At 61.8% G+C, this 115,343-nt stretch carries 93 protein-coding genes, 2 tRNA genes and 2 pseudogenes (1 of these 97 running past the window's edge); 40 read left to right on the forward strand and 57 right to left on the reverse strand.

Annotated features, from left to right (window positions below; all coding sequences use genetic code 11):
* The 3 genes from AB4Y72_RS14750 to AB4Y72_RS14760 all read left to right on the forward strand — a co-directional run.
* Positions 1 to 555: HNH endonuclease signature motif containing protein (locus AB4Y72_RS14750; RefSeq protein WP_441426909.1), on the forward strand; the 555-nt coding region annotated here is incomplete at its 5' end.
* Between the two features lie 212 nt (positions 556 to 767).
* The gene (locus AB4Y72_RS14755) at positions 768 to 1,247 is read left to right on the forward strand and encodes a DUF2087 domain-containing protein (RefSeq protein WP_441426910.1); all 480 of its coding nucleotides are present in this window, start codon (positions 768 to 770) and stop codon (positions 1,245 to 1,247) included.
* Positions 1,248 to 1,437: 190 nt separating this feature from the next.
* A complete protein-coding gene (locus AB4Y72_RS14760) occupies positions 1,438 to 1,614 on the forward strand; it encodes a CsbD family protein (protein WP_441426911.1) in 177 nt (58 codons plus the stop codon).
* A 125-nt stretch (positions 1,615 to 1,739) separates the two neighbouring features.
* Here AB4Y72_RS14760 and AB4Y72_RS14765 read toward each other — a convergent pair whose 3' ends face one another.
* Positions 1,740 to 2,495 carry a DUF1206 domain-containing protein gene (locus AB4Y72_RS14765; protein ID WP_441426912.1) on the reverse strand — a complete coding sequence of 252 codons (756 nt, stop codon included), beginning with the start codon at positions 2,493 to 2,495 and terminating at the stop codon, positions 1,740 to 1,742.
* Positions 2,496 to 2,745: 250 nt separating this feature from the next.
* On the opposite strand from AB4Y72_RS14765, the gene AB4Y72_RS14770 reads away from it, so the two are divergent.
* The 3 genes from AB4Y72_RS14770 (at position 2,746) to AB4Y72_RS14780 (ending at position 4,383) form a co-directional block, all read left to right on the forward strand.
* Entirely contained in the window at positions 2,746 to 3,591 is an 846-nt protein-coding gene (locus AB4Y72_RS14770) for an SDR family NAD(P)-dependent oxidoreductase (protein ID WP_441426913.1), read from the forward strand.
* A gap of 155 nt (positions 3,592 to 3,746) precedes the next feature.
* The gene (locus tag AB4Y72_RS14775) at positions 3,747 to 4,226 is read left to right on the forward strand and encodes a DUF6325 family protein (RefSeq protein ID WP_441426914.1); all 480 of its coding nucleotides are present in this window, start codon (positions 3,747 to 3,749) and stop codon (positions 4,224 to 4,226) included.
* A 1-nt stretch (position 4,227) separates the two neighbouring features.
* The gene (locus AB4Y72_RS14780; RefSeq protein WP_441426915.1) at positions 4,228 to 4,383 is read left to right on the forward strand and encodes a hypothetical protein; all 156 of its coding nucleotides are present in this window, start codon (positions 4,228 to 4,230) and stop codon (positions 4,381 to 4,383) included.
* Between the two features lie 116 nt (positions 4,384 to 4,499).
* Here the strand turns inward: AB4Y72_RS14780 and AB4Y72_RS14785 are convergent, their stop codons facing one another.
* On the reverse strand, positions 4,500 to 4,805 hold the full coding sequence (locus tag AB4Y72_RS14785) for a hypothetical protein (protein WP_441426916.1): 306 nt from the start codon (positions 4,803 to 4,805) through the stop codon (positions 4,500 to 4,502).
* A gap of 295 nt (positions 4,806 to 5,100) precedes the next feature.
* Here AB4Y72_RS14785 and AB4Y72_RS14790 point away from each other — a divergent pair, with 295 nt between their 5' ends.
* Positions 5,101 to 6,603, forward strand: a complete 1,503-nt coding sequence (locus AB4Y72_RS14790; RefSeq protein WP_441426917.1) for a phospholipase D family protein — start codon at positions 5,101 to 5,103, stop codon at positions 6,601 to 6,603.
* A gap of 100 nt (positions 6,604 to 6,703) precedes the next feature.
* On the opposite strand, the gene AB4Y72_RS14795 is transcribed toward AB4Y72_RS14790, so the two are convergent.
* The gene (locus tag AB4Y72_RS14795; RefSeq protein WP_441426918.1) at positions 6,704 to 7,309 is read right to left on the reverse strand and encodes a cysteine hydrolase; all 606 of its coding nucleotides are present in this window, start codon (positions 7,307 to 7,309) and stop codon (positions 6,704 to 6,706) included.
* 191 nt (positions 7,310 to 7,500) lie between these two features.
* Here AB4Y72_RS14795 and AB4Y72_RS14800 point away from each other — a divergent pair, with 191 nt between their 5' ends.
* Together AB4Y72_RS14800 and AB4Y72_RS14805 are read left to right on the forward strand one after the other, a co-directional pair.
* A complete protein-coding gene (locus AB4Y72_RS14800) occupies positions 7,501 to 8,268 on the forward strand; it encodes a hypothetical protein (protein WP_441426919.1) in 768 nt (255 codons plus the stop codon).
* Between the two features lie 324 nt (positions 8,269 to 8,592).
* A pseudogene (locus AB4Y72_RS14805) lies at positions 8,593 to 9,566 on the forward strand (aldo/keto reductase).
* A 203-nt stretch (positions 9,567 to 9,769) separates the two neighbouring features.
* Here AB4Y72_RS14805 and AB4Y72_RS14810 read toward each other — a convergent pair.
* The 4 genes from AB4Y72_RS14810 to AB4Y72_RS14825 all read right to left on the reverse strand — a co-directional run bounded on the left by AB4Y72_RS14810 (position 9,770) and on the right by AB4Y72_RS14825 (position 19,943).
* Entirely contained in the window at positions 9,770 to 11,137 is a 1,368-nt protein-coding gene (locus tag AB4Y72_RS14810; protein ID WP_441426920.1) for a ferredoxin reductase family protein, read from the reverse strand.
* 768 nt (positions 11,138 to 11,905) lie between these two features.
* Positions 11,906 to 12,721 carry a hypothetical protein gene (locus AB4Y72_RS14815; protein ID WP_441426921.1) on the reverse strand — a complete coding sequence of 272 codons (816 nt, stop codon included), beginning with the start codon at positions 12,719 to 12,721 and terminating at the stop codon, positions 11,906 to 11,908.
* A gap of 182 nt (positions 12,722 to 12,903) precedes the next feature.
* The gene (locus AB4Y72_RS14820) at positions 12,904 to 13,428 is read right to left on the reverse strand and encodes a hypothetical protein (protein WP_441426922.1); all 525 of its coding nucleotides are present in this window, start codon (positions 13,426 to 13,428) and stop codon (positions 12,904 to 12,906) included.
* Positions 13,429 to 15,131: 1,703 nt separating this feature from the next.
* Complete coding sequence (locus AB4Y72_RS14825) at positions 15,132 to 19,943, reverse strand: sacsin N-terminal ATP-binding-like domain-containing protein (protein ID WP_441426923.1); 4,812 nt, start codon at positions 19,941 to 19,943, stop codon at positions 15,132 to 15,134.
* Positions 19,944 to 20,636: 693 nt separating this feature from the next.
* Between AB4Y72_RS14825 and AB4Y72_RS14830 the strand changes: the two genes are divergently transcribed.
* From AB4Y72_RS14830 to AB4Y72_RS14845, 4 genes and pseudogenes are all read left to right on the forward strand, one after another.
* Entirely contained in the window at positions 20,637 to 21,626 is a 990-nt protein-coding gene (locus AB4Y72_RS14830; RefSeq protein WP_441426924.1) for a hypothetical protein, read from the forward strand.
* A complete protein-coding gene (locus tag AB4Y72_RS14835; RefSeq protein ID WP_441426925.1) occupies positions 21,619 to 22,047 on the forward strand; it encodes a hypothetical protein in 429 nt (142 codons plus the stop codon). The genes AB4Y72_RS14830 and AB4Y72_RS14835 overlap by 8 nt, the downstream gene beginning before the upstream one ends.
* Positions 22,048 to 22,220: 173 nt before the next feature.
* Positions 22,221 to 22,592, forward strand: a pseudogene (locus tag AB4Y72_RS14840) (type I restriction enzyme endonuclease domain-containing protein); the annotation flags it as partial.
* 160 nt (positions 22,593 to 22,752) lie between these two features.
* Positions 22,753 to 23,403, forward strand: coding sequence for a hypothetical protein (locus tag AB4Y72_RS14845; protein WP_441426926.1), 651 nt, complete (start codon positions 22,753 to 22,755; stop codon positions 23,401 to 23,403).
* A 1,119-nt stretch (positions 23,404 to 24,522) separates the two neighbouring features.
* On the opposite strand, the gene AB4Y72_RS14850 is transcribed toward AB4Y72_RS14845, so the two are convergent.
* From AB4Y72_RS14850 to AB4Y72_RS14910, 13 genes are all read right to left on the reverse strand, one after another.
* Positions 24,523 to 26,229, reverse strand: coding sequence for a hypothetical protein (locus tag AB4Y72_RS14850; protein WP_441426927.1), 1,707 nt, complete (start codon positions 26,227 to 26,229; stop codon positions 24,523 to 24,525).
* A 347-nt stretch (positions 26,230 to 26,576) separates the two neighbouring features.
* Positions 26,577 to 28,595 (reverse strand): zinc-ribbon domain-containing protein, encoded by a 2,019-nt coding sequence (locus AB4Y72_RS14855; RefSeq protein WP_441426928.1) that lies wholly within the window; start codon positions 28,593 to 28,595, stop codon positions 26,577 to 26,579.
* On the reverse strand, positions 28,582 to 29,730 hold the full coding sequence (locus AB4Y72_RS14860; RefSeq protein ID WP_441426929.1) for a TniB family NTP-binding protein: 1,149 nt from the start codon (positions 29,728 to 29,730) through the stop codon (positions 28,582 to 28,584). Before AB4Y72_RS14860 ends, AB4Y72_RS14855 begins: the two co-directional genes overlap by 14 nt.
* Positions 29,731 to 30,504 (reverse strand): Mu transposase C-terminal domain-containing protein, encoded by a 774-nt coding sequence (locus tag AB4Y72_RS14865; protein WP_441426930.1) that lies wholly within the window; start codon positions 30,502 to 30,504, stop codon positions 29,731 to 29,733.
* A 47-nt stretch (positions 30,505 to 30,551) separates the two neighbouring features.
* Positions 30,552 to 31,079 (reverse strand): hypothetical protein, encoded by a 528-nt coding sequence (locus tag AB4Y72_RS14870; protein WP_441426931.1) that lies wholly within the window; start codon positions 31,077 to 31,079, stop codon positions 30,552 to 30,554.
* A 345-nt stretch (positions 31,080 to 31,424) separates the two neighbouring features.
* On the reverse strand, positions 31,425 to 32,285 hold the full coding sequence (locus tag AB4Y72_RS14875) for a hypothetical protein (RefSeq protein WP_441426932.1): 861 nt from the start codon (positions 32,283 to 32,285) through the stop codon (positions 31,425 to 31,427).
* Between the two features lie 599 nt (positions 32,286 to 32,884).
* Positions 32,885 to 33,121, reverse strand: a complete 237-nt coding sequence (locus AB4Y72_RS14880) for a hypothetical protein (protein ID WP_441426933.1) — start codon at positions 33,119 to 33,121, stop codon at positions 32,885 to 32,887.
* A 480-nt stretch (positions 33,122 to 33,601) separates the two neighbouring features.
* Entirely contained in the window at positions 33,602 to 37,027 is a 3,426-nt protein-coding gene (locus tag AB4Y72_RS14885) for a DEAD/DEAH box helicase family protein (RefSeq protein WP_441426934.1), read from the reverse strand.
* A 118-nt stretch (positions 37,028 to 37,145) separates the two neighbouring features.
* Positions 37,146 to 38,081 carry a restriction endonuclease gene (locus AB4Y72_RS14890; RefSeq protein ID WP_441426935.1) on the reverse strand — a complete coding sequence of 312 codons (936 nt, stop codon included), beginning with the start codon at positions 38,079 to 38,081 and terminating at the stop codon, positions 37,146 to 37,148.
* Positions 38,078 to 39,229 carry a restriction endonuclease subunit S gene (locus tag AB4Y72_RS14895; RefSeq protein ID WP_441426936.1) on the reverse strand — a complete coding sequence of 384 codons (1,152 nt, stop codon included), beginning with the start codon at positions 39,227 to 39,229 and terminating at the stop codon, positions 38,078 to 38,080. Before AB4Y72_RS14895 ends, AB4Y72_RS14890 begins: the two co-directional genes overlap by 4 nt.
* Positions 39,222 to 40,721 (reverse strand): type I restriction-modification system subunit M, encoded by a 1,500-nt coding sequence (locus tag AB4Y72_RS14900; protein WP_441426937.1) that lies wholly within the window; start codon positions 40,719 to 40,721, stop codon positions 39,222 to 39,224. Before AB4Y72_RS14900 ends, AB4Y72_RS14895 begins: the two co-directional genes overlap by 8 nt.
* 61 nt (positions 40,722 to 40,782) lie before the next feature.
* The gene (locus AB4Y72_RS14905; protein WP_441426938.1) at positions 40,783 to 41,394 is read right to left on the reverse strand and encodes a DUF3223 domain-containing protein; all 612 of its coding nucleotides are present in this window, start codon (positions 41,392 to 41,394) and stop codon (positions 40,783 to 40,785) included.
* A gap of 1,200 nt (positions 41,395 to 42,594) precedes the next feature.
* On the reverse strand, positions 42,595 to 42,780 hold the full coding sequence (locus AB4Y72_RS14910) for a DUF4236 domain-containing protein (RefSeq protein WP_441426939.1): 186 nt from the start codon (positions 42,778 to 42,780) through the stop codon (positions 42,595 to 42,597).
* 760 nt (positions 42,781 to 43,540) lie between these two features.
* Here AB4Y72_RS14910 and AB4Y72_RS14915 point away from each other — a divergent pair.
* Positions 43,541 to 44,248 (forward strand): PspA/IM30 family protein, encoded by a 708-nt coding sequence (locus AB4Y72_RS14915; protein WP_441427067.1) that lies wholly within the window; start codon positions 43,541 to 43,543, stop codon positions 44,246 to 44,248.
* Between the two features lie 369 nt (positions 44,249 to 44,617).
* On the opposite strand, the gene AB4Y72_RS14920 is transcribed toward AB4Y72_RS14915, so the two are convergent.
* The 5 genes from AB4Y72_RS14920 to AB4Y72_RS14940 all read right to left on the reverse strand — a co-directional run bounded on the left by AB4Y72_RS14920 (position 44,618) and on the right by AB4Y72_RS14940 (position 47,460).
* Positions 44,618 to 45,133 (reverse strand): hypothetical protein, encoded by a 516-nt coding sequence (locus AB4Y72_RS14920; protein ID WP_441426940.1) that lies wholly within the window; start codon positions 45,131 to 45,133, stop codon positions 44,618 to 44,620.
* Between the two features lie 2 nt (positions 45,134 to 45,135).
* Entirely contained in the window at positions 45,136 to 45,666 is a 531-nt protein-coding gene (locus tag AB4Y72_RS14925; protein WP_441426941.1) for a hypothetical protein, read from the reverse strand.
* A gap of 127 nt (positions 45,667 to 45,793) precedes the next feature.
* Positions 45,794 to 46,075 (reverse strand): hypothetical protein, encoded by a 282-nt coding sequence (locus AB4Y72_RS14930; RefSeq protein ID WP_441426942.1) that lies wholly within the window; start codon positions 46,073 to 46,075, stop codon positions 45,794 to 45,796.
* A 90-nt stretch (positions 46,076 to 46,165) separates the two neighbouring features.
* Positions 46,166 to 46,450, reverse strand: coding sequence for a hypothetical protein (locus AB4Y72_RS14935; RefSeq protein ID WP_441426943.1), 285 nt, complete (start codon positions 46,448 to 46,450; stop codon positions 46,166 to 46,168).
* Positions 46,451 to 46,512: 62 nt separating this feature from the next.
* Positions 46,513 to 47,460, reverse strand: coding sequence for an HNH endonuclease (locus AB4Y72_RS14940; RefSeq protein WP_441426944.1), 948 nt, complete (start codon positions 47,458 to 47,460; stop codon positions 46,513 to 46,515).
* 446 nt (positions 47,461 to 47,906) lie between these two features.
* Between AB4Y72_RS14940 and AB4Y72_RS14945 the strand changes: the two genes are divergently transcribed.
* From AB4Y72_RS14945 to AB4Y72_RS14955, 3 genes are all read left to right on the forward strand, one after another.
* Positions 47,907 to 48,113: a hypothetical protein gene (locus AB4Y72_RS14945; protein ID WP_441426945.1), complete on the forward strand. Its 207-nt coding sequence runs from the start codon at positions 47,907 to 47,909 to the stop codon at positions 48,111 to 48,113.
* A 153-nt stretch (positions 48,114 to 48,266) separates the two neighbouring features.
* Positions 48,267 to 48,704 carry a hypothetical protein gene (locus AB4Y72_RS14950; protein ID WP_441426946.1) on the forward strand — a complete coding sequence of 146 codons (438 nt, stop codon included), beginning with the start codon at positions 48,267 to 48,269 and terminating at the stop codon, positions 48,702 to 48,704.
* A gap of 63 nt (positions 48,705 to 48,767) precedes the next feature.
* Positions 48,768 to 49,064 (forward strand): hypothetical protein, encoded by a 297-nt coding sequence (locus AB4Y72_RS14955; RefSeq protein ID WP_441426947.1) that lies wholly within the window; start codon positions 48,768 to 48,770, stop codon positions 49,062 to 49,064.
* A gap of 242 nt (positions 49,065 to 49,306) precedes the next feature.
* On the opposite strand, the gene AB4Y72_RS14960 is transcribed toward AB4Y72_RS14955, so the two are convergent.
* The gene (locus AB4Y72_RS14960; RefSeq protein ID WP_441426948.1) at positions 49,307 to 49,792 is read right to left on the reverse strand and encodes a hypothetical protein; all 486 of its coding nucleotides are present in this window, start codon (positions 49,790 to 49,792) and stop codon (positions 49,307 to 49,309) included.
* Between the two features lie 126 nt (positions 49,793 to 49,918).
* Here AB4Y72_RS14960 and AB4Y72_RS14965 point away from each other — a divergent pair, with 126 nt between their 5' ends.
* Positions 49,919 to 50,236: a hypothetical protein gene (locus AB4Y72_RS14965; protein ID WP_441426949.1), complete on the forward strand. Its 318-nt coding sequence runs from the start codon at positions 49,919 to 49,921 to the stop codon at positions 50,234 to 50,236.
* A 98-nt stretch (positions 50,237 to 50,334) separates the two neighbouring features.
* Here AB4Y72_RS14965 and AB4Y72_RS14970 read toward each other — a convergent pair whose 3' ends face one another.
* Both AB4Y72_RS14970 and AB4Y72_RS14975 read right to left on the reverse strand, forming a co-directional pair.
* Positions 50,335 to 51,027, reverse strand: coding sequence for a hypothetical protein (locus AB4Y72_RS14970; RefSeq protein WP_441426950.1), 693 nt, complete (start codon positions 51,025 to 51,027; stop codon positions 50,335 to 50,337).
* A 576-nt stretch (positions 51,028 to 51,603) separates the two neighbouring features.
* A tRNA-Phe gene (locus AB4Y72_RS14975) sits at positions 51,604 to 51,676 on the reverse strand.
* Between the two features lie 109 nt (positions 51,677 to 51,785).
* On the opposite strand from AB4Y72_RS14975, the gene AB4Y72_RS14980 reads away from it, so the two are divergent.
* On the forward strand, positions 51,786 to 52,019 hold the full coding sequence (locus AB4Y72_RS14980; protein WP_441426951.1) for a hypothetical protein: 234 nt from the start codon (positions 51,786 to 51,788) through the stop codon (positions 52,017 to 52,019).
* On the opposite strand, the gene AB4Y72_RS14985 is transcribed toward AB4Y72_RS14980, so the two are convergent.
* Positions 52,011 to 52,084 (reverse strand) — tRNA-Pro (locus tag AB4Y72_RS14985). The two genes, AB4Y72_RS14980 and AB4Y72_RS14985, sit on opposite strands and share 9 nt — an antisense overlap.
* A 32-nt stretch (positions 52,085 to 52,116) precedes the next feature.
* Entirely contained in the window at positions 52,117 to 52,278 is a 162-nt protein-coding gene (locus tag AB4Y72_RS14990; protein ID WP_441426952.1) for a DUF4236 domain-containing protein, read from the reverse strand.
* 786 nt (positions 52,279 to 53,064) lie between these two features.
* Here AB4Y72_RS14990 and AB4Y72_RS14995 point away from each other — a divergent pair.
* The 4 genes from AB4Y72_RS14995 (at position 53,065) to AB4Y72_RS15010 (ending at position 56,977) form a co-directional block, all read left to right on the forward strand.
* Positions 53,065 to 53,268: a hypothetical protein gene (locus AB4Y72_RS14995; protein ID WP_441426953.1), complete on the forward strand. Its 204-nt coding sequence runs from the start codon at positions 53,065 to 53,067 to the stop codon at positions 53,266 to 53,268.
* Positions 53,265 to 53,426 (forward strand): hypothetical protein, encoded by a 162-nt coding sequence (locus AB4Y72_RS15000; protein WP_441426954.1) that lies wholly within the window; start codon positions 53,265 to 53,267, stop codon positions 53,424 to 53,426. Before AB4Y72_RS14995 ends, AB4Y72_RS15000 begins: the two co-directional genes overlap by 4 nt.
* Entirely contained in the window at positions 53,426 to 53,869 is a 444-nt protein-coding gene (locus AB4Y72_RS15005) for a hypothetical protein (RefSeq protein WP_441426955.1), read from the forward strand. The genes AB4Y72_RS15000 and AB4Y72_RS15005 overlap by 1 nt, the downstream gene beginning before the upstream one ends.
* A gap of 939 nt (positions 53,870 to 54,808) precedes the next feature.
* Complete coding sequence (locus AB4Y72_RS15010) at positions 54,809 to 56,977, forward strand: exonuclease domain-containing protein (RefSeq protein WP_441426956.1); 2,169 nt, start codon at positions 54,809 to 54,811, stop codon at positions 56,975 to 56,977.
* Positions 56,978 to 57,864: 887 nt separating this feature from the next.
* On the opposite strand, the gene AB4Y72_RS15015 is transcribed toward AB4Y72_RS15010, so the two are convergent.
* The 3 genes from AB4Y72_RS15015 to AB4Y72_RS15025 form a co-directional block, all read right to left on the reverse strand.
* On the reverse strand, positions 57,865 to 59,118 hold the full coding sequence (locus AB4Y72_RS15015) for a hypothetical protein (protein ID WP_441426957.1): 1,254 nt from the start codon (positions 59,116 to 59,118) through the stop codon (positions 57,865 to 57,867).
* 555 nt (positions 59,119 to 59,673) lie between these two features.
* Positions 59,674 to 59,865, reverse strand: coding sequence for a hypothetical protein (locus tag AB4Y72_RS15020; RefSeq protein ID WP_441426958.1), 192 nt, complete (start codon positions 59,863 to 59,865; stop codon positions 59,674 to 59,676).
* A gap of 421 nt (positions 59,866 to 60,286) precedes the next feature.
* The gene (locus AB4Y72_RS15025; RefSeq protein WP_441426959.1) at positions 60,287 to 61,060 is read right to left on the reverse strand and encodes a hypothetical protein; all 774 of its coding nucleotides are present in this window, start codon (positions 61,058 to 61,060) and stop codon (positions 60,287 to 60,289) included.
* 202 nt (positions 61,061 to 61,262) lie between these two features.
* Here AB4Y72_RS15025 and AB4Y72_RS15030 point away from each other — a divergent pair, with 202 nt between their 5' ends.
* Positions 61,263 to 61,730 carry a hypothetical protein gene (locus tag AB4Y72_RS15030; protein WP_441426960.1) on the forward strand — a complete coding sequence of 156 codons (468 nt, stop codon included), beginning with the start codon at positions 61,263 to 61,265 and terminating at the stop codon, positions 61,728 to 61,730.
* Between the two features lie 310 nt (positions 61,731 to 62,040).
* Here the strand turns inward: AB4Y72_RS15030 and AB4Y72_RS15035 are convergent, their stop codons facing one another.
* The 6 genes from AB4Y72_RS15035 to AB4Y72_RS15060 form a co-directional block, all read right to left on the reverse strand.
* Positions 62,041 to 64,041: a zinc-ribbon domain-containing protein gene (locus AB4Y72_RS15035; RefSeq protein ID WP_441426961.1), complete on the reverse strand. Its 2,001-nt coding sequence runs from the start codon at positions 64,039 to 64,041 to the stop codon at positions 62,041 to 62,043.
* Positions 63,995 to 65,068 (reverse strand): TniB family NTP-binding protein, encoded by a 1,074-nt coding sequence (locus AB4Y72_RS15040; RefSeq protein WP_441426962.1) that lies wholly within the window; start codon positions 65,066 to 65,068, stop codon positions 63,995 to 63,997. Before AB4Y72_RS15040 ends, AB4Y72_RS15035 begins: the two co-directional genes overlap by 47 nt.
* Positions 65,065 to 67,185 (reverse strand): Mu transposase C-terminal domain-containing protein, encoded by a 2,121-nt coding sequence (locus AB4Y72_RS15045; RefSeq protein ID WP_441426963.1) that lies wholly within the window; start codon positions 67,183 to 67,185, stop codon positions 65,065 to 65,067. Before AB4Y72_RS15045 ends, AB4Y72_RS15040 begins: the two co-directional genes overlap by 4 nt.
* A gap of 336 nt (positions 67,186 to 67,521) precedes the next feature.
* Positions 67,522 to 68,286 (reverse strand): hypothetical protein, encoded by a 765-nt coding sequence (locus AB4Y72_RS15050; protein WP_441426964.1) that lies wholly within the window; start codon positions 68,284 to 68,286, stop codon positions 67,522 to 67,524.
* Between the two features lie 2,425 nt (positions 68,287 to 70,711).
* A complete protein-coding gene (locus tag AB4Y72_RS15055; RefSeq protein ID WP_441426965.1) occupies positions 70,712 to 70,942 on the reverse strand; it encodes a hypothetical protein in 231 nt (76 codons plus the stop codon).
* A 51-nt stretch (positions 70,943 to 70,993) separates the two neighbouring features.
* On the reverse strand, positions 70,994 to 71,401 hold the full coding sequence (locus AB4Y72_RS15060) for a hypothetical protein (protein ID WP_441426966.1): 408 nt from the start codon (positions 71,399 to 71,401) through the stop codon (positions 70,994 to 70,996).
* A gap of 489 nt (positions 71,402 to 71,890) precedes the next feature.
* On the opposite strand from AB4Y72_RS15060, the gene AB4Y72_RS15065 reads away from it, so the two are divergent.
* Positions 71,891 to 72,322, forward strand: a complete 432-nt coding sequence (locus AB4Y72_RS15065) for an excisionase family DNA-binding protein (RefSeq protein ID WP_441426967.1) — start codon at positions 71,891 to 71,893, stop codon at positions 72,320 to 72,322.
* Between the two features lie 218 nt (positions 72,323 to 72,540).
* On the forward strand, positions 72,541 to 73,470 hold the full coding sequence (locus AB4Y72_RS15070) for a DUF3039 domain-containing protein (RefSeq protein ID WP_441426968.1): 930 nt from the start codon (positions 72,541 to 72,543) through the stop codon (positions 73,468 to 73,470).
* Between the two features lie 88 nt (positions 73,471 to 73,558).
* On the opposite strand, the gene AB4Y72_RS15075 is transcribed toward AB4Y72_RS15070, so the two are convergent.
* Positions 73,559 to 74,821: a CHAT domain-containing protein gene (locus AB4Y72_RS15075; RefSeq protein WP_441426969.1), complete on the reverse strand. Its 1,263-nt coding sequence runs from the start codon at positions 74,819 to 74,821 to the stop codon at positions 73,559 to 73,561.
* A gap of 294 nt (positions 74,822 to 75,115) precedes the next feature.
* On the opposite strand from AB4Y72_RS15075, the gene AB4Y72_RS15080 reads away from it, so the two are divergent.
* From AB4Y72_RS15080 to AB4Y72_RS15100, 5 genes are all read left to right on the forward strand, one after another.
* A complete protein-coding gene (locus AB4Y72_RS15080; RefSeq protein ID WP_441426970.1) occupies positions 75,116 to 75,634 on the forward strand; it encodes a hypothetical protein in 519 nt (172 codons plus the stop codon).
* Positions 75,635 to 76,830: 1,196 nt separating this feature from the next.
* Positions 76,831 to 77,922 carry an OmpA family protein gene (locus AB4Y72_RS15085; protein ID WP_441426971.1) on the forward strand — a complete coding sequence of 364 codons (1,092 nt, stop codon included), beginning with the start codon at positions 76,831 to 76,833 and terminating at the stop codon, positions 77,920 to 77,922.
* A 119-nt stretch (positions 77,923 to 78,041) separates the two neighbouring features.
* Positions 78,042 to 79,535, forward strand: a complete 1,494-nt coding sequence (locus AB4Y72_RS15090) for a hypothetical protein (RefSeq protein ID WP_441426972.1) — start codon at positions 78,042 to 78,044, stop codon at positions 79,533 to 79,535.
* Between the two features lie 379 nt (positions 79,536 to 79,914).
* Entirely contained in the window at positions 79,915 to 80,487 is a 573-nt protein-coding gene (locus tag AB4Y72_RS15095) for a hypothetical protein (RefSeq protein WP_441426973.1), read from the forward strand.
* Between the two features lie 472 nt (positions 80,488 to 80,959).
* Entirely contained in the window at positions 80,960 to 81,376 is a 417-nt protein-coding gene (locus AB4Y72_RS15100; protein ID WP_441426974.1) for a hypothetical protein, read from the forward strand.
* Positions 81,377 to 82,335: 959 nt separating this feature from the next.
* Here AB4Y72_RS15100 and AB4Y72_RS15105 read toward each other — a convergent pair.
* The 4 genes from AB4Y72_RS15105 to AB4Y72_RS15120 all read right to left on the reverse strand — a co-directional run bounded on the left by AB4Y72_RS15105 (position 82,336) and on the right by AB4Y72_RS15120 (position 85,691).
* Entirely contained in the window at positions 82,336 to 82,473 is a 138-nt protein-coding gene (locus tag AB4Y72_RS15105; protein ID WP_441426975.1) for a hypothetical protein, read from the reverse strand.
* Positions 82,473 to 83,888, reverse strand: a complete 1,416-nt coding sequence (locus AB4Y72_RS15110; RefSeq protein ID WP_441426976.1) for a DUF2130 domain-containing protein — start codon at positions 83,886 to 83,888, stop codon at positions 82,473 to 82,475. Before AB4Y72_RS15110 ends, AB4Y72_RS15105 begins: the two co-directional genes overlap by 1 nt.
* A 443-nt stretch (positions 83,889 to 84,331) precedes the next feature.
* Entirely contained in the window at positions 84,332 to 84,982 is a 651-nt protein-coding gene (locus AB4Y72_RS15115) for a DUF4352 domain-containing protein (RefSeq protein ID WP_441426977.1), read from the reverse strand.
* 46 nt (positions 84,983 to 85,028) lie between these two features.
* The gene (locus AB4Y72_RS15120; RefSeq protein WP_441426978.1) at positions 85,029 to 85,691 is read right to left on the reverse strand and encodes a hypothetical protein; all 663 of its coding nucleotides are present in this window, start codon (positions 85,689 to 85,691) and stop codon (positions 85,029 to 85,031) included.
* 237 nt (positions 85,692 to 85,928) lie between these two features.
* Between AB4Y72_RS15120 and AB4Y72_RS15125 the strand changes: the two genes are divergently transcribed.
* The 5 genes from AB4Y72_RS15125 (at position 85,929) to AB4Y72_RS15145 (ending at position 95,308) form a co-directional block, all read left to right on the forward strand.
* Positions 85,929 to 87,989 carry a hypothetical protein gene (locus tag AB4Y72_RS15125; RefSeq protein ID WP_441426979.1) on the forward strand — a complete coding sequence of 687 codons (2,061 nt, stop codon included), beginning with the start codon at positions 85,929 to 85,931 and terminating at the stop codon, positions 87,987 to 87,989.
* On the forward strand, positions 87,989 to 89,617 hold the full coding sequence (locus AB4Y72_RS15130) for a type I restriction-modification system subunit M (protein ID WP_441426980.1): 1,629 nt from the start codon (positions 87,989 to 87,991) through the stop codon (positions 89,615 to 89,617). The genes AB4Y72_RS15125 and AB4Y72_RS15130 overlap by 1 nt, the downstream gene beginning before the upstream one ends.
* On the forward strand, positions 89,614 to 90,816 hold the full coding sequence (locus AB4Y72_RS15135; RefSeq protein ID WP_441426981.1) for a restriction endonuclease subunit S: 1,203 nt from the start codon (positions 89,614 to 89,616) through the stop codon (positions 90,814 to 90,816). The genes AB4Y72_RS15130 and AB4Y72_RS15135 overlap by 4 nt, the downstream gene beginning before the upstream one ends.
* Positions 90,817 to 90,882: 66 nt before the next feature.
* Entirely contained in the window at positions 90,883 to 94,107 is a 3,225-nt protein-coding gene (locus tag AB4Y72_RS15140; protein ID WP_441426982.1) for a type I restriction endonuclease subunit R, read from the forward strand.
* Between the two features lie 598 nt (positions 94,108 to 94,705).
* Positions 94,706 to 95,308: a hypothetical protein gene (locus AB4Y72_RS15145; protein WP_441426983.1), complete on the forward strand. Its 603-nt coding sequence runs from the start codon at positions 94,706 to 94,708 to the stop codon at positions 95,306 to 95,308.
* Positions 95,309 to 95,581: 273 nt separating this feature from the next.
* On the opposite strand, the gene AB4Y72_RS15150 is transcribed toward AB4Y72_RS15145, so the two are convergent.
* The 3 genes from AB4Y72_RS15150 to AB4Y72_RS15160 all read right to left on the reverse strand — a co-directional run bounded on the left by AB4Y72_RS15150 (position 95,582) and on the right by AB4Y72_RS15160 (position 100,370).
* Complete coding sequence (locus AB4Y72_RS15150; protein WP_441426984.1) at positions 95,582 to 96,238, reverse strand: hypothetical protein; 657 nt, start codon at positions 96,236 to 96,238, stop codon at positions 95,582 to 95,584.
* Between the two features lie 620 nt (positions 96,239 to 96,858).
* Entirely contained in the window at positions 96,859 to 97,356 is a 498-nt protein-coding gene (locus AB4Y72_RS15155) for a hypothetical protein (protein WP_441426985.1), read from the reverse strand.
* A gap of 101 nt (positions 97,357 to 97,457) precedes the next feature.
* Positions 97,458 to 100,370: a hypothetical protein gene (locus tag AB4Y72_RS15160; protein WP_441426986.1), complete on the reverse strand. Its 2,913-nt coding sequence runs from the start codon at positions 100,368 to 100,370 to the stop codon at positions 97,458 to 97,460.
* Between the two features lie 331 nt (positions 100,371 to 100,701).
* Here AB4Y72_RS15160 and AB4Y72_RS15165 point away from each other — a divergent pair, with 331 nt between their 5' ends.
* Positions 100,702 to 100,944, forward strand: a complete 243-nt coding sequence (locus AB4Y72_RS15165) for a hypothetical protein (RefSeq protein ID WP_441426987.1) — start codon at positions 100,702 to 100,704, stop codon at positions 100,942 to 100,944.
* Positions 100,945 to 101,573: 629 nt separating this feature from the next.
* On the opposite strand, the gene nrdF is transcribed toward AB4Y72_RS15165, so the two are convergent.
* The 9 genes from nrdF to AB4Y72_RS15210 form a co-directional block, all read right to left on the reverse strand.
* On the reverse strand, positions 101,574 to 102,548 hold the full coding sequence (gene nrdF, locus AB4Y72_RS15170; RefSeq protein WP_441426988.1) for a class 1b ribonucleoside-diphosphate reductase subunit beta: 975 nt from the start codon (positions 102,546 to 102,548) through the stop codon (positions 101,574 to 101,576).
* Positions 102,545 to 103,339, reverse strand: coding sequence for an NUMOD3 domain-containing DNA-binding protein (locus tag AB4Y72_RS15175; protein ID WP_441426989.1), 795 nt, complete (start codon positions 103,337 to 103,339; stop codon positions 102,545 to 102,547). Before AB4Y72_RS15175 ends, nrdF begins: the two co-directional genes overlap by 4 nt.
* Before the next feature lie 36 nt (positions 103,340 to 103,375).
* The gene (gene nrdE, locus AB4Y72_RS15180; protein WP_441427068.1) at positions 103,376 to 105,496 is read right to left on the reverse strand and encodes a class 1b ribonucleoside-diphosphate reductase subunit alpha; all 2,121 of its coding nucleotides are present in this window, start codon (positions 105,494 to 105,496) and stop codon (positions 103,376 to 103,378) included.
* A gap of 62 nt (positions 105,497 to 105,558) precedes the next feature.
* Positions 105,559 to 106,053, reverse strand: a complete 495-nt coding sequence (gene nrdI, locus AB4Y72_RS15185) for a class Ib ribonucleoside-diphosphate reductase assembly flavoprotein NrdI (RefSeq protein ID WP_441426990.1) — start codon at positions 106,051 to 106,053, stop codon at positions 105,559 to 105,561.
* Positions 106,054 to 106,124: 71 nt separating this feature from the next.
* Positions 106,125 to 106,370 (reverse strand): glutaredoxin-like protein NrdH, encoded by a 246-nt coding sequence (gene nrdH / locus AB4Y72_RS15190; RefSeq protein WP_018773329.1) that lies wholly within the window; start codon positions 106,368 to 106,370, stop codon positions 106,125 to 106,127.
* A gap of 431 nt (positions 106,371 to 106,801) precedes the next feature.
* Positions 106,802 to 108,040, reverse strand: coding sequence for a class I SAM-dependent methyltransferase (locus AB4Y72_RS15195; RefSeq protein ID WP_441426991.1), 1,239 nt, complete (start codon positions 108,038 to 108,040; stop codon positions 106,802 to 106,804).
* The gene (locus AB4Y72_RS15200; RefSeq protein ID WP_441427069.1) at positions 108,037 to 109,527 is read right to left on the reverse strand and encodes a class I SAM-dependent methyltransferase; all 1,491 of its coding nucleotides are present in this window, start codon (positions 109,525 to 109,527) and stop codon (positions 108,037 to 108,039) included. Before AB4Y72_RS15200 ends, AB4Y72_RS15195 begins: the two co-directional genes overlap by 4 nt.
* A gap of 2 nt (positions 109,528 to 109,529) precedes the next feature.
* Positions 109,530 to 110,303, reverse strand: a complete 774-nt coding sequence (locus tag AB4Y72_RS15205) for a DUF1365 domain-containing protein (RefSeq protein ID WP_441426992.1) — start codon at positions 110,301 to 110,303, stop codon at positions 109,530 to 109,532.
* Positions 110,300 to 111,718, reverse strand: a complete 1,419-nt coding sequence (locus AB4Y72_RS15210; protein ID WP_441426993.1) for an NAD(P)/FAD-dependent oxidoreductase — start codon at positions 111,716 to 111,718, stop codon at positions 110,300 to 110,302. Before AB4Y72_RS15210 ends, AB4Y72_RS15205 begins: the two co-directional genes overlap by 4 nt.
* Before the next feature lie 376 nt (positions 111,719 to 112,094).
* On the opposite strand from AB4Y72_RS15210, the gene AB4Y72_RS15215 reads away from it, so the two are divergent.
* Together AB4Y72_RS15215 and AB4Y72_RS15220 are read left to right on the forward strand one after the other, a co-directional pair.
* On the forward strand, positions 112,095 to 113,015 hold the full coding sequence (locus AB4Y72_RS15215) for a LysR family transcriptional regulator (RefSeq protein WP_441426994.1): 921 nt from the start codon (positions 112,095 to 112,097) through the stop codon (positions 113,013 to 113,015).
* Positions 113,016 to 113,110: 95 nt separating this feature from the next.
* Positions 113,111 to 113,332 carry a hypothetical protein gene (locus AB4Y72_RS15220; RefSeq protein WP_441426995.1) on the forward strand — a complete coding sequence of 74 codons (222 nt, stop codon included), beginning with the start codon at positions 113,111 to 113,113 and terminating at the stop codon, positions 113,330 to 113,332.
* Positions 113,333 to 113,347: 15 nt separating this feature from the next.
* On the opposite strand, the gene AB4Y72_RS15225 is transcribed toward AB4Y72_RS15220, so the two are convergent.
* The gene (locus AB4Y72_RS15225; protein ID WP_441426996.1) at positions 113,348 to 114,745 is read right to left on the reverse strand and encodes an aldehyde dehydrogenase family protein; all 1,398 of its coding nucleotides are present in this window, start codon (positions 114,743 to 114,745) and stop codon (positions 113,348 to 113,350) included.
* A gap of 117 nt (positions 114,746 to 114,862) precedes the next feature.
* On the opposite strand from AB4Y72_RS15225, the gene AB4Y72_RS15230 reads away from it, so the two are divergent.
* Positions 114,863 to 115,343, forward strand: the 5' portion of a protein-coding gene (locus AB4Y72_RS15230; RefSeq protein WP_441426997.1) for a DUF2004 domain-containing protein. It continues 26 nt past the right edge of the window; 481 of the gene's 507 nt are visible here — the first part of the coding sequence; it begins with the start codon at positions 114,863 to 114,865; its stop codon lies beyond the right edge, outside the window.

Below are 115,343 nucleotides of genomic sequence, written 5' to 3' on the forward strand. Positions count from 1 at the left end.
ATCGGCCGGACCCGCTACCGCCTCACCACAGCCCTGCGGCAGTGGCTCCGGCTCCGCGACGGCCGATGCCCGTTCCCCGGCTGCAACAACCCCTCCCTGGACAACGACGCGGACCACCTCCTGGCCTGGGCCGACGGCGGCACCACCGGGATCACCAACCTCGCCCAGCCCTGCCGCAAACACCACCGGCTCAAACACTCCTCCGCCTGGACACCCACCGAAGCCAGCAAGAACCACCCGCCCGGCTGGATTTCACCGACCGGGCGGCACTACCGCAGCGAACACCAGGACTGGGGACCACCCCACTGGCCGGACCACCTCCTGATCACAGGCGCAGATCCGGACCTGGACGCGCCTCCGGATCCTGGACCTCATCCCGACCTGCCGCCGCCCCAGGACCCCTTCCCGGACTGGTACGAATTCACGGCCGCGCATCCAATGCCCGCAGAAGACTGGGACTATCCGGGCTGGCCGGCGACCTTGACCGACCCCATCCCGGAACTGCATCCTGATCCAATGTGCCAGCACGAACACGCTCCTGCCGGCGCTCTTTGACCGTGGTTCCGGGCCGCGTCGGGCCCGTTGCCCGCCGAACCCGGCAGAGTGCAGGACACCGGCCGGCTACCGGCGGGTCCTGTCCGCCACACGCAATCAGGACTACGATTTTTCAAGCACGCGGTGACAAGCACAAGTGAGGGCGGAGGCAGAGTGAGGAAAACGCTGTGACGGGAGAGCCGAGGTTGAGCGGACCACACTGGCGGCGAGTCGTGGCAGCTCTCGCCAACAACGACGCTCGAACCATGTACGCCCAAATAGTGCTCGGCGCCCACCTCCCCGATGTGGCCGCTGATCTCAATGATCAACGGCGAAACCGGGCCATCGCCGCCCTGCTTGAGTCGGGGCTCGTGGATCGGAATGCTGCAAACGAACTGGAGGCACCTGAGGCGATCTTCCGCGACCTTCTCACGCAGCAACCTCGGCGACAGGCGCAGACCGGACTGGACCGCTTCATGCGCCTGGGGAAGATCGAGAGGTATCCGGCAAACATGACGGAACGCCGAAACCTCTTGGCCTGGATTGTCAGCGAAGCCATCGAGCCGGGCGAACACCTAACGGAGAAGCAGGTTAATGAGCGGCTCCTCAGCTATTCCGATGATGTCGTGATGTTGCGCCGCTACATGATCGATTTCGGACTATTGGAACGGACACCGTCCGGCTCCTCCTACTCGCGGCACGACGATGCATAGGCTTGGAACTTGACGTGCTCGTGGGGTCAATGCCCGCCTGAGCGCCAGCTCGGTGCAGACGAGACGGAGTCGTTTCAGGTGCCAGGGGGCAGGATGAAAGCAGGCACCGGACTTGAAATCCTGATCATAAGCATGCTTAGGATGGAGTCATGGCCGTAGCGAACGGCTGCCAACCAGAGGAGGAAACACCATGGGACTAGGCGACAAGATCGATAACGCTGCCGAGAAAGCTGGCGGTAAGGGTAAGGAAGCTGCCGGGAAGGCCACGGGCGACAAGAGCCTGCAGGCTGAAGGCCAGGCTGACCAGACCAAGGGCGATTTGAAGCAGGCCGGCGAGAAGGTCAAGGACGCCTTCAAAAAGGACTGATCCGAATGCAGGCGACGGGCGCACCTCTGACACAGGGGTGCGCCCGTCGCTGTGTCCGGACGATCACGCCCCCGCAAACGGTGGCACATTTCCCCGGTAATCCACGTCGCAGATTAGTGCGGTAGTTAGAACCGTCCGTAGCGGGCGCGGGCCATCGAGTAGATGCCGTAGCAGATCAGCCCTGCCGCAGTTGCGGCGAGCAGGAACACACCATACGGCTGGGAGCCGAGGGTCTTCAGGCCGCCGTCGAGGCCGGACGATTTCGAGGGATCCGCGGTGGCCGCGGCGACGATGATCAGGATGCCGACGACGGCGAGGACCACGCCTTTGGCGGCATAGCCAATGATTCCGATCCACTTGACCGCCGTGCGGGCGTTGCCCGGGACCTGCAGATCGTCCATGAACTTCCGGGTGACGCCCCGGTAGACGTAGAAGGCACCGGAGACGATGATCGCGAGACCGACGGCGATCAGTAGCACCCCGCCGGCCGGTGCCGCCATGAGCTTCGCGGTGAAGTCACTGGCCGACTGGCTGGAATTCTTGCTCCCGCCCGAGGCGAACACCGCGAAGGTAAAAGCCAAAAAGCCGTACACCACGGCTTTGCCCACGGCCGCCCCCGCCTCTTGCAGCTTCTTCTTCGAGTCGGCCTCGGAGCGGGCCTCGAAGACGGCCTCGCTGAGCATCCAGAGGGCCAGTGCGGCGCAACCTGCAAACCCGGCCCAGAGCAGGAACGGACCGCCCGGCTTCGAGGCGAGCGATCCGATCGCTCCGGACTGGTCGGCCTCACCGCCCTGCCCCCTGTTGATCTGCAGGGCAATAACTCCGATCAGGATGTGGACCAGGCCGATGAAAACGAACCCGGCGCGCGCCAAGGTTCGCAAGGCGGGGCTCCGGCTCGCCGACGCCGCTTCGGATACCGCCCGATTAGCTTTCTGCGAGGCATTGCCCATGGCCAGACCTTCCCAATATGAACTTGATCGTCGGTTGCCCACTCAGCATCGCCAGCCCGCCAGCGTCGCGGAATGATTCAGTCTAAGTCCGTCCGCGGAGTCCCGACAGACCCGGCTAACGGATGATGGTCTCCACGCCGGCGCTCTTGCTCTCCACGGCCGCTGAGCGTATGAGAGAAGCATGGGTTCGCAACGAGACGTCCTCCGCGGACGCGTAGCGGTGGTGACTGGCTCGACACGCGGGCTGGGGTTTGCCATGGCCCGGCTGCTGGGGCATCAGGGCGCGACGGTGGTGCTGGCGTCCAGGTCGGACGGCGATGTTGCGGCCGCCGTCGAGCGGCTGCATTCGGAAGGGATCGAGGCGGCCGGACGTCGCTGCGACACCGGTGAGCTGGCCGACGTCGAGGCCCTGCGCGACGAGGCCGTAAGCCGCGGGACGCTCGACATCTGGGTTAACAACGCCGGAGCCTCCGGTGTCTTCGGGCCGACGGCGTCAACCCCGGTGGATGACTTCACGCGAGTGGTGCGCACGAACATCCTCGGCACTTTCCACGGGTCGAGGACTGCGTTGCCGGTGTTCCTCGGCCAAGGCCACGGCGACCTCGTCAACGTTTACGGCCGCGGCGATCAGGGGCCGGTGGCGCTGCAGAACGCGTATGCGTCGAGCAAGCGCTGGGTCCGCCAGTTCACCGAGACGTTGCGACTGGAGACCAAGGGCACCGGCGTCCGGGTGCACGGCATGAATCCGGGCCTGGTGATCACCGACATGCTGGGGCACGTCAGCTCTCAGCCCGGGTACGAGCATCGACTGGGCGGCCTGCAGATCGTCGTCGGGCTGTGGGGTCAGTCCCCTGACGACGCCGCGAACCCGCTTCTGGGCCTCGTAACGTCGGACGCTGCCGAGTTCCGGTTGACCAAGACGACCATGCTGACCCGCGGGGTGCGCAACGCCCTGGCCGGCCGCCTCCGTCGCGCCAACCGCATGCCCTTGGACGTCACCGTGCTGGGCCAACACCGCAAGGGGTGACGGGGCGGTTGCCCCGCACGTCGTCGTCGACGGATACGAGGTTGGGGCGAGGTCACCCGGTGCGGGTGAGGCGCCGCACGTGACCGGGGCACAGGATGGAACTGTGGCGCTCCGTCGGACCGCCTTGTACCCAATCAGAAACGGAGGTCATCAGCATGGCTGAGTCACTGGATGAACTAGGGCCTGTGGACTGGCTCGTTGTGGAGTTCCCCGGGCCCGACTTCGGCAAGGGCCAGATCGCCCCATTCCTGGAGGACCTGGTCAATCGTGACCTCATCCGGGTGCTCGACATGGTGTTCCTCAGGAAGGACGGGGACGGCACGCTCGAGATGGCGGAGATCTCGGACCTCGACCCGAGCGAGCTCGGCGAGGTGCGCGTGGCCGAGGCCGAACTGGCCATGGTGCTCTCCGAGCAGGACCTCATGGACCTGGCCGAGACGATCGAGCCCGGCCACTCCGCCGCGGTGCTTGTCTGGGAGAACCAGTGGGCGGCCCCGTTCGGCACGGCAGTGCGCAAGGCCGGCGGCCAGCTGGTGGCCAGCGGCCGGATCCCGAGCCAGGCTGTCATCGCCGCCTTCGAGGCCGACGCTGAAGCCGAAGCCCAGTCACCCGCAGGAATGAAGGAAGGAGCCTGACATGCCGCTAGCAGCACGACGCAGGCGCAGGACCGCCGCCGCCGTCGGCGGGGCCGTTGTTGTCGCCCACGGGATTAACCGTCGCGGTGACCGACGTGAAGACCGGCGGGACGACCGCGGCGACCGCCGCGACGACCGTCGCGACCGCCGCGACTGACACCAGTTCCGGTACACTCAAGTGCGCATGACCCTCCTGGGGTCATGCGCACTTGTGTGACGGCCTCCTGAAGTTGACGCACACACATCCGGCAAGGCTCACCGGATTCTCAGCGGTCAGCCCGCGCCCTGGCCCTCGCGGGCCACCTCCTCCAGGATCCTGGCCGACGGCGGTGCCGTCATCAGCTGCCCTATCACTTCGGGTTTGTCCCACACCTGGCTGCGCAGCCGTTCCAGAAAGACGGTCGCAGCGTCCTGGGTGTCGAAGTCGAGGAGCACGGCCACGCTGTTCTGGTCCTCGGTATCCCGGAACACCCGGACAGACCGGGCGCCCGCGGCGGCACGGCCTGCCGGATCGGTGTCGAAGACTTTCTTCCATGCCTCGTAGTCCCGGACCGGATAGCTAATCTGCAGGGTGAACATCGTCGTTCCTTTCCCTTGGGTTTTGTCAGGACCACGATAGGCCGCCCAGCGTCGTCCCGGTAGGGCCGCAGGGCGGCCTTGATCCGGTGTCTATGACCCGGTCGCTGCCATGAGTCGGCACAGTCGTAGGCTACTTTGGAGACCGGACACGAGTGGCCTGGCGTCGGCCTGAAAGAAGGACTGAGTGGACAGTAATGCTGGTACGTGGTTTCTGAGTCGTGCTGAGCGGGGGAATCTGGCCACAGACGTACACGCGGGCGGCGCCGGGTCGCCGTCGTGGTCGGAGGGCAATCTGGTGCGGCCCCTGATTCATGGAGCGACCTACTTCGCCCGGCTGCATGAGGAGTTGACGGCTCTGAAGGCCGGAGACCGCGTGTGGTTCACTGACTGGCGTGGAGACGCCGACGAGCGGCTGCTGCCGGACGGGCCGTCGATCGGCGACGTGCTCTCGGGCTTGGCCCGTGCGGGCGTGGAGGTGCGGGGCCTCGTTTGGAGATCCCACGGGGAGCGCGTAGCGTCCCCAATCAGCGGCCGATCCAATGAACTCCTAAGTCGTCGGGTCAACGACGCCGGCGGCGAGGTGCTGCTGGATCAGCGTGTACGTATGTTCGGCTCCCATCACCAGAAACTCTTCGTCATCCGCCATCGCGACGACCCGTCGCGGGACGTCGCGTTCGTTGGCGGGATCGACCTTTCCCACAGCCGGCGAGACGATGCCGACCATGCGGGAGACCCGCAAGCGGTGGACATGGATTCCCGGTACGGGAAACGGCCCCCGTGGCACGATGCGACCCTCGAACTGCGTGGGCCCGTGGTGGCAGATGTTCTGGCGGTGTTTGCCGAACGGTGGAACGACCCCCATCCCCTGGATCGGCGTACCCCGTACCGGATGCTGCTGCAGCGTCTGGCCCGAATGCCCCGGCACCCCGAACCGCTCCCGGAAACTGCACCACCACCGCCACCGGCGGGTCCTCACTCCGTGCAGCTGCTGCGCACCTACGGGGTGAAACGTCCTCCGTTCCCGTTCGCGCCCGAGGGGGAACGCAGCGTCGCCCGCGCCTATGCGAAGGCTTTCTCCCGGGCCCGCTCGCTGATCTACATCGAGGACCAGTACCTGTGGTCGACAGAGGTGGCGGCCGGAATCGCGGAGGCCCTCGAGCGGAACCCCGAATTGAACGTGATCGCCGTCGTGCCCCGCTACCCCGACTCCGACGGCGCCATCGCCGGGCCGGCCATCCGGATCGGGCAGCTGCGTGCCATCAGGATGCTGCGCCGGGTCGCGCCGGACAGGGTCGGCGTGTTCGACCTGGAGAACAGCACCGGAACCCCGATCTACGTCCACGCCAAGGTCTGCATCATCGATGACACCTGGATGACCTGCGGCTCAGACAACTTCAACCGCCGATCCTGGACCACCGACAGCGAGCTCACCTGCGCTGTACTCAACGCCACCGCTGACAACGGGGAAAATCCCGGCGCCGACACCGGCCACGACGTTTCCCGGCCGCTGGCCCACGGTCTCCGGCTCCAACTCTGGGCCGAACACCTTGGCCTGGACCAGGACGATCCCCGGCTCCTCGACCCGGCGGCCGGGCTCAAGCTTTGGAACAGCGCCGCAGACGCTCTAGACCAGTGGCACGAAACCGGGCACCGCTCGCCCCGCCCCATCGGCCACGTGCGCCACCACACCCCAGAGCCCGTGTCGTCCCTCCAACGTCTCTGGGCGGTTCCGATGAGCCGCTTCGTCGTGGACCCGGACGGGCGGCCCCGCCGGCTGCGGGGCACCACAGAGTTCTAAGCAGGACGGTGTGGGCGCGGCCACCAACGAGGGCGGAGGCAGAACCAAGGCCGCACCCTGGCCTCGCGCCGGAGGGTGCGGCCTTCGTTCCTCTGCAAAGTTAGGACAGTCGGCTGGAGAATTCCTCGGCAGTCATCGGGGTGGAGAACATCGGGTAGTCGTACGCGATCGCGTTGTCGTGTTCCTCAACCGATGTTGCAGCGACACAGTCGCTCAGCGTCACCACCTGGTACCCGTTCTCGTAGCCACTGCGCATGGTTGATTCGACGCAACAGTTGGTGAGGAATCCACCCAGGACGATGGTGGTGATGCCTTTGCTGCGCAGGATGAAATCCAGGTTTGTGCTGGCGAAGGTGTCGAGACCCCTCTTGCCTTCAATGACGATGTCCCCCTCGGCCGGCGCCAGCTCGTCAATGATGGCCGCACCCCAGGTTCCCTTGACGAATACGCCACCGTCCACGACCCCCTTGAGGATCCCGTACGGATGCTTGCCGAGTTCGTTGTAGCCCTCGGCAAACGTGATGGGCGCGTGCATTATCGTGACCCCGGCCGCGCGGGCTGCTTCTACAACGCGAGCGGTGTTGGCGAGCATGTCGGTTTTTTCCATGACCGGTCGGACAGCGTCATGCAGGCCGCCGCCCTCGGACGTGAAGTCGTTCTGGTATTCGATAAGTACGACGGCGGTGGTTTTCGGATCAAACTTCAAGGCATCCTCCTGGTCGGCGGTGGAGCGCCCGCGGCGATGCCGACGGTCGAGGTCAGACTAGCCGCGGCCCCCGCACAGGACAAGGGCTCGCGTCTCCCACGGGCGCGGAATCGCATCCCACTGCGCCGCGCTCGTTCATGCTGGTCGTCCCTGTCCCTGGCATATCTGATGGCCGCTGTATCCTCGTGCTCATGACTGAAAGCCCCCAACTGGTGAACAGAGCACGCGATTGGATCGCAAAGGGCCGTTCATTTCACTACCAGCAACTCGCCACGCACCGCAGGGTGAGGCGCCTCGGAAACACCCGGCTGACATTCACCACAGGCCAGGCCATAACCAACGTGAGCGCCTTTTTTGTTGCCGGGTCGACGGGCTCAGCAGGCTTACCGGATTGGGCCGTCGTGGGTGTTTTGCTCGCCGGCTTCCTGGGGGGCAAGTTTCTGTTCCCAGTCCCGGTCAGCAGTATCGCCAGTCGGCGAGGCCCAGGCGATGTGGTCAGTAGAAGCGCAATCGAGCTGGACAGCATGAACCCGGAGGAAATCCGGGTGTACGAGAACAACATGGTGTTAAAGCACCGGCTCAAGGACGCCGGAGAACTGGGGGCCGCACAGGCGCTGCAGCGCCAGCGAGAGGCGGCCCGGACAGCGGAGGAGTCCGCTGGGCTACCCACGGGAAGCCTCAACGGGCTGTCATTGGTTGACGCTCGGGCCTATAGCGCCGTGGCCGCACAGCATGACCGCCTCAAGAGACGGTGGCTGGCCTATGAGGTTGACCCGCAACTGCAGTTCGACTTTCCGGCGATGTCCGATACTGCTTTCCCTGCTACCGCCGCCATGATCAGGGCGATGCGGAAGGCGGAGCAGGCAAGGTTGGAAGTCAGCACGGCGAACTACCAGTCCGCCGTCGCGGGGTTCGGCGACGCGCTGACGGTAGCCGAAGCCTCCGCCGGAGTGCCTTAGGTGTAGGCCACCGGCCGACGCACTTGAGCCGCGTAAATGGGGATAGCTCCGAATGGGGCACGGGCCAGCGGACCGAATCAAGCTGCCGTCACGGGTCGTCCAAGTCCCTCGCGACGACACTGCCGGCCGGCTCGGCATTGTGCCGGGGGCCTTTGATCTCCGCTCCAACCGGGCTGGTTCTCCAAACCCGGCGGCATCTGCCTGCGACGCTGGGACGGTGGGATCGGCCGGGACCCCTTGCGTGCGCCCCTTGGGGGCCGTTCTTAACATAGCGTGGGGGCAAGGGCCGCAGCCGGGCCCGGGACTGTTTGACGGAGGACGAACATGGAATACATCAAACTCGGCAACACCGGCATGGACATCTCGCCGCTGGCACTGGGATGCATGACTACGGGGACCCGGGCCGGGGCCCGCATTCCTGGACGCTGCCGGAGGACCAGAGCCGGCCGCTGATCCGCCAGGCCGTGGAGGCGGGCATCAATTTCTTTGACACTGCCAACGTGTACTCCAATGGTTCCAGCGAGGAAATCATAGGCCGGGCCCTGGCCGATTTCACCCGCCGGGATGAAACCGTCATCGCCACGAAGGTGCACGGCGCGATGCGGCAGGGCCCCAATGGGCGGGGCCTGTCCCGCAAGGCCATCTTCGCCGAACTCGATGCCAGCCTGACCCGGCTGGCAACGGACTACGTGGACCTGTATCAGATTCACCGGTGGGACCCCTCCACGCCGATCGAGGAGACTTTGGAAGCCCTTCACGACGTCGTCAAAGCCGGCAAAGTCCGCTATATAGGCGCATCCTCGATGGCCGCCTGGCAGTTCAGTAAAGCGCTCTACCTTCAGCAATTAAACGGATGGACCCGTTTCGTCACCATGCAGGACCACTACAACCTGGTCTACCGGGAGGAGGAACGCGAAATGTTCCCCCTCTGCGCGGACCAGAAGATCGGGGTGCTGCCGTGGAGTCCGCTAGCGCGGGGGAAGCTCACCCGGGACTGGGACGAGAAAACCAACCGCTCGGAGAAGGACGAGTTCGGCAAGACGCTCTACACCACGGAGGAAAGCGACAGGGCAGTGGCCGAAGCCGTGCGCGTCATTGCCGAACGCCGCGGCCTGCCCCGCGCCCAGGTCGCCCTGGCATGGGTCCGCTCCAACAGCGTGGTCAGCGCGCCGATTGTCGGGGCGAGCAAGCCGGCACATCTTACCGACGCCGTCGCTTCCCTGGAACTGACGCTCACCACCGAGGAAAAGGCGGAACTGGAGAGCCCCTACGTCCCGCACGCGGTCGCCGGATACTGAGCAGCGACGGCGTGAGGTGACCCGTCGGCAGCACCAACCGCGCGATTGACGGACGCTGAAGCGCGGCCTGGCTCGGATCTGACAAAGTCAGCACACGGGGCGTCGCGGCATTCAGGCCGTAGGCCTTTCGCCCCCCCATCATCAGGTGAGTATCCTGCCGGCGGCTGAATCGGCAGAGAACCCCATTCGTCCGGGCGGACAACTCAGCGCCACTGGAAGTACTCGCGGTGGATGTTGGCTGTGCGGACTCCTGCAGAACGGAAGGTCCTCCGGAACTGCCTGAGCATGGGATCCGGCCCACCCATGAAGACCGAGAGCTTCCGGGGCGAGGTGTCCACGGCGGCAAGCACCTGCTCGGGCGTCAACCGGCCGTCGACGGCGGTGTCCACCAAGTGCACGGTCAGGCTCGGGTAGTCTTTCGCGATGGATGTGATTTCCGCGGCGAACGGGGACGGTCCTGCCGACGTGACAAAAAAGTGGACTGACTCCCGCAGGTCCCCCTCCAGGGACCGCAGCCAGCTCAGGAACGGTGTGCTTCCCACACCGGCGGCAATCCAGACCTGGTGTTCCGTTCCCTTATGCCTGTCGAACCGGCCATAGGGCCCGCCCACCACCGCCGGCATTCCGGGCTGCACCACGTCAGGAAGCCTTGTTGTGTGGTCCCCGAGCGCCTTGACGGTGATACGCAGGTGCGGGTCCCGGGCCGAACCGGACATGGAAAAGGGATGGCGTTGCCAGCCCTGCTTGGTTTCCAGGTAGATTATGGCGAACTGGCCAGGCCGGAAGTCCAGCGGTTTGCCGAGCGGTGCAAGGCTCAGCTCCACCAGATCAGGGGCCACCGCTTTGACCTGGTCCACCTGGTAGTCGTGGTGCGGCAGGAAGCGGCGCGCCAGGAGCTCCCGGTAGGCGTAGAACGCCAGCCCGACGCCGCCGATGGCCACGAAACTCCACCGTAGCCCGGGGGCGGCGTCGAACGCGCTGGCGTCCAGCAGTCCGTGGAAGAACCCGGCCGCAACGAATATTCCCGTCAACCGGTGGAAGCCACGCCAGCGCTCGTAACCACCCAGCAGGCGGGCCAGTAGGCGGACCGGCCGGGCGCGTCCGAGGCCAAGGACCAGGTCGCGCACCCGCGCGGGGACCATGGTCCGCCAGCGCGGCAGGATGGCCCAGGCCACCAGGGCCGCGAGCCCGGAGATCCCGATGACGGCAAGGGTTTTCCCCACGCTGGTCGCCTCGGGGTTGGCTGCCAGCTCGATGTGCGGAAGCAGGAGGACGGTCCCGGTGATGGCGGCACGCCGGTGCCAGATGGCTGCGTGGTCAATCCCGCCGAACACGTGCTCCACCTGCGGAAGGGTGCTGATCAGGACCAGAGCGATCGAGAGCAGCAGGATCGACTCCCCGCCGAAGAGCTGGCCGACGTATCCGGCGGCAGGTTCCCCCGCGGGACGGACCAGGAGCCAATACAGGGCGTAGGCTGCCGCGAGGATGATGATCACCGTGGGGCCCACGCGCCTCAGGGGCACGCCCGGGAGCGACGTCAACGGTTTGGCTCCGGGCTGCGGAACTACCAAGAATCTCGACTCCTTTATCACGGCTTGCTCGTGCAGCACCGCCTAGCCGTCATCCTAGGCCAGCCACGGGCGGCCCGGAGAACCAGACACCAGCATGGGCGGTGGCTGTGCCGGGGTCCCCTTGTTGGATGCCGTCCGCATGGCATCGCCCGTTGTCGGCATAGAACCGCGCGACCGGCGTGCCCGATGTCCGCACTCCTAAAGCTCCGCTCAACCCAACTCCCTGCGCGGTCTCATCAAGCCATGGGCTGCTGAGTGCTCACAAATCGGGCCCTGCACGATTTACCGTGCAGGGCCCGATTTAGTTGCAGCTACTTGGAATACTTCCAACTAGACAGACGATGCGTTTCTTCCAAATAGGAAGCTATTCTTCCAATTAAGTCGACATCTCACACGAGTGTAGATGGACAGGCTACTTGGTCCGAAGGACCATCGTTTCGACCTTGTAACTACGCGATAGCTGGCGCCCAGGCGTTACTGGCCCCGGACAGGCCAGATGGTCCTTTATGCGCTCGGCCCGGTTCCCAATAACGGTTAGGGGTTTGAGAGTTCCACGTCGCGCCCCGGGTCTTCGGGTTTTCCCTGACCGCCCGGTCAGCCTCGATCCGTTTTGCCGCTCAAGGTAGGCACGCTCGGCTGCATTTTTGATACCGCCAAAAAGTCCGGCTATGGCGTCGCCAACCGCAGTTCCACCATGCTGGGCAGCAGCACCACCCAGACATTAGCTCGCTGTCGGAAGCAGCCGTTGACCCGCCGGCAGGCCCCCGATCATGAGCGCGCATTCCTCCAGTAATCCCCCTGGTTACCGAAGAACACAGATTCATCCATGCTTAGCTCCAACTTGTTCTCGCATGATGCAGCAACCTGCTTCTTGACGGCCCGGACTGGAACCGGGCTCGTACGTGTCGACGAACCGGCGTCGGGAAGCACTGGCCGCCTGCCCTGCTGCGGAATCTCGGCCCGACACACTTGTTGGCTGACTTTCGACGCCACGGGAGCTGCTTTCCGAGGACTTCGTGCCGTCAGCGGGCGGCACATGACCGGGATTTCCCGCTCGTAGTCCTTCAGCAGGTCCACTAGGAGGCCCACATATCGCATGTAGTGCTCGCCCCCGCGCAGTTGTGTGAGATCCAGGCGCTGGCGTTCATGTCGGTATCGAATCACCATCAGCTTTTCGCCAGGGAAGCCGGTACCGGGCAGGGACACGATGGCTTTCGTCCAATGTGTGAGCATTTCAAGCCGGTTCAGCTCCCGCTCTCGCGGTGAAGCGTTCGTGCCGTAGACACGAGCAAGCCCGCGCCAGGTACCGAGAAGTTCACGTCGGGGGTCCACCAAGGACAGCCCTTGTGCGTAGGGCGACTGCACAAGCTCGATGATGTCGAGAACCAGGGAACTTGGCAGCGTCTGTCCTCCCCCATGCCCCAGTTCCAGATACCGGTCGACGCGACCTGCCACAATGCCGAAGGCACGCATCCATGTCCGTGCCGATCCGGAAACCCTGCCGTTGACGGCAGCACTGTTAGCGAGGTACTGGGCCACCCACCGGGTGAAGGGCTCGTATGGCTGCAGTTCATTATTTGGCATGGCCGGGTTCCTTACTCTTGTTTGTTTTTGAGCACAAAAAAGGGCCCGCATGGGGCCCGTGGTAACTGCTGTCGCGCTATTCAGAAAGGCACGATCTGTGGAGATCGTGATTTTTTGGCTGAAAACTAATAAGGGGTGATGTCCCTAAGAAGGAACGGCACGTTCGACGACATCAGGGATGGTCAGCTCCCGAACGAACGCGAAATGATTTCGTCAAAGGCGTTTCGCGTCTGCTGACGCTCGGCTTTTTGGCTGATCCTCTCGGCAAGGTCGGCATGCAGTGCTTGTACCGCCAAATGGAGCTCATCGCTCTCAACCTCGGTGCTTCGGTACGGAGCGGCCCGGAGGTCCATGTTGATGTATTCGGACAGAAGTGCCTCGGTCAAAACCTGGAGTGCAAGTACCGCCACGTGGGGACCGAAGAGTTCTTCGAGCTCCTCCGCTGCAATACCAAGGCCTTCCGACGCCGTCACAGTGACCCATCCATCGCGGAGGGGCAGGACCTCGACGTCCTGGACGCTAAGCCCCGTGTCCTCGAGCGGTATACACAGTGAGCCCACAAGGTGCCGCGTGTCCATTCCCGTAACCCTGACCGGGTACATATTCACCTCGAGCACCGGGAGTCCATGCTCGTCCTCGCCGGCGATGACGAGCTCCATCGCGAACGTGGAGTCCAGGTGATTTTGGTTGTAGTCAAAGTTGCTCATTGGTCTTTCCTTCCAGTTTCCGTGTTTGCCCGAGCCAGGAGTGGGCCGAGGCTTGAACTTATGACTTCATGTCGGCCCAACTGTGGGCACAAAAAAAGACCGCGGCATGCGCGATCTCATCTATTGTCTTGCCAGTACTGTCCGAAGTTTCTTCGAAGCCTTCGGGCTTATCCGTGCGTTGGGACCGGTCCCAGAGACAACTCCGGGTTCAAACTACCGCGCGTCACTTATTGCTAATTATCGATAGTGGCGTCAAGGGCAGAATGGTTACGTCCGCGTTCATGGCCGTCTCTGCGCACTCACCACCAACGTCGCCCGTTCAGTACAGTATGAGTTGTCCTGGGGTTGTCACTGCCTATGTTTAAACCTTACAAACCGCCGCCAAGGATTCTGCGTACGCACTGCAAGTCGGGCTCACAATTGTGGGCCTTCTTCTGCAATCGGCTGTGCGGACGACCCACCGCCGGTAATCTGGCAGGCGACTCCCACGAGTTCACCTGATTCCGCGCCACCGCGGCAATTGCGCCGGCGAACTTCTGCAGGTGGGCGATGGCCAGCTCAACAGCTTCATCACTTCTACTGTATAGGCAGCACCAAATTCTGGTGCCGACCCACTGCTGCCACGGCCTTCAATCTCTGACATGTGGAAGACGCCTCCGGGCAGGACGCCTGGATGCCTATTCCTAAGCTAACCGGTACTGTCAAATCTTCTGGTTACGCTGATTCGACCGCTAGCTGCACCTACGAAAATCCTCAGGCTGAAATGAGGCTCGCCCATCCCGGCTCCATACCTCTATGCCCACCAAACATGCAGCTGCCAATCTCGTAGGCCGGTCACTGAGGACGCGGCGTACGTGCACCGAGCGCGCCCCCGGTAAGTGGAAACCGTTGGTGTTTCTTGAAGGATCACGTGGTTGGATACCATCAACTTCGGAATGGCGACCTCCGCTTCAACTTCAAGTCGTCCCATAAGACGGCGGAAGAAGCCTGCGCAGGGCAAGCGCCTCGTACATCGCTTCAAGACTTGACTCTCTTCCAACCTCCGTGGCGGATCCAAGCTCGAGTGGAGTGCTCATTCCCAGTCGCCGCATGAGGGTCTCTCGTTACAGTAACTTATCCAACAATTTGCGTTAAACGTTCCTTGGATACTGTTCTCGATTGTGCACCTTGGAGCGTAACCAAATCCAATGTGGTGTCACCGCGCGTATTTAAGGATAAGTAGACTTCCGTTTCACCTCCAACGCGTGTTTCTGGGCACCCATGCAGGAGGTCCGCGACCGACAGAACCTAGGGACGTATGTGCCCCGTTGATTCGCGAGCATTTTCATGCCCGCGAGGCCAGCAGTTGTGTAACCGTTCGGCATTTCGCAAATGTCTCTTAGCGCAAAATGGACTCATCACTTCTTCGGCTCGATTAGCAACCCCGCTGCGTGCACCCCGGCAATGGCGCTGGACCCATCTCCTTGCGCGATCGTCAGACCAAGAGCAACTCAGAGCTCACAAAGCGGGGCCTGCACGATACCGTGCTCGTCCGGACAGCAAAGGTCAGAGAATCGGAGCGATGCTGATGAACTTCGGCGCGTTCCGGGCACACACCAATACAGCGGATGACACCACCCCGGTGCCCCCTCGGTAAATGAGATTCTTTGAAGGGGCCAGGGGTGAGGCAACGCTGGACTTGATCATCCTGCTCAGGTGTCTTTCTAGGCGGGCGGGTCTTCCTCGTGTCGCAGCTCCAGGGTGAGCTGATCTGCAGCGGCGAACTCGCGTACTCGGAGTTGAACGGTCCGCTTGCGTATGACGTCTTCCGACTTTGATGAGGCAAGTGTCCCGAATGGGTCTTGAACGGCTCTCACGAAGGGTGGGGCATTTTCGAGATCGGCGCGAAGATTGCCGACGAGGTAAAGCCAGAAGTGACTTCTGAGTTCGCCCCCGGCTGTCTTCCATTCGTTCCAACTCATGGCTTGTACTTGTGCGTCGACACCGGACGACTTCAGTTCAATCATTCGATCAATCGAACCACCCTTGATGGTCAGGACGTCGAAGCCGGGGTAGAGCTCGCTGATGCCCTGCTCAGCGAGCTGGTCAAACACTTGCTCGATCACGGTGGACTGTTCGATAGCGGCTACGATCTTCTCCGGTGAGCTGACGTCGACGATGAGCACGTCCGCATTCTCAGAGGGCGTCTCTCCTGGGAGTACGACCGTCTTCTGCCCGACGAATCGTCGCTCCTCAAATGCGAAGCTTATACGCATGCCAAGTCCGTCAAGTTCGTTCAGGTCGGTGCCGGCGGCTGCCCTAGGCGCGCCTGGAGATCCACCCGCTTGGTCGCCATGTCCGTCACCTGCGGCTCCGGGTTGGCCGTTGCTTCCTGTGGTCTCTTGCCTGGGACCTGCTCCCTCGATGCGGATGACTTCTCCGTCTATCAGGAGGTCCTCATAGCGGTGCAGCGGGATACGCGGAGCGGCACGGGTCGCAGCGGGAGGGGTTCTGTCTGCGTGCCCGGTGGCCGCTTCTGTTGACTCGCCATCTGTCGTGTCGAGCTCGCTGCCGTCTGTGCGGTCTGCCAGCTGATCGACCTGATTGGCGTCACCTCCGACATCGGCAAGGTCTTGCTGAACCTCCTCCAGCTTCTCCGCGGCGCCGGCCAGATCGAGTAGTTGCTGTCGCTGCGCGGGGTTCGCGTTGATGAACGATAAGAAGGTCTCGACAGTGTTGACCTCCAAGGTCTCTGCTAGCGCCATAGCCAGGGTATGAGCGTCCTCCGCTATCGGCGGCCATGCAGGGCCGGCCCACATGGCGAAACCTTGAAATCCCGAGCCCTCCGAGCGCCGCACGTAATACGTCCGCTGCGGAATCTGACCAAGGTTCTGCCCTCGGAATGAACAGCTCAGACTGAGCGACTCCACGGGTTCCAACCTCTCAGCGAATTCAGTCAAGGCCCGTCGGTCGGCCCCACTCCGGTCAGCTCGATCGGCACTAAGGCGAGCGAGTAGCGGTGGGATCAGGTCTCGGAGTCCCTGGCGGAAAGTGCCGAGGCCGGGTGCGTCAAGAGCAGTTTCGCCCGGCATCACCGACCACTCCAACGCGCTCTCAAGGAGTGGGGTTCCGAAGAGCTCGCGGAGCGGACGAAGCGCTCCCGGCTCGGCCTCAAGAACGAACAACGGCACCTTGTCCTGCACGCCGCTCCGTTCTCGACTGCCAGACACCGACGCGTACACGACGTCTCGGGCGGCGAGGAACTCGTACCCGGCCGCCGTGCGCGCGGCAAGCGGGGTGCCACTGAGTGGCACCCCGCTGTTCACCGTGCAGCCGACCAGGAGTTCGAACATCTGGCGGTAGATCGGCCGCAGTTCCGAGCGCAGTGCTTGGTCGGTGATGCCCGACGGGTAGATGTGCGAAATGCGTACGCAGAGATCGTGTGCATCCTCGACAGTGAACGCGGCCGGAGTCAGCTCGCCGCGGACTTGTAGTTCGTCGAGGCAAGCGCGGAGTGTCGAGGTCGGCACCCCAATCGGTTGTTTGAGAACAGGAAGGTAGTCCTCGGCGTCCCGCCCACTGCGGCCCAGGCGACGAATGAGCTCCTCGGATCGTCGCCACGTTTGGTTTGGACGACGGGGACCATGGCTTGTGGGGCAAATCGCGTGGTGACGGAGTCGGTAGAGCCATAGGTCCGGGCCAGCAGTGACGAGTTCTTCAGACGCTGCTCGCGGAGGAGTCGTCCTTGCCGACGGCTGTTTGCCGGCTCGGACGAATGCCAACTCGGCCTGGGTGTGGCGAGCGTAGGTGTTCCAATTGCGAACGAGGTGGTCGAGCAGCTTCTCGGCCACCTCGGTGTCCCTGCGGAGGGCGACTTCGGCGATCTCGTCGAGCCGATCAAGGTTGTGAACCTGGTAGAGATAGTGGTCCGTCGGCTCCCACCGTGGATCAGACGAGAGTTCGCCGATGAGATCCGCTTTGTATCCGGACCATACGTTGTCCAGACCTGAAAATGCCCAGCCACCGGGGAGGCCGAGACCCTTCGTGTTCGTCCACCCGGTCCCGCTGTCATCGACGTCGTGAAAGTGGATCAGTCTCAAACCTCGGCTGACGCCGAGCCAGGCGAAAAAGTTGCGCCACCGATCGTCGACGGTTGTCTCAAGGGCTTCGTCGGTGTCGTCATCGAGGTCGACTTCTCCCTCGTCGGGATCGACTGTCGCATCGCTCGCGTCGTCTTCCACGTTGACGCCGATGGTGGACGAGAACTCGGCGAACACGTCGGGCGACGCAAGGAATCGGATTTGCATGACCTCGCCCGCAGCGGCCATCGCTTCAACGATGGTCTCGACCGAATCATCGCCAACCCAGTCGCTTCCGAAGTAAACCTGATGGGCCGGAGCCCACGTCAACTCCCCGCTAGCATCGGCTCGACACGGAACATCAAGGCGGCTGAGATTGAAGAACGCTCGGTCCGAGCCAAGCCGGCCCATGGGGAGAGGCTGATCGGGTTTGGTGGTTTTTCCGGCCAACCGACAGATCGTGGCGAGTGCTTCGATGGTGCGGTTTGACTCCCGCAACTCGGCGTCGGCCGCGGCCGTGCGCGTCAGTCCTGGAAGGACTGCGGCGCGCATGACTTCCTCGAAGCGGAACTCCTTGATGTCGAAGAGCGCATCCCACGCCTTCATCTGGCGCTCCAGGACCGACCTCTGTTCGGTCCTGCCGAGAATGCCCCAACACACCGCATGTGCGAGGAACCGCAACTTACGAAGGGGAAGTTCCTCCGCGGAAGAGCGCGGCGGGTAGAACGCACTTTCGTCTCCCAGGGCTATCCGCCTTACGGTGCCATCGTCGTTCTCACCCACCGGAAAGACCGGTTCCAGCCGGGCGCTCTCCTCCAAGGCCTGGCGATCCGCCGCATCAGATCGTTCCCAGAGGAGCGCGCAGAGATCAAGCACGGGGTCAACCCGATAACGAGAGTCGGGGCCTGGTCGTAAGGCCGCCTTCCTCGTATCGAGGTTGTGCGCAAGGGCACGTAGTGAGTCAATTGGGCTGAGGGCCACTGCCCCATAGGCCGCACATACCCTGGCAAGCGAACCTTCACAGAACTCGGGATCAGGAAATTGTCTGCCGCTCAGAACGCAGTCCGCCTTGAACAGGTCAGCGAAGGCGGACCCCTCCGCGTCGAGAACGCTCGATGGAAAAACCGCCTCATTGAGGGCGAGTTGATTCGGTCCTGATGGCAGGAAGCGGGCACCCGTCATTGCCCTAGCAATGGCGTCGGCGAGGAGTCCGCCGGCCGACCCGGCGTCGCTTTCGTCTCGATCCAGAACTCGCAGGACGTAACGTGGGCCACCCTCGGCAAGGAGGTGAGGCATAAGCGTCTGCACGAATGTCTCGGCTGCGCGGCGTACGAGATACCCGTTGTAGTTCGACGCGGTGTGCGCAACTTGAACGTGCTGGCGTGAAAGGTCGGTCGTGAAGGCCCCGTTGACCAGTAGCGAGCAGGATGAAGGCTCCTGTGTAGGCAGGAAGACGTGAAACCGGCGGTCTTCCGTCTTGATATGGGGGTCCTCGGCATCCCGGACTGCGACTGACACTTCAGAGACGTCCACGCCCTCCCATGCGGGCCCGCTCAAGCCATCACGGTGGTCGCCGATTCGCACGTTGCCGTCGTGAGCAACCCAGTAGCGGTCACCCTCACCTTCACGGTTGACCAAGTCGACCCTGAAGAGGCCCGACTCGGTCAGGCCGGCACACCGCTCTACGCCAGCGGAGGTCACTCGGTGCCTCTCCAAGAGCCACTGACGGTCTGACTTCTCGCTGGAGGTCGCAACCTCAATGACCACTTCTTCAAGGTGCTTGAGGAAGAGCACGCTGGTCATCGGAAGGTTCAATAATTGATGCGCGAGTGCGGCCTTCTGTTCGGAGCTGACGCGTTCGTGGAACGGGAATCGAAACGCGCTGTGATAGCCGGCTGCACGGAGTTCGTCCCAAGTCTCGTGCACCTCGGCGATCGTCCGCGGGAACCGCATCGCCGGCACCCCGCGGACCTTGCCGCGGTCAAACTCCTTCCAGAGCAGAGACACCTGCGCTTCCGCTTGCTCCCGTCCCAGTCGGAAACTCACCGTCTCGGAGTAGGCCTCGGGGCTGTCGGTGATTTCGAGGACCGACTTGAAGCCCAACCCCTTGTGACCGATGCTGGCACGCTTTGGGCCGTCCGACTGGGCCTTGGAACTGGCTCCCAAGCCGCACAGTCCCCGAATATCGGCCTCGGTGAAGGGGCGCCCCGTGTTGGCAACCCACAGCTCCGTGTCGGTCAGTCGAAACAAGGCCCTGTCCTCGGTCCTCGTAACGCCAACCAGTGCGTCATCCGCATTCTGAAGGAGCTCATACACGAGACGACCGCGATAGTCATGGGCGACTTGTGCCTCTTGGCTGACGTCCTCCTGGAGCCGGCCCTGTGACTCTCGGTACACAGCGAGGTTCTCACGGCAAATGCGCTCCAGGATGTCATCGGGCGGGGTCGTCTCAGTCATGTACGCTATTCCACCACATGGTTCCGACGAAGGGTGGGTGGACCGTGCTGGCGATCTGCGAACCGGCACCTGTGTCGAATACCCCAACTACGGTTGACCGTGGATTGGAGCAGCCGCCAGGCACCGCGCCAACTCACCAGCGTTTCATCGATCGCACACGTATCACTGCCGCCCTCTCAGATGCGAGTGGGCGTGGCACTCGCTGCCGCCTGCGGACTGATGTCCTCAGTCGTGTCCTACCTGGCCAACCTTCGCCCTGCGCCGGGTACCGGCCCGGATCTTGGGGCACCTTCACCAGCACCACCCCATCTCGGCGGCCCGGGCCGGCTGGGTTATCCTCCATCAGGCCCTTAACCCAAACGACTGGTAAGGCATCGGGCTGATCGTCATCAGCTCCGTCGTGGTGTCGGTACGGGGATTTGCCTCGTCCCAGGAACGGGCGGCGCTGCGGGCATCACGGACGGGCTAAGGCCGCTGCTGTCTCGGCAAATCCTTCCCGCCCGACCGCATCGAGACTGAGACCTTCCGGATGGCGAGCGTAGGACCTTCCCTCGTCGAGGGACTTCGCCCAACACCGCCGCCGCACCGACTACGACGACACACAACCTTGATGAGCCGTTTCCCCCGCTGACCCTGCCAAATGGCACTACGATTCGAAGTTGTGAACACTTTCACCCGACTCGGAGAAGTTCGATGGTCCTGCCTCTAGTACCCCTTGCCCTAATCGGCATCGGGGTCATCAGCGGCGCGAGCGGCGCGGCCTTTGGACTCAAAGGCGGCTATGACATCAAGAGCGCCAACGACCGCATCCGAAAGTCTGGAGCGCATTACGACCAGGAACGTCGCAAGCTTGAGGCTCACGAGCTGGTCACGAACGATTCCCTCAAGGCCCTTGGCACCCGCCAGGAGCAAGCCATACAAATGGTTGTTGAGCGAATGGCTGACTTCCTGCGGCGGCACGAAAAGCGGGTGACCGAGAGCGAGAAGCTCTTGGTAGACGGACTCGAGTCGACCCCGGGGCAGGTCACGCTCGAAGGAAGTCTGGGGCAGGAAGCGATCTCCTGGATGCGCGGGATCGGGGGGTCGGCAGCCACGGGGATCGGCATCAACGCCGGGATCACCACCGCAGTCACAACGTTCGCCGCTGCGAGCACAGGCACCTCCATCTCGGCTTTGTCCGGTGTGGCCGCGACAAACGCGACTCTTGCCTTTCTCGGTGGTGGCAGCATCGCCTCGGGCGGCGCCGGGATGGCAGCCGGAGCAGCCGCCCTCAACTTCGCTACGATCGGGCCCGCGATCCTCGTAAGCGGCCTTGTAGTCGCTGGGCAAGGTGAGAAGGCGAAGACGAAAGCCCGCGAGAATGAGGCCAAGATAAGCGAGGCAATCGCTGAGATGCAGGTGACGAAAGCCAAGTTCGACGCGATCGGCGAACGATCCGCGGAACTTGAGGAGTTGCTTTGCCGACTTGTCGTGCGAGCCACGTCGGCACTCGATCTGCTCGAGTCCGAACTGTTCGACCCGGCACGCCATGCTGTTCGGTTCCAGCAGGCAGTGACGCTGACGATTGCTGTTCGCAACGTCGCAGCAGCCAAGGTTGTTGACGAAACCGGAGACCTGAACGAGGAAACCGCCACGTTCACTGTCAAGTACCGAACTCTGGTCAAGGAGGCTGAGGATGTCTGACGCGAAGGTGCACGTCGGCAAGGTGATTGGATCAAAGCACTCAGCGATTCTCAACGCTGATGCGTTCGTCGCTCTCAGCGAGATCGTAGGGGCCGCACGCGAGTACGGCCGGATCCGCCAAGAAGAACAAACAAAGCGCGCGGCTATTGCAGCGGCCGAGCATGTCCAAGTCGACCGAATCCACGCGGCCGAGAAGATTCTGAGGCTCTACTTCGAGCGAGTCTTCGCTGAGCGCGCGCAGACCAGCGAGGACATGTTCGTCCGCCTAGACCAGGCCATGGACTCAGGGGACCCCCAAATGGTTCACGCCGTCGTCCGGGGCATTGTCGATCTCGCCCAGTCTTCGCCGCTCGCTGGCCTGGACGACTTTGGCAAGTTCTGGGCAGAACTCGGCACCGACGCCAACCCCGTTGAGCTTTAAGACTGTTGGTGTAGGTCTCCCTCATCTGAGCACCTCGACCTCTACCCGGCCACTCTCGCGACCGCGCCGCTGCATCCTCAACCGCGAAAGCCCAATAGGTGACTCTTCGCGGTGAATTCCCTGCCACAATGCATGTTAAGCAGACCGTGGTCAGGCTGCGTTCCTGAGCACCAAATCGCGGATCACACTTCTCTCCACCACTGAACACCGACGAGCTGGCATTTTTCGACGCGGTGGACCAAAACGAGTCCGCTTTCCAGGTTCCAAGAGATGGGGTACTGGCCGATATTGCCCGAGCTGGTCTTGGCCAGGCGCCGTGACATCCGTACAGACTGGACGGTCTTGGATGGTGTGCAGGCGAAATTGCACTCTTCTATAAAGCGGTTGCCGGTCAAGTTCGACTATCCATCGACCAGCAGCCGGAGGCGATCAAGCAGGTCATGGAGCAGATGGTTTCCTTGGCCCCCGGTTCGCGGAGGCATGGGCGTAGGCTAGAGATTTCCGTCATCCGGCCGTTGCAAACGCGCAATTCTCAGTGTCGGTGACGGCCGAAAACTGAGCCATTGTTGCGGCTTGCCCACGACGCCCCAAAACTTCCCCGAGTTGTCATGAAGTCACGTGATCGGAGAGGCTGCCATGCGATCTTGACGCTGCGTCGTAAGCTGTCCTCTACATCACCCGGTCGCCTATCAGGGAGTACGCCGAATGTCGCCGAGCAAGATCAACATCGTTGACGCCTACGAGAAGGGCTGGAACTCGACGGCCAAGAACTTCATGCTGGGAAACCAGCTATTTGCAGTCAAATATGGTGACAAATTCAGCTACGCCTGGATGTGCGGGGCAAGCGACAAGCGCAAGAACAAGAACAAGTGGTCGAGCTTCGATGAAGCCGTCGATTACATCAAAAAGGAAGCCGAGGAGAAAGCTGCTCGAGCGGCCCGTCGCCCCGAGGATCCCCCCGCGATTCCCGGGCTACTTGATAAGACCGCGCGCCCCCTTGAGTTCTCGGCGTCCCCCAGCGGTCCTGATGCGATAAGTGGGGCGACGAAACTCCTCCCCGTCAGAACAACCGTAAAGGCTGAAGAACAGGCGTGGAACGTGTGGATCTTGACCGCAAACGTCAAGAACGAAGGCGAATTTCAGTGCGTGGTCAAATCTGAGGATTTTTGGATGTCACAAATAACAATCCGAAATAGGTTGCGCAGGTTGGAAACCAGCATTGAAAACCTTGCACTGGAGGCCAGTTTGACTGAAGATGAAGGTCTCGCGCGAGAACTTCGCAGAGCTGCATCGCGCGCAACCCGGCTCCACGAAGAAACCTCCGCGAAGTGGCCCCGGAAGTCTGCAGAGACCTAAAAGGAGGCGCTGCAAGAATATCTCTCTGGAACAAGAGGGCCTCCCAAAATGGAACGCTCCTGAGTCGTGAGTATTTGCCCCACGTACTCGCTGCACGGAAGGCACTCCCTTAGGGCGGCCATGTCGGCGAACGCAACGGCCGGGTCGAACAGACCCGTATTGATCCCCGGGCCGCGTCTTGCGGCGTCGATGTCCTGGTGCTTCTCCAACGCCCATCCGGTGAGGCGTCTGATGGCTCCGGTTTCATTAGGCGGGACAACTATGACCCGACGGCCAGCAACTCAACAATCGTTGCCGAGGACACCGGGCTTCTTTCCTCCCGTTCTTGATTGGAATGTTGTTCCTTGGCGAGTCGAGAACCCTGCCTTCCCAGGGACGACGTTGCCGAGAGAGGCACTCAAGGCCGCCCCGTATCGGATCCTCCAGACCATACCGGGTCTGCAATTGGGAAGCAGGATCCAACTCCGTAGCATAAAGTTCGCCGGCGTGACCATGCTGCCCACCGGCGCGCCTTCAACCGGCTGAACTCCCACTACCATAACGCCGTCGAACTCGTCGCACGGATACTCCGCTACTCCTCAGTCGAACACCGTATCGGCGAAGTACGGCAACTGTGTGCACTCTCGTGCGTCCTGCCCCTGGCCGCTTGTTCCCCTCAGCGCCCGTCATTGATCCCTCGTCTTCGATGTCCTCGCCACGAAAATTGGCCTCGATTATCGGACGTGAACTGGCGATGCAGAGCTCGGAGACGTGATGAGAGCGTTTGGCTGCACCACGAGTTCGTCATTTCCTGGCCGGCTCGGGCGGAGCGTCATATCCCCGGGCAGGAATCGAAGTTCGGCCTCTTTGATCTCATTGATCAGGACATTCCTAGCGTGGTCTGCACCCTCGGCGCCAGGAATTGCGGCACCGAGAAAGCGGTCGCGGGGAGGGAAGTCCAGTGCCACCATAACTTCTGCGCTCAATAGGGTCTCCCGTCCTCGCCCGCCTTGTAGGTAGCTGGTGTCGTGTTCCCACGAGACTTCCTCAAGCAGCTTTCCGACCATGACACGGCAAGACCGGGCATGTCTTACACGGCCACTTCCTCCCTGCCTCAGACCTGACCACGGTGGCATCACTTCAACTGGAACGGCACTGCTTCTTCAATGTTTCAACCCAAGCTTCAGGCGAAACCGGTCTGTCGCTGTTGTAGATTGCCTCCACTTCCATCGAGTACTGAGCGAGGAAGGGGGGAGAATCCATAGGCACTTGGGACACAATGTAGTTCGTATTCGGGCCAGCATAGATGTAGGAAATAAAAGTATCCATCTCATCAATGATTTGCACTCCCCGCTCTAGCAACCCGGCCCTAAAGGTAAAATACTCGTTAAGATCGCGCCCCGTTACGATTCCAGCCATCAAGAGCGTCAACTGGTGCAACGGAATGACCGACACTCTGCTCAAGTCGGCTTCTTTCGGGAAGATTTCAGCCAGACAAGTTCGATCCAGAATCGCAGCAGCGTAGGAGTGAAGTGGAGTTACGATTCCACGAACCGATGAAGACGCAAGGCCGCTAATGGCAACCCCAGAAACAGTGACATCATGTCCAGACTGGACGCGCGACTGTCTCATAGACACTTGATCTACAGCAATCGCCAGCTGATCCTTAAATGCATTGAGGACCGTTTTTGCTTTGGTCGGCGCAACCATAGCCTTACACTCGCCGATGTAGGCAAACCCTTGGCTATCGTAAAAGAAAAAGTCCGTTTCACCCTCATTCCCTGGCGAGCCCGGATCAGTACACAGAACCTCACCCGATGGAACAGTGAATCGGTCACCCGCAACCTGCCTGACGGTTTCACGGACTGTGAGCTCAAAGAGATCCGACCGCAACTTGGTGGCTTCGCGTCCCATAAATGTCTTACGTGCCATACCAAAAAAAGCAAGATCCAGGGACGTGAACGCGTCGCGAAGCGCTATAGGTAAGTATTCATCACCAAACTCGATAATAGGTCCGCTCTCAATTGCAGGGTTGAAAACTAGTGCAGCAAATGGCTCACCAGAAAGACTCCCGCTCTTGGTAGACACTCCAGATAGAATTGAGGGCGTCGATTCCGGCGTGACAATCCGGCCAGATAATGCGTTGTATGACCCTTGGTAGTCCATGGCAAGTTTCGCCATCCGCAACCACTCAAATAGGCTTCGGACGCTGTCGGTAGTGACATGCCTCAGGGCTGCGAACCGATCTGATGACGCAACCGCAGTAGCAAATGATTTGCAAATCAGCTCACAAGCCCAGGCCGTCCGAATTTCTGTTGGCATGATACGCTTCACCTGCTCACGCCATTCATTCGACCTGAAACCCGTAGGCAAGTCGTGGTCCTTAGTACTGGCTGCGGCCAGTACGGAAGATACGGCCATCCATTGCCCGCAGAGTGCAAAATATCTGGACAGCGCCTCCACATCTTGCCTTGTGCCTTTTGCGCCGACACCTAGAATCCAAGCGAACCGATTGATGCCGGCAGCGCCGATGAGATAGTTTCCTTCAACGGTTGCTTCGGCACCCTCTCGCAACCGGTTGGAGTAGAAAAGGACCCTGGGGTCCAGTTCATTCAGCCAGTGATCCGCGTTCTTTTCCAAGCGCGCAAGCAAAGGTTCAAGATCGGCTATGAGTCGAATGCGTTCCTCGCTGGAAAGATGTCCTTCCAGAGCCCGTCGCGCGTCCTGAACAGCTCGGGAAGGCAAAGCACTGAGCAGCTGACGGTGGTCGGCCGAAAAGGGGCGAAAGAGTTGGCCTCTAAGTGCAGTTTGATCGATGGTCATTATTCTCTCTATCATTTGGGCCATGCTCTTGCTAATTGTTTTCCCGATTCTGGGCTAAGGACCGCTTCCGGAATTTTACCGCGGCGACCGCGGGCGCTACTGAGGCACACCGATCTGAGTCGGGAACACAAGTGCCGGGACCACCACAGATACTCATCCCGCCACGATTAGCTGCCAAAATATGTCACTTGGGCATAGCATCCCGGGAACAGGACAATTGGATCACACAAGAATCCAGTGCTATGCGATGGGGACCATGTCCGTGGAGTATTTTCTAAGTTCGATTCCTCACTTGGCTGACGGTGCTAGGAACTGCGGACCGGCGTCACCCCGGGCAGTTCATGAACTGAGCAAGAGATCTCGTTGTAGCTTCAGCACAACGTCTCTTCCTTGCGCGTATCCCAGCCCTGTCTGCCCCGTGCGAACGTTCGCTCCGGTTGTGCCACCCTTTCCTCCGGTGCACAGTCAGTGCAGCCTCCGGCACGACGGCGGCTGGCGACGGTTGCGCGCTGGTCGTGCCCATACGCGCACGTCCACCACCAGGGGTGGTTGGTGGCGACCGTCTGAGAAGGCTGAATCCCGTTCTTGGCACTGTTCCAGTCAGTTGCCAAGTCCGGTTCCTTGGTCGCGATGTCGTTCACTCCGCCGAGCAACCACCAACCTGTATCCACAGAGCACGTGCGGTTCTTCTGTCGGCATCGATAGTCGATGTCGGCCGGGAATTCATGTCCGTCATCGCACAGCCACCACACCCTTCGCCCGTTGCCCGGCGTGACCATTTCCGGGGTGAGGTCACCGTTCATGTGTGGGTGCCACCAAGCTGCGACATCTGGCCGAAGCGTAGCTAGGTCGTTGACCCCGGGGATTACTGTGCGGCCGTGGCAGGTTGGGCAGCGCCCCTTGGTACTGACAAGGTTCGCAGGGGTGCGGATGAAGGGATGCCCTTTGTCGCAACGCAGGTGGATGTTGTCTTTCGAGTTTCCTGCTGAGACCTGCGTGACTTTCAGTTCGCCGTTTGCCTCGTCGTCCCAGAGGGCGGTCAACTGCGGGTGCGTAGTGGTCAAATCGTTAAGGCCAGCCAAGACCGCTTTCGCTGCACAGAAGGGGCATCCGGTGCCCTGCAAAGTCCGGTTCGTGATCCAGGCGTCGTAGTGGTGACCGTTGTCGTCGATCCAACCGACTTTCAAGTTGGATCCCGGAGTAACCATGGATGGAGTTAAGTCGCCGTTGGCGGCTTGATCCCACTCAGCGGCGATTTTGGGCATGACGTCGGCCAGGGAATTCAGTCCTGATACGACTCGTTGGCCGGTGCATATGGAGCAGCGGAAGTCTTCGCCCTCGATCCTGCGTGCGTGGTGCTTTAGTGTCCGTTGAACATGGCCGTTGTCGCACATAAGCAGTGGGGCCACGAGGGGTGATGACTGAACGACGATGTATCGGTCCCGCCACCACTCGTCTGCGTTCGTTCCGGCCGTCCGAAGGCAGGCCATGGATCGTCGGAATGGCTCCAGGGGATAACGGGCTGAAGGTAGTTTGAAAGTAGGATCCGGCACGATGATGGGCTCAAACTCCTCCACCGGGACCTCATTCAAGAAGGTTGTACGGGTCCATGCGATGGTCTGTCTCAGGAGGAGCCACAGCCGATCGCACAGCTCCGGGCTGACGGCCGCTGAAAAGTCCACCAGGACGGCCCAAAGTGCTGCGTATCGTTCCGCGAACGAAACCGTCTCGTCGAGTACGATCGCGTGCGTATCCGGATCGGTGACCGCAGCCAAGGCGGCGGCGGCTACGGGAAGATCGCAAGGTCGGGGGATTCCCCCGTGTTCTTGGCCGCAGGCCGAGTTGATCCGTCGCACAACCTCGTCGATCAGTGCAACTGAAATTCGGCCTCCGGCGAGTAGTGCCACAATGCGGAGGTCAGCGTCGACCACGGGTTGGCTGAGTTGCATCAAAGCGTATTCCCCGGGGGGATGGGGTTCAAATGCCGAAGGTTTTTTCGGTGAAGGGCCGGGAGCGATCCATCTGCGGTGTCGTTCGCAGGTGTGTCTTCCGCCGTTCCACGCGTACTCGACCGCCATTCCATCGACACACTCGCGGCACAGATGCGAGGAAAAGGGGCGGTTGTTTATTGGAGCTATGGGAGCCAAGGTTCCGGGCGGCAGGACACACATGGCCTCACAGAGGCTGATCATTCGTTCGGTGGTCTGACGCGGCGTTGCTTTCTTGCCGATGACCCGGGTGGCGTCGCAGTAGGCGAGGTGGTTGATGACGCGTTTGGTGGCCTTTAGATTGCGCTCGAGGCGACTGGCGAAGCTGTATACGGTTTCTCCCGGCCACGCCTTGATCCGCAGCGGCGCCGGCAGTGCGTGGATCGGTTCAATTTCCGGCATGGCCTAGTCGTCTCCGGCTGCCCGCTCCCTGCAGAGGGGCCGCCGGCACTGCGTTCGTCTTCCCGGTTTCTGCCGCGTAATCCCTTACGGACAGTTCCAGGAGTCCCCGTGTGATCGTCTCCTGTCCTGGTTTGTCCTCCAGGATGAGACTGGCGGCGGCGTCGAGCAGGACGGCCTTCAGCGTTCCGATGTTGCCCCCCGTAAACCAATGGAGCCATTCCGCCTCTGCCCCGAGTAGTTCTCCACTTGTTGCGTATAGGGGCAGCTCGGCGGCGAATCCAGCGACTATTTTGGCCCATTCGTCCGCCTTCTTGTCAGTCATATCTCCGGTGAAATCGATGACGTCGACGTTGAAGACACGGCGCTTGAGCTGCAGACCCTCGTCGTTCTGTAGAAGCTCCGAGTCCTTCAGGTCCAGACCTGAGTACACGATGGTGCCTTCAAAGTAATTTGTCAGGTCTTTCAGATTGTTCACCGCGGGGCGGGAGATTGATGCAGCATTGCCAAGCATTTGAATCTCGTCGAGGACGATCAGTTTTGTGGATACGACGGGCAGCGTGGCCTGGAGCATGGCTGCCAGGTCTGTTTCGGTGTCCGAATTCTTGAACGGCAGTGCGAGGAATCGTGCGATCCGCTGGAGGACGCCCTTGACGGTGCGGGTGGCGGGTATGGAGACGTAGATGGCCGGAACGGCCCCCTCTGCAGTGGCCCCGGGATAGTCGGTCTCATATCGAGCCAGGTAGTACTCGATCAGTGCGAGGCAAGCCGTGGACTTGCCGGTGGAAGCCGGTGAGGAGAGAAGCACCCCGCGTCTGCCGATTAGCGATCCGTCGTTCATCATGTGGGCCTTCCTGAACTGCTCGATGAGGTCAAGGACTGTACAGGTTGTGATGATCATCCCTCCGGCCATATATCGGATGCGGGCCTGGTTGAATGCCATCCTGTCTTCACGCTTCAGGGCGTCATAGGAGGGCCGGTCGATCATACGGAAGCGTTTCCGGCTTGGGCCCAGCAGATTGTTCAGAGACTCCCACCTCATGAGGGACTTGTCGTCTTCGATGGGCCCGCTGAGCCGGTGGAGAATGTCCGATGTGGCGGCATCCGCTCCGGATGGGGCGGCAGGATCGTCGGGCATCTAGAGTCCCTTCTCGTCGCGCTTCAGGTTTTCCGGCGCGTCCGCGGTGGCGTCCTCGGACAGGTAGTGTTTCGTGTCCATGGCGTTCACGATGTCGTCGGGGTCGAACAGTTTGTAGGCATCGGTGCCGGTGGCCCCAGCCCACATTTTGGAGGAGTCTTCGGGTTCCACGATTGTCGTGGGTTTAGGACGTCCGATGCCTTGTTCGTCGGCCAGTTTCTCTCTTTGCTCCCGGTCCGCCGCCGCGCGGAATTCCTTCTCGGCTGCTGCGGCGGCGCCCCTGACCAGCTGCCGGGACAGGTCGCTGCGTTCCTTTGCTGTAATTTGTTGCCCCAGAGCAGCGATGTTCTCTTCATTCTCACGGGTCGCACGCGAGAATGGCGAGTCGAACGCGTCGGCGTTTACCCAGTGGCATTCGATGTATTTGCCTGCGTCGGGGAAGCAGTCCAGCTCGGTGATGTAGACCCAGACCGCGGCGGGGTTGTCCGGTTTGTAATGGACTCGCCAGAGGTCCTTGGCGAGCTGATTTCCCGACGGCTTGCCGCGGTAAGGATCCAGTTCGGCTGTGTCGTACCGCCTCTTGCGCAATTGAATTCCGACGCGGCCGATCGTTCTCTCCTCGACTGGCAGCATGGTGATGAAGGTGTTCCGGGTGATGGGGGTGAATAGGCATCCGGTGCGGTATGTGAGGGCCTCGTACATGGTGTTGGGGCTGTACCGGCGGCCGGGGTACTCGGGGTTTCGCAGCGCATCGGTCTCCAGGTTCTGCCACACCTGGCGGATCCACAGATCCAGAACGTAGGCGAGCGTGTGGATGCTGATCAGGTCTTTGCGCTTTTCAATGTTCTTGCCAGGTCATCCGGATTCCCTCCCGTGAAGCCGGGCAGGTGCCTGACGAACATGTCTTTGATGGTGCGGTGGGACCGCTCGACGATGGCCTTGTCGGTCCCGGTCCCGGGTGCCGCGTTGGTTATGTCGACGCAGAGCATATGGCAGGCAGCCAGGACGACGTTGGACTGAAAGTCGCGGCCGAGGTCGATGAGGATGCGTTGGATTCTTATGATCGGCCGGGAGAGGTCTTTGCCTTCCAGTTCCGCTTCGATAAGTGCTGCCGCCCACGGCATGGCCCGGATCTCGTTCAGGTTAAACGGCAAGGCGGGACCGGGCCGCAGGTCCGGGATCGACAGCGCCTTGGCCAGCAGGTAGACCAGGTCGACGCCTTTCACGCCGAACGTAACTATCGCCGCAAGGATGCTGTGGGTCGCGACGCAGATCAACGTGGTCAGGGTGGGCCGGACGGGCTTGCCGTTGTCGTCAAGCACCATGATGTCCATCGGTGTGGAGTCCATCTGGCATTGCTCCCCCGGGGCGTACGCGGGCGGTGCGAACGGTAACAGCTCGTGTGACGTCACCTTTGAACGGGGTTCCGTCCACGACGTGTACTTCGCCGCCGCCCTTTGATTCCGGGTAATACCAGCGGACTTCTTCAAGCCCGTCCTTGATACTAAGACCCTGGTAGGGGTGCGACGACTTCGCCCGGTTTTTTCCAATCCGAGGGACTCCGAGCCGGAATCCAGGCGCCTTTTCGGCGCTGAAAGCACACATTTAGTTCCTGCGTCCTCTCGAGTTGTTTTACTATGAATCGCACCGCAGACGAAAGACCAACAATTGCGCAGGTGACCTACCAGCAACTCCTAGTAGTCTCCCCGCACATGCGGCCATATCTGGACAACCCAGCGGTCGAACAGAATGGCCAAATCCTCAAGTAGGATGAGGTCCTTCTCATCGCCGCCGCGGCCACCGCGGCCACCGCGGCGGGACTGCCCAGGCAACTTATCGACGAATTCCTTCCTGATAGTCAACAAGGCACGCTCAACAATCGCATTGGCGAGCAGCGTCCTTGGGGTCGTGGCGAGGGTGATACCGAGTTCCCGGCAGACCACTTCGACACCACGAGAGCGCTCATCCTCGCCGAACTCGGTCAGGATCCTAGACGGCCGAGCGCGCGGACGTCGGGCAGCCGTCGCCGCGTGCGCCTCATCATTGAGGAGGGCCGGCCAAGGAAAGTTCATCTGCTGCAATTCCCCGCGACACAACAGCGTCCCCACGGGTCTAGCCGCAGGTGCCGCCACAGCCTGGGCGATGAGGTTTGCGATGTCCGGGTAGGTTTCCCGCGCTTGGACACTCGTTGCCGGAATCGACCGGTTTGATTTATCTATCATGATGGTCAGGCTCGCCAGCCCAGGTTCTCCGCCTGATGTTCTGACACGCACATCAGAAATCAGCGAGCTGATTTGCGCTTCGCTGCCGGGCAGGAAGGCACGTAAATTGACGATCTTTTTAGGCAAGGCAGGCACCATCCAAAGCGGCATCCGGGCGGGGGAAACAAACTTTGCCACCACGATCATTGGAACTGGCGACAGCCCGGACGAAGACATATCGTTCCGGTACGAGTAGTCCTCCCGGCCCCGCTTCCAGAGACGCTCCGCCGAGCGGCGGTAGTGATAATCGTGTAGGCGGCACAAAGGCAAAGTGGATGTGTCGAGGGCGCTCATCCGCCTGTGCCGGATGACGCCGCGCCCTTTCATTTGGCTGTCCCGCCACCACAGGACCGCATGCCCGTATCCTTGAGGTTCCAGTACAGCTCGCGCTGGTTCCCGCTCAGAATTACGTTCAGATCCCCGTCGGCCACTTCTGCCTCCTGCTGCTCGCTACTGTCAGCCGGTACAGGTCACGCTGGGCTGCGAGCTAACAATGGATGCTCGCCTCCCGTGTTTCCAGAAATGGGTCTTCGGCCCGATCAATAGAACGAGTCCGCCGCAACCGACCCATCGGCCAATCCTGTCAAACGTCACAGTGGGCTCCCCTACGGCGATCCGCTCTTGGACGAGCCTGTCTTCCATTATCCGCTTCGCTGTACGATCTGTACACCCCTGTCGAAGTCTGGTGGACGTTTGGTGATTTAGAAGCCACATGGCATAGCAGCTTGCAAAATTAGCAGCAAGTGAACCCGACCAGAGGCGCAGACGGGAGAACTCCGCCGGGGTCCCTGCCCTGATTCTGGCCAGCCACTGCTCGGATGGTGCCGGGAGGGTCGTGACGACCCATTCCTCAGCCAGAGGTTCCGGCGACGTCCAGGGAGGCCGCGGAACTCCTAGGCGGCCGCATTCACGCCCAACGACAGCTGCAAGTAGGGTGACCGCTGGATCGATCCGGTGGACTCCGGCGGCATCAGGAAATCCTCACGGTTCTCCGGCGCAGTGTCGCGGAAGTCCGCAATAGCCGAGGTCATGATTCTGAAGACGAAATCCAGGTCACCGCAGGCCAGTTCGCGCCGGATTAACGCAGCCATCTTCCGTGCACTGAGACGGTGTTCATCCTCCATGGACATGCCACCACGACAGCCGGGACCGGCCGCAGCCTCGCACGACGTCGATTACGACACCTTGGCTCGTTCAGGCGGCAATCCCAACGGCTTTTATCCTTTTATATCTTTTATATCTTTTATAGATTCGGGGCTTCCCGTACGGTTGGGCGGCCGCCACCGCGGACCACGCCGGTCGCACGACCAGCGACAAGTTTTGCCACCGGATCGCCATTCCACCGCTTACCCCCGGCAATGTGACTATCCGGCCAGCGGGCATCGAGACGGTCAACCGATGGGTCTCCTACTGAGCAGATGTCCGTTGGCTCTCGTCGTGTGGTTGGCGGGCACAATGGCTCGACCAAGCCGAACTACCACTGTTCCCAGTCCTGTATGACCCGAATCCCGGTGAGGTCTTTGATTAGGGCCGTAGCTAAAGATCCCCGAGCCGGCGCGGGGGATTGTCGCGTGTCAACGTGCTCCACTAAGGTGAACCACCGGCGTCACTTACCCCACCATCGCGGAGAAACGCACCCGATTCAATGCGTCGGCGAGCAGATCCACATCCGCCTCCGGGAACAAGCTCTCCGGCCCCGCAGGCGCAGCGTCGCTGTAGGGAGACTCGTATAGAGCGCCGACGTCCACGACGCCGTTCTCGGTGAGTTGCTGGACGATCATGTCGACGAAGTGCAACTGGTTGGCGTTGAGGGTCTTATCCCCCACGAACTCGGACAAGGAATCCAACGCCGCCTGCCGGTCCATTCCCACAAGAGACCTGACAAACAACCCCAAGCCCTCTGCCTGCTCAGTGGCAGCTTCAAGTTCCTCGGGTGAACCCGCGCCACTCTCACTCAACATGCGCTGAAGTTCAGCAAGATCCGTCTCGGTCAGGGGCAGCCCGCGGCGTAGGCGATGGATGGCCATGTGGTCCAGGAATCCCTGCAGATACATCCGGGCCTTCTCACGGTACCGGGCCAGATCTACCGATCCGGTCACGGTCCCCTTCAGCTCACCTTCCACGATCTCGCCGAGAGTGTCTTCGAAGTTCGTGTAGACCACCTTGCGGCGCTTCTTCTCGATCAGGTGCACTAGCCCGCGAAGCCGCACACGGATCAGCCCAAGCCACTGCGGCGAGACCTGGCCCCACTCTTCACCCTCGAGAATCGACTGGATCAGGACCATCTGGGCGGCGATGGCGGGGATGTTCGGCTGGTCCTGCAGGGCGGACGCAATCTCGACAATTTTCCTGCGGTACGGCTCGACGGCAGCCGCAGAGGTCAATGATGCCAGCTGCGCCTGGTACATCAGCAGGTCGAAGCGTTTGGCTTCTTCGGTATCGGCGGCGGAAGCCAGCGTCGCCAAGGGGGCCAGTTTGGTCTGCAGGTCCGTCAGATCCTGCGTGGCAAGGGCGGCCCACGAGTCCGCCTTGGCGAACTTCTCCACCCACTGCAGTTGCGGGCGGACAAGGAAGTTCTCCCGGGGCAGCCCTGCTACCTGGCCCACAAGGCCGGACTGGAGCGCCGGCACGAAGTCGCCGTCGAGGCCGGCGGTGCGTGCTTCGGCCAGCAACTGTGTCCGGACGGCGAAGCTGCGGTGCGCCAGGGACTGTCCCAGGGAGCCTTCGGAACCGGGGAGCTCGGCGTTGAAGTATTCAATGTTCTGGCAGACGTCGAAGATGAAGAAGTCCTGCTTGTCCTCGCCAGGTCCGTACAGTTCCGGCCTGAGCCGGGTGCCGCGGCCCACCATCTGCCAGAACTTAGTCTTGGACCGCACCACCTTGAAGAAGAGCAGGTTGACTACTTCGGGCACGTCGATGCCGGTGTCCAGCATGTCCACGGACACGGCAATGTGCGGACTGTCCTCGGTGCGGGCGAAGGCGTCGATCAGGGTGGAGACGTAGTTGACGTTGTGGGTGATGATCTTCGCGAATGTGCCCCCGTACTGGGGGTAGTTGATGTTGAACCGCTCTGCGATGAACTCTGCATGCTTCTGGTTCTTGGCGAACACGATCGTCTTCCCGAGCCGATCTCCCCCGGCGACCTTGTGGCCGCGAGTCATCAGCACCTCGAGTGCCTTGTCCACCGTGTTGGCGTTGAACAGCCAGGTGTTCAGGATGGCCGGATCCACTGCGTCCGGAATCTCCCCGTCCTCATCCCACTCGGCGGAGTCCCAGGCTTCCCTGTCCTCCTCCGATAGCTCGTCGTAGCGGATTCCTTCGACCGGGAACTTCAGTGGAATGGACACGGCCCGGGGCGGTACGAGGTAGCCGTCGGAGATGGCCTGCGTCAGCTCGTAGGCAAAGGTGGGGACGTGGTCCTCGATGTCGAACAGCGAGTAGGTGTTGCGGTCCACCTCGGACTGCGGCGTGGCGGTCAAGCCCACCAGATACGCATCAAAGTAGTCAAAAATGGCCCGGTACTTCTGGTACACGGAGCGGTGGGCCTCATCGATGATGATCAGGTCGTAGTGGCCGATCCCGAACCGTTGCTTCAGGACCGTGCCGTCGTCCGTCCGTTCGTTGATCAGGTTCATCATCGTCGGGTACGTGGCGATATGGATGCGGCTATCAGCTTCCACGTCCCGACCCAGAATTATGGGTGAGGATCCAGGGAGATTGGTCTTGAAGGCCCGGGCGGCCTGGTCCACCAGGGCGACCCGGTCGGCCAGGAAGAGTACGCGTTTGGCCCAGTTCGCCTGCATCAGCAGGCTGGAGAGCGCGACGACGGTGCGCGTCTTGCCGGAGCCGGTCGCCATAACGAGCAGCGCCTTGCGTTCCTTGTCCGTTTCCAGGGCGTCGGTGACGGCCCGGATGGCGGCCTGCTGGTAGCTGCGGCCTGCGATCTCGGTGTTGATGGGCGCCGTGGCGAGGGGTTTCCGGGTGGTGCGGCGGTCGACCATGAGCTGGATCTGGTCCCGGGTGTGGAATCCCTGGACCGGCCGGGGCGGATAGCCGGCGGCGTCGTCCCAGATCCAGTGCTCGTAGCCGTTGCTGTAGTAAATGACCGGGCGCTGGCCCTTCTCCGTCTCTAGCGCGTCGGCGTAGAGCTTGGCCTGCTGCTGTCCCTCGTAGGGTGACTTGGATGACCGTTTGGCTTCGACGACGGCAAGTGGCTTGCCGTCGGATCCCCAAAGGACGTAGTCCACGAACCCGGTTCCGGTTGTGGGTCCGGCGTGGGTGGGCATGTGGTGGACTTCGAATTCGCGGTCCTCGGCTTGGTCCAGTGCCCACCCAGCTTCGCCCAGGTACAGATCGATGTAGACCCTGATTTCGGCTTCGGAATAGTCGTGGCTGTCCGGGAGCTTCTTGTTTTCTTCCTTCGCCCGGGCGATCTGTGCGCGCAGGGCCTCAAGCTGGGCGTGCAGCTGCTCGTTGTCCTGCTTCTGGGCGGCCAGCGCCGCGTCTTTGGCCGCCAGTTCTTCGGCGAGTTTGGCCGTCTGGTCCGCAGTGCGGGGCTTCTCGGCGGGCACCGGAACGCCCGGCTTCGGGGTCGGGCTGAGGAACTTTCCGTTGAAGGCAACAGTCGAGGCCGGGCGGTTGGCAGGATCCCGGGTGTAGCGAAGCGCCAGCCAGATGCAGACGTGGAAGAGTTCCCGAATGGTCTGCTCAGAATGCTGGACGGTGATGGCGGCGTTGGTGTGGATGGCGCTGTTCGCGACCTTGCGGATGAGGTGGAACTTGCTGACGATCGTCTCGCCCGCGAGCCGCTTAAATGTTGGCTCCGACATCAGGCCGTTGAGATCGCTCTTGTAAGGCAACGTCAGCGCGTCGTCGGCGTCGTACAGCCAGGCCAGCAGCGCTTCGACCGACCGCCGCGCGTAGAGCAGGGAAGACCGAGGGTCCTTCCGCGCATACAGCTCGGCCAGCCGCGCTTCCTTAGCAATACCCGGCCACTCCGCCTGCAGCACAGCGAAGTTGCTGCTCAGATCCCCCAATGCCACTCCTTTGTTGTTCTTCTCTCTGGAGCCTAGACGGTGATGCCCGGCATACGGCCGGACCACACGGCTTCAGCGCAAACCCGCGGCAATGCGACGCTAATTCCGTAGGGTGCGGCTATTCAAAGAAGTCCTCGTCGAGTTCGACAATGTCGTAGCTTTGCTTCACTTGGACTCCCACCCGGTACTTGATCATCAGCCCAACAAGCCGAGCACCGTCAATCAGAATGACCCGAGACGGAACGGCCTTCACGTAATCCCGTGCGCCGGAGGTGAAGGCGCTCGTGGTGATGAAGACGCCGCGCGAGGCGCCTACACCGTGCAGCGCACCGACGAAGGCCTGAATAGCCTCACGTCCCACAGTATTGCCATCGGCGTACCGTTTGGCCTGCACATAGATACGGTCCAAGCCCAGCGCGTCCTGGTCGATGACCCCGTCAACGCCGCCGTCATTGCTGCCACCGATACGCTTCCCACGCTGCTCGGCACCACCGTAGCCCATCTTGAGGAGCAAATCGACAACCGCTTGCTCAAAGAAATCAGGGTGGCTCTCCCTGAGACGCGTCAAGAGGGCATCGCCGACGTCGGAGTGAATGCGGTTGATCCCGGATTCAATCTGTTCGATCGGGTCAATGTCCTCCACGAGTGTTTCTTCGGCTGCGGGGTGCACGGGTTTCCGGCCATCCGACTGCGGCCAAAATGGTGCGAAGAGCGTCCGTGCCGTGGAAAAGTCGCTAATCCCCTCCGGGTGCTTGGAGAACCATTCCCGCCCTGCTTCGGTGATGCGGTAATTGGCCCGGACCGGCCGCTCGATCCAGCCTGCTTTCAGCAGATTGCTAATGGCCCAACCGAGGCGTTGCTCGGAGCGGAGTCCGCCTGTGTTCAGGGTCTCCGCCCGCGCGGCGTCGGACAGCCGAGCAGAGTCAATGGCGCGGCTGACGATGTCCCGGCGATGCAACGTTTCGCCTGTGGACAGGACCCGGAGCACATGGGCCACAAAGAGGGGCCAAATCGGCACTTCCGAGTCGACCGTGGAGGAAGCCATCTCGCTCATGAGAGCTCTCCGCGGAATGCCCGGTGTTGGAGGGAAGCGAACAGTGCCTCGAGTTCGGCAAGCTGCATGCGATGCCGATCCTTCAACTGGCTGATGGCTACTAGACGGGCCTCGAAGTCCTTCTGCCTTTCTACGGGCGGCAAAGGCATTTTGATTTCTTGAACCTCTTGCGCGTTGATATTTGCCATGCCGACAATGCTCTTACACATATTTCGCAGAGTTTTCTTTGTTGAAGGCAGGTTCATAAACGTCCCAAGGAAATTGGGGCGGCACGACGCGTTGGTCCTCAAACGAACGAGATAACCGGCATAGGCCATCGGTTCGGGACCCGTATAGACAGCAGTCTTGCCAACGAGCTCTGCGCTGTTCGTCCGGTTGAACAGGACATCGCCTGATCTGACCAGGTATTTCTCGTCGACGTCGCCGGGCAGGTACTTCATCTGGCTCAGGTCGAGCTGGCCACCATACGTGAGATTGTTCATCCGCAATACAGGTGTGTCCCCTGCGAGGGCCGCTTTTTCGCTCGATCCATACTTTGCTGATTCCAAAGCTTCGCCCACCCTAACCATCGGCCACCCCATCGGATTGATGATGGGGTCACCGAACATGCTGTGGAAGATGGACTTCGTAAGGGCGTCCAGACCGGCGAGGGCCTGACGGCGTTTGGTGCGAAGCTCGTCGACCCTGTCGAGGATGGCAGCAATCCGCCGCTGCTCTTTCAGGGGCGGGAGGGGAACAACCATTTCCCCCAAAGCAGCTGGACTGAGCCGCGGCAGATTTGCACCTGTGGCCATCGAGTTGGCCAGCTGCACCGTGTCCGGTTGGCGAAGGAAATGAACAAGGAATCGGCGGTCCAACTTGGAACCGGGCAGTACCGGCACTATGTCCGTACTGCAGATCCCGTCGAACTCAGGAAGCGCGATCTTCGCCAAGTAGGGCCGCAGCTTCCCATATAGAACGTGCTCCCTCGTGAACACGAACTTGGAGCTGGCTAGTTCACCGTTGGCCACGGTGCCCACGTTTATGAGCCGACCGCCAGATTCAATGTTTTCGAGGCCCACGTAGTTCGAACCCGTCGCAATTTTTTCCGGTGCGATTGATTTTCGATCGATTCTCGCGACTTCACGCAGAGACACGGTCTCAACCACGGATTAGCGCTTTCAGCTCTGTTAGGCCTTGAGTGATCTCTGACTCAAGAGTCTCCAGCTCGGCAATGATTTCGGTCGGTTCCTTGTGCTCGATCGCCTCATGTTCAACTTCTCTATATCTGTTTAGGGAGAGGTCGTAGCTGTTTGCGGCTATTTCAGATTTGGGGACGAGGAAGGACTGTTCGGTGCGCGCCCGGTCGGTCTCCGTCGCCGTCCGCTGCTGCCAGCGGGTCACAACGTCCTCAAGGTCAGATGTTTCCAGCGGGGTTCGCTTGTCGTCGAGGCTGAAGCCGTCCGCGGTCACGTCGTAGAACCAGACGTTGTCGGTGCCTCCGGAGTTTGTTTTCGTGAAGAACAAGATAGCGGTGGAAACGCCGGCGTAGGGCTTGAAGACACCGGAGGGGAGTTTGACCACGCCGTCGAGCTTGTGGTCTTCGACGAGCATCTTCCGCAGCGCCTTGTGCGCCGCGGATGATCCGAACATCACGCCGTCGGGCACGATCACCGCGGCGCGGCCGCCTGGCTTGAGGAGCCTGAGGAACAGGGCAAGGAAGAGCAGCTCGGTCTTTTTAGTCTTGACTAGGGAGAGCAGGTCCTTGGCGACGTTTTCGTAGTCCAGGCTGCCTGCGAAGGGCGGGTTGGCGAGGATGACGTCGTATTTTTCCTCCTCGGTCCCATGCAGGTCGGCCAGGGAGTCCCGGTATGTGATGTCCGGGTTTTCGACCCCGTGCAGGATCATGTTCATAGACCCGATCCGCAGCATGGTGCTGTCGAAGTCGTAGCCGTGGAACTGGCTGTGGTGGAAGAACCGGCTCAGCTCCGGTGTGGTGAGCAGGTTCGGGTTCTGCTGCCGAAGGTATTCGCCGGCCTGGACGAGGAACCCGGCCGTGCCGGCCGCCGGGTCACAGATGGCCTCCAGCGGCTGGGGTGCCGTCATCTTCACCATCAGGTCAATGATGTGGCGGGGGGTGCGGAACTGGCCATTGGTGCCGGCCGAGGCGATCTTGCCGAGCATGTATTCGTAGAGGTCGCCCTTGGTGTCGCGCTCGTCCATGGGGATCTCATCGATGATGTCGACGACTTTTTCCAGCAACCCGGCATTGGGGATGGTGAAGCGGGCGTCCCTCATGTGCTGGGCGTAGGAGGATTCCTCGCCATTGGCCAGCTGGACCAGCCCGGTGCGCAGGAAGGGAAAGATGTGCTCGGCGAAGACCGTGAACATCTCGTCGCGGGAGAAGTTCTTGAACTTGCTCCAGCGGAAGTCCTGGTACGAGCGGCCCTTCTCATCCAGACCCCCGGGGAAGACCGGGTTTTCGACCGGCTTGCCGGTGCGGTTGGCCTTGTTCTCCGCGCGCGTCTGGTTCTCGTCGAGGCGCTTCAGGAAGAGCAGATACGTGATCTGTTCGATCACCTCCAAAGGATTGGAAATGCCGCCGGTCCAGAACGCGTTCCAGACCTTGTCTACCTGAGATTTGATTTCGCCTGTTATCACCGTTCGAGTTTAGACGGTATTCGACGGGCGATTCGGCAGCCCTCGCGGCATGCATCGGACGTCAGGCGATCGAGTCAGCCCGCTTCCACAGCACGATGTCCATTCCATCCATCCGTGCCTGCTGGAACGCAACCCATCGTTCAGCTAGTTCCCGATCCTCCAGCCGATAGCCTGATCCAGGATTGGCCTTAACAAGGCCAATCTCCTCGACGGTCAAGCCCTCCGCGGTCATGAACAATTGGTGCAACTCACGGCGCGCCGGCCGTCGATGCACCGCATTCGCAAGTCTGACGTCGGAGATGATTGCCCCCGTATCCGCGCACCTAACCACGTCCGCAGCGAAGGCACGCTCGCGGAACTCTCTCGTGACATGAATAGCTTCTTGGGTAAGCGTCTCGGCCAACTTTGCCCGACGGCCCGGCTGCCGGATGACCTTCGAGTACCCAAAAGGGATATTCTCGATTCCGCCCTCTTGTGCGATCGAGAAGCCGCGTGTCCGGTATCCGGACTCGTTGTTGTTTCGCGTGACGACCCAATGGCTGATTCCGGGGCCAATCTTTTCCTCAGCCTCATCATGGAGGCTGACCAACTCCGTCAGGAACCGGGCGAGGGTTTGATCCTCCACGATCTGACCGTCGTGGTGCTTCTCAAGTTGATCGCTCAGGTAGTCCAAGGCTTTCTGCTTAGACGGAAATGTGAAGGGTCCTACGCTGTACTCTGCCATTTCTTCCCTATCAGATAGTTTTGCTCTGAAGCTTCCCAAGCTGATCCTTGAGGTCGATGGCAGCCAGCGAGCCTGAATTCGTCGAAGAACGGCCCCGCATGCTCTTGCATGCGGGGCCGTCCGTGTCAGGTTAGGGACTCGACAAGCTCACGTCCACCAATAGTCGGTGTCTCCACAGCTGCCAACCAACTTGTCACGGATGCCATGTTATTTGTGACTCGCCAACTAACTTGTCACTTGTGCCAACTATCTTGGCAACTCACAACCAACTAGGTTGTCCAAAGGACCAAATAGATTGTCCATCTACAACGACGAGATGTGAGATGTAGATCAATTTGGAAGAACTTCCAACAAGGAATCGCCGGGACCGCGCGGAGGCACGTACCTGCGAACCGGGTCATCGCGGCCAGTCTAATTGGAAGTTTGTGGCGCCCGTTCCGTATTTTTGCCGAATCTCCGACGCTAGAGACACGTTGCGCATGGTGTACAGATCTTCGTAACCACTTCATGGGCCGAGTTCGCGACTCTAAGTGGGGCAGCCCAGCTTTGGTGGGCTGCAAGGAGGCTCTGTTCCCCATCCATGTGGGCCCGTTGCTCCTCGGCCGGGAGTGTGACATTGATGAAAAGACCGAGGCCGGACAAATGGTGGTGATCGGAATGCCTCGCGGTCCTGACGATCGTGCTTACACTGATCTCTTGCCCATTTTCAGGCGAGGAACGGATACCCGTGGCAGCCAAGAACTTTGTCGTACACACCCACTCCAGCATCGACATCCCGGAGGACACGCTGAAAGTGTGGCGCCCCGTTCTCAAAAAGGATCTGCCGTCCATCCAGATTGACCAGTCCGACGGCGTCTCTGCCGGCGTCAACTACCGCACCGAGGATGCCGTCGGGTTGGCTGGCGCCGTTCTTGAAGCAGCCGGGATGGACCCGGCACGGCGTTCACGTCTACGACGTCGGGATGACAGGATTGAACACAGACAGTCCGGCTTCGCGGATGACTGTTCGGACACTCGGATGCCGTCTCGAATCGAAGATTCGAGCGCCAGCCCGAGGCGTCCGACTACGACCTCCTGGCCCCAGTCAGGTGCGCTACCGAGCTGCGCTGCAGCCTGTTACCGGAACGGATCAATCCGTGCAGGGTCCTGCTACAGGCGCCAGGTGAGACCCTTGCCCAGGCGGACGGTGAGCCTGCCGCGGCTGTTGATGGTGACGGGTCCTGCCTTGCGTGATACTGAGATCCCCGACTTGGAAACGTTCAGGCGGGTCTTCTTGCCGAGCTTGACAGTCTTGCGGAAACCGAGGCCCACGGGCTCCCCCTCGATAGTTGGCAATGCCTAGTGAACCTCATGTGTGCGGCGAGGGCACGCGACGGCCCCGACAATTGTGGGGCCGCCCCTGCTCCGCCTAGTACGTTCCGCCGAACTCCTCGAACACGGCGGCGATGTCTTCCCCGCCGTAGGAGGACGCGATCCGGTTCTCCACGACCATCGACACACGGCCCGCACAGTCTCATTCAATCGTGCCCTCCACCGCCAAGTCTTTCAGAGGATCCAGTCGGTTTCGGCGAGGGCGCTGGACCCGTCGGCCATGCCACAGAGCAAGTGCTGCTAGTAGCGTGGTCAGTTGCACGCATGTACCGCACTGCCAGCAGCTCATTGACCTGGTGCCATACGATGAAGGGAGCCAGTGACTCAAAAAACGGCTTTGAGCCTCGCCTCCAAGACCAGTGCGGCCGCCCGGCAGTCCACGTACTGCTTATCGAGAGCTCCAGGCGCCTCCTGCTTCGCTGCAGGCTCGACCGACGCGTCACTTTTCAACCGTCTAAACCTGATGAGCGCCAGGGACCACCTGCCGGCCGCAGTGAACGCGGCAGTCAGCACATCCATCCTCAGCTGAGTTTCCAGCGCACGGTCTGCCCTCATTCGTTCCGATTCAAGATTTGCGGCCGCACGCCGACTTTGAACACGACCAGCATGTTCCGGTCCGCCGCTGGGCCAGCGGGGCGTGGTGTCTGGCGCGCCGCTGTACACATAGGATTTGAACACGCCGTCTATTGAAAGAAACCCCGTGAAGCAGACCCTTTTCGGCCGCATGGCCCAGCTCGCCAAGGCCAACATCAACGCCCTCCTGGACTCCGCTGAGGACCCGCAGAAAATGCTGGACCAGATGATCCGCGACTACTCGGCCAACATCAACGAAGCCGAAGCCGCGATCGCCCAGACCATCGGCAACCTGCGCATGGTCGAGGACGACTACCGCCGCTCCGCCAATGAGGCCGCCGACTGGGGCCACAAGGCCCTCGCCGCCTCCCGGAAAGCCGACGAGTACCGCTCGGCCGGGAACCCAGTGGAAGCGGACAAGTTCGACAACCTCGCCAAGCTCGCCATCGGCCGACAGATGACCGCAGAGTCCTCCGCCAGGGCGCAGGAACCGGCGCTGAGCTCCCAGAACCAGGTCGTCGACCAGCTCAAGCACGGCCTGGACCAGATGAAGAGCAAGCTCGGTGAACTGACCGCCAAGCGCAACGAGCTCGTCAACCGTGCCCGTGTCGCCACCGCCCAGTCCCAGGTCAACCACGCACTGAAATCCCTGGACTTCGCCGACCCGACGTCGGCGATCGGCCGGTACGAGGAACGCATCCGCCGCGAAGAAGCAACCGTACGGGGGCAGCAGGAACTCGCAGCCTCATCCCTGGACGCCCAGTTCGCTTCCCTGGAAGACCTCGGCGAACAGGCCGAAGTGGAGGCCCGGCTTGCGGCGCTCAAATCCGGGACGCAGCAGAAAGCCATCGACTACTAGGCTGAACCCTCCACTGAAGGCCCCGGCACCCACGGCTCCGGGGTCTTCGCGCGTCCGTGCCCGCGGCCGCACACAGAAGGGCACGACCACGTGCGCCGAGTTCGGGTGGACGTTGCATATTCCTGGGAACCCGAACACTTGTGTAGACACAGGGCAATCGAGGCGCCTCGTCGCACGAAACCGAATAGTACGGGTTGCTGTCCGCGTTTTTACGAGATGCTGACTGCTGTCGAGGCCGACAAGGGCGACCGACGCCTGCGCGAAGAATTCGTCGCGCGGGCGCGCGGACATGAGTAGTCCGTAGTGACCCTGGGCGGCGAACATTCGCACACTTGAGGGGCCGGCCCAGTACCGCACAAGGCGTGGCCGTCAGGCGCTTCTTCCCTGTTCGGCCTTCAGGAGCACGTCAAAGCTATTGAGTCCGTAGTCCGGAGCCGTGACATCGGCCATCACCCGCCTCTCCCGGAGCCTTTCCCCGTCCACGGTCAGCTCGATCCCGGGCACGCCGTTGATAGTGAGCGGCACGCCACCGCCATCCTCGATCAGGTCCTGCAGCTTCCCGACAGACAACTGCGCGTTGGGGTCGCCGGTGATCTCAAGGACCATCTCGTTCACCCGCCCTGTGAATCCAGTGAGGAAGGCCTTCTCCCGCTTCGCCGAGGACACGACACTGGCAACTACCGAGAAGATGGCGACGAGGGTACATACCCCGATGATGACGAAAACGTTTCGCAGCGGCTCGATAAAGATCATGAGCAGCAGGCACGCGAGGAAGGTCAGGAATCCGGAGCCAAGGAAGACGTTGCCGGCCTCTTTACCAGGCGACCCCGACCAATCGCTGGAGCCGAACTTCGCGAGGAGGTGCTTCGTGCGCTTTGCAGCCATTCCTAGTACCCCTTCACTTCAAGCAGCGCCTCTGCAAGGCGGACAGCCTCACGGGCCGTCTTCAGATCGTCACGCAGTCCACTGTCCGGCGTCGCCGTGACAACACCTTCGGCGGTTCCGGCGACGCCCTGCACGGCCAGGCCGAGTTTGGCCCGCTCCTCGGCTACCCGGCGGGAGGTGGTGAGCTTTTCCTTGCTCACCTGAAGTTCGTGAAGCGGCTTGCTGATCTCGTTGATCCGCTTCTGGATTGCTGCCAGCCGTCCGTCGACGCGCTCAGCCCTGGTCCGGAAGACCGATTCCATGTTGGTCGCGACGGCGTGAAGCTCCCTAAGCGGGGATCGTTCCGGTACACCCTGGCCGCGAAGGAAAACTTCCACCTGGGCCTGGCGCTTGGCCCATTCCTCATGCCCGTGCCGGTTGTCGTCCAGCGCAGACGTTACGACAGACCGGACGGCGCTGAGGGCGTCCTGCCGCTTTTTGAGGCTGTCCGCGGCTGCATCCAGTCGCCTCAGGAATTCTTCGTAATTGTCCATGGGCGTCTCGGTTTACTCCATCGTTCGGGTTGGTGCTTCAGCAAGTTTAGGGCTGGCAGCCGTGGAAGACGCCAGCGCTCCGGAAGTAGGCGCAACCAACAGCGGCCTTCTTTCGTGGCGGCCAGGTCTACCGGCCTCTATGGATGTTGACGGCCAGGTCCAGGTGGATGCTCTTGGTGGTGGCGAGGTGGTCTTCCAGGAAGGACACGAGGGTGACGGCGTCGGCCGTGCGCCGGGTTTCAGGAATGACACCGTTGAACACGGCTGTGGTCCCCTCGGCGCCGGCCAAGGTCAAGGTGGCGCCGCCGAGGGGTGCTGAGGTGACCTGCCAGATGTCGGAGCGGAACCGCTCTTCGCCACCTTCACGGGCAGTGGCGGTCAGGGTGAAGCTGACGAAGGTGGTTGACATGGGAGGCCTTTCTGCAACGGGGCCAGGGTCCTGCCATCCACCATATGTGCGGACCCGCTGTCATCCCCTCAACTTAGCGGCCGCCGCGTCCTATCGTTCCCGGAGGAGTGTCAGCCCGGTCAGGACCAGGACGGCTACGACCATGACAACGGCTGCGATGAACACCGGCAGGTCGTTCCTGATGATAGGCATGGCAATAATCTCGATTGCCGCGAAGGCGCCGACCGTGAGGGGTGCGATCTGCTTGGGGAACCGATGCTTCACGAGCAGAACGATGCCTGACACCACAGATCCCGTTGCGGCTGCGATCAGCTCAACGCGAGGTTCGGCAGCGCCGTCCCGGTCCCGGTGCAGTGATGCCTCGCGCCAAGCCATGACGGGCTAGATCAGGATGCCCACTCCAGTGATGCCGTGGCGGGGACGGCTGCCGCCTACGACTACCCGGTTCGCTTGGCGTTATGGGTCTGCCGGTGCCAGCCGAAATAGCCACGGGAGCGCTCGTCGTATGCGAGGCATTTGCGGCCGATGAGCCCCTTGATGCGGTCCCCAACCGGTCCCGGGCCTGGCCTGCCGACTTCGATGTTCCCGTCGTCGCCGACGACGAGGTAACCGCGTTCAAACAACGCGTCGCAGCCAAAGAGGCACGCGAGCATGGACACGTTGCGGATGTCCTGGCGCTCCTGCTCCGTGCAGGCGAAACGGGGCTTGATATGCGCAGCGACCAGGAATTCATCCGGCAGCTTCTGTCCGCAGAGCGAGCAGGAGCTGCCCCGAAGCTGCAGCTGCTGATTCCGCAGGAAGCCCTGCTCTGCCCGGACAGCCCCTAAAGCCCACCGATCGCTGGGGCCACCAAGGTATTGGTCGTTCGGCGCAGCCTCGTCCCCGCCGTGATCGGGGTCGTCGCTGCTCCGCAGGCCAGCCTGTTGCAACAACTGCAGGGCGGCTTCCCGGTCGACCGGCCAGAAGTAGCCTCTCCTCGGCTCACCTTTTACCGTCAAAGGGCCTTGGCCCGGCGGCAGGATGCCGTAAGCGTCCCTCTTTGGGATCCTCACTTTGAAGAGCGGATCCGTCAGGACCAGCGTTCCCGGCGTATCCGCGGGTTCGATATAGCCCCGTGCCGGCGTGGACGCCGGGAACGGCGGTGTGGCCGCCCGGCTGATGCCGCGAATCTCCTGGCGGGAGACGTGCAGGACAACGTCTCCTGGCCGGACATCGTTCAGCGTCTCCCAGTGGGCGACCCGCTGCCCACTATTGCCTCTCAGCGGAGCCCACAGCGTCCCGTCGGGAAAAACTTCGTGGAAGTTGTCTTTTTGGCCAGCCCACCAGAAATTCGTGGAGGGAAGGACGGGAACCGTCAGCTTGGTCCCATGGGAGGCGCTGGTCATGTCCTCATTCATACCGGATATGAGGACTAAACGCCCGGAGGTGGGAAGTTCCGAATGCTCAGCGTCGAGGAAACCACCACCTCTAGACGACCGGAGGCGCTGCACGGGACCTTGGCGCGACCCGAAACGTCCCCCATAAACGCTCTGCTGGGAAGTCCTGCCGGTCCGTCCGTACGCATGGTGCGCATGGTGCGCATGGTGCGCATGGTGCGCATGACGACGGAAACAGGCGGACTGGGTCAGACGGTGCGGCAAGGGGCGTTCGTCCGCCGGGTCCCGACCGAACGGCTGGACCTTCTTCCATCGCAAGGAATAGGTCTGACATCTTCGGTCCACGGTACATCGCTTGGATACTTCTGGTTCAGTACGTACCTGCAGCCAGCAGGTGGCCACGTCGAAATAAGTGCACGCCTTTTCGTACGCGTGCCATCAGCCGCGAAGGAGATGTGTTCAGACTCGGAATCCCGGACCTGATCGGCAAGTCCACCGGGGCAGTGCACCCACGCGCCGACGACGACCGGTTCACCGCAGTCGCGATCCGCGCCCTTGGGTTCAGCGTCATGGGGCAAGGAGAAGAAAAAGGTCTGCCCACTGCTGAAATGTCGCACCCACAACGGCGGCTGTCTGCGGACTCCAGGAGCTACTGGGTCTGACGGCGGAGTCCAACGATGGCGGTGCTGCCGTTATCAGTTGGGACGGGCAGCATTTCACCTGAAAAATCCTGTAGCCAACGGGGAGCCGCGTCGGCCGGTCCGCACACATGGCCGCTAGAATGTCCACTGACATCACATCGTTCCGGGGGAATATTGACTACTTTGACACTTCGCGGCGCCGCTCTGCTTGTGCTCGCCGGCCTCACGCTCACCGCCTGCGGAGGCAACACTTCATCTGCCTCTTCCGCTGCAGCCACGCCGTCGGCACCGGCCGCGGACGGCGGAACCTACGCTGACGTAAATGCCCTGCAGAAGGCCTATATCAGTGCCGGCGGGAACTGCGCCGACGGCAAGTATTGGGGCTACGTCGCCTTCGCCAATGGAACGATCGAGTGCGACTCAGACACGATGATCGACGTATTCGACGACACGGCTGCGATCTTGAAGTATCAGGCACAGGACCGGGCACAGGGCTACGGGGCGACCATGCTCCAGGGCAGCAACTGGCTCATCCGAACAAACACCGATGAGCTGCCGGGCTTGAAGGTAAAGCTCGGCGGCAAGATCGTCAGCTACACGTCCAAAGGCTGACAAGACCAGCCGTCCGGAGCGACGCCGGGTAGGAGTGTCGGTGGGTCCGCACACATTGGGGCCATGGAGACCATGAGCGATTTCTGGTCGGCTAAGGTGCTCGACGCCAACCAGTATGGAAATGACGCCGACATCATTTGCGGGATCGACTGGGTAGCCGCGACCCACAAGGACAATAACCCTCGCAACGACATCGACGCCGCCAAGATAAGCCTCGCAGACCCCACCTTCGGTTTCGGGATGACGGCCATTGCGCTCGGCCGATGTCGGTCCGCAGCATGCGCGACCACCACGTTGGTCGTGCAGTGGCAACACCTGAAGGCGAGGGCCTGGGCTTCTTGGTCAGCCATCAGCGGATAGTCACGGCGAACGGGATCCTCAGTATCACCACGACAACGGAGCGCGTCATCGAGGGCGACGGACGAGAAGTCTATTTGCACCGAAACTACCACCTCAGACACCGCAGCTGGCGCAATCGCCTGGGGGTGAGTCCGGGGCTGGCAGCCGCACGAACAGAGATGCCAGGGCTAGCCAAGTGCATTTGACCCGCCGCACCAAAAAGGCCGCCCCTTCTGCAAGGGGCGGCCTTTCGCATGTTCCCTTCAGCGCCTGACTTTGTCCTTCGCGATCACCAGAACGGCGAGGATCAAGGTGGCAAGGGCCAGCGGCAAGGTGATGATCGGGGCGCCCGGAAGGTTGTAGCTAATGCTGGACATGAAGCCCAGGCAGGAGATGACGAGGCACGCCGCGAAGGCTGCCACGAGCCACGGGGTAGCCCCGCCGCGCTTGCGCTGTTTCGCAAGGATGACGATGCCGGTCACGAGGCAGCCGATGGCCCCAACGATTAGGAAGAAGTTCATCCATCCGTTGAAGGGCGTGCTGCCGCCGTCGCTGCTCTTGGAGAGGAGGAATGCGCCGGCGAAGACGACGCCGATCACCGAGACGATCAGGGCCAGGACGCCTGCGGAGACGCGCAGCGCTGACGCCGGGCCGGACGGCTGCCGGCCGGCGGCCGCGCGGTGCTGGGCGTGCGGATGGCCGTCGGCCTCATTGGTGGTCGGCTGGCCGAGGGGTGATTCGACGTTCAATTGTTCTCCTGTGGTAACTGGCGGGCGGGCGGGGGCAGCCGCCGTCTGAAAGCCAGACAGAAGTTCCCCCGGTGTCAGTGTAGGTGGGTCCGGGGAGCGTCGACGCATGTTCCCCACATGAGACATATGAGAGAAGGTTCAGAGAAACCGATCGGGCTCATCGACATGGACGGCAACTGGCTGCAGTGGGGTGTCCGCCTCAACGAAATCCTGCTGCGCCTGGACCCGTCCTGCACGATCGTGGACGATGACAAGCGGACCGGGTGGGATGACCTGGCCGGCCCAGGAGCCGACCGCGCCGTGCTGAAGGCGACAATGAACCACCCGGATCCTTACACCGGGCTGGCGCCGGTCCCGCGCTCCGCCTTGGAAATGGCTGATGAGGACTGGGGGCCTTCCACGGCTCCACCCGGACCTGGAAGAACCCGGGGTGCATGCCCGTGAAGCTGGCAGCCTTCGCCCGGCACTTCGGACCGAAGTGGGACGCCATGAGTCTAGACAGTTACCGGCTGCTTCAGTGCCAGAACGTCTACGGTAGCCCGTTAGGAGGAACCGGTCCGCTGGCTCAATTTGCCGTTCCATGCACGGTGCCAATTATTGCCATCGGAGTCACGGAAGGATAATTCCACAGCCAATCCGGTGGTTTTGGGTTCACCGTTCCACACCCTAAAGTCCTCAGGAAGATTTAGGGCGACCACGCGTGAACCGCTCCTTGTGCGTGGAATGTCATCCTGTGTGTAATTGTAGACAACGCTGTCTTCATCAATGGAATAACGCTGGTCTCCCTTTTCCTTCTCAATGCCGGCGGCGGCGGGCGAGAGAGCCATTTGATTCCATTCGTAGACCTCGACGGACGGTTCGGATAAATTGCCGTCGGGCTTCCCCCAAACTTTGCAGCGGACGTCATAAACGGGCCCATCGTTGCCGTTTCGGACATAGACATTAATGTAGGAATTACGAGCGACCAGCCATGCGGCGACGTTGGTAGCTTCACGCTCAAGATCGGCCGTGCGGGCCATGTCTAACTGTTCATTGGAGTGGCTGAGCTGCTTGTGTGTCGACTCCCAGGTCTTTTTAGCGTAGACCGCCGCTGCGATAGCACCAGCCAGCAGGCCCAACGTCAGGACAAGCATCCAAAACGACCAGCGGGCAGCTTCCCACGCTGCGTCCGCGGCTCGCAAGGCTTGTTCGTTCCCGTCGATTGCGGTGGTGATTTCAATTGCAAATCCAGTCATGGGTTCACTACACCACAAGATCCGCGGAATCGGATGCAAGTACGCTCGCAAAACGGCGGACAGGGAGCTCTTCTATGTTCATTCTTCGAGCGGGCAGGGGCGCCGCCGACCTGCTCGACCCTAGCCACCATCTGCGCCCTAATGGCGTCGTTGTCGAAGTTGCTCAGCGCATAAACGCCCCCGCAAGCCCGCGAAGTCGAGGCAATCGGCGACTTGTTGTTTGGGTCCCAGTTGTCGCACTTGCCGCCGGCCTTCACGAAGGCGTCCTTGAGCTCGGTCGCGGTTGCGTAGGAGCCGCCGTCGCCGGGGACGCCCCCGCAACCGGTGAGCAGAAGGGTCGTCAGGGCAGCGATGGTCAGAAGCGAGGCGAAGGTTTTCGTGACATCTTTCTCTCGATTTTTTGAGTCCGACGAGTGCTCGCGGTCCCCCAAGGTTGACGGTACAGGAATCGGGCGCTCTCGCCGCAGGCGTGCAGGGACAACGACGCCCGCCGCTACGACCACGGCGCTGAGATGGAGGGAGCAGGACCGCTGTTTCGACTCATCGCGGCAAACAAAGAGGGAAGCAAGTCCCCGGTGGTCACTTCCAGGATCGAACTCGGCACCTCACGATTTTCAGTCGCGCGCTCTACCAACTGAGCTAAGAGACCGTGCCGGCCGGAGCCGGACAGATATTGCGCATCGGAATGCACCTCGTGTCCCGGGCGATCGTGCTTACACTGATCTCTTGCCCATTTTCAGACGAGGAACGGATCACCCATGGCAGCCAGCGATTTCATTGTTTACCGGCACCGCAGCGTGGACATCCCCGAGGACGAACTCGTCGTGTGGTTGCCGATCCTCAAGAAGGATCTGCCGAGCATCCAGATTGACCAGTCCAACGGCGTCTCGGCCTCGATCAATTACCGCGCGAAGGACGCTGTCGCGCTGGCCGGCGCCATCCTGGACGCCGCCGGCATTGATCGCCGGACGGCGTTTACGACGTCGGGATGACAGGATTTGAACCTGCGGCCCCCTGGCCCCCAGCCAGGTGCGCTACCAAGCTGCGCTACATCCCGGAACCGGTACGGAGGACCGCACCGGGGTACGGCTAGAGGCGCCAAGTCAATCCCTTGCCCAGACGGATCGTGACCCGTCCCCGACTGTTGACCGTGACAGGCCCTGCCTTGCGCGACGCCGAGATCCCCGACTTGGAAACGTTCAGACGGGTCTTCTTGCCGAGCTTGATGGTCTTTCGGAAACTGAGGCCCACGGGCTTCCCCCTTGATAGTTGGTATTGCCTAGTGAACCCTATGTGTGCGGCGAGGGAGGGATTTGAACCTCATGCCGTGCAGCCGACGACCGGGTTGGACTCCTGCCTGTGTCGGTATTGGGGGCGCGGCCGGGGCAGTCCCGCAGCATCGGGCGCGCCCTGCCAGTCCACCTGGTCTATGCGGAACAAGTACACGCCTTATTGAACGCATGCCGTCGAGGGTCTTCTAGCTCCGCAAGCAGAAGGGCTTGGGCACCTTCGCCGAGGCCGCGCACCCGTCGCGCTGATACAGGCCGATTCACTTCGGCAACCACACCGAAGCATCCCTGGCACTGCCCGTACCCTAAGCAATCATTACCGAGGCCGCCCCGGACCTGCAGGTGGCCCGACGGTACGAGGCCGGCTCCCGGGTCCTGGAGGATTACGCCGACCTCGAAATCATGGACCACCCCCCCTCTGCACGGAAGACCATTGTCACCTCGGCCAGCTCGGTGACCCGCGCCTGGCGCTGGGCAACTGCTGGGCAGCGACCAACGAGGTAATCGAAGAGAACGGTCCATCCGCTTTCGGCGCCGAATGGGTGGATGAGGTCACGATCGCCCGCAGTATCGGCGGCCGGCACGTCGCCATCTTGGTCGCCGACGCCGACGCCGACGGATGGTGCGTCGTGGACTGCACGGCCCACTCGGTCAGGATCGAGCCACAGGCGAAAAGTGGCCTTACGCGCTTCCCGCATCGCCTTCCTGCATCATGAGGTGAGAGCGAAATGAATGAGAGGGTACCGACATGCAATACTTCATCAACGAACCCATGCCACGCATCGCCCGCCACGACGAGGCCAGCGGCGTGACCGAGGTCTACAACTCCGCCAAGAAGGCGTGGGTGGTGTCCGACACCGTCTACGGCGACATCCTGATGAGCGGCGAATGGGACTTGTCGACCAAGGCAGAGGCCGACGACGCCGTCACCCGCAGGGACGCCAACACATGATGTCCCGGAATCTTACATGGGGTGAGCTGCGCGCCATCCACGTGGAGGCCGCCCAGACCGGCGACGTCCGCTCCGATGACCTGCTCGCCGACCCGGAGTTCGCCAAACTGGCGGGCCCCGATGAAGTGCTGGTCTACCCGCCCGAGGAGAACAAGTAATGCTCACCCCAGAAGTGTCCCGCGCCGGGGCGGTCGCCGTGAACGCGACCGAAGACTACACCGAGAGTGAGAAACTGCGCGATGTCCTCATCGCGCTCGATGGGAAGCCGGAAACGATCGGCCGCGACCAGCTCGCCCCACAACTCCGAGCGACCCTCGGGCTGTCGAGCCCAGATCTTCACGCGCAACCGCAATCCCCAACACCACCATTGAACCAGGCTGAGACTATGGCAAAACCACCTAACGCAATACCGATCGCCCTGGCAAGACCGGGCGGAGACACTACGGCTGAAGTGGTGGCCGGAATCGTATCTCTGGCCGATTCCATCATCGGCACCTCGGCTACGGACGAGGACATAAGTGACGCCTTGCGCGACTACGGCGAACCGGACACATCCGAGAATGTCGCTGCCGTCCGTTCCGCTTTGAGCAGGAACGACTGACACCGCCTTCTTTAGCGCCGGCCTGGTGAGCTGGCTGATCAAAAGAGCGTTGTGTCTCGGAGTGCCAGCTGGCGCCCCCGACGGAATTCAGTGTCCGACAAACGGCCCCGACTTCAGTGACTCAGACTGCGAAGAGCAAGACAACCGGGATCGGGTAGGTAATGACGTCCCCGACGCCCAGCTCTCTAGCCGGGATCGAGGCGCTGACCACGACGTCGCCCGGTTATGGTCCGAATTGGTTCCGATCAACGGGGCACCATTGTTCGGGTTCGCCACGGGTGGGCCAGAGTGCTTCCGGCGAGGGGCCGGGCATTGGCGCTCCCCCTGATGGTGGTGACCTTGGCTGGGTGCGGCGGCGCGTCCGCGGTATCCGTTACATCACCCCCAACGCCCTCGGCCGTACCCTCGTCCGCCCCTGCGGAGTCGCTGATCCAACAGCAAGCCGCTCGTGCCATCTCGACAGCAGTACCTACGCTGCCTATGTCACCCTCGGGACGCCGGCTACACGATAACAATGAAGGGCGAGCCGGCGGGTCCAACTAAGGCCTGTATCACCAAAGTTACTGGCCTTACCGCCAGAGATATGGCGTGTGTCCACAAGACCGTGTCCGTGCCAGACAGTCTTGTGAGCCAGATATATGCGACACGCGCTTTAGACGGCATCCAGGAAGCATCTTGGAATAAGACCTCGGCGTCCCGGACGTATCGTCCTGACAACGGGCTGCAGGTGATTCTGACCGAGTCGAAATAGGCCTTCCAGCCGCCGCAAGAAACGCATTTCTAGAGCCGCCGTCCTCGCGATTAACGAAGCATCCAGCGCCGAAAAGAGGGCGCCGCGTGAGCTGCTCGGCCAATGGCGCTGCGCAACATTGAGGCCAAATCCCGGCGGACGGGCCCCCGGCCAGTACCCTGAGGAGGGCAGAGAAGACCGGGGGCCAAATGTTTTGTAAGAGCGTGCGGATCGAGGACGTCGAGGCCCTGCTCCACGGGAAGCGCGAGTTCGTCTGCGTCGACCTGGAAACGACCGGCATCAGCACGAAGTCCAGCAGAATCATTGAAGTCGCCGCGGCCCGGATCGACAGCAGCGGCAAGCTGACCCGGGAGTTCACGAGCCTGGCCTACCCCGGCAGCGGCTACGTGCACGGAGCCGAGTTCGTCCACGGCATCAAGCAACACGAAGTCGAATCGGCCCCACCAATCGCGACCGTCCTGCACCAGCTCCTGGACTTCATCGGAGACCGCATCGTCGTCGCGCACAACCTCCCGTTCGAGAATCGGTTCCTGACCTTCGAGCTCGGGCGCGCGCTCATCGACCCGGGCGAGCTGCAGGGTTTCTGCACCTACTCGGCCGCCCGGCGCCTGGTCGTCACCGGAACCAACCACAAGCTGGCTTCACTCGCCCAGCACTTCAAGATCCGGCAGACCACCTCACACCGTGCCCTGCCCGATGCCCGGATCGGCGCGCTCCTCGCCTGGGAGCTGCTCACGATTGCCAGGTCTGGTGAGATCGTGGCCTCGGGCCCAACACCGCGGCGGCGCGGAGCAGCCACGCTGTCGTTAGCCGCCCCGGCGGCTGCTCCCCTGCTTCCAGCGGTGCCAGCCAAGCTCGCCACCGTCCGCGCCGGGTTCCGCCCTGCATGGAAACCGAGCCCGGAACAAGCAGCCATCCTCGACTCGTTCTTCGGGTCCGGCGACATCAAAATTCTTGCCGGTGCCGGAACGGGAAAGACCACAACCCTGCAGCTGCTGGCCAACTCCACCAAGGCCAAGATCACGTACCTGTCCTTCAACAAGGCAGCCGCCGTTGAAGCCAAAGACCGCTTCTCCTCCAACGTCAAGGCCACCACGATCCACGCGATGGCCTATCGGGATCTGGCATCGCAGGGCCAGGGTCAATGGCTGGGCCGGCTTCGGCTCGGCGTCGAACCCATCCCAGTAACGGCACGCCGGCTGGGTGCCACCGAGCCCGGATTCGCCGAAGCGTTCGGCGGCCCCAGGGTCGCCAACCAGGTCACCCCGTACGATTTGACCAAGATGGCCGTCGATACAGTCGCCAACTACTGCCACAGCCCCAGCCGGAAACTGCTTGCCCGCCACGTCAGCACAGGCCGGGCATCCGGGAGCCTGCGAACCTCCCTGACGCCCCTCGTCCTCCTCATGGCTGAAGAGCACTGGGCCAACATCCGTGACGCCACCGTCACCGACATGCCTATCACGCACGACCACTACCTGAAGATCTGGCTGCTGAACGGGCCGACCATCGGACACAGCGGCGAAGTCCTTTTCGTCGACGAGGCCCAGGACCTCAGCCCCGCAGTCTCGCACGCCATCAAGGCTCAGAAGCACCTGAAGAAGGTCTTTGTCGGCGATCCCAACCAGTCCATCTACGGATTCGCGGGCGGCAAGGACGCGTTGGCTTCCATCACCGCGGCCCACACCCTGCCACTCACGACATCGTGGCGTTTCGGCGAAGATGCAGCGGCCATTGCCAATGGCTGGCTGCGTTCCCTCAATGCTCCGCACTTGGTTCGCCCCAATCCCTCCCAGGCGACGCTCATCGGTCCCTGCGAGCAGCCGGACGCGGTACTGACCCGCACAAACTCAGCAGCCGTGTGGGAGCTGATGGCCCTCCAGGAATCCGGGCAATGGCCGAGGCTGAGATCCGACCACCAGTCCATTCTCGGGCTCCTGCGCGGTGCGACGGATCTTATGGAGGGACGGCGCGCCGGCCATTCACTGCTCAGGCACTTCACCTCGTGGACCGAAGTCCAAGAGCACGTCCGGTACGACTCGAGTGCGCATGAACTGCTGACGTGGATCAAGCTCATCGAACTCCACGGGGTTACCGCACTGGAGCGCGCCGTGACTGACGCGTCCGCGGGGCTCGGAGCCGGGGCGGTCATCTCCACCGCCCACAAAGCCAAGGGCCTCGAGTGGAATACGGTCCGCATCTCCTCAGACTTCGCAGAGATCCTTGCCCGTGTTGCCCTTGGAAGCGACCAGGACCAGCTGGCCGAGGAGAAGCGACTCGCATACGTGGCAGTGACCCGGGCACGCACACACCTCGACCCTGGCCCGCTGGCTGACTTCGCCGAGTTCCTGAACTGACCCCTCCCCTTCAGACCCACCGGAAGTCCTCGGCGCCATCTTCGTCATCCCCGGCATATGGGCCGTCGTACGCTCTTTCTGGTCCTGATGTCCAACGACATCTACGCCGGGCCGCCACCAGCCTGCAGGACAGGTCCTGGGCGGTGACCGAGAACGTCGCGGAGACCGGCGCCAAGGGCAAGAAGACAGACGTGCGGCTGAACGCGTTCGCCATGAGAGCCCGCCGCGACGATTCATCCGAGCCTGAGGGCCAGCCAAGCAGCTCGCCGAGGCGCAGCGACGGCTCTAAGGCTCGTGGTGACGCTGAAGACGTTGGACCACGTCGCGGCCGGTTTAAAGCCCCCTGCGGGCCACAAGGCCAGCTCAGCCGGTATGTGAGACGCCGAGCTTCGCGGAGTAACCACACGCATGCGACTTAGGCACTCAACGTTTCTCTATTCTCTTCTTGCCGAGCAGCAATTGACTGCGCCCGTTCTACGGCCGCAACGGTCCTGGCATGCAAGCCCGGGTCCCGTGAGACCGTTCCGCTCGAGCCTTGGGCCTTCCGGGTCCTGACGATCCTACTGGGATGCGGGAACATCCTGACGAAGTTGTGATCGGGCCCGGCTGCTAGAGCCTGTTGAGCAGTCCTGCCCGCTTGGCTTCAAACTCTCCGGGACTGGTGAGTCCCTGTTCCTTCAGGCGTGACAGGTCCCCGAGCTGGGATGCCACCGATGGCGCTTGCACCTGGAGCACGGGGAACCTTAGGCCTCGTGTCCGGCCGGCGCCACGTCCACCCGATACACGCTTTTCCGAACGTGTCCCATCGGAGGTGGTGCAACTATGACGTGTACCCCCAGCCCTGTGCTGAAGAAGAAAGCGGTCACGAGAAACCGACCTCCAGGACCCTAGCGGCTGGGCACGTCATCACTCTCGGGCTTACCGCCTTCTTGGAGATGTTGCGAACGCATCCGTTCCGGAAAGTAAGGATCCCCCGGAGAACTCACAGGTTCTATCTCCGGGGCGCCATTCTCGAAACGACTTCCACGGACTATCAGATCGAACGGGTAGACAGAGCGGCGCATCAATCTATAAATGCCCTCGGTCGGGTCTTCCGAATCAGCCATCACTCGGGTGCTGATCTCGCAGTCAATGAACTTGAGTTTCCGCATCGTCAGGTTACGAATGGGGTTAGGAAATGCCGTGAACGAGCACCCTATAAATTCGATATTCTTCCCCCGAGCCGCGTCGTCGAGGACAACATATGTTCCGTTGAAAGAGCATTGCTGGAAGACAATCCTCTGTTCGACGTGGAGCTCCTGCAGGTCAAGTCGGCCCGATTCAAAGACGCAAGATCGAAACTCAAGCCCGGAGTGACTTGCCCCGTTGAAGTTCAAGACACCGCCCCGCGCTAGAACCACGCTCTGCACAACGAACGGTGCGCCCACAGAATGTGTTTGAGATAAGTCGATGCTGCCGTCGATCCGCAGGGCGACGAGCATTGACTCGGGGCTAGTGCCGTTGAAGTTTACGTAGCCCCCCGCCCAGCGCTGTCCCAGGCGATTATGCATTCTGAACCTGTCCATGACCGACCGCCAGATCGCAGATGTGACTGCGCCTCCCCCGCCTTCCAGGCTAAGCGCCCGGTAGGTCTCAAGTAGAAGATCGATGCATGTCTGTCGATCCGCTGGAGACTGCTGCCGGTCCCAGTCATCAGCCAAGGTCGCCAGAGCAAAGACTCCCGCGATTTTTACGGTGAAAGCCTCTGCACTAAGTTGCTCGGCAGCGACTGAGTAGCGTGACCGGAGCTCCGATACGACGGCATCCTGCCTACGTTCACGCTCAAGTTCGTGTTGCTTTGTGCTGAGTTCAAGGGCTGCCGCGGCGGTTTTTTGCGCTTCGGCGGCTGTGCGTTGTGCCTCGGCGGTGATGCGCTGCGTTGCTTCAGTGGTTCGCTGCCGCCGATACGAAAAGAAGAGGGTTATACCAACACCGAGGGCGGCCCCCACCGTCACAGCGTTCCGGAAGATCTCGAACAGCTTGTCCTGGCTGAGTCTCGGTTCATGCAGCCACGGAAGCCAGTTAGCCGTTTCATAGGCTGCGATGAGCCAAGAGAGACAGCTCATCACTGCTAATGAGAACAGGAAACCGAACAGGAACACGAGTGACAGCCGTACGGGCTTCCGATCGGAGGGATCTGCTCTTGTCCAGTCATTCAGTCGGCGAAAGTAGTTTCTCAACTTCACAGCTCTCCACCGACAGAGGCTAGGGTCGCAGCGGTTATGTACCCGCTTTTGTTCGTCATGAGCTCATGCTAGCGGGGACGTTGTATTATCCGGACCAACTCCTCTGCCTACAGCCAGCCAAGACACCGAGAATTTGAGGGTAGCTGTCTAAGCTGACGAACACGGGGATCGACACATGGTGGACGCAGGACGCCAGCAAACGCTACTGGATGCAAATCACCAATAGAGATAGCGTGGGCCAGAATTTAGTCGCACCAAAGATGAACGACCGAGGGCTTCCTGGGTGGTCCTATGAAACCAGCCACGTTCGGCTAGGCGACATCGTTCTTCGTTGGAGGAACAACCCAGGTCCTGCATTAACCGGCTCCTCGCACTGCAGCGTCGCGCCGTTGGACTCCCCATTGGAGTGGCAGAGTAGAGGCACTTACGGACGCACCCACGCCGCCCCAGCACCTGAGCGCCAAAGGGCTCCTAATCGTCGCCCATCAGTTGCCGGAACTTCCGAAGCGCCACACGGCGCACTTCGTCGGCGGCACGGTCGTGCTCAATGGTTGCCTCGCCCTTTTCGTAGGCCAGGTGGATTTCCTCGAATTGCCGCTGGAGCTTGTTGTACTCGGCTGATGCGGCGCGCTGTTCACGGGTCAGATCATCTTGGGTCGTCATCCGAGCATCATGCCACGTGCCACGTCCTCAGCTCATGATCTCCTTGAGAGGCCCCACCCCCGCATGTCCATGCCCCCCCTGCGTCGATCCGCTCCCCGGCCGGCACACCGCGTTCAAAACTCGCAGCCGGTGGAGGGGAGTCTTCAAAGCCGCGTCTGGTACTCCGCAAGGAAGTGGCCGACTACGCTCACAGCTCCGCTGCCAGCGTCCCACCAAGCTCCGCGAACTCCTGACCAGTGGCGGGCCAAACTTGGACAAGGGGCGCGTTCTGAAGAATTTGGCAGGAGCAGCGCCCAGTTCGGACGCCGGCGAGCGGACGTCAGCGCCTGCTACTCGGTCACGTGCGCGTCACCACAACCAAACAAGGGGGTCCTGTCGAGCGCTAACAGCACGTGACTGCTCCTCCTACGGTCAGGACGTATCAGATTGGTAGAGCCTTGAGTCTGCCTGCAACGAACCTGGGACCGACGTCATATGCCTTAAAGCTCTTTCGGATGAGGACGACCTCCAAGTAGTCGCCATACTTGCCGGTATGAGCCTGCATTTCGCTGATCTGCCAGCCCATTGAAATGGCATCGGAGTGGAGTTCGACCAAGACAGCCCCGTCGGCGCCCTGGATGATCGCTTCGTCATACTCCACGACCCCGTCCAGGTTGGTGGTAAATCTTTCTCCGCGTCCGAACGGGTTGAATTTCTCATGCAGACGAATCTTGCCAGCCTCCGGCCCGACGAACATGGAATCGCCCCAAGGGAAGGTGGAAGCAGACTCGAAGTCGGATTCCTCCATGGTCTCGAACAGCGGCTCCAGGACGGCCCGCCATTGGTCCTTGGGTTTCCCCTGCAAATCGAGGGGCCTGACGTATCGGGGGAACTCAGATTTCATGACCCGGCCCAGGTAGCGCCCGTTGTCCACGATCGCCAGGTCCAGCACCTCGCCCTTAAGCTTCCACTTGACGTTGTGTACGCCGAACTTGTACTCGTCCTCCCGGATGGCCCCCAGCCGGGAGGACTTCCTGGGCGCCGTCGGCTTCCGCTTCACTGTGCGGACTCTGCCTGGCCGGCCAGCGACGGCGTCCCCGACGGCCTCCACCAGGGCCGGGACGGCGGCTACGGTGAGGGTGCCCGAGTCGGACACAACATCCCACTCCCCTATCGCCCCCAGGCCGCCGAGCCGGAGACGGACAACCCTGGGCAAGACGGGGGAATTTTTGCGAATCGGTGCGTCTGCCCCCTTCACCCTGGCCGTTTTTGTTGCGTTGTCGGGCTGCTCATCTACGGGGTCCATCCCAGCAGCGCGCGCGACCTCCGCGGTAGCGTCAATAAACTCCGCACCGGTAGCCATACCGACGCGCCCACCGCTGCCTGTCGCTCCCGAACTGGCACCGTTAAAGAACACTGTGGAGCTGGTCGCGGATGTTGTCGTAAGCAGGTACAAGACCAACGGGGTGCCGATCACGGTGTCGGAATGGCGTGACTTGAGCAAATACGTCTGCAAAGACCTCGCCGCCGGCGGCTCGGGTTTGTGGACCACGGCAGCGACGAAGACTGTGCTGGCATCCGTCCAACACGATCTTTCAGCCTTCAACCGGGATGCCGCGATCGCGTCCGACTGTCCGGGGGCCGTCACACCTCCCGGGGAGCACACATACTCCGGATTCTCCGATCAGATGATCAATGCCATGCGAGTCAACCAAATGGAGCAGGAGACTGACTACAACACGAAACTGGAGCAATATTTTTCGGCTGTATACGACTACGGCAACCGATACAACGTCAACGTGATCCCTGCTCCGTTCGATTACCGACTCTATTGGTGCCGGCAGTACGGTGACGTGCGTCGACGGGTGGCAGTCATCCAGCGGTGACAAACAGGGCGCCTGCTCCCACCACGGAGGCATCGCTTAGAGCCGCGTGTCCGCAACGTTGAACAACGGGAGTCCTGCATCGCTTATGAGGCCAGCCAGCAGCCCCGGCAGACATGTAGGCCGGGGATTCCGGTGAGCTCGGCGAGAGGAGCCGCGAGGTGGGCGGAGGCCGCGATGTCGATCTGAACTGATGTAGGCAGGGTGACACCGGTGAGGCTTGAGCCGCCACCGCCCGTCTGCCGATTCCCTTCCCGCAATCTCGAAGAACTCGATAACGGCAAACGGCCCAGGGCCAGCCCAGGAGAAGGTGCTACTGCCCGTCCCAGGCGTGCAGGTGATTCTTCACCTCTTTGGGTATGGCCCGAGTACTTGGCGGGCACGTGGTGCATCCACCTGCCCGGCGCCGGCCGGCCACCGGGGTGTATTGCGTGTGGCCAGCGGGGCAAGTCCAATAGTATTTGCTCGTTCCTGGCACAATTTCATCGGGCCGACGTCCGTTTAGGTCGTTGTCCCACTCAAGTGCCAGCCGCGGCTCTCTTGTGGCAATGTCGTTCACACCGGGGACTAGGATTCTTCCTGATTCAACGGGGCAAGTGAGTTTGGGATAGTGACACCGGTTGCGCACCTTCGCAAGGAACTCGTGGCCGTTTGGGCAGACCCACCAGACCACCTTCTCGGTGCCCGGCTTCACGTGGTCCGGTTTAAGGGTGCCATTGCGGTCGTAGTTCCATTGGGCCGCGACGTCGGGGCGCTTCGTAGCAAGATCGTTGATGCCTGGAACGAGGATACGTCCGGTGCAGGTCTGGCAACGTCCGCCATACTCGACGAGCTTCGCCGGTGTTCGCACAAACTGGTGCCCCTGGGGGCAACGCCAGACGATCCTGTCAATCGAATTTCGAGCGGAGATCTGCTGGGTTGTCTTAGTGTTGGCGGCGTCCGGGTCCCAAAGCCGGGCGAGCTCAGGGTGCGTGGTGGCGAGATCGTTGGTACCCGCGAGCACCTTTCTGTAGCAGTAGGGACAGCCCGACCCTCGCAGCGCTCGGTTGGCGAAGGTCGCCGGGTAGTGGTGCTTTGCGAGGCAGATCCAGTGCCCCATCCGGTTGCTCCCCGGGCGGACGGTCCACGGTGAAGGCCCCGGTCCCGCCGAATGGTCCCACTCGTCAGCGAGCCAGGGCATCACGTCCGCAAGTGAGTTATTTCCCGGGATCACCCTACGGCCGGTGCAGATTGAGCAAGAGGACGCATACCGGCCATGCTGGTAGTCCTTGGGCGGACGCCGCAGCAGCACGTGCCCTTCTGAGCAAAGGTAACGAGGATTTGATGCGGTCATACGAAAGTGGTCGTTCCACCATTGTTGGTCGTTTCTCCCATTTGTACGTACGCAGTCCAGATAGCTGTGAAAGGGTTGGAGCGAGCCTGAGAAGCTGTGTTCGGGCCGGACAGGTTCGATGAGTGGAGCCGGGTCTTCTATATTCCACTCCCCAGCCCATCGGTGCCGCGCCGCCGCGGCCGTCCACCTGAGCATCAGCCATGCCTGGTCCGATCCGGCGTCTCCGGAAGGGTTCGAGGCCTGCTCCATCCTGCGCACCACCACTTCGTATGCCTCGGCGTAAGGCATGTATGGGTTGCAGACGGCACGTATTACATTAGCGTCCGTGACAGTGTCGAGGATAGCCGCCGCGGTTGGGAGGTCTTCGGGCCACGACACACCGTCCCATTCGTGCCGAACCGCGGATGCTCCCCTCCGCAGGATCTCCTGGATTATGGGTGCAATCGCGTTGCTGCTGTGAATTCGCACGGCTGCTTCCTCGATTTCATATTCGACCGGCAGGGAATGGGTCGGCGCAGGCTGCGGCACAGCCCACAAGGGCTGGCGGGGCTTGACCTTGGTCGGCCCCGTCCACGCGTGGTGAAGGCGGCACACGAGCTGCGCTTCTCTCGGGTGGATTGCGATCACCGTTCCGGCGGTACACAGGAGGCAAGCATGCCATGCAGCTTTCATGGGCTGTCCTAGCACTGCCACTTGGCTGGCGCTGCTGCCCGCCATTTCGTGGCAGGCCTCTAGGACCGCGCCCTCAGCGATCTCATTCCTGACGTGACTTTGGGCCGGAAGCCCTTCACGCTCCAAGTACGCCGATACTGCGACATGCCATAGGTGCCCAAGAGGTCCTCCTGTGGTTTCGTCGATTCTGGCGGCGTAACTGGGGACCGTTTCTCCTGCGACCGGTTCTGGCACCAATTGGAGGGGTAGCCGTCCGGTCTGGTCAGGCTGCATGATGTTGTTTCCTGTCGGCACGGCGACTGGCCTCATCGCGGATTGCTTCTTTGAAGCGGTTCTCTTCGGTGATCTCTGCGGCTTTGCCTTGTGCCAGGCCACCGGTGATGACCTCTTCTTCCGGGTCTTCTGCGTCGATGAGGTCGAGAGTTACGCGGCTAAGGATGGAGTTTAGATTGCCGATGCGTCCTTTGGCGAGATCATGAAGCTCAGCCGCCAAAGCGGTCCGGCTCCGCTGGTTGTCGCCGAAAAGGGGCAGCTCATCCATGAGGCCCTTGACAAGCTTTCGCCACGCGACTGAGCTCTTCGATCCATACGAGGCCATCTCGGCCGACCGGTAGCGCTCGTAGATCTGGGCTCCTTCCCGGTCTAGGAGCAGGTTGGTTCTGTCCAGCGCGATGCCGGCCAGGAGGATGGGACAATCGATGTCATCTCCGAGACGACGGATGGCTGCGCTGACCTTGCGCGAGTGCGCGCCGCCGTACTTGAGGTTGTGAACGTCGTCGATCACCAGGAGCTCGGTGCGGCACCGATTGATGGCGTGCTGGACCATGTGCTCCAGCGTTGCCTCGGTCTCGCGCTTTCCGATCGGAAGGCCGTAGAACTCGGCGAGCATCCGATAAAGTCCAAGCGGTGTTCCCGTGGAGGGCAGGTTCACGTAGGCCACAGGGACCTCACCACGATGTACGCAGTCAGGATCGTCACGAAGACGTTGCGTCAGTAAGTCGAGCATGAGGATGCGAGCCACTGTCGTCTTGCCCGTGTAGGAGTCTGCAGACACGAGAACCCCGTGCCCGCCGCCACTGGCATATTGGTGTTCCCGCATGACCCGGACAAGTACCGCCTGCACGTTCAGGTAGGAGTCGTTCCTGACCATGATGCCCCTGGTGACAATTTTGCGGCGGGTGTCGTTGTAGTTGCCGCGTTCCTGCGGTCCCATGGCCCGGTATTCCTCGATGCTCACCATACGCATTCCGGTTCCCAGGTCCAGCAGCTCCTCGATAAAGCCCTGGTGGGACTTTAGGTCCCGGGCGCTGCGCACCCGAAGCGGGTACTCGATCACCTGCGCACCCCGTTCACACCCTCGAACCCTTCCAGGTCCTCGTCGTCGGGTTCATCCTCGGACTCGTCGTTGGCACCCTCCGGGGTGTCGGAGACGTACCCCTCCGAATCTAGGATGGTGTCAATATTCGGATGGATTCCCCGCTGCACGTTTTGGATCTCACGTTCGATGTCCATCCCGGCCTGCTTCTTGCGCTGGCGCCTCAACTCCTGCAGGGCCACTTCGATGAAGCTCATGGTCGTCTTAGAGCCGGTGAACGCGGGATCCACGCGGCCGTCATCGAGGATCTGGAGGGCCAACGTGCGAATGTCGCTTGCGAACGGAATGTCCAGCCGGTCTTCCTTCCATTCGCAATTGATGTAGTTTCCGGTCTCGGGGTCGTAGACCCAGACGACCCGGGGGTCTGCAGGCATGTAGTGAACCTCCCACTGTCCGTCCAGTGTTGTGCCGGACGTCCGCCGCCGGAGCACGCTCAATTCCGGGGCGTCATACATCCGGTATTCGATCTGGATACCGTCGTTCTGGATAGTGCGGGAAAGCATCGGCAGGAGGCCAATGCGGTCGTTCCTGCTCAGGGGTTTCGGGATGAATCCGACGTAGGGAAACATGGCTTCGTACTCGGCGATCGGGCTGAGCAGCGGGCCACCGCCCAGGCGTGGATCGCGCAACCCATTAGTCGGGGTGTTGTGCCAGACGTGCACGAGCCACCGGTCCAGCAGCCATGAGAACTCCCACAAGGTGAGGAGCTCGCTCTTCTTCCACTTTCGCTTGCCCCTGCTCGATATCGAACCGCCAGTGAACCCGGGCAGTTTCGCCAAAAACTTTTTTTTGATCGTCCCGAAGAGGTTCTCGGCTATGGCCTTGTCGGTCGGGGTATACGGTGCCGATCTGACGATGGTGAAGCCGATCAGCCGCCCGGCTGCGTCCACCGTCCGGGACCTGTAGTCCCTCCCGTTGTCGGTAATGATCATCCGGGGTCGGAACAGCGGAACCATCGCATCGAGTCGCTCCCGTTCCGCCGGGTCAAACATCTCGATCCAAGGCATGTCCCGGCGCTTCATCTCCCAGAGATTCTTCAGTTCTAGCGGCACGTCAAAACGCGGGCGGGGCGTCATCGACTGGGCAATCATGAACGCCAGATCAGCCCCACAGATCTTCTTGGCGAGAGCGGTAGCAGCGACACAATGGGTTGCCCTGTCGCTCATCATGGCGGCATCAGGTCGTCTTACCGAGCCGTCCGGGAAGATCACCAAGATGTCGAGCAGTGTGGAATCGACCTGCATCTCCGACCCTGGCAGCAGCGCCGGTCGCGTCCGGAAGACCCGGTCGGGAACGTTCGCGGCCGACTCACGGTTCACGGCGTCGCCGTCCAGGTGCATGCCCTTGGAGAGCTCCTTCAGGATCCGGCGCAGCCTGCGGTCGACCGGAACGCTGAACCCTCGTTCCGGATACTCCTCCTGGATGCGCATCTTGACGACGGCCACCCGCTGGTCCCTGCTCACCCGTGGGGCGTGCACATGCTCACGGTTGACCGTCGCACAGATCTCCAACACCTCGCGCGCCACATTGTCCGTGACCCGGTAATTGTGGGTTCTCCGGCCGTCAAGAAGGCATGCCGGGCCCTCCTGCACGTAGGCCGTGGCGAGGCGGAACAACGCCGAACGGGACATGGCCAGCTTCTTTGCCAACTCAGGATCGCGGTCCTTCAATTGCTCACCAACGGCTCTTAGCTCGGCTTCCTTGAGTCCGGCTCTGGACCACTGTGAAGAGCCAGGTCCAAAACCCTCCCGGTAATCGCTCGCGCCGTAAGCCTTGCCAAACGCGACCTCCTCGATATCCGTCTGCCTGCGACTGACATCCTTCAAGAGCTCCGCTTGACGCTCCGCGGTCACCCCCGTGCGGGCTGCTTCGGACTCGGCCGTGCTCAGTTGTGCTATCCGCCGCCCGAGCCGGTCCCCCGCGGGATTCTCCTCCGACACTCTGGCAACAGACGCAGCCACGCGTTCTCCGGTGTCAACGTCCAAGAGGCCCAGTAGGGAGACGCCCGAATGCGTTATCTCCCACTGCCGCGTCAGGTAGATCACCGTGTCTCCGATCTGGAATACGTTCCTTATCATTTCCTCACCTGCGACGCCCTTGTCTCTGGTACGAAACGGCCGGGGCCGGCCGCTAATCGGGGCGGCCTTCGGCCCGCTCGCTTCTACGATCCACGCCCATCAGGCATGACCGTTCCGCCCCTTCATTCCAGCCCTCGCTCCTTACGTCAGGCGCGGCCTACCCCGACCTGATCCGTCCCTCCGCGCGATCCGCCGCGGCCAGATTGGCAACGGAAACCGTCGGGCGCTGCCCGTCGCCGATGCCGGCCAGGCCAAGGAAAGATCCAGGTATGGCACTGATCTCCCGCTGCCGGACGTTGCAGTTCACACAGTCCCGGAGGTGCAAAGTCTTCATTGTCAGCTCCCTACCCCCGCAATGACCATGAGTCCGGAGTAGAAGGGCCCGGGCTCCGCAGGGACGACCTGCCGGTGGAACAACATGTTTGACAGCAGGGCATAGCCGACGCCCAGTTCTGTGCGCTGATCCAGCACGTGCGCGGCTTCCTCCATCGTGCGCGGCACAGCCAGGAAGGCAAGAACGTCCCGGGCCAGCGCCCGGTCAGGGACATACTCTTTGTACCGGAACGCGCATATCCACTCCAGGTTCGCCGCTTGCCACCCTCGGAAGCCGTGCATTACGCGGTATCCCCACCGCTGGGTATTACATGCCTCCTCCGTCAAGACCGCGGCATGCGCGAACACGTCCTTCGTGGCAAACTCTTCGGGCTTGACGTCGACGATCACGGTGCTCCCATCGCGCAGCCTCACGGCAAAGTCAGGATAGTGGAGGGTACCGCCGGAGAACACGATGCCGAACGGCTGCGCAGCAATCCCGTCCACGTCGCCCTCGTGGTCCAACTCCATGAGGCACACGAGCTCGGTCAACGACTCGAACATGATCATCCGATGGTCGTCGCCAAAGGGATAACTGCCCGCATAGTTGCGCCGGAACTGGTACCCGTTGCTGCGGCGGCACGGGCTGAACCCGCCCGGGTCGAGGTCACGGATGGGACCATCCAGAAACCACCAGAGTCGCCTCCCGTCGGGTCCGAGCGTCAGCAACAGCGGATAAGGACTTGAATTCCCCACGTCACGGAATGGATTCTCTTTCAAAGCTGCCATGCTCACCACTTACATTCGGGAGAATCTGCGAGCGTACCGCCATGGTCTCTCGGTCCTCCGCTTCTTTCCGGGTCGGGACTGACCGCCACAACCACGTCGAGTTGATATTGGGAAATATCCCCGGGGCACAATGGCGCCGCGAGGCAGATAAGGGGCCAACCCGGTTGTCGCCATCACTTTGGACGAACGCGTCCAACATTCCATGACGCAGACAAGCTCGGTTGGCGGCTCGAACATCACCATTCGAGGCCCCACACCTAACGGGTATTCCCGTGCATGGTTGCGGCCGCACGGGTGAGCGCAGCTACGTCGACACGGGCCGAGTCCGACACGACTCAGGTCGCCGATAGGACCGTCCAGGAACCCCCACAATCCGCCTCCCCTTGGTCCGAGTGTCAGCAACAACGGATCAGAGTTGTAGTTCACAACGTCACGAAACGGGTCATCTCTCAGGGCTGCCACGGTCACCACCATTCAACCGGCCGACGGGAATCATGTCGGGTTTCTCGGTCTTCTAATTCCATCCGCTCCGCCCCATACGCAGCCACCCACCGCTGAAACAGAATCTCAACGTCTCGGCTGCTCAACAGATCTTCCCTAACAATGTCGTCGTCAGCACCGCAACCACCCTGGCCGGGTAGATTCTTGACGAAATATTCAAAGATTGCGCTAAACGCCCGCTCCGCTACTGAACTGTCGACAGGTGACGAATTTATCGTCTTGGTGAGGATAATTCCGTATCGGCGGCATGCTGTCCGGTGCCCCAGAGAGCGGTACATCCTGTCGTCCGTCCGGATCCTGACGATCAGGACCGCCGTGCCGGAGGTTGGCCACCCTCCCGCCGGGCACACTAACGAGTGGGTAGGAGCCTGGTGGACCAAGTAACCAATATCTGGATTCCTTCCCCTTTGCTGCACGCTTGCCGCCTGGATGAACCCCGATGCCCTGTTGATCACTATGGTCAGCCTGCCAAATCCGGGTTTCCTGTTGGGCCCCATGACTCTGACAGAGAATGGAGACGTGGCAAGCTCGACTTCGCATTCATGCCTAAGGCACCCGACAGGATAGGCGAGGCGTTCAGGAGAGTTCCTCGCCAAGAAGATGTTTCCAACTTTCCCCGGAACGGATCTGCCCATGAACGGATCGATTGAATTCCTTGCCACAGGCGGCATGACTCGCCGCGTGCCAAACTCGTCCGTGCTCCGTCGCCTACCGCGCATCGCCGCCCCGGTCGCGGCTTTCGCTTTCGGTGATCGTCGGTCCGTGCCGGCGGGATGCGAAACCTGAAAGCTCCGGTTGGTTCGGTCGCTCAAGATTTCAACTGTTGGCAAGTTTTCGAAGTTCTGCTCACTCAATGAATCCGGAGTCGAAAAGCTCTGGCCCGCGACGGACGACCTGCCGGTGGAACACCAGCCCTGACGGGCCGAACGTCGATCTGGAGCCGTCCGGCTAACTCGACAGCACTTCGCAGGCTTTCCAGATAAGAGAAGCCCTGCCCGGCCAAGAGAAACCAATGCGCCGAGTCGCCTATTTTGCACGCAGTTGCCGAGCCTGGCTCTGGCAACTTTCCGATTCCTCGCCATCAGAGCGACCAGTCTTCGAGAGAGTAGTTGCACCACGGTCGCAACGACCAGGGAAGAAACCGCAAGATTCGACTTGACTTGATATGTGCGACTCAGGCGTGACGATGCAATCACCCATCGAGCCCAACAAGTACACGTCTCCACCGGGATCACCACTCGTCAACTTGGCACCGGTTCAAACTCACGGCCAGCTTCAAGTTCCATCATCCGCCGCGAGCATCCCGCACACAAGAGAGTTTTGACAAAAAAACCAAAACTTATGACTACGAACAGTACACGGTTGACAGAATTTGTCAACCGTGTACTGTCATCGCAGCCACGTCAGGGCATACGCCTCGTCACATCCCAGAAGCGTGGAACTCCGGCCAAGGCCTGCCTGCCACACCCGACCCGCACTGGCAGGGACCTTGGGCCATGGTGGTGAGCACGCAGAACCGCCCAAATCCAACGGATTTGAGCTGGTGGGAGCAGGAATGCACTGGCCGAGCAGCAGAACTATATCCGTCCTGGCTATCACCAGCGCCGACTGGACGCGGCGCCGAGAAATCCATCCCTGGAGGCTGACATCACGACGAACGCGGCGGGCGTTCAACGGCTGCGGTGGAAGGGCCGAGTAAGCCCGCCGCTGGGTCTCAACCGCTGCGGTGCTTATCTCGGCCCTGATGCCCGTAGTGCTCAAGTGGATGAGCGCTGCTGGCGTTGGTGATGCTCCCACATCCGAGGGGTGGATTGGTTAGCTCCCAGTCGAACCCTCTGTGCCACATGCTAGATGCTGCGTGTCGCGGCGCCAAGGGGGCGCCGGCCGTCGTCTCGGATCGCGCACTCGCGTGGCTTGTCGGCGGTCAGGCGAAGCCTCCCTGTTCGACGGCGTCCAGGGCCTCAAGCACCGGGCCAGGGCCGTCGATGGCGAGCACGTCAATAGGGCGTGCCCCACCGAAGAACGGCTCAGATCCTTCCAGCCAGAGGAGAGCGGCCTCGGGCACCATCAGGGACAGCAGCCGCGGCACAACCGCCCGGCCGTCCGGGCCGGCAGCACGGGTCACCATTGCATTGACGTCTTCCGTTCCAGTCATGCCCCCACCCTAACCTCGTCCCGGTCCATGCGGTACGGCCCGGCGGGCTGGCTACAGGGTTTCCAGGTCACGGACATGGACCCAAAGGCCCAGCCGGGAGAACTCTTCCGGTGTCCCTGCCCTGATTCTGGCCAGCCATCGCTCAGACGGTGCCGGCAGGGTCGTGACTACCCATTCCTCCGCCAGAGGTTCCGGCGTCGTCCAGGGAGGCCGGGTCATACCGAGGCGGTCGCATTCGCGCCCAATGACCGCGGCAAGCAGGGTGTCCCACCGGGTCGATCCGGTGGACTCCGGGGGCAGCAGGAAATCCTCACGGTTCTCCGGGGACGTGTCGCGGAAGTCCGCAACGGCCCTGGTCATGACCCGGAACGCGAAATCCAAGTCACCGCGGGCCAGCTCCCGCCGCATAATCTCAGCCGCTCTCCGTGAACTGAGGCGGTGCTCATCCTCCATGGCCATGCCCCAACGATAGCCACTACTGGGAGAGGACCGCACGGAAAGGATCACCACAGCGCCGCAAGGCACCGGTCACCGATGCCAGCAGCTTTTTGTCCCCTTTTAGCTTTTATGTCCTTTATAGTTTCGGCACTTCCCGGACGGCTGGGCGGCCACAAGCGAGGACTACGCTGGAAGCATGACAGCACCGCCGCTGGATCCCACGCTATCCCTGACGAAAGCCGAAATTCTTAGGATCCCACTTTCCGATCCTGACTTGAGGCAGGATTTGAAGAGCCTGGGGGCACCACAGACGATTTGGGACCGGTTCTTCCCGATCTAGCCGGGCAAGCCAGCGGGCCCAACCATGCCTCTGCGTAGCCTCTACTCTCGGGGCCCGTTCGCTGCCTCATCGTTTGCGAAGTAGCGGTGTTTGCGTCACGCACATAAGGGCGATACAGTTATTTCAGTAAGAGCAGTTATTGCAGTTGATCCAACCTGAGTAGGGTTTCCATGAAGACCATCGATATTCCTTCGAGCCTCGCAGCAGATGCGGCCGCAATCCGAGACCTTCTGGGCAAACTTCCTGACAACACGCTGGCTTCCAAGATGATCCAAACTCTCGATGCCTTAGAGTCCGGCAATAGCTTGAGTGTGCGCCCCGCACCGGATCAGACTGTCTCGCCCCAAGAAGCCAGCCGGATCCTTGGAATCAGCCGACCTTTCCTTTGCAAGCTCCTCGATGACGGAGTCATCGAGGAGCAACCCCGAGTAGGCTCTCATCGGAAGATCAAGATGCGTGATCTTGAAGCATTCGTCGAAAATCGTGAGCGTGCTTCCCGTCAGCTCGCCATCGACATTTCGCGCGCCGAAAAATCCGAACAGCAGCTAGTCCGCGACATAGCTGGCGTCGACGCCGCCACAGCAGAGTCTCTCGGATACTGAACTGCGAGGGCTGAAAAAGCCGCGTAACTCATACGGTTCCGGATCCCTGGTCACGACGCTAAACTTTGGCCATGCCAGGGGATACTACGCGCGGAAGCAGACCCACACTGCACGCGTTAGAAAAATGTTTAGGTCGGCCCGACGCTTGGAGTGATCCCCGTCAGTTCAGGGCAGTTTCAGGGCGACGGTTCAAAGATGCGGGCCCGCTGGCCGACTTGTTGCATCCGATCGTCCAAGCCGGGAAAAGTCTCGACAGTTCCGAGGAATCAGGCCGAAACCTGAAGATCTACAAGTATTCGGTCCACTCTTCGATGCCGTCCCCGTGGCGCGAACTCCGCCACGAGCAGTGGCGAGGACTAACGACCCAAGCTGAAAGTCCGGGGCAGTGGTGGCTCCTGTTCGCGGGGCTCGAAAGGGAAGGGGACGACGACGACGTTTACACACGGGTCCAATCTCTTGTCCCCCAGCAACTTCTTTGTCTTTACCCCACCGAACTCGACTTCAAACTGTTGAGCCTCGAACAAGGCGAGTCGATTCAAAGGCGCTGGGATGCTAGCTGCGCTTCCTCGATAATTCGTGCAATCGCAGGAGCCGCTGAAAGCGGGCATCGCATCGAGTTAGCTCTGCCTGTTCACCCTGGTCACCCTGGGGCGAAGTTTGTTCTTGGGATCGATGTCAGCCGTATCATGCCCGAAGACGAGCGGGATGAGCCAGAGGAGACGCCCGCCGAACTCCTGCTCATGCTTGTCACAAATGAGTGGCATGATGCCCCTCTCAGGTCTAAGACTCTGAAACTCCTCATGAGGATCATCGATCCCGTACTCGAAAACTGGGACGCGGTCTATGACAACGGTCTCGATACGCGATATGCGGTCATGATCACCGAAGCACGACTCATGCAAATCATTGCTGCAGTCGCCCTCGAGGACTCTCCGCTCGATTACGAACAGGTTCGTGTCCCCGGGGATCGTGGGGAACCTGGGACCGGGTTTTCTCACTATTTGCCTCAGAGTGCTCTTGTGGATGCCTACGTATATGGCGAAGAGCTGCGGGGATTGTGCGGGCAGTGGTTCGTTCCAACGAAAGACGGTACGTCGATGCCGACATGCCCTGCCTGCCATGAAAAGTACAGCAAACTCCCCGCGTAGCTGGAATGACTCTGGTTGTGTGCGCCCTATTCGTATCAGGGGTCGCCGTTCTCGCCCGGGATCCGTAAGTCCAGTTCGTGATGGTCATTCAGTCGGTGCCGTATGCGATGAGGGGTGCCCAGAGCCTCGGTTGTCCCCATCTATCCGCTTGCTCGGCAAGCCATTGTCGTTTGGCCTGGGCCAGGGCGTGAACCGGTGAATTTCCCATTCCGACCAGGCGCCAAAACTGAGCCATTATTTCGGCTGTCGAAGCGTCGTCGATCCGGTCGAGAGAGCCGATGACCGTGGTTGCTCCTCGGAGAAGAAGTGCCGCAGGAAATCCGGACAACTCGGTTCCGTCGGTGGTTTCCAAGGAGGAGTGGCACGACGAAAGTACCGCGGTTCTGGGGGCCGTCCACTGCAAAGATTCGGCTGCCGTGACCCTAGTTCCATCGGGAAAGATCTTAGTTTGTCCCCATCCTGCGGGGTCGCCGGTTCCGTGGACCCCGAGCGCGAAGACTCCATAGCTGTGATCTTCTGGCCCCAAAGCCATGCTAACGCTGTGAGCTCCTGTGACGTCCTCCACAGGGGCATGGCTAGCCTCCATTGCATCACTCTCTATGTGAGTGTGCTGCAAGTTTGCGTGGTCGTATACCTTCAGCCAACGATTCGCTTCTTGCATGGTCGGTTTCGCCGATAGAGCGTCGGTCATCGCCAATGATCCTGTGAGAACCACGTCCGCGCATTCGACAAGCTTCCGATGGTCACCGGACATCAGGTCGGTATCAACAGTGAGGTTATCAAAAGGAATGCCCAGCAGGCCGGTGGGAACGATGGTCAACCGAACTGGCCACGTGCTGCGGCAACCAGCAAGGTATGCGCGCAACGGGGCTGGAATGAGGCTCTCGCCTAAGGGCTCAAGCATGGTCCAGAAGCCGCTTTCCGTGATGGACGGCAACCGAGCATAGGGAAAGGTAGCCTCCCCGCAGGCGGTCTTTTCCTGGGGCACGGTTACGGACCAGAACAGGCGCCGGGGTTGGCTGGCGGGGCGGTAGAGCTGCAGAATAGCGGGTGGTCTCCCGGCCGAGTTGGCTTGTGCCACAAGCTTCTCGGCGCGGGGTATCGGCAGCTGGGAAAAATCTGAGAGGACCGCGGCCGGCCCTATGATACGTGCGGCATCAGCAGCGGCATTACGACGGTTGGCGAGAATTTCCTTAGTTGTCCCGGACGACCAAGCACGTCGGGTCTGTTCTTCTGGAAAGTCCCGGATCTCGGGCGGAGCGTTGGTGATCGCCTGTCCCAGCTTGTGGACCTCCGGCAGGAAGGCAACGACTGGCCCCGCCACCGGAAAACCGACTCGGATCGTGAACACACCCTCGGCGTATGGATCCACACGCAGCGGTACAAACGCCGTCGCGGCGAGCTGGACCTGCTGAAGATCAAGCTCTTGGACGACGCAGTGCCGGGATGGCAGCTCGGAAGGGCCCGGGGCCGCCCTCCACAGCGGTGACCGGATTGGGCCCGAGGGTGTTTAGGTCTCGGTCGATGGCGAGGGCGGTCCATGCCGATCGGCCACGACGCCGCCCGCTAATTGGACTCCCCAATAAGTTGAGACTGCTGTAGTGTGCGGTCCAATGCGTTCACGTTGAGCCAAAGGGGAACAGCGATGGGATTCTTTTCAAAGGACAACAGCGGTACAGCCTTCGCAGATCCAGGCCAGGTCGCAGTCGATCCGGACGTCGCCCAGACTCTGCCGGACCCGGTCGAAGTCTTGCTGGCCGCCTACCCGGAACCCGCTGCAACAGAGGCAGCAGTCGAATACCGGCGTGTCCGACACCCTCACGGAGGCTACCCGTCAGGACTGCGCCGGGGCCTGCCTCTGAAGCCATCGGCAGGTCCGCTCTACCTGCTCAACTGGCTTACCGCTGGGGACGAAATCACGGTCCAAGTCTGGGCCACAAACGGGCTGCGCTTCGGGGCAAAATCCGGTGTGGAACAGACTGTCGGCACTTTGTGTTCGACTCAGGGCATCCCGGCCGCGGCGACATGGGTCCTGAGCCAGCGGGGAAGCGATGTGCTTCCCGTCGATTTCCTCGCCGGCCAACTGGCCGATTACTACGAGGAGCGAGCGAGCTCGATCACCAACGGTATGGTCATCGACTCCATTCGTAAGTGGAAACGCTGAAGCACCGACGGAGTTGGGCTCACACCTCCTGTCTTCCGGGGGCTAAACAACGTCGCTGTGTGGACTGTTACTGGACGGCGATGGGGCTTGGACCGCTTGGCGGAAGCTGGTCGGGAAGGACCAGACATGGACCTCATGTGGACGGACAGACCCGCGGCTATCCCCGGAGATGGGTTGACACGCCGAGGGCGCCTGAGTGTCAGGGATTCCGGCGCCCGATCATCCACCACTCCATCAGTCGGCAGTCCTCGTCAGCGGATCCCACGGGCGACGCCATACTCTGGTCCCTCCCACCGCTAGCGTGGATCGATACGCGACCTCAACCCATCAGGGCGCGCTTGAAAAAGGCGGTGTACCTCGCGTCCACTGAGGCTCGGTCTGGCCGCTTTGGCGAACTTCACGTCGCCTGCTACAGCATCGCCGCTGTCGGTACCCCACGCCTCACCGTCTCGTCGCCGTGCATCCCAGCCGTTCCCGACATCGGGACTAGTCACGATGACGTGTGCTGTGCATGACGACATCCAAGTACCTGGATGTGCTTCATTCAGATTTGGCAGAGGCCGCACCAACCCAAGGCTTCACGCATAAATTAGAACCTATTCGGAGACACTATGTTGAGTGCGGTTGGTCATGAATTCCATTCAAGACTGATCCATTTCGCTACTTATGGCGCTACGTGTTTTTTTGCACATAACTACCCGTATTTTCTGGAGGCCGCTCTTTCCGCCCGCATGGCTTGAGCGAGATTTCGGAGATGTCGTCAGGAGGTTCTGTATCGCTGGCGTGTGGAGCAAATCGCGGCCCGCGCCTTGCAACCCCGGAGTTTTTGGGTGCGGAAGAAGGAGTCTCGAAGGGTAGCTGGCCCAAATTTTCGACTCAGTTTGTTGCGTGGAACGAGGCGAGTATTGGGACCAGCGCGGTGATGACTCAAGATTTCCCGCGCGGGTCGGGTCTTGACGAGAACCTACAGGTTGAACCTAAGGTAGGCGAATCTTTAGCTCTGCAGACTTCGTTTGACATAAGCCGAATAAACGCTCGGCTCGGCGACGCTGCTGAATTTTAAATTGGGGGAATGATCCATGAGGATCGGCACTAGAAAGCCTACGTCGCGCCAGATAATCGCGATGTCCCTCCTGGCGCTAGGTGGGGCGATCGTCACTGGCTGTAGCAGCCAGACAGCCCCGCCTCCGGGGGAAATGGTGCTCATTGCCGGTAGCCGTCAGGGGGTCCCTTCTGTCATCGACGGATCCGGGCGCGTCCCGGAGATCATCATCTCTTCGATGCGTCAGCAGCTAATTGACCGTTTTGATCGTGACATGACGGTCTCGATCATCCCGGCGGACGGGGACCCCCAGGCCCAGGCAACTGAGCGACTTGAACTGGATACCAGGAACGGTGATAAGCGCCAGCAATCACCGGAAAATAACATCGTTCGCCTCAGCAATACGCTAGGTGATGTCCGGGCGTCTTCCAGCGAGTCTGACCTATTGGGGGCGCTCGATGCGGGAGGGCGAGCAAGCGCAACGGCCGCGGACAAGACCCTGTATGTCTATGACAGTGGGGTCTCCACAGCGGGTCCGCTTGCGATGCAGAACGGACTTCTGGGGACCGGTACGGACGTCTCCACGATCGTGAAATCGCTTCGCACTGCCGGCAACATCCCCTCTCTCAATGGGGTGGTGGTCCAATGGTGGGCGCTTGGCCAGGTGGCCGCACCCCAAAGCGACCTCCCCGTCTGGGCGAGAACCAAGCTCAAGGAGTTGTGGACTGCCGTTGTCGAAGCCGGTGGGGGAAAGGTCACTTTTCATGATGACGCTGTACTTGCAAGCCCTCCAACTGGCAACCTGCCCAAAGTGACTCCGGTGAAATTCGACAATGTCCAAGCCAAACCGGTCTCCCTAACGATTCCCGAGTCTCAGATTTCCTTCCGGCCGGAGTCTGCTGACTTTGCCGATGCTGAATCAGCAAAGAAGTCCTTGCAGCAGATTGCCTCTATTTTGAAAGACAGCTCAGGGGAGACGCTCTGGGTTACGGGGTGCACGGCCAACCCTTCCGGCGGTTCTGCGTCCAGGATGCAAGACCTATCAAAACGGCGCGCGCACACGGTGGCGGACGCCCTCGCAAAGGCGGGAATTTCGACCACGCTCAAGGTGCAAGGATTCGGTCCGGCTTGCCCTGGCCGGAGCCCCGAGACGGGAACAGGCGCTGGCCTGGAAGCCTCCCAGGCCAAGAATCGACTGGTCCTCATCACCTCCAAAGAACTGGCCCCTGTACCCGTACAGGGCTAATTCAATTCGCCTGTCCATAACGCCATGATCCGGCCGAGACATCCTCAGAAAGCCTCCTCAGGCTGCTTCAACGGCTTGACTAATGAATCATTCACTCGCCACTGGAGAGGGATCGCACAATGAGTACTTCCCAGCCCACAGACTTCGGCGGCTATCTGGCCACAGCCAATGCTGTTAAGGGCCCCGACATCCCTGACCGTCCCAACCACGCTAATTTCACGGAAGCGTGCTTGCAGGAAGGCCTCACGGATGCGGCCGGGCACATTTACGACAAGATATCCTTTGCCTCAGTGGCACCGATGACTTTTGAGCGCCGTTGCTCAAACTGGCTCGGTTTTGCCCTCAGCAAGGCCATGGATAAGCGGCACGATGATCTGTACCTGGCCCGGGACATCATCGCCCGGACCCGGGCTGCCCTCGTCAGGGTCCAAGAGCAAAGGATCCAGTCCGAGGCGGACCTTCAAGAAGTAGAGCAGCAGATCGAGACAGCGCGTTCTCGACTGATGGATCCTACACATCCCTCGTATGAACCTCTTGCGGACATCCTGTCCGAGCCCGGTCTCGATGATTGGAATGCCGGCAGGCCCACAGAGCGTCTGCCTTCGCTGTGGTCGCAGATGGCAGTCGATGGCTGGACATCGTTTCGTGAGCATTCCTGGAAGAAGACTTTTCTCTGGATCGCGCTGGTAGCAGGCGAGATCGGCCTCATTTACGGGATCGCCCTGCAGCTGGGTGATTCGGAAAACACAGGGGTGCTTGTTGCAGTGTCACTTTCGGCGCTGGCTGTAGGGACCGGTTGGCTCGCCATCCCCACTCTCCTCCGGGGACCGGCCGGTTCCCGCTCGAGAAAGGTACTGAGCTGGATCGCGCTGTTTCTGTACGTCATCACGATGCTCGCATTAGGGTGGTTGCGATACGTATACATGCGGCCTGAGGTCGTCGTCTTGCTGGAAAAAGCAGCCACCGATCCAAAACTTATCGTCACGGTCCCCTGGTACGGCGACCTGCTCTTCTACCTGCTATGGGTTGCATTACCGCTGGCCTTGACCGCCTCCATAGCCCTGCTTGAGACCCATCACTCCAGTGATCGCGAGAACAGTGCTAACGGCGGCGTCTCAGGTTCGCCGGACTCTAAGAGTGCCGCTACGGGAGATACCGCGGACCACCCGTCCAAGACCGCATTCCGCAGCGAGAGCCACAGCGGTGATCGCCAACGCATGAGGGCACGGGGTCAGATAGTTGGTCATCTCAAGTACCTGCGCACACGTAGGACCCAGCTTCAAGATCAGGTCATTACCTTGAAGGCCGAGGAAGCACACGGCCAGACCGCCCAAGAGGACGCAAAGCTCAACGAGTCGGCGCTGAACGAGCGCACCCGGCTGTACCTCCAGTCGCTTCCCGAAATGATCGGCGAAGGCTTTGTCTGCTACCTCAAAGGACTCGAACGAGGATTCAGCGATCCCACAATGACTGCCCACATCCAGGAAGCGGCCGAAGCCTTCCTGCTTCGCTATACGGAGACTGCGTACACGAAAGTGAACGAGTATCTGGTCTATCTCAACGAACACCGCCACCAGCCAGCCCCCGAGGCAACCCACGCCGGAGACTTGTGATGCTGACCTTCATCACCCGCTGGTTCATGCGACGCCAGCCCACCCCCGAGCCCCAGGTCCGCAGCTTGTGCCCAGCCTGTTATGGAGCCCTGATCGAGTGCTCAACGTGTGAAGGGAACTGGCTGACTAGCCGCTGCATCAAATGCAGGCTGGGCAAGATCTGCACGAGCTGCAACCTCTCCTGGGTCTACTACCTCCAAAGCGAAGGTACCTAACGATGAAAGCACTCACCTCGGCCTCCACCCACTTACTGCCAGACGCTCCGCCCATGGCTCCCCGGATTGGACTCTGGAAAAGAGTCAACGCGCGATGGACGGGCCGCCGCAGTGCTTCGACTACCGCCCCCGCCGCGAACGGCCACCACCCTGCAACCAGGTCCATGGCAGCCGAAGTCTCCCGCGTGGAAGCGCATATCCACACCGCGCTGGTCAAGACCGTGGAATCTGTAGATCGCACGATCGCACGATCGGAGACACAGATCCGGCTGCTGTCTGCCGGTCTCTCGGAAAAGCCGGTAACAGCTGCCGGCGATCCCGTCGCATCCATGACCGCAGCCGAGCAGGACGCCGCGCGTCTCCGCCAAGCCGCGGCGCGGGAGTCATTAGCTCGGCGCGCTGCGGCCCAACATGAGCTTGACCAGATCAAAGCGCAGATCGCAGAACTGAGCGAACATCGCGAACACCTGCACTCGACTGCTGCCGGCATCCTGGCATCCTGGGTCGCTTGGTTTGACGCGATGGCGTCCTACCACCGCGCGGGATTCATCCGATCACTCACACGCCGGTTTCCTGCACCGATATTGACCATCGACGACCCTGGCAACCTGCCGATACCCCGCTACGAACCCATCCATGCCTGGGCTGCCGGGGAACAACTGCCAGTGACCATCACCGAGATCAACGCTGATGAACAACCCACACTAACTTGGGCCCATCTGGCTTGGAAATTGTAAGAGCCACCCGGGAACGGTCCGGACGCTCGACGTCGAAAGGCGTGTGCGGCCTCCGGATGGTGCCGTTCCGGTCAAATCCGAAAGTACAAACAAATATCACACGAAGGAGAAATCATGGCAGAAACAGGTTCAGCATCGCGAACCGGAGACTACACCGCGGTCCATAAGTGCTCAGGGTGCGGCAAGGCGTTTTGGGCCAAGCCAACTTGGAACCGAGTGAGCGTATGCTGCCCGCACTGCCGACACAACAACTGATGACCGGTCGCCCCCCAAGAGCGTGCAGAATCCTTCCCGACTGGATTGCCGGATACGACTCCTGAACGCTATTAATCGCTGCGCGAAGATCGCCATTCATCGCTGTCGTTCCCAGGCTTGGTGCGAATGGCGTTTGTACTCTGTCGGCCATCGATAGCCGACGGATGAGTGCTACCAGGGGAACATGTTCGACTTCCGCTAAGAAAAGGACATCTCAGTGAAGACTGAACTAAGCGAGTACCCGGCAGGGCTAAGCCAAGGTGACATCGAATTCATCATGCAGAATGACGTGGACGTTGTATCGCTGGAACGAATCGACGGCGCGAAGGCAATGTGGAAGGCCTCTGTTTCTGTTGAAGGGGCTACACCGGTTCAAATGATCGCAGACAATGGGATCAATGAGATCTATTTTCAAGTCTTGATTCGTATCGACTCTGACCATATTGTCGAAGCCTTGACTGCAATTTCGCCATACGCGGTCTTAGGTCTCTCGTTTGTAGGCGATGGAGGCCTGTTTATTCGAGGTGCGTTCTACGTGGAGTTCTCGAACATGCACGCGCTAACAAACACTTATCGTGCGGCAGCGTTGGCTTATGGCACGTATGAGCGGGCAATCAATGGTTTAACTAAATGATCCTTCATTTTGCACGAATCAGCGGATTCAGCGGTTGCGTGGCCACGTGCCACCTGAATCCCGGCACCTGGCCTAGGAAGAAGTTGGCTTGGAAGCCTTCGACGAGGAAAGGAGGTGACAGTGATGTGCAACTGTAACTGCGCCTGGTGCGCAGAGGCGAAAAAGAACAACTACTCCAACCATCGGTGCTCGCAGATCCCAAAGTGTCCGAAAACCAAGTGACCAACCGTGTGGGATCCGCGCTGCTGGCGGGAATGGCGGAATCTCTCTGAGACGGGTTCTCTCCCAGCGGTCCGCGCCGCAGCTGCCCTAGCGCACTAGCGATCGGCTACGACCGAACTGATAGCGACAGCAAAATTTAACTACCAGGTCCAGGAGGACAGATGATACATAAGATGCGGGTTGGACGGTTAGCGGCCTACGTCTGCCGCGGTTGCGGAACCAAGATCACCACCCCTAACAGCTTCAGAAAGTGTCCCGTTTGTGGGATATCCCTCGGAAATTGATGTTCTGAGGCCGGGGCCGCTGACGGTTTGAAGCACCTATCCGAGGGGTCGGTTGGTTTTCGCCGCCGATCGGCCCCTCGGCGCCATACGGTAGATGCTGGGGCCTCGCGGCGCCACGGTTGGACACCGGCATTCGTCTCGGTTTACACTCCGGGCGTGCCGCCCGATGGCTCTAGGCGAGTCCCCCCTGTTCAAAACGGCCAGGGCCCCAAGAACCGGACCAGGGCCGTTGATGGCGAGCACGTAAATAGGGCGTGCTCCGCCGAAGAAGGGATTCGATCCTTCCAGCCAGAGCAACGCGGCCTCAGGCACCATCAGGGACAGCAGCCGTGACAAGACCGTCTGCCCGTCCGGGCCGGCAGTACGAGACACCACCGCCTCGACATCTTCGGTGCCAGTCCTGCCGCCCAGCCTAGACCACCCCCGCTTTGCCTAATAGGGCCCTTGGGACGCTTACAGGGTTTCCAGGTCCCGGGCATGGACCCAGAGACCGCGGCGGGAGAACTCTTCCGGGGTCCCTGCCCTGATTCTGGCCAGCCCGTCGTAGCCCACCGTAGCCACGTTGCTGCTCGCACCCGGAAAACGCGTCATCAGTTGACTTCCCACTCGGCCGTCTTAGCCTGCTCCAGTTCGACAAACCTGGCGGCCATTGTCGCGTTGCCTCGTGTGAGCTTCCTAATAGTGAGGTCTTCGGCCTTGGCGTTCGCAAGCCGCAGGTTGTTGGCCGACTTGTGCAGCGCCGCCTTCGTCTTTTCCAAGTCTTTGATCGCTTCGTCGATGCGCTTGACCGCCTCCTCGAATCCCTCGGAAGCGAGTCGCCAGTTGCGGCCGAACGCGTCCTTGAACTCATCGATGTGCTGCTCGAAGTTCGTGATATCGATGTTCTGCGCCTTAACCAGCGCCAGCTCGGTCTTGTACTTGAGGGAGTTCATCGCGGCGTTCCGCAGCAGCGCGATCAACTGGATGAAGAACTGCGGCCGGATGACGTACATTTTCGGATAGCGGTGAGAGACGTCAACGATCCCAGTGTTGTAGAGCTCGCTGTCGGGCTCGAGTAGAGAGACCAGCACGGCATACTCGCACCCCTTCTCGATGCGGTCTTTGTCCAGCTCCTTCAGGAAGTCTTCGTTCTTGTGCTTTGTCGCCGTGCCGTCGCTCTCGTTCTTCATCTCGAACATGACCGAGACAATCTCAGTACCAGCGTCGTCGGAGTCGCGGAATATGTAGTCGCCCTTGCTACCAGTCCGGGAATCGTTGTCTTTCTCGAAGTAGGCGCGCGGGAAGGCTGTGGCACGGATGCGGTTGAACTCGATCTCGCAGTGCTGTTCAAGGGTCTCACCGACCATCTTGGTCGACAGCTTCGCCTTCAGATCTCGCAGCCGCTCAATCTGTTCCTCGCGGTCCTTGATTTGGGTTTCGTACTTGTCTTTCAAGGATTTCTCGACGAGCTGCTTCTCGAGCTCCGCGCGTTTGAGACCGCTCTTGAGTTCGTCCCGCTCCTTTTCGACGGTACTGACAGCCTGGGTGATCTCAAGCCTCTGCGCGATCTCGATAGCGTCGAGCTTCGCCGTGAGGTCTTGGATCGCGGAGTCCTTAGCCGAGGCGGCCTTCTGGAGTTCGTTGACGAGCTTCGCTTCGGCCAGCACCAGTGATGACTGCTTCTCCTGCTTCGTCTGTTCGAGCTCGTTCGCTAGGGTGTCGCGCTCCTTTTCGACGGCGCTGAGGGCCTCGGTGACAGCGAGCTTCTGTGTGACCTCACCGGCCTCGAGCTTCGCCTTCAGCTCCTGGATCTCGGCATCCTTGGCCGCCGCAGTCTTTTGAAGTTCACCGGCAGCCTTCGTCTCCGCGAGTTCGAGAGCCGTGGCCTTGTCTTGCTCGGCCAACTCGAGCCGTTCGTGGAGCTGCTGTTCGAACGCAGCATCGCGAACCTGCTTGACAATGTCGGCGTAGCCGGCCTCATCGATAGTGAACGTCCGCTGGCAGTGCGGGCACTTGATTTCATGCATAGCTGGAACCCCAATCAGGCTATGTCGGCCCCAAATGGCCGCACTTGTGTGGCCCTCTGATCTCACAGAGGGGAGAAGAATTATCGAGATACGCCGGTCTCCGGTCTGGCGGCATCCTAACCGACCGCCGGAGCGAACAGCAGCGTGCTGGGCTTGTTACGGCGCGCCGCCGAGTTGCCCGTAAGTCATTGACCCCCAAACTTATCCCCCAGGGTGCTACCGCTGCGCCTTGCGTTCGCGCGGCCGGAGTCCTCCCGAGAGATGTCTAACACTTGATGTACATGTCTGTCGAGAAATTTGAGAAACTCGTTCCGCCTCCGATGTGATGGGCAATCCATTACCGGACACAAGACGACGTTCGGCGCAGAATCTGGAGATGTCCCGGGGGCTGCTGAAGGCTTAGTTGTCGGCTTGTCAAGCAACCTTCAGCGGCCCCATATGGTTTAATGCGGGATCTGGATCCGTGCGGCTTCCTGCATCAGCGGATTGGAGATCATCACCGTTGATGCGCCGGGAGCGATGTCGAAGGCGATGAAGCCCCGTGCTTTGTCACCGGGCAGGACCTCGCCGGAGGCAAGCTGGTTGTCCGCGAAGAGATCGAGATCGGCCTTGCGCCCGTTGACGTCCTTGGCGGAGAAGTAGAACGGATTAGAGCTGGTTTTGCCTGACTCGGTTTCCCAGAGGACATCCAGGAGCAGATAGCTTCCTTTCTTCGCCGGCGTGGCGAACGCAGTGGTGCTGACACTAGCCGTCCGGACGGCGCTAACGATCGTGATCTTGGCGACGTTGCCGTCGCTCATCTTGACGCTGAACGGAACCCCGACGACGGGTGCGGCAGCCGGAGGTGCGCTGGCCGGTGAGGGAGCTGCGGGAGCCGGGGCTGCGGATGAAGCCACTGACGACGAGACTGCGGGCGACGGTGCCGCCGCCGGGCTCACGTCGCTGGCCTCCTTGGTGCCGGCGGAGCAGGAGCCCAGGGCGATCCCCAGCGCCAGGACGCCTGCCGGGATCAGGAATCGCTTCTTCTTGAAGAACGGGCGAGGCTGGGTGGTGACGGTTGCGGCGACGGGCGCCTGAAGACGTTGCTGGTTCATGTGGGTGATGCCTTTCTGGGGTTAGCGAATGCTGGATGTAGGAGTGTTACTGCTTTTCCCAGGTGCCACACTGGGTGGACTTGAAGTCCTGGCCGCCGGACAGTGCCACGGTGGGCCGTCCGCCGCCGGGGAGGTCGTTTTCGATGATGTTGCTGCCGTTGCTGCCGGTGGCGTAGATGCCCCAGTAGCAGGAGGAGTCGACGTCGGCTGTGGCCCGGTAGGTGCCTGCCTCGATGTCCGTGCCGACGGTCCAGGTGCCGTCGCCGATGGTGTTGGCCGCCTTCGTCTTCTCGGCGCCGGTTACCGCCTCTTCGCGCTTCTTGACCTCGGCTTCGGCGGTCTTCACAGAGGCTTCGGCCTTTCCGACCTCTGTTTCGCGGGCAGTGACCTTGGCTTCGCGGTCCGTAATGCCGTTCTGCAGCGTGTCGTACTTCGATTTCATTGACTCGTAGCTGGACTTGGCCGAGTCGCGCTCGGACTCCACAGATGCCTTCTCCCCCGCCAGCGCCACATAGGCTTCGCTGGACTTCGGGTCCGTCAACGTGGTGCCGACGGCGGCCGCTCCAACTAGGAGGGCAAGGACGGTGACGGCAGCGAAGATCCGCTTCTTCCGTCCAGGCTTTGCCTTTTTGCTGGCCGGCTGCGCCTCCTCCGGCACGTCTTCGGTAGGCGTTCCGGCCGGCTCTCCAGTGTCGATTTCGGTGTTCAACTTGATGCTTCCTCTGTTCCGGGATGGCCGCTGAGCGGCGGCGGGATACCGATCCCCCAATGCGTGGTTCCCCGCCGCCGTCGCAGCTCCGGAGGATTCCTTCGTCGCTGCAGAACGAAGCTATGGCTTCGCAACGGCTTGGAGGCCAAAGACGCTGATAACCCCCGTTATCAGCGCCTGATCAGAAAAGACGCCCCACACAACTATGCTGAGGTTCGTCGTTGTAAGGAGGCGCAAATGAACGAAGCAGAAGCCCTGCGCATGACCCTCTCGGACGTTGCCGCCCTCGCGCAGGTCCAGCGCCCCGTCGTTTCCATGTGGCGCAAACGCAGCGCCGGGACTGTCCACCCGTTTCCAGAGCCGGCAGCGCTCGACGACGGGCGGGAACTCTTCGACGCCGACCACATCGCCGCCTGGCTGACCATCACTGGACGGGGCAATAACCCGGAGGCCGCCAACGACGTCGCCGCCTTCGCCCGAACGCCCGGCACGGCTGCCGGTGGCGCCCGGGGAAACACATTCGACGCTCTCACGGCCCTGCTGACGCTCAAGGCAATGACCGGCAACTCGGTGGGGCAGCTCAGCCCGGACGAACTTCTGGACGTCGCAGACGAGTGCGATCCGGATGACACGTTCCTGTATTCGGAAATGGAAGCCGCGGGCACGTCACTTGCGTCCGCGGCAGCATTCGCGGACCGGCTGGTGGACAGTGCCTACAACGCGGCCGCGGCCTTCGAGCAAATGCTTGCTGCGCGGTTCCGGGCGGGGCTGCGGGAGCACTCGAATACGGCCCTCACCGAATCCGCCGTGACGCTGGTGGCCGCTGCGGCCGTCGAACTGGCCGCGACCCTTGGCAGGAACTCCGTGTTTGCCGACCCCACACGCGGCGGCAGCGACCTCCTGATGGGCGTCGCGCACGCTGCCGGCGAGGGTTCTCCCGTCACCTTTCTGACAGCGGACGACGACGGCGGCGCGGGCCGCCTGGTGCGTCGCCGCCTGGGCGTCCACGGTGTCGACAGCGGGCAGATCCGTGTCGATCCGAGTGGCGAGTTCGCCGTCCCTGGACCTGTAGTACACGTGGCGCAGTATCCGTCCCCCGGCCAACCGGGCATGGACGCTTCCCAGATTCTCGCGGCGGTGGAGCATCTTGTCCTGCAGATGGACGATCAGCAGCGGGCGGTCATCATCGCCCCAGCACGGGTTCTCTGTGATGTGCCGCTGGCCGCTGACGCCGCCGGGCTCCGCTCCGGGCTTCTGCGTACCGGCCGGGTGCGTGCCATCGTGCGGCTGCCGCAGGGACTGCTGCGCGCCAAACCCCGCGAAGCCCAGGCACTGTGGGTGCTGGGACCGTCGTTCGCTGATGTGCCCATTGCCGAGCGGTGGACCATGGTGGCTGATGTCAGCACCCGCGTCCTCGCAGAAGATGTCAGCCAGGACCTCATCAGCGATATGGTCGCGTCGATGGGTGACCGCGCCACGATGCGCGCCCACTCCTTCCGCTTCGCCCGGCTGGTACAGACCCGTCTCCTGCTGGCCAGCAGGAAGTCCCTGGTGGCAGTGCCAACCCACGGGTCGGCTCCCAGTCTCTCCGGGGCCGACGCAGCCGTTCGAGTGGAGGAACTCGTGCGCATGCTGCAGACCGGCAGAACCGAACAATCAGGTGAGGTGGCGGTGCTTCCGCGAGATCCGAACACGAAGGCTCGGTCCGTCTCCGTCCAGGAACTCATCGCCGCCGGCAACCTCAGATACATCAAAGGGAACCGGCTCGAGGATGCGGACCTGACGCCCAGCGGCGGGACTCGCGTCCTGGGGCCGGCGGAACTGCTCGACCCGCAGGGCAGGCAGAGGAGGAACATCAGCCTTCTGGAGTTCGCCGACTACCCCGCGAGCCGGCTCACAGAGCCAGGCGACGTCGTCTTTTGCACCAGCCCGCGGCCCGCCGCGCTGGTGGATGTGGGAGGTGGCTCCGCCGTCGTCTTCCCCGCCCGGGTGCTGCGGATCGACGGCGGCGATCCCGGCGGGCTGATCGCCGCCGTCATCGCTGCGGACATCAACAAGTTCCCCGCAGGGGACAAGTCCTGGCGCCAGTGGCGGCTGCGCCGCGTTCCGGACGCCCAACGCAAGAATCTGGCGGAATCCCTCGCCCGGCTGCAACACGAGCAGCAACAAGCCCGCGAACGCCTAGGGCGGCTCGAAGAACTCGCTACCCTGATTACGGACGGCGTAGCGGGCGGAAGCCTCACCCTGACAGACCCCAGCAGTATGCTCGCCGAACCTCAGACCGAAGGAACCCGTTAATGCCCCCGAAATTGAAGGTGGACCTCGCCCCGTCCACCATGAAGGAACTCAAGGACACTCTATGGAAGGCCGCGGACAAACTGCGTGGCTCCATGGATGCCTCCCAGTACAAGGACGTGATCCTGGGCTTGGTGTTCCTGAAGTACGTCTCGGACGCTTTCGAGGAGCGCCGCGGGCAGATCCAGGCTGAGTTGGAGGCAGACGGGCTCAACGAGGAGCAGATCGCCCAGCTGATCGATGACGATGACGAGTACACCGGCCGCGGCGTGTTCTGGGTCTCCGAGCGCGCCCGCTGGACCTTCCTGGCCGAGAACGCCAAGGGATTGCCGGCGATGGACGGCGTAGGGCCCAAGTCGATCGGTCAGCTCATCGATGAAGCCATGGACCTCATCATGGTCGACAACAAGAGCCTGGCGGCTACGCTCCCGCGCATCTATAACCGGGACAACGTGGACCAGCGCCGTCTCGGCGAGCTGCTGGACCTGTTCAACTCGGCCCGGTTCACCGGACAGGGCGCCAGCAAGGCCCGCGACCTGCTCGGCGAGGTCTACGAGTACTTCCTGGAGAAGTTCGCCAAGGCCGAGGGCAAGCGGGGCGGCGAGTTCTACACCCCCGCCGGCGTGGTCCGCGTCCTCGTGGAGGTCCTGGAACCCCACCGCGGCCGCGTCTACGACCCTTGCTGCGGCTCCGGCGGCATGTTCGTCCAGGCCGAGAAGTTCCTCGCGGCTCACAACATGGAGGGCTCGGACATCTCCGTCTACGGCCAGGAGCTCAACGAGCGCACCTGGCGGATGGCCAAGATGAACCTCGCAATCCACGGGCTCAACGCCAACCTCGCCTCCCGGTGGGGCGACACCTTCGCCCGGGACCAGCACCCCGAGCTGAGCGGCACCAACGGCGCGGACTTCATCATGGCCAACCCGCCGTTCAACATCAAGGACTGGGCCCGCTCCGAGTCCGACCCCCGCTGGAAGTACGGCGTGCCCCCGGCCGGCAACGCCAACTACGCCTGGATCCAGCACATCATCTCCAAGCTGGCTCCCGGCGGCAGCGCCGGCGTGGTCATGGCCAACGGCTCCATGTCCTCCAACTCCGGCGGCGAGGGCGAGATCCGCGCCCAGCTGGTCGAGGCCGATCTGGTCTCCTGCATGGTGGCCCTGCCCACCCAACTGTTCCGCAGCACCGGCATCCCGGTCTGCACCTGGTTCTTCGCCAAGGACAAGACCGCCGGGAAAAACGGATCGGTGGACCGCGCCGGGCAGGTGCTCTTCATCGACGCCCGCAACCTCGGCTACATGGTAGACCGCGCCGAACGCGCCCTCTCCGACGAAGACATCGCCAAGATCGCGAACACGTACCACGCTTGGCGCGGAACTGCCTCAGCTGTTGAAGCCGGGCTGACATACGACGACGAAGCCGGCTTCTGCTACTCCGCCAGCCTCGCGGAGGTCAAGGCATCGGACTACGCGCTGACACCTGGACGGTACGTCGGAGCAGCCGACGTGGAGGACGACGGTGAGCCGATCGAGGAGAAGATCGCACGGCTGTCCAAGGAGCTACTCGACCAGTTTGAGGAGTCCGAGCGGCTCGCCGCTGTTGTGCGGGAGCAGTTGGGGAGGGTGCTATGAGTGGATTCGCGTCGGTGCCGCTTTCCGAGGTCGCGACAGTTCGTTCCGGCTACGCATTCAAAAGCAGCGATTGGAAGACCAGCGGCGTACCTGTAATCAAGATCGCGAACATCCACCCTGGCACGATCGACTTGGCAGGTTGCGCCTACGTTAACGGGTCTGTCGCCGACGCTGCCAGGGCGTACAAGGCCCGCAAAGGCGATCCACTCATCGCAATGTCAGGGGCCTCCGTTGGCGAGATCGGACGGGTCAGGTTCTCTGAGTCGGCACTCGTAAACCAGCGTGTTGGAATATTTCGCGTCCACGACCACACTTTGTTGGATGCTGATTTCCTTTTCCACTTCCTCCAATTGCCGGAGACGATCGACTTTTTTGTCGCCTCGGCATACGGATCAGCGCAACCGAACATCAGCCCTTCGTTAATCCTCAGTGTCGAAATTCCGTTGCCCACTCTTGGCGAGCAACGGGCGATCGCGGAAGTGCTGGGGGCGCTCGACGACAAGATCGCCGCCAACACCAACATGGCCACGACAGCAGAAAAACTGGCCACCACGGAATTTCACCGTCTGGTTCAAGAAGTGCCGTTTTCCGATCAAACATTTGGCGAACTTGCCAAGGTGAGCGGCGGTGGCACTCCCAGCACAGCCGTCCCCGAGTTCTGGAACGGCGACGTGAGGTGGGCTACCCCAACTGACGTAACCGGGCTCCAGGGACCATACCTGACCGACACTTCACGACGGATTTCCGAAGCCGGGCTGAACGCATGCGCCTCCGAACTGTATTCAGCGGGAGCAATTTTCATGACATCGCGGGCCACCATAGGGGCGTTTGCTCTGCCTCAGGCGCCGATGGCTGTCAACCAAGGCTTCATAGTCGTGCAGCCTCACGACCCGGACGTCCGTTTTTGGTTCTTCCACGAAATGCAGAGCCGCGTGGATGAATTTATTTCGTTGGCAAACGGCGCCACATTCCTCGAGCTGAGCCGCGGCAATTTCAAGAAGTTCAAAGTACGGCTTGCCGAGCCCCACGTCATGAAGGAGTTTGTCGCCCTGGCTGAGCCGCTTCATATGGCAGCTGCCAATGCACTGTCGGAAAACACGAAATTGGCCAACACACGCGACGTACTCCTGCCCCAGCTCATATCCGGAAAACTGCGGGTCAAGGATGCTGAAAAAGTGCTGGCGGCCGCGGGAGTATGAGGTCGAACGAGCTGATCTGAGCCAGCGTCTCCAACCTCGAAGCAGGATCTGCACAAACATTTCAGAATGACATCCGGTCCATCAGGGGGAACCACCGTGACAGCAGCACCAGCAGTAGCCTTTTCCGAAGCCGATTGGGAAGGTGTGGCTTTGGGACTCTTGGCCGAGCCGCTCGGCTGGCGGCCAATGTCCGGGCAGGACATCGCGCCCGGCACCGGCGAGCGGGGCTCCTGGGACGAGCTGCTGATCCGGCCCCGGCTCCTCGCCGCGCTGCAGCGGTTCAATCCGACCGTTCCGGTCCAGTACCTGCAGCAGGCCCTCGCCGAGATCGCCTCGCCCAAATCCAACGACGCCATCACCGAAAACCACCGCATCCACAACTACCTCGTGGACGGCTACCGGCTCAGCTTCATCGACTCGGACGGCAACGAGGCCAACCCCTCCATCCATCTGCTCAGCTCGGACCCGGACCAGAACGACTGGCACGCCGTCAACCAGGTCACCCTGTTGCAGGGCGACTACAAACGCCGCTTCGACGTCGTGCTCTACTGCAACGGCATGCCGGTGAGCATCATCGAACTCAAGAAGGCCGGCAGCGCCACGGCCGACGTAGCAGCCGCGCACGCCCAACTGCAGACCTACCTCCGCGAGTTCCCCATGGCGTTCCGCTTCTGCGTGTTCACGCTCGCCTCGGACGGGATCCAGGCCAAGTACGGCACTCCGTTCACTCCCCTTAACCACTTCTCACCCTGGAACGTCGACGACGACGGCGTGCCCGTCGCGCCGGGGCACATGGAAGGCGGCGAAGCGGTCACAGCGCTGGAGACGGCGCTCCATGGCTTGTTCAATCAGGAGCGCTTCCTGCAGCTGGTCCGGAACTTCACAGCATTCGATGAAGGCTCGGAGGGACTGACCAAGCGCATTGCCAAGCCGCACCAGTACTTCGCCGTGACCAAGGCGGTGGGCAGCACCGTTCAGGCCGTAGAGAGCAACGGCAAGGCCGGCGTCGTCTGGCACACCCAGGGTTCGGGCAAGTCCATGGAAATGGAGCTGTACGCCAACCTGGTTGCCCGGCATCCGAAACTGAAGAACCCCACCGTCGTGGTCATTACCGACCGTAACGAGCTCGACGGCCAACTTTTCGAGGGCTTCGATCGCAGCCTGCTACTGGCAGAGTCCCCCAAGCAGATCCGGAAGCGCTCCGAGCTCCGGGACGAATTGAGCAACCGCACCACCGGCGGCATCTACTTCACCACCCTGCAGAAGTTCGGCCGCAGCAAGTCCGAGAAGGACGCCGGCGCCGACCACCCGCTGCTGTCCGATCGGCGCAACATCATCGTGGTGGTGGACGAGGCGCACCGTTCCCACTATGACGACCTGGACGGCTACGCCCGGCACCTGCGTGACGCCCTTCCCAATGCCACGCTGATCGCGTTCACCGGAACGCCGATCTCCTTTGATGACCGCAACACCCGGGATGTGTTTGGTGAGTACGTTGACGTGTACGACCTCTCCCGGGCGGTGGAGGACGGCGCCACGGTGCCGGTTTACTTCGAACCGCGGCTGATCAAGGTGGGGCTGGCCTCCGACCTTACCGAAGAGATTCTGGACCAGGCAGCCGACGAAGCCACTCTGGGGCTGGACGACACCGAGCGGGCCCGCATCGAGGCGAGTGTCGCCGTCGTGAACGCCGTGTACGGTGCGCCGCAGCGGATCGCGGCGCTGGCCGCGGACCTGGTGGCGCACTGGGAGAACCGCAGCGCAAGGATGGGCAAATTTATCGAGGCGCCGGGCAAGGCGATGATCGTGGGAGGCACGCGGGAAATCTGCGCGAAGCTGTACACGGCGATCGTGGAGCTGCGGCCCGCGTGGCACTCCGACGACCTCGCCAAGGGCAAGATCAAAGTGGTCTACTCCGGTACCGCGTCCGATGTGCCGCCGGTTTCCGACCACGTCCGCCGCGACTCCCTGAATGCGACTTTGAAGGAGCGGCTCAAGGATGTGGACGACGAGCTGGAGCTGGTGATCGTCAAGGACATGATGCTCACCGGCTTCGATGCCCCGCCGCTGCATACCCTGTACTTGGACCGGCCGCTCAAGGGCGCGCTGCTGATGCAGACGCTGGCCCGCGTGAACCGGACGTTCCGCGGCAAGGAGGACGGGCTGCTGGTGGCGTACGCTCCGCTGGCGGAGAACCTCGCCAAGGCGCTGGGCGAGTACACGCAGTCCGACCAGGCGAACAAGCCGGTGGGCAAGAACATCGATGAGGCCGTCGGTCTGACCGTTTCGCTGGTGGACTCCGTGAGGGAGCTGCTGGCCGGACACGACTGGAGAGCCGTGCTGACGAAGGGCGGCCCGAAGGCGTTTCTGAATGCCGTCACGGGAGCGGTGAGCTACCTCCGCAACCCTGGCACGCCGGGCAACCAGCCAGCCGACGGTGAAGAGTCACATACCGCGAAATACCGCCGGTTCTCCAGCCAGCTTTCCCGCGCATGGGCACTATGCTCCGGCTCTGAAACTCTTGCTGAGCTGCGGCCCGAGATCCAGGTGTACGAGGAGATCCGCGTCTGGATGGCAAAGTACGACGCCGCCGACCGGCAAGCCAGCGGCGAACCCGTTCCAGAAGAGATCCAGCGACTGCTGGGCAACCTCATCGCTAGCGCTACATCCTCCGGCGAAGTGCTCGACATCTATGCGGCCGCCGGCATGCCCAAGCCGTCGCTGGATGACCTGACTCCGGAGTTCATCGCCAAAACCCAGCACGCACGGAACCCGCAGCTGGCCATCGAGGCACTCCGCAAGCTTATTGCCGACGAGTCAGCGAAAACGACCCGCAACAACGTCATCCGCCAGCGGGCCTTCTCCGAACGGATCACCGAGCTGATGAAGAAATACACCAACCAGCAGTTAACGTCGGCGGAGGTTATTGCCGAGCTGGTGGAGCTCGCAAGGGAAGTTGCCACCGAAGGCAACCGCGGTGCGCAGTTCACCCCTCCGTTGAATACAGACGAATTGGCCTTCTACGACGCTGTGGCTTCGAACGAGTCCGCCGTCGAAGTCCAAGGCGAAGGCGTCCTGGCCGATATTGCCCGGGAGTTGGTGTCCGTGATGCGGCGGGATGTGCGCACCGATTGGACCGTGCGCGACGATGTCCGGGCCAAGCTCCGCTCCTCGATCAAACGGCTCCTGGTGCGATTCGGATACCCGCCGGACAAGCAGCCCGAGGCCATCAAGCTGGTCATGGAGCAGATGGAATCAATGGCGCCGCGGTTTGCAGAGGCAAGGCTATAAAGAATAACTCCAGCCCAACAAAGGCCCTAAAGGCGCAACAAGTGTCGGGAACAATTAAGGACAGACCTTGGCTCAAGTTCCAGGGACGTGAAAGTGAGACGGGGGAACAATCATGCCAGAAGCTGCCTGCAGTTCGGCTCCGGTAAGGCCTGCTGCTTCTAACTCTCAGCTTGGTGCCCTAACGGATGGGCTGCACAAACTGAGGATCTTGACAGACCAGAACAAGCTACCGACGGATTTCCAGCTCTTCGGACGTGATCTCGCTGTCTTGCGCGCACGTCGCCGCGATGAGGCTGGGAACCTTTCGTCCCATCTCAGGGTGCCGCCCGAGGCTGGCCTAGCGGAACCGGCCTCGACGTTGCTTTTCGCGAAGGGCTAGAACATGCTGATCAGACCCGTGTCGCTCCCCCGGGACCTACATCTATTGGACACCCCTGCCGCCTACATTCGCCGATCCGATGTCCATCTGCTCACCGCCAGACGGAACGCCTGGCACAGCACGACGCTTAAGCGTTACAGCACCACCGCACCCGCTTTCTCCACAGTAACGTCGGCATGCGAATCAGCGGAGCTGCGAAGGAGACCTGGGACCTATTTCGTGATCGACGAAAAACCGTCGCTGGTCTTCGATCTTGACGGGCTTAGCCTAGTTGTGATCCACCTCAATGCTTCCCCACGGTTCAAGTCCTGGAAGATGCCTGCGGCAATGACCGACCGTAAGTCCCCAATCACCGGACTTGAAGTCTTCAACATGTTTGCTGGCAGTAATTACAGGCAAGCAACGTCAGGTTGGCGGATTACCGACGGAGAGCCCGACGTCATTGTTGGAATCGCAGAAAGCGCCGCATTGGCCACTTCTGATGGCCAGGACCAGATCCAGTTGAGGCGCTCATCAATTAAGTCCGGCGGAAGGATGACTTTCAGCATTGAGCAAAGGACTGACGCCAATGCGGCGCATTTGGAACGCATAATCGAAGAACTGGGTCACCTCACTCAACAGAAATATCCCGTACACGAAATCCACCAGTGGGGCGGCGAGTACTTCTGCGAAAAGGACACCAGGAAGCTATATAATGCAGAACCGCAGCGCCTAAGCGACTATGGATTTCCGGTCAGACTCACCGCAGCCCCCGAGCCTTCGACGTTCTGCTCGGTTTGCTTCCGCTGGTTTAACGGCGCACGCCCCGATGATGTCGGGTAACGCTCTGTCTGCGACGCCCAGCAATCCTTGGCGTCTAATATTTTGCTTTTTCAGTAAGCGACGGCATTGCTTCAAGGTCGATGTCCGACTCCGGTGACCGGTCCAGGTGAACGAACGCCGACACGTTCGGCTGCCCGAGCCCGAAAGCGCTGATCAACTCGAGCCAGTCTCGCCCAAAGCAGCTGCCCAGAGAGAACCTTGTCGCTCCCAATCGCACTGCCCGCGCCAGCTGGACTCATGGCCTGGGTCAGCTCCGACGGCTCGGCTCTTCCTCTAGTTCCCGACAACCTCCAGATCGATGACTTCGGCGTTGATGATCTCGGTCGCTTCGGTCCGGTGTCCTGGTTTGGTCAGCTCCAGGCTGGCGAGGTGCTTTTGCAGCCGCTTGGACATGGGAAGGAAAGTACCCAAGGTGAGGCCTCCGGAGAGAAATGCACCGACGACGGGGATGACCTTCGCAACTCCGTTGGCAAAGAGTTGCTTGGTCAGGCTTTTACCGAGATAGCCGGCGACCTTCTTCACGATCGGATAGATGAGCCCTTTGGTGAGTGCCTTCTGCGGTAGTTTCTTCGCCACATTGGCGGCGATTATGTTCGCGACTTTTGCCACTCCGCCCTGGGCGATTTGCACGCCGAACATCACACCCACGAACAGAGTCAGCATGCTCTCTGTCACCTCATCGATTTCTTCGCCATTATCGGCGAACAGATCAGGCCAGCTGTAGATGTAGGCAAGCTTCTGGGAAATCCGAAGCATGTGGCCCATGTACTGTGCGAGGTCGGCTGGGACAGTGCCGATCATTGCGAGACCGCCGGGGATACCTGCGAGGGTTGAGAGGCCGGTGACCTTGCCCGTCTCATAAGCGATAGAGGTATTTGCGATCTCAGTGATGACCTTGAGCGGAATACCCGCAACTGAAGACGATTTCAACAGCGCCCTTTAGCCGGTCCACCACCGCGACACTTTTCCAGGCCGATCCCCGTGGCAAATTCCCATATAGATGCTGGGATCCGAGATTCGCGGATACCCCGCCCGAAAAACTATCGCGCTCTGGTATCTCAACTGCATCACCCTGGAACTGCAGGGTGCATTCCGTTGGAGAAGGAACGGATCGGGCGGGACCAGGATGGGATGAGCACCTCCCTAGAGCAAGCCCTGGAACTTGGATGAGGTTCTTCGAACGATGAAGTTTAGGGTACCCATGAGTATCCTCACGGGGGCACTGATCATTCCCCGAATGAACCAGCGAATGAGGCGTGGCAGAGAAAGCACGCAACGATGACACCCTTGAGAACGCCAACGCCCAATGGAGAGGCGGACAATGCGAGAGCTAGTGCCATTACTGAATCTATAGTCATGGGCGGAGCATAATCTCTGCGTGCGACATTAAGGCGCAGTGCCGGCCCGGGGAACCCTTGCACCCCCGGGGCTTCTCAATAACGACGGATTTTGGCCAATTCTGCTTATGCGTCACCCCGCGAGCGGCCGAGCGCGGAGTGCTCTTCGCGGTTTTGCTGAATTCGGCCCGTAGCCTCGTTGTTGATGAATGTTCAGGATTCGTTGCGGTGAGCAGCCCGTTCCACACGCTGCTTCCGCCCAGGTATCAGCTTGAACCGCAACCCAGCAGCCTTGACTGCTGCCTCGAGGGCTCGCAGGGGCGGAATTTCAAGGGCCACCCATGGCTGACTGGCTTCCGTGAGCCTAGCCGGCAGATAGAGAGCCAACCCTATCCGCCTAAGTCGGCGAACGGCCGGCTGCCATGACTCCGCAATCTCGGCCGGAAAATAGTCGATCCGCTGCCCCTCAAAATCCATGGCAATTGCAGTTCGGTCCCAAGGATTGCCAGGTTCCGGCAGCATTTCCAGCTCCAGGGCCGGTCGCGCCTGCATCGCTGCGATCGGAACCAGATGATACTCCTGCCCCCGCAACGCCTGAAGCGTGATCTGGTCTTCGGTGTCACGTAGGACCAAACGTTGGTGAGGTCCGTCCGCTTCCGTTTCTTCAGGTCGACGGTAAGGATTGTTGGCAGGCCGACCGTACATAGTCATCCCTCCTCAAAAGTATTCACCTCGCAGATAGCTCGCTCTTTCAGGCATTGCCAGATTCTGGAGCTTTTCGCTGCGGATGCCGTACGGCTGGCACGCATCCCCTAGCCAACTACACCGCGTTCGCGGAGCGCATTGTCCAAGCGCCGATAAGCGGTCGTCGCCTTCAGGTCGGTCCAGGTGGCGTGGGCCTGCGAAGCATGTTGGAGGATCTCCTGTTGTTCCCACGTCTCAAATCCGCGGCGGATCATCTTGTCCAGAATCATCAGCTTGTTTTCGGACGGTTCCCCTTTGGACATGCGGGCTGCTACGTCATAGGAATTCGCAAGAGGATCGTTCGTTAGCTCCATGGTCCCAAGGAGCAGCTCTGCAAGCTCCTCGTCGCCCAAAGGTTGTACGCGGCTGTACCAGCCAAAGCCGCTTAGCGTTTCATCGGTTCCAGTCCGCAGGCATTCCCTCCAGAATCTTGTACCGATTTGCAGCATCTCCGGCGCGGGCTCAATAGTGTGAGTCAGCGCACGACCCAGCGTTTCTCCTGCTTCGGACAGCTTGTTTAGCGGCTTCAGCCGCCTAATGACAGCCGTGGTGCTGAATCCCTCCAGCTTCCACAACATGGCGATGAGAACGTGGTCTAGGGCGTTTGGAACGTCCCGGCGGACTGCATTCCAGATTTGCTCCGGGTATGCCTTGAACAGCCGCGGTGTCGGATGGTGCATCCATTTCAGGGCCATGTCCGTGGTCAACTGTCCTGTGTTTCCAATTTGGAGTGTGCTCTTGAAGAGCGTCGCGAAATTCGCATCAAGCCACTCTCTGCACATGGTTGATAACAGACTGACCGATATAGCTAGGGAAGCGCGCATCTCTTCCCCAAGCTTGCCGGGAAGTGTCACTGCCATATCGAAAGAAGCCATGATGCTGGTGCGGACCACCCCGTTGACGCGGTAGTCGTATGCACCCAGGGATATCAGGACCTGGAAGGCTCTTGCAGGCGTGTGATTTAAGGACCTCTCGTAGGGATCCTGATTCTGCCCTGCGTAGTCCCCTTGTTCTCGTCTAACTACTTTCGCAACGGACGCGATCAGCTCATCCAGCTTGATTTCGAGGTCGGCGTCCGTATTGGCTAAATCTCCGGTGAGTTCGAGGGCTGCACTTACGCAGTTGTCCCAGGTAGCCTCATAGTCATAACCCTGTTCCGCGCCGATTACCTCGACGTCCCCGGCCTGGGAGCAAACGAAAGCCACTAGGCTGCAGAGTTCCTTTGCCGTGGAGGACAATACGGCAAGATTTTGTTTAAGGAACCAGATATACGCGGCTATGTATGTCGGATGTGTGAGTTCTTGTGCTGTAGCCAACGGATTGGTGGACCATGAGTCGACGTCCCGGCTCATGACTTCAATCATTGCCGTGGATAATTCCCCGGCCGAAGAGGGCCAGTCCTCCGCAGACGGCCGCCAGGCGACAATGGCCCTGATGAAGGCCGTGCGGGACATGGACTGAAGGGCTTCAACAGCGATGGGACTGCGTACTGGTCCCATCTCGAAGGCTCGGTGGCGACGTATGGATTCCGTCGTGGGTTTCCCGAATTTTTCCGCGATCACATCGAGAGTCTGCCGCCAGTCCTTCACTGCAGCCGCGGGCATTAGCGGAGCCCAGCGGTGCCGGGCCATCCAGGTCAGCGGGTAGTCGACATATGAGATAGCGTCCATGGTTAACATGCTCGGTGCTGGTCCGTAGAGCTCGGCCAAGGCCGGGATGTGCTCTTCAGGATCAAACGTGCCGACGATTTTATCCAAGAGACTTATGTCGTCGACCGTGGGTTGGCCGTCCTGGAGCCTAGCCTGGACAACCGCGATCATATCTCCTAGCGGGACTCCGTTGAGTTGGGTCGCGTAGAAGGCCCGCACTCTGCTTCCGATTGGTTCCGGCAGGTCGCTCAGCATGAGATTCACGGCGGGATCGTAAGGAAACCCCGCTGCTGCCGCCAGAACGTCGGTAAGGACACCGACCAGTTGTACCGCGTGTTTGAGGCCATAAGGATCGAGTTTCTGATGAATCGGCACCCCCCGTTCGTGGCGGAACCGGCTCAGTGGTCCCAGCGGATCGTCCGGGATGTGTTTGAGCTTGCGCGTGAGTAGCTGGACCCGCTGCTGGAAGTTCTCGGTCGTCACGCCGTCGCTGTATGCCGAAAAGAGCGGTTCAGGATAGTGCTGGCCCTCAAGAACGCTGGGGTTGAAGACCTGATCAGCCACGGCGATGACAAACTCGTCGTGAGCGGCGACGTTTTTCACTTCCTCGATGCACAAAAATGCCACGTCTCCCGCAGCTGCGGATAGACATTGAAGCAGCAGCCCACGCCCGGCGGGCCCGACGTCCTGAGCTGCCCGTGCCAAAGTCTGGACGGCCGGAGGGCTGTCCTTGAAACGCCCGAGGATCCTCTCCAAGGTGTCAATGATTTCGCGCGGGTGATCATCCTTAAGCGAAGCCACCATCCAGTGACCGACCCATCTCGAATGGACCGTCGGAGGGGCAATGAGCCCTGACTTCTCGAGGATGTGAAGCCATCCCGGGCCCCGAAGCTTGGACAGGAACCAACGTAAGTGATCCGGCATCAGAGCCAAGTGCTGGAGTTCGTCGAGATGGACCGCTGTGGGCTCCGTCAGAAGGGCCAGCTCTTCCAACCGCGCGTTGCGGGGTTCCCTTGGGAGGAAGAGTCTCGTGAGTGTTCTTGTGGCCCTTCGCAAAAGCACTTCCGCCTCAGGAGGGGAAATATTGGCATGAAGCGCTGACCCGGCATCATCCAGAATTCTGGCGTATTCGGAAATGGCGGCCAAGCCGTCAGGTGCTGGAGCGTTGCCGGCCCGCTCCAGTAACACGGCCTTGAGTCGGCGTTCGTGTTTGGAATCCTGGCCGTGTATTTCGGCCATCGCCTTGATCGCAAGAGAGAGATCCTTCAAGGTGACATCTTCGTCGGCCAAGCCATTTTGACGCGCACTGCGCCAAGCCTCCTCGGCACTCACTACGTCCCGGGATAGATCGCTCCAAGACTTCGTCGATCCCATCCTGCGCTGTGCAGGCTCTGGCTGTGATTTAAGGAGGGACTCCAAAGCTTCCCGGACTGCGTAGGCGACGGCTTCACCGCGTCGCGGAAATTCTATGGCCCCATTGGCAAGCGTAGCCGCACTGCAAAGGTAATCAAGGGCGCGCAATCCATAGGGCCCGAATTCAATTCGAATGTATCCAGCTACAGCCTCGTCAAGCATGTGGTTTGGCCCGTCCTTTGCGTGAGACTCATGGTTTGAATATGTCAGTCCGAACGGAGCCAACTGGGCGGACCACACAATACCCCGCATGTCCTGCCTTCGCTTCACCGCGCAGGACCTCCCACAATTTCGGTCCCTTACTGAGCTCCCGCTCGAGCTCGTCGGCCAGCAATCCACGCTCACGGCACGCCCGGGCCGTGGCCTCCACGTGACAGACGTTCATCAGGAACAACACTTCGCCTGTGCCGAAATCGGCGGTGAGGTGGTCACGGGTGACCTTGTGAACCTGCTTGGAATTCGTGCCGGTACCGACGAGGACGACGCCCAGTAGGTCCAGAGAGGGATCAGGCCACCGGCGCTGTCCATGCGTGCCGAGACAGCGGCGACACCCTTAAGCGCTGGGCATATCTGTCTTCAGCGGCACCAGTGCGTCCCGAACAGACGAGTGTCAAAGTTGACGTGGGTTTGTCATACTTCGAGCGGAATCAATAAACAGCGGATTAGCCCCGGGGAAGAAGGCGCCGAGACGGAAGTGTGGCAGGTAGACGGATAGGTCCACGAACAGCACCATGACTACAAACGCCTGGCAGATCGGTCGAGCGACCGAATTCTTCCGACTGCCCGACTGCTTTCGACCAAGCTCCCGTGCTCTCAGCTGGACCTGCCACTACGTGGGGCGTGATTCGGAGCTAGTTGGATCCAGATCAAGTTGACCAGAATTGGTCCAACTTGTTCCGAAAGAGCTCAACTAGCTCCGAATCTCACACCAATTTTCGCCAACTCTTCAGTCAGGTTTCGCCAACAAGTGCGCGAACCGCCAACTAGCCTCCGACCTCACACGAATCGGAACAGTTTCCAAAAGCGTGAAATCTCACACCAATTTGGAAGTCTTCCATGTAGGCGGACCAGTTCTTCCAAATGGACTCGGTTCTTCCACTTAGAGTGACTTTTCGCACGAGACTAGAAGTCCCAGTCGTCATCCTCAGTGTTGACAGCCTTGCCAATCACATACGACGAACCCGAACCCGAGAAGAAGTCGTGGTTCTCGTCCGCGTTCGGCGACAGGGCCGACAGGATGGCCGGGTTCACGTCGGTGACGGAAGCCGGGAACATGGCCTCGTAGCCCAGGTTCATCAGCGCCTTGTTGGCGTTGTAGTGCAGGAACTTCTTGACGTCCTCGGCCAGGCCGACGGAGTCGTAGAGGTCGTGCGTGTACTGGACTTCGTTCTCGTACAGCTCGAAGAGCAGCTCGAAGGTGTAGTCCTTGATTTCCTGCCGGCGCTCCTCGGAGACCTTCTCCAGGCCCTTCTGGAACTTATAGCCGATGTAGTAGCCGTGCACGGCCTCGTCGCGGATGATCAGGCGGATCAGGTCGGCCGTGTTCGTCAGCTTGGCCCGGGAGGACCAGTACATCGGCAGGTAGAAGCCGGAGTAGAACAGAAAGCTCTCCAGCAGCGTCGAGGCCACCTTGCGCTTGAGGGGATCGTCGCCCTGGTAGTAGTCCATGACGATCTGGGCCTTCTTCTGAAGGTTCTCGTTCTCGGTGGACCAGCGGAACGCCTCGTCGATCTCCTTGGTGGAGGCCAGCGTGGAGAAGATGGAGGAGTAGCTCTTCGCGTGCACCGACTCCATGAACGCGATGTTCGTGTAGACAGCCTCTTCGTGCGGGGTGAGTGCGTCCGGAATCAGGGAGACGGCGCCGACGGTGCCCTGGATGGTGTCCAGCAGGGTCAGGCCCGTGAACACGCGCATGGTGAGCTGCTGCTCGTCCGGGGTCAGCGTCGCCCACGACTGCACGTCGTTGGACAGCGGGATCTTCTCCGGGAGCCAGAAGTTGTTGACGAGGCGGTTCCAGACGTCAACGTCCTTTTCGTCCTGGATGCGGTTCCAGTTGATCGCCTCAACATGGCTGAGAAGCTTTACTTTTTCTGTCATGACTCCGACTCGCTTTCTGAAGAGAGACTTGGTTTGGCCGAGTCCTCGACGCAATGCTTGCAGTCGGCTTTCTCGATGCCTTTGTTCGTGTGGTGCCTGGTGTGGGCGTTGCGCTGGCTGGCAGGCCTGGGTTTGCCCTTTTGAGCAGCTGATAGCTTCGCCCGGGTTTCCTCGCTTAGCTTCTTGCCAAAGTTCGGATTCCCCGGCCCCTTCCTGGCTTCGGAAAGAGCCCTTCGTGATTCCTCACTCATCGTATGGCCAAAGCTTGGGTGGTCCGCTCCGAACTTCCCGAAGTTCGGGTTGGTCGCGCCTGAGTTGGTTCCTTTGCGACTTACTTCCCACTTCTTGCGCTGCTCCGGGCTGTGCCTTCCTCCGTAAAACGGATTTGCAGAACCGGGCCGGCTCAGCCCTTTCCGACCCGTGCCACGGATACTTGCGGCTTCCCGCATCTCCTCCGTCCACACAACTCCCGTAGGACCAAGACCGCCATCCGAAATGTTCAGAAGTCGGTCGCCTTCGAGTCGCAGATAGCTGATCCACTCGATCTCAGCCTGCCCCAGCTCGGGCAGACCTTCAATCCAGTCCAACTCGTCCGCGATGAGATCAGCCGGATCGTGTTTTCGGAGCCAATCGTAGAACGGCGTCTTGCGACCCTCAGCAGCCACTCGCAGGTGCTGATGGAAACGACGACTGGCCGTCTTGGTCGTGATACCGACATAGCGGTACTCGACCTCCCGTCGAAGCCGGATGCCATAGACCAAGCCGCCCGTCGCCGTCGTCGTTTCCATCATTTCATCCCTTAAAGAAAATCAACCTATTTCAGTTGACTACAACATGCAGCTGACGCAGTTGTCCACCTCGGTCCCTTCCAGCGCGAGCTGGCGGAGCCGGATGTAGTAGATGGTCTTGATGCCCTTGCGCCAGGCGTAGATCTGGGCCTTGTTGATGTCACGCGTGGTGGCGGTGTCCTTGAAGAACAGCGTTAGGGACAGGCCCTGGTCCACGTGCTGCGTGGCGGCGGCGTAGGTGTCGATGATCTTCTCGTAGCCGATCTCGTACGCGTCCTGGTAGTACTCCAGGTTGTCGTTCGTCAGGTACGGCGCCGGGTAGTACACGCGGCCCAGCTTGCCTTCCTTGCGGATCTCGATCTTGGACGCCACCGGGTGGATCGAGGAGGTGGAGTTGTTGATGTAGGAGATCGAGCCGGTGGGCGGCACGGCCTGCAGGTTCTGGTTGTAGATGCCGTGCTCCATGACGGAAGCCTTCAGCTCGCGCCAGTCATCCTGCGTGGGGATGTGGATGTTCTTGAACAGCTCCGCGACCTTGGCGGTCTGCGGGACCCATTCCTGCTCGGTGTACTTGTCGAAGAACTCGCCGGAGGCGTACTTGGACTTCTCGAAGCCGCCGAACGTCTGGCCGGTCTGGATGGCCAGCCGGTTGGAGGCGCGGACCGCGTGGTACACCACGGAGTAGAAGTAGATGTTGGTGAAGTCCAGGCCCTCTTCGGAGCCGTAGTGGACCCGCTCGCGGGCCAGGTAGCCGTGCAGGTTCATCTGGCCGAGGCCGATCGCGTGGCTCTGGTCGTTGCCGCGGGCAATCGAGGGCACCGACGTGATGTTGGACATGTCGGAGACGGCCGAGAGAGACCGAATGGCCGTCTCGATGGTCAGGCCGAAGTCCGGCGAGTCCATGGTCTTGGCGATGTTCAGCGAGCCCAGGTTGCAGGAGATGTCCTTGCCGGTCTGGTCGTAGGACAGATCATCGTGGTATGTGGTGGGCTGGGAGACCTGGAGGATCTCGGAGCACAGGTTGGACATGATGATCTTGCCGTCGATCGGGTTTTCCCGGTTCACGGTGTCCTCGAACATGATGTACGGGTAGCCGGATTCGAACTGGATCTCGGCGAGGGTCTGGAAGAATTCGCGCGCCTTGATCTTCGTCTTCTTGATCCGGGAATCGTCCACCATCTCGTAGTACTTCTCGGTGACCGAGACGTCGGAGAACGGCATGCCGTAGACCTTTTCGACGTCGTACGGGGAGAACAGGTACATGTCCTCGTCCCGCTTGGCGAGCTCGAAGGTGATGTCCGGGATGACGACGCCGAGCGAGAGGGTCTTGATGCGGATCTTCTCGTCCGCGTTCTCGCGCTTGGTGTCCAGGAAGCGGTAGATGTCCGGGTGGTGCGCGTGCAGGTACACCGCGCCGGCACCCTGGCGGGCACCGAGCTGGTTGGCGTAGGAGAAGCTGTCCTCGAGGAGCTTCATCACGGGGATGACGCCGGAGGACTGGTTCTCGATCTGCTTGATCGGCGCGCCGACCTCGCGGATGTTCGTCAGTGCGAAGGCCACGCCGCCGCCGCGCTTGGAGAGCTGCAGGGCGGAGTTGATGGACCTGCCGATCGACTCCATGTTGTCTTCGATGCGGAGCAGGAAGCAGGAGACCAGCTCGCCGCGCTGCTTCTTGCCGGCGTTCAGGAACGTCGGGGTGGCTGGCTGGAAGCGGCCTTCGATGATCTCGTCCACCATCTGGGTGGCGAGCTTCTCGTCGCCGCGGGCCAGGTGCAGGGCCACCATGCAGACGCGGTCCTCGTAGCGCTCCAGGAAGCGCTTTCCGTCGAACGTCTTCAGCGTGTAGGAGGTGTAGAACTTGAACGCGCCGAGGAAGGTCTCAAAGCGGAACTTCTTCTTGTACGCGCGGTTGTAGAGCTCGCGGATGAAGTTCATCGTGTACTGGTCGAGGGTTTCGCGCTCGTAGTACTCGTTCTTGACCAGATAGTCGAGCTTTTCCTCGAGGTCGTGGAAGAACACGGTGTTGTTGTTCACGTGCTGCAGGAAGTACTGGTGCGCTGCCTCGCGGTCGGCCTCGAACTGGATCTCTCCGTTGGGGCCGTAGAGGTTGAGCATGGCGTTGAGCTCGTGGTAGCCCAGGCCCTTGTAAGCGGCCGGCATCTCGTGCTTTTCCTGCTTGTCAACGGAGGTGGCGGTGCCCGCGTGGGAGCCTGCGCCCTCGGTTACTGCTGTGTCTGCGACAGTCGTGTCCAAAACTCTTCCAATCCTTGTTGTACGCGGTCGACGTCTTCCGGCGTCCCCATGAGTTCGAAGCGATAAAGGTGCGGGACCTTGCACTTGGCGGCGATGATGTCCCCGGCCATGCAGTAGTTGTCCCCGAAGTTGGTGTTCCCTGCGCCGATCACTCCGCGGATCAGCTTCCGGTTGCCCGGGTCGTTCAAAAACCTGATGACCTGCTTTGGAACAGATCCCTCGCCCCCGGTGCCGCCGTAGGTCGGCAGTACCAGCACGTAGGGCTCCCGGGCCGCCAGCGGAGCGTCCCTCGGGTAGAGGGGGATCCTGGCGGCATCGACGCCCAGCTTCGCAACGAAGCGTGCGGTGTTTTCGGAGGTGGAGGAAAAGTAGATGAGGCGGCAGTGCGTCAGCTCGGGAGCCGCTGTGCTGACCGCTTCCCCGCTGTCAGCCGCTGCAGCCACCCGATCAATTGTTGCAACCATGGGACTCACCTCATCTACCGTGAAATCTTGACTGGTAGCGGCGTCCTGGGCTTTTCAGACGACAGGGCGTTTCAGGCTACAGCGACGGCGGCAGCCTGCGCCAGTTCTTCGATCTTGTCCGGGCGGAAACCGGACCAGTGGTCCTGGTCGGTGACGACAACAGGGGCCTGCATGTAGCCCAGGGACTTCAGGCGCTCAAGGGCCTCCGCATCCTGGGAGATGTCGACGCTCTGGTAAGCGATGCCCTTCTTGTCCAGCGCGCGGTAGGTAGCGTTGCACTGAACGCAGGCCGGCTTCGTGTAAACCGTAACGGTCATGGTCCTGTCCCCTTTGTTGAAAGTCTTTTCGGAGCGCTAACCCGGCTCCGGATGTCCCGCGCTGATGCTCTGCTGGAACTGTATGTCGATACTACATGTAGTGCAAGAGCCTCACGTGGACCCCAAGATGATGTATTACAAGTATGTCATTTAACCCACCGTTAATCCACAGGAAGGTGCCCTCCAAATGTCCGGATTTCCGCCCTTTTGGCAGACGAAATCCACACCCTGTGGAGTAGTTAGCCACATTAATCACCCCCGCGTGTCGCACCGCAGACGGCGTGTCGCGCACTTCCCCGGCGGTGCCTGACGGTGGCGCCGGCCACTACATGTAGTGGCCGGACACACGGATGAGGCGGACACCGTGGTGTCCGCCTCATCGGATCGTGATTGTTCTAACAGCCGGTGGTGCTGCGGGCCCTGACCCGGACCTAGCCGAGCGGTGCGGAACGGCTCACCAGGATCTGTTCCACACCCATCCGTGCCTCGGCGAAGCTGCGCAGCGCCCCCACCAGGTACAGCCGCCAGACGCGGGCGATTTCCTCGCCCATCATGGCGACGGCGGCGTGGTGGTTCGCCTCGAACCGGTCGTACCAGGCCTCCAGGGTGCGGACGTAATGCCGGCGCATGCCCTGCACGCCCTCGATCTCGAAGCCGGCGCCCTCGAGGAAGCCCAGCGTCTCCCCCACCGGGCGCATGTGCATGTCCGGGGCGATGAACGACTCGATGAACGGGCCGCCGCCGGGGTGCCTGCCCTGCCGGGACATCTGCTGGACCAGGACCCGGCCGCCGGGGGCGACGTTCTCGAACAGGGCCGCCGCGTAGACGGGGTAGTTGCGCTGGCCGACGTGCTCGCCCATCTCCAGGGACGCGACGGCGTCGAACGGTCCGTCCGGGATCTCGCGGTAGTCCTGGACCCGGATCTCGACCCGGCCCTCCAGCCCCCGTTCGGCGATGCGGGCGTCGATGAACGCCTTCTGCTCCACCGACAGGGTCACCCCGACGACGTCGACGCCGTAGTGCTGCGCCGCGTGCAGGCTCAGCGAGCCCCAGCCGCAGCCGACGTCGAGCATCCGCATCCCCGGTACCAGGCCGATCTTGCGGCAGACGAGCTCGAGTTTGTCCCGCTGGGCGTCCTCCAGGCCGTAACCGGGGGCGGAGTCGGTCCAGTAGCCGCTGGAGTAGGCCATCTGCGGGTCCAGGATCAGGGCGTAGAAGTCGTTGCTGAGGTCATAGTGGTGGCTGATGGCAGCGCGGTCGCGGATCAGGCTGTGCAGCCGGCCCCTGACCCGCGCCTGGCTGGCGGGCGGCTGGGGCGGGGCGCCCAGGGCCCCGGCGGCCGCGGCGATGCGTCCGACGCCGGCCAGCAGGGCCGGCGTCGGACGGATGCCGGCGAGTCCGCGGTCCCGGACCACCTTCCAGAGGTGCTCCAGTGCGGAGTTGAGGTCGCCGTCGACGTCCAGCTCGCCGGTGACGTAAGCCTGCGCGGCGCCCAGCTCCCCCGGTGCCCAGAGCAGGCGGCGGATGGCGTCAGGCGATTTCAGCCGGACCACGGGGGCGCCGGAGGGTCCTGCCTCGCTGCCGTCCCAGACCACGAGGCGGACGGGCAATTCCCCGCCGACGACGGGCCGCAGGACCTCTGCGATGGTGTCCGCGAGCGCCGCAGTCATGCGGCCACGCCCTTGGAAGAGGCCGTCTTGGAGGAAGCAGACTTGGAGGAGACAGTGCTCGCAAAAGCAGAGTCGAGCACGATCTGCTGCACGTCGAGGTAGCCCGTCTCAAATCCGGCCCGGGAGTAGCACAGGTAGAACAGCCACATCCGCTGGAACACCGCGTCGAAGCCCATGGCGCCGACCTCGTCCGCGCGGGCCATGAAGCGCTCCTCCCAGAGCCGCAGGGTCTGCGCGTAGTGCTCGCCCATAGCGAGGCGTTCGCGCACGCGCAGTCCGGTCTGCTTCTCGGTGATGTCCTCGATGGCGCGGACGGAGGGGATGACTCCGCCGGGGAAGATGTATTTGTGCACCCAGGTGTAGCTGGTGCGGGTGGCCATGAGCCGGTCGTGGGCGATCGTGATGGCCTGGATGGCCACCTTGCCGCCGGGGGCGAGGACACGCTCGATCGTCTGGAAGTAGGTGGCCCAGTATTCGAAGCCCACCGCCTCGATCATTTCGACCGAGACGACGGCGTCGTACTCGCCCTCCACGGCGCGGTAGTCCTTGAGCTCGATCGTGACGGCGTCGGTGTAGCCGGCGTCGGCCACGCGCTTGCGGGCCAGTTCCTGCTGTTCGCTGGAGAGGGTGACGGAGTAGACGGTGGCGCCACGTGCGGCCGCGCGCAGGGCGAGTTCGCCCCAGCCGGTGCCGATTTCCAGGACGCGGGTGCCGTCCTTGACGCCGGCCTTGTCCAGGAGCCGGTCGATCTTGGCCTGCTGCGCGGCGGCAAGCCCGTCCCAGGCCACGTTCCGCAGGGCCTCACCGCTTTCCGGGAACAGGGCGCTGGAGTACGTCATGGTGCTGTCCAGGAATGTGGCGAAGAGCTCGTTGGAGAGGTCGTAGTGCCGCGAGATGTTGGAGCGGGTGTTCTTCTCGGTATTGCGCTCCTTGCGCGGCTGGCGCGGCAGGTAGAGGCCGCGCAGCTTCTGCAGCGGCTCGGGTACCAGCGTGCCGACGCGGGAGGCGAAGACCTCCATGACGGCGGTGAGGTCGTCGGCATCCCAGTCACCGGCCATGAAGGACTCGCCCAGGCCGATCAGGCCGCCGTCGCCCAGCCGGGTGGCGAACGCTTCGGGCCGGTTGATGGTCATGACGGGGTAGGTGGTGTCGGCGACCGCCTCGCCCGGGGCGGTCTGCTCCAGTGATGCTTTGCCCGGGGCGGGTTTCCCCAGGATGGTGCCGTCCGGGTAGCGCACTTCCAGCGGCAGCCGGCGAACGGCGGCTTTGAAGATGGCGTCCGCGGCGCGGCCGGCCACACGGGCCTTGAGGCTGGAGGGCACCGTGGCGATGCTGGGCCAGATGGCTGAGTCAATGGTGACGGGCGGCTGCGGGACCGTGTAGGGCACAGTGCCGGTCACAGCTCCGGTCACCGCTCCCGCGGTGTTGGCGCTGGTGCGCGTGGTGTCCTGTGCCCGTCCCGTGCCGGATCCGGTCGCTTCGGTCATTGTCACTGAACTGCCTCCTGTGAAGGGTGGTGTGGTCTCTTGATGACGGGCAGGCGGCGCGCCCACAGCCTGATGCCCTGCCAGCGGATCTGCGCGCTCACGCGCAGCGGGGCCAGCGGTACCGCGAGCGCCGCGGACAGGATGTTCCGCAGGGTCGCTTCGCGGCGGACGCCGTCCATGGTGGCGATGAAGGGCTGGTGGCCCTCCCGCTCCAGGACGATTGAGACGGCGAGCCGTTCGCCGGGTTCGGGGAGCTTCATCCGGTACTGGCCGTCTACGTCGTTGAACGGCGAGACGTAAAACGCCTTCGGGACGCTCGCCCGGCCCGCGCCGTCCGTTTCGAGGAGATAGCAGTGCCGCTCGCCATACGTGTTGTGGACCTCGACGACGACGCAGCGCAGCTCGCCGGCGGCATCGTGGCACCAGAACACGCTCAGCGGATTGAACACGTGGCCGAACACGCGGGCGCTGGCGACCATCGTGATGCGTCCGCCGTCGAGCGTGATCCCCTGGGTGGCGAGGTACCGTTCCACGTTGCCGCGCAGGGTGCCCTCCGGGTCGCCCAGGTGGTCCGCCACCCGGAAGCCGGCCAGCGGCCGGAGCGGGCGCGGCAGTTCCGGGAGATGGTCGACGTCGACATACCAGCTGTAGCTGCGGTACGTGAAGGCGTTGTGCAGCGGGGTGCGCCGCACGTGGGAGATGGCGGTGCGGTAGATGGCGGCCCGCGCAGTGGCGGTGCCCGGTCCGGCGGGGTGGGTAGCGTTCTGCGCGTTCATGACACCTCCACGGCGGCCGGCTGGAGGTCCGGGTCCACGGAGACGGTACGCAAATTTACAGCGCCGCTGGCGGCCGGGAGCTGGTTCCAGTCGCGGCCCAGCCGGGCGGCAGCCTTGAGGCCGGACAACGCGCCGTCCTCATGGAATCCCCAGCCGTGGTAGGCGCCGGCGAAGGCCAGGCGCCCGTCGCCGAGGCTGAGGATCCGTTCCTGCGCCTGCAACGATTCCGGGGTGTACTGCGGGTGCTCATAGACCATCCGGTCCAGGACCGCGGCGTCGTCGATCAGTTCGGACTCGCCAAGGCTCACGATGTAACGGCCGCCGTCCACAGGTTCCAGGCGCTGCAGCCGGGTCATGTCGTAGCTGACCAGGACCTTGTCCGGGCGGGCGTCGCAGGACGGCAGGCGGTAGTTCCAGGAGGCCTGGGCGTTGGGACTGCCCGGCAGCACAGCGGCGTCGCGGTGGAAGATCGTCTGGTTCACCGAGTACGGCATCCCGCCCAGGGCGTCCCGCTCCACGGCCGAGGCATCGGCGAGCATGCGCAGGGCTTGGGCCGGGTGGGTGGCGATCACGACGGCGTCGAAGGTTTCGGTCAGGGTCTCGGTGCCCCGCCCGGTGGTGACGTCAACGCCGTCGGCGTGCCGGCGCACCGCGGTGACGGCGCTGGCAAGCCGGATATCCGGCAGGGTCTCGGCGACCTTTTCGACGTAGCTGCGCGAGCCGCCGGTGACCGTCCGCCACTGGGGCGAGCCCTTGACGCCGAGCAGGCCGTGGTGGCCCAGGAACGTGAACAGGTAGCGGGCCGGGTAGGCCAGCGCGGTGGTGGGGTCGCAGGACCAGACGGCGCTGACCACGGGGGTCATGAAGTGCGAGATGAAGTAGCTGCTGAACTTCTCCCGGGCGAGGAACTCACCCAGGGTCAGCTCGTGGCCGGGGGCAGTTGTGCCCGCCGGGGTTCCCGCCGGGGGCTCCGCCAGCAGGGCGCGGGCCCGGCGGTGGAACCGGGTGACCTCCAGCAGCATCCGCAGGTAGCGGCCGCGCAGCAGCGTGGAGGGCCGGGGAATGATGCCTTTCCCCTTGGGCCGTGCGCCGGCGTATTCCAGTCCGCAGCCGTCGCAGCGGACGGACATGCTCATCTCCGAGTCCTGGGTTTGGACACCAAGCTCGGCGAACAGGCGCAGGAGCGTGGGGTAGGTCCGTTCGTTGTGGACAATGAAGCCGGTGTCCACACCCAGGGTGGGCCCTCCCTCCTGCGGCACATCGTGGGTGTGGGCGTGGCCGCCGAGCCGGGAGTCCGCCTCGAAGAGGGTCACCCGGTCCTGACCGTTCAGCACGTACGCGGCGGTCAGCCCCGCCACTCCGCTGCCGATGACGGCGACCCGCCGGCCTGCCGGAATCCCTGCTGCTTGCGACACTGGTCTGCTCCTGTTGTCTCGTCTTGTCTCGTCCAAAATTGTCTGGATCAAACGTCTTATGGGCTATTCGTCGCCGCCGGGCTGCCGGATGAGTACACTTTCGGCAATTTTTTCGGCCCCGGGGTGAGTGAGGGAACCGCCCCGGGTCCGAAAGTCCTCTGTGCGTCCGTCCACCCGCCTGTCCGGGCCGGTAACTCGGATTCTCCTGCATAAGGGCGGGGCCCGGGCCGTGCCGCGCCGGGCAGATTTCCGGGCACTCTGTTGCGCGCAGCGTCCGGCGCGTGCCGGCGTGGCGCCGGATACAATGAAGCGGGATTTCCGGTCCCGCCATTCCGGTCCCCATACAGTGGACCCGCTACCAGGCGAAGGGCAACCCTTGATCAACCCCGTGCATCTGCGGACCCTCGTGGAAGTGATCCGGCTTGGATCGTTTGCGGCCGCCGCAGCGCGGCTCGGGTACACGGCCTCGGCTGTCTCCCAGCAAATGTCGGCACTGGAACGTGACACCGGCGTCACCTTGTTCCAGCGGGCGGCCCGCAGCATCCAGCCGACGGAAGCCGCCGTCGTCATGACCCGGCACGCGGCCAAGGTGCTGACCGACATCGAGGCGCTCATGGCCGCGGCCTCGCGTGCCCAGGAGAGCACCAGCCAGGAGCTGCGGCTCGGCATTTTCCCGAGCCTCGCCACGTATGTGCTGCCGCCGATCCTGCGGAACCCGGCCTGGAAGAAGCTCGGCATCGACCTGCGGGTCTGGGTCGCGGAGCCGGCCCAGACCATCCAGGGCCTGCGCACCGGCGGGGAACTCGACGTCGCTCTGGTGTATCAGGTGGGACAGTCCGGCCTGGCCTGGCCGCACACGGTGGACCGGGAGTGGATCGGCGACGACGACTTCCGGGTGGTGCTCCCGGCAGCCTGGGGCATCGGCACGGATTCCAAGGTGGCCGCCCCCCATCTGTCGGACATGCCCTGGATCATGCACCATCCGGGCACCTCGGACGCCACGGTGATCGAACGGCTCTTCGCGAGCTGCAACCTGCACCCCCGCGTGGTGGCCTACAGCGATGACTTCCACGCCAGCCTGGAGATGGCGGCCGCCGGGCTTGGCGCCGCCCTGGTCCCCGAGCTCGCCTTGCGGCACCGTCCGGCCGGCGTGGTGGTCCTCGATGTTCCGGAGATCCGGCTGGCCCGGAACGTCTTCGCCCTGCTCATCAACGAGAAGCAGACCGCCCAGGTCCGGCTGTTCGTGGGACTGCTGGCCGAGACGATGCACAAGCTCAGGGCCGCGCGCCAGGACTAAGGCGCCGGGCTGGGCACACGGGCCGCGCCGCCCGGGCTGGGCACACGGGCTGGGCGGGGTTCCCATGCGGCGCCCCATCGATAAGGATGGGGTCCATGAGCAAAACCTATTCAGCTTCCCGTCCCGTCGCCTCCGACAACCCCGAGGAAGTCGCTGCGGCCGTCCGCGCCGCCACCGAGGAGCTGCGCGAAACCCTCCGCGGGCACGGAATCGACGTCAGTTTTAACGATATTGCCCTGCTGGGGCACACCGAATCCTGGGACGACGAGGGTCAGCGGTGGGTCAACGTCGACTGGGAGGAGGAGCAGGCGGGTTAGCCCCGCGGCGAGCACTCAGCGCTTCCGGAGCCGTTTCCCAACCGGCGCGACGAGCGCGTCGATGATCCGCTGCTTGGTGCGGGTGTACGGCGGATAGATCAGCTCCAGGGTGTCGGGCCACAGCGGCTTGTCCAGTGTGGAACGCTCATGCGAGAACGTCCGCACCGAATGTTCCCCGTGGTAGGCGCCCATGCCGCTGCCGCCCACTCCGCCGAACGGCAACCCGGGGACGGACAGGTGGGCAGCCGGGACATCGAAACACAGGGCCCCGGACGAGGTCTGCCCGGCGAAGGCCCGGCGGGTGTCCGGGTCCTTGCTGAAGACGTACAGCGCCAGCGGTTTGGCGCGCCCGTTCACCTGCCCGATTGCCTCCTCGAGCCCGCCCACGGCCACCAGGGGCAGCAGCGGCCCGAAGATTTCCTCGGCCATGACGGGGTCACCGGGCGCCGGCCGGAGCAGGGTCGGCGCGAAGTACCGGCTGGCGGCGTCGCGCTGTCCGCCGTGCACCACGGTGCTGGCGTCGGCCAGGGCCGAGAGTCGGGCGAAGTGGCGGTCATCGACAATCCGCCCGTAGGACGGGCTCGTCGCCGGGTCCGTGCCGAACAGCGCCGTGATGGCCTTGACCAGCTCGGCCTGCAGCGGCGCCAGGACCTCCTCCCGGGCCAGGACGTAATCCGGGGCGACGCAGGTCTGGCCGGCATTCATGAACCGGCCCCAGGCGATGCGTTTGGCCGCCGCGGCCAGGTCCGTGGACGCATCGACATAGGCCGGGGACTTGCCGCCGAGCTCCAGTGTCACCGGGGTCAGGTGCCCGGCCGCGGCCCGCATCACCACCTTGGCCGCCGCTTCTCCCCCGGTGAAGAAGATGAGGTCGAAGCGTTCGGCCAAGAGCGCAGTGGTTTCCGGGATACCACCTTCCACCACCTCGACGGCGCCGGCCAGGTATTCGGGAATCCACCGGGCCAGGGCAGCCGAGGTGGCGGGGGCGTGTTCGCTGGGCTTGAGCACCACGGTGTTCCCGGCGGCCAGGGCTCCGGCCAGCGGGGCGAGGAGCAGTTGCAGCGGATAGTTCCACGGCCCGATCACGAGCACCACGCCCAATGGCGTGAGCTCGGTCCAGGCGCGGGCCGGCTGCACCGGGAGCGGGACCGGCACACGGCGGGGCCGCAGCCAGCCCTCCAGGTGGCGCTCCAGATGTTCCGCCTCGGCGGCCACGAAGCCGATCTCCGTCAGCTGCGCCTCGGTGTTGTGCTTGCCCAGGTCCCGGGCGAGGGCTGCCGCGAAGTCCGCCTGCCGTTCGGCGAGCATCCGCCGGAGCTGGCGTAACTGCTCCAGCCGCCAGGCCAGCGGGCGGGTGGTGCCGGCGTCGAACAGGGCCCGGGCGCGGGCGACGGGAGAGGCTACGGTCTGCATCCGATCAATGTACAGTCCGGAGGCCGCTCCGCGGGACCGGCGCCGGGTGAAACTCCGGTGCCGGTCAAAACCGCGCCAACGCTGGAATGGTCCGGAGTTCAGGACTATGTTGAAGATATGAACAAGGTAGCGAGCAAGCACTTCGGCGAGGTCGAGCTCAACCACGGAAGGGACCATAATCTCACCGCCACGCATGAACTGGCGGGCCAGACCGTGGAGCTTGACCTGAATGTCAACGCGCATGACCATTTCGACGAAGCGGCCATGCATAAAGTTGACTACCGCTTGCGCTTCCTGCCCGAACTCGTGGACCAGGTCCGCGAAATGATCGCCGAGGAACTGGCCCAGGAAGGCACCAGCCCGCAGGAATACCGCCACTTCCATTGCAACGCGATCAAGGACGAGCACCTCAGGAAGGTCTTCGGCGTCGAGGACAAGAGCCAGCTGACCGACGAGGTCTTCCTCAAGGCGCTCAAACTCGGCCACGTGGGCATCTACCCCGGCCAGCCGGAACGCTACTTCGTCCTCGACTTCACCCTGGGCCAGCACTTCACCGACGAGGTGCTCGTCGCCTCCGCGGATGAGGACGGCGTCGTCG

Origin of the sequence: Arthrobacter sp. YAF34 (genome assembly GCF_052113245.1) — a bacterium.
Classification (GTDB): domain Bacteria; phylum Actinomycetota; class Actinomycetes; order Actinomycetales; family Micrococcaceae; genus Arthrobacter.

Excerpts from the sequence above, each read along its gene's own strand:
- AB4Y72_RS15000 (WP_441426954.1), top strand. The coding sequence starts at position 53,265 with ATGATGTCCCGGAATCTTACATGGGGTGAGCTGCGCGCCATCCACGTG.
- AB4Y72_RS14915 (WP_441427067.1), top strand. The coding sequence starts at position 43,541 with ATGGCCCAGCTCGCCAAGGCCAACATCAACGCCCTCCTGGACTCCGCT.
- AB4Y72_RS14845 (WP_441426926.1), top strand. The coding sequence starts at position 22,753 with ATGTCGCCGAGCAAGATCAACATCGTTGACGCCTACGAGAAGGGCTGG.
- AB4Y72_RS15045 (WP_441426963.1), bottom strand. The coding sequence starts at position 67,185 with ATGATAAGGAACGTATTCCAGATCGGAGACACGGTGATCTACCTGACG.
- AB4Y72_RS15095 (WP_441426973.1), top strand. The coding sequence starts at position 79,915 with ATGGCAGCCGAAGTCTCCCGCGTGGAAGCGCATATCCACACCGCGCTG.
- AB4Y72_RS14965 (WP_441426949.1), top strand. The coding sequence starts at position 49,919 with ATGAGAGAAGGTTCAGAGAAACCGATCGGGCTCATCGACATGGACGGC.
- AB4Y72_RS15005 (WP_441426955.1), top strand. The coding sequence starts at position 53,426 with ATGCTCACCCCAGAAGTGTCCCGCGCCGGGGCGGTCGCCGTGAACGCG.
- AB4Y72_RS14835 (WP_441426925.1), top strand. The coding sequence starts at position 21,619 with ATGTCTGACGCGAAGGTGCACGTCGGCAAGGTGATTGGATCAAAGCAC.
- AB4Y72_RS15195 (WP_441426991.1), bottom strand. The coding sequence starts at position 108,040 with ATGACTGCGGCGCTCGCGGACACCATCGCAGAGGTCCTGCGGCCCGTC.
- AB4Y72_RS14935 (WP_441426943.1), bottom strand. The coding sequence starts at position 46,450 with ATGGCTTGGCGCGAGGCATCACTGCACCGGGACCGGGACGGCGCTGCC.
- AB4Y72_RS15010 (WP_441426956.1), top strand. The coding sequence starts at position 54,809 with ATGTTTTGTAAGAGCGTGCGGATCGAGGACGTCGAGGCCCTGCTCCAC.
- AB4Y72_RS15130 (WP_441426980.1), top strand. The coding sequence starts at position 87,989 with ATGCCCCCGAAATTGAAGGTGGACCTCGCCCCGTCCACCATGAAGGAA.
- AB4Y72_RS15175 (WP_441426989.1), bottom strand. The coding sequence starts at position 103,339 with ATGATGGAAACGACGACGGCGACGGGCGGCTTGGTCTATGGCATCCGG.
- AB4Y72_RS15200 (WP_441427069.1), bottom strand. The coding sequence starts at position 109,527 with ATGACCGAAGCGACCGGATCCGGCACGGGACGGGCACAGGACACCACG.
- AB4Y72_RS14855 (WP_441426928.1), bottom strand. The coding sequence starts at position 28,595 with ATGCCGGAAATTGAACCGATCCACGCACTGCCGGCGCCGCTGCGGATC.
- AB4Y72_RS14920 (WP_441426940.1), bottom strand. The coding sequence starts at position 45,133 with ATGGCTGCAAAGCGCACGAAGCACCTCCTCGCGAAGTTCGGCTCCAGC.
- AB4Y72_RS14930 (WP_441426942.1), bottom strand. The coding sequence starts at position 46,075 with ATGTCAACCACCTTCGTCAGCTTCACCCTGACCGCCACTGCCCGTGAA.
- AB4Y72_RS15035 (WP_441426961.1), bottom strand. The coding sequence starts at position 64,041 with ATGAGGCCAGTCGCCGTGCCGACAGGAAACAACATCATGCAGCCTGAC.
- AB4Y72_RS15090 (WP_441426972.1), top strand. The coding sequence starts at position 78,042 with ATGAGTACTTCCCAGCCCACAGACTTCGGCGGCTATCTGGCCACAGCC.
- nrdI (WP_441426990.1), bottom strand. The coding sequence starts at position 106,053 with ATGGTTGCAACAATTGATCGGGTGGCTGCAGCGGCTGACAGCGGGGAA.
- AB4Y72_RS15135 (WP_441426981.1), top strand. The coding sequence starts at position 89,614 with ATGAGTGGATTCGCGTCGGTGCCGCTTTCCGAGGTCGCGACAGTTCGT.
- AB4Y72_RS14820 (WP_441426922.1), bottom strand. The coding sequence starts at position 13,428 with ATGAGCAACTTTGACTACAACCAAAATCACCTGGACTCCACGTTCGCG.
- AB4Y72_RS14830 (WP_441426924.1), top strand. The coding sequence starts at position 20,637 with ATGGTCCTGCCTCTAGTACCCCTTGCCCTAATCGGCATCGGGGTCATC.
- AB4Y72_RS14825 (WP_441426923.1), bottom strand. The coding sequence starts at position 19,943 with ATGACTGAGACGACCCCGCCCGATGACATCCTGGAGCGCATTTGCCGT.
- AB4Y72_RS15220 (WP_441426995.1), top strand. The coding sequence starts at position 113,111 with ATGAGCAAAACCTATTCAGCTTCCCGTCCCGTCGCCTCCGACAACCCC.
- AB4Y72_RS14995 (WP_441426953.1), top strand. The coding sequence starts at position 53,065 with ATGCAATACTTCATCAACGAACCCATGCCACGCATCGCCCGCCACGAC.
- AB4Y72_RS14775 (WP_441426914.1), top strand. The coding sequence starts at position 3,747 with ATGGCTGAGTCACTGGATGAACTAGGGCCTGTGGACTGGCTCGTTGTG.
- AB4Y72_RS14880 (WP_441426933.1), bottom strand. The coding sequence starts at position 33,121 with ATGTCCATGGAGGATGAACACCGTCTCAGTGCACGGAAGATGGCTGCG.
- AB4Y72_RS14870 (WP_441426931.1), bottom strand. The coding sequence starts at position 31,079 with ATGGACTCCACACCGATGGACATCATGGTGCTTGACGACAACGGCAAG.
- AB4Y72_RS14760 (WP_441426911.1), top strand. The coding sequence starts at position 1,438 with ATGGGACTAGGCGACAAGATCGATAACGCTGCCGAGAAAGCTGGCGGT.
- AB4Y72_RS15060 (WP_441426966.1), bottom strand. The coding sequence starts at position 71,401 with ATGGCCATGGAGGATGAGCACCGCCTCAGTTCACGGAGAGCGGCTGAG.
- AB4Y72_RS15055 (WP_441426965.1), bottom strand. The coding sequence starts at position 70,942 with ATGACTGGAACGGAAGACGTCAATGCAATGGTGACCCGTGCTGCCGGC.
- AB4Y72_RS14770 (WP_441426913.1), top strand. The coding sequence starts at position 2,746 with ATGGGTTCGCAACGAGACGTCCTCCGCGGACGCGTAGCGGTGGTGACT.
- AB4Y72_RS14875 (WP_441426932.1), bottom strand. The coding sequence starts at position 32,285 with ATGAGCGCCCTCGACACATCCACTTTGCCTTTGTGCCGCCTACACGAT.
- AB4Y72_RS14785 (WP_441426916.1), bottom strand. The coding sequence starts at position 4,805 with ATGTTCACCCTGCAGATTAGCTATCCGGTCCGGGACTACGAGGCATGG.
- AB4Y72_RS15125 (WP_441426979.1), top strand. The coding sequence starts at position 85,929 with ATGAACGAAGCAGAAGCCCTGCGCATGACCCTCTCGGACGTTGCCGCC.
- AB4Y72_RS15110 (WP_441426976.1), bottom strand. The coding sequence starts at position 83,888 with ATGCATGAAATCAAGTGCCCGCACTGCCAGCGGACGTTCACTATCGAT.
- nrdH (WP_018773329.1), bottom strand. The coding sequence starts at position 106,370 with ATGACCGTTACGGTTTACACGAAGCCGGCCTGCGTTCAGTGCAACGCT.
- AB4Y72_RS14890 (WP_441426935.1), bottom strand. The coding sequence starts at position 38,081 with ATGAGCGAGATGGCTTCCTCCACGGTCGACTCGGAAGTGCCGATTTGG.
- AB4Y72_RS15085 (WP_441426971.1), top strand. The coding sequence starts at position 76,831 with ATGGTGCTCATTGCCGGTAGCCGTCAGGGGGTCCCTTCTGTCATCGAC.
- AB4Y72_RS15080 (WP_441426970.1), top strand. The coding sequence starts at position 75,116 with ATGGGATTCTTTTCAAAGGACAACAGCGGTACAGCCTTCGCAGATCCA.
- nrdF (WP_441426988.1), bottom strand. The coding sequence starts at position 102,548 with ATGACAGAAAAAGTAAAGCTTCTCAGCCATGTTGAGGCGATCAACTGG.
- AB4Y72_RS15225 (WP_441426996.1), bottom strand. The coding sequence starts at position 114,745 with ATGCAGACCGTAGCCTCTCCCGTCGCCCGCGCCCGGGCCCTGTTCGAC.
- AB4Y72_RS15065 (WP_441426967.1), top strand. The coding sequence starts at position 71,891 with ATGAAGACCATCGATATTCCTTCGAGCCTCGCAGCAGATGCGGCCGCA.
- AB4Y72_RS15205 (WP_441426992.1), bottom strand. The coding sequence starts at position 110,303 with ATGAACGCGCAGAACGCTACCCACCCCGCCGGACCGGGCACCGCCACT.
- AB4Y72_RS14955 (WP_441426947.1), top strand. The coding sequence starts at position 48,768 with ATGGAGACCATGAGCGATTTCTGGTCGGCTAAGGTGCTCGACGCCAAC.
- AB4Y72_RS15020 (WP_441426958.1), bottom strand. The coding sequence starts at position 59,865 with ATGACGACCCAAGATGATCTGACCCGTGAACAGCGCGCCGCATCAGCC.
- AB4Y72_RS14780 (WP_441426915.1), top strand. The coding sequence starts at position 4,228 with ATGCCGCTAGCAGCACGACGCAGGCGCAGGACCGCCGCCGCCGTCGGC.
- AB4Y72_RS15165 (WP_441426987.1), top strand. The coding sequence starts at position 100,702 with ATGTCCTGCCTTCGCTTCACCGCGCAGGACCTCCCACAATTTCGGTCC.
- AB4Y72_RS14970 (WP_441426950.1), bottom strand. The coding sequence starts at position 51,027 with ATGACTGGATTTGCAATTGAAATCACCACCGCAATCGACGGGAACGAA.
- AB4Y72_RS15115 (WP_441426977.1), bottom strand. The coding sequence starts at position 84,982 with ATGAACCAGCAACGTCTTCAGGCGCCCGTCGCCGCAACCGTCACCACC.
- AB4Y72_RS14980 (WP_441426951.1), top strand. The coding sequence starts at position 51,786 with ATGGCAGCCAGCGATTTCATTGTTTACCGGCACCGCAGCGTGGACATC.
- AB4Y72_RS14815 (WP_441426921.1), bottom strand. The coding sequence starts at position 12,721 with ATGCCAAATAATGAACTGCAGCCATACGAGCCCTTCACCCGGTGGGTG.
- nrdE (WP_441427068.1), bottom strand. The coding sequence starts at position 105,496 with ATGCCGGCCGCTTACAAGGGCCTGGGCTACCACGAGCTCAACGCCATG.
- AB4Y72_RS15155 (WP_441426985.1), bottom strand. The coding sequence starts at position 97,356 with ATGACTATGTACGGTCGGCCTGCCAACAATCCTTACCGTCGACCTGAA.
- AB4Y72_RS14925 (WP_441426941.1), bottom strand. The coding sequence starts at position 45,666 with ATGGACAATTACGAAGAATTCCTGAGGCGACTGGATGCAGCCGCGGAC.
- AB4Y72_RS15105 (WP_441426975.1), bottom strand. The coding sequence starts at position 82,473 with ATGACGCGTTTTCCGGGTGCGAGCAGCAACGTGGCTACGGTGGGCTAC.
- AB4Y72_RS14850 (WP_441426927.1), bottom strand. The coding sequence starts at position 26,229 with ATGGCCCAAATGATAGAGAGAATAATGACCATCGATCAAACTGCACTT.
- AB4Y72_RS14940 (WP_441426944.1), bottom strand. The coding sequence starts at position 47,460 with ATGACCAGCGCCTCCCATGGGACCAAGCTGACGGTTCCCGTCCTTCCC.
- AB4Y72_RS15050 (WP_441426964.1), bottom strand. The coding sequence starts at position 68,286 with ATGGCAGCTTTGAAAGAGAATCCATTCCGTGACGTGGGGAATTCAAGT.
- AB4Y72_RS14860 (WP_441426929.1), bottom strand. The coding sequence starts at position 29,730 with ATGCCCGACGATCCTGCCGCCCCATCCGGAGCGGATGCCGCCACATCG.
- AB4Y72_RS15140 (WP_441426982.1), top strand. The coding sequence starts at position 90,883 with ATGACATCCGGTCCATCAGGGGGAACCACCGTGACAGCAGCACCAGCA.
- AB4Y72_RS14800 (WP_441426919.1), top strand. The coding sequence starts at position 7,501 with ATGACTGAAAGCCCCCAACTGGTGAACAGAGCACGCGATTGGATCGCA.